The sequence below is a fragment of the Kitasatospora sp. NPDC101157 genome, assembly GCF_044768255.1.
Classification (GTDB): Bacteria; Actinomycetota; Actinomycetes; order Streptomycetales; family Streptomycetaceae; genus Kitasatospora.
In genome coordinates this window covers 122072-224053 of record NZ_JBIWPL010000005.1, presented here as the reverse complement: position 1 = coordinate 224053, position 101982 = coordinate 122072, and the positions used below count along the sequence as shown (strand labels likewise).

89 protein-coding genes, 7 tRNA genes, 1 pseudogene and 1 riboswitch (1 of these 98 running past the window's edge) are annotated in these 101982 nt (G+C 72.6%); of the genes and pseudogenes, 19 read left to right on the top strand and 78 right to left on the bottom strand.

The window, feature by feature from the left end; genetic code table 11:
* Positions 1 to 121 precede the first annotated feature (121 nt).
* From metK to pyrR, 13 genes are all read right to left on the bottom strand, one after another.
* Positions 122 to 1330 (bottom strand): methionine adenosyltransferase, encoded by a 1209-nt coding sequence (metK, locus tag ACIRVF_RS13510; RefSeq protein WP_402816430.1) that lies wholly within the window; start codon positions 1328 to 1330, stop codon positions 122 to 124.
* A gap of 150 nt (positions 1331 to 1480) precedes the next feature.
* Positions 1481 to 2710 (bottom strand): bifunctional phosphopantothenoylcysteine decarboxylase/phosphopantothenate--cysteine ligase CoaBC, encoded by a 1230-nt coding sequence (coaBC, locus tag ACIRVF_RS13505; RefSeq protein ID WP_402816429.1) that lies wholly within the window; start codon positions 2708 to 2710, stop codon positions 1481 to 1483.
* Between the two features lie 237 nt (positions 2711 to 2947).
* Complete coding sequence (rpoZ, locus tag ACIRVF_RS13500; protein WP_030056185.1) at positions 2948 to 3214, bottom strand: DNA-directed RNA polymerase subunit omega; 267 nt, start codon at positions 3212 to 3214, stop codon at positions 2948 to 2950.
* A 37-nt stretch (positions 3215 to 3251) separates the two neighbouring features.
* A complete protein-coding gene (gene gmk, locus ACIRVF_RS13495) occupies positions 3252 to 3809 on the bottom strand; it encodes a guanylate kinase (RefSeq protein ID WP_402816428.1) in 558 nt (185 codons plus the stop codon).
* Between the two features lie 49 nt (positions 3810 to 3858).
* Positions 3859 to 4185 carry an integration host factor, actinobacterial type gene (gene mihF, locus ACIRVF_RS13490; RefSeq protein ID WP_030290269.1) on the bottom strand — a complete coding sequence of 109 codons (327 nt, stop codon included), beginning with the start codon at positions 4183 to 4185 and terminating at the stop codon, positions 3859 to 3861.
* 361 nt (positions 4186 to 4546) lie between these two features.
* Positions 4547 to 5380, bottom strand: coding sequence for an orotidine-5'-phosphate decarboxylase (pyrF, locus tag ACIRVF_RS13485; protein ID WP_402816843.1), 834 nt, complete (start codon positions 5378 to 5380; stop codon positions 4547 to 4549).
* A 107-nt stretch (positions 5381 to 5487) separates the two neighbouring features.
* On the bottom strand, positions 5488 to 6591 hold the full coding sequence (locus ACIRVF_RS13480; protein WP_402816427.1) for a quinone-dependent dihydroorotate dehydrogenase: 1104 nt from the start codon (positions 6589 to 6591) through the stop codon (positions 5488 to 5490).
* An 89-nt stretch (positions 6592 to 6680) separates the two neighbouring features.
* Positions 6681 to 9989 (bottom strand): carbamoyl-phosphate synthase large subunit, encoded by a 3309-nt coding sequence (gene carB / locus ACIRVF_RS13475; protein ID WP_402816426.1) that lies wholly within the window; start codon positions 9987 to 9989, stop codon positions 6681 to 6683.
* Positions 9982 to 11139, bottom strand: coding sequence for a glutamine-hydrolyzing carbamoyl-phosphate synthase small subunit (gene carA, locus ACIRVF_RS13470; protein WP_402816425.1), 1158 nt, complete (start codon positions 11137 to 11139; stop codon positions 9982 to 9984). The genes carB and carA overlap by 8 nt, the downstream gene beginning before the upstream one ends.
* Positions 11136 to 11702, bottom strand: coding sequence for a hypothetical protein (locus ACIRVF_RS13465; RefSeq protein WP_402816424.1), 567 nt, complete (start codon positions 11700 to 11702; stop codon positions 11136 to 11138). The genes carA and ACIRVF_RS13465 overlap by 4 nt, the downstream gene beginning before the upstream one ends.
* The gene (locus tag ACIRVF_RS13460; protein WP_402816841.1) at positions 11702 to 13006 is read right to left on the bottom strand and encodes a dihydroorotase; all 1305 of its coding nucleotides are present in this window, start codon (positions 13004 to 13006) and stop codon (positions 11702 to 11704) included. Before ACIRVF_RS13460 ends, ACIRVF_RS13465 begins: the two co-directional genes overlap by 1 nt.
* Positions 13007 to 13032: 26 nt before the next feature.
* Positions 13033 to 14010 (bottom strand): aspartate carbamoyltransferase catalytic subunit, encoded by a 978-nt coding sequence (locus tag ACIRVF_RS13455; protein ID WP_402816423.1) that lies wholly within the window; start codon positions 14008 to 14010, stop codon positions 13033 to 13035.
* A gap of 5 nt (positions 14011 to 14015) precedes the next feature.
* Positions 14016 to 14639: a bifunctional pyr operon transcriptional regulator/uracil phosphoribosyltransferase PyrR gene (gene pyrR / locus ACIRVF_RS13450; RefSeq protein ID WP_402816422.1), complete on the bottom strand. Its 624-nt coding sequence runs from the start codon at positions 14637 to 14639 to the stop codon at positions 14016 to 14018.
* Between the two features lie 333 nt (positions 14640 to 14972).
* Here pyrR and ACIRVF_RS13445 point away from each other — a divergent pair, with 333 nt between their 5' ends.
* Positions 14973 to 15476: a transcriptional regulator gene (locus ACIRVF_RS13445; protein ID WP_030056198.1), complete on the top strand. Its 504-nt coding sequence runs from the start codon at positions 14973 to 14975 to the stop codon at positions 15474 to 15476.
* A gap of 90 nt (positions 15477 to 15566) precedes the next feature.
* On the opposite strand, the gene ACIRVF_RS13440 is transcribed toward ACIRVF_RS13445, so the two are convergent.
* The 6 genes from ACIRVF_RS13440 to ACIRVF_RS13415 form a co-directional block, all read right to left on the bottom strand.
* Positions 15567 to 16493: a hypothetical protein gene (locus ACIRVF_RS13440; RefSeq protein ID WP_402816421.1), complete on the bottom strand. Its 927-nt coding sequence runs from the start codon at positions 16491 to 16493 to the stop codon at positions 15567 to 15569.
* Positions 16494 to 16652: 159 nt separating this feature from the next.
* Positions 16653 to 17474 (bottom strand): thioesterase family protein, encoded by an 822-nt coding sequence (locus ACIRVF_RS13435; protein WP_402816420.1) that lies wholly within the window; start codon positions 17472 to 17474, stop codon positions 16653 to 16655.
* A 123-nt stretch (positions 17475 to 17597) separates the two neighbouring features.
* The gene (nusB, locus tag ACIRVF_RS13430) at positions 17598 to 18035 is read right to left on the bottom strand and encodes a transcription antitermination factor NusB (protein WP_350508646.1); all 438 of its coding nucleotides are present in this window, start codon (positions 18033 to 18035) and stop codon (positions 17598 to 17600) included.
* A gap of 4 nt (positions 18036 to 18039) precedes the next feature.
* Positions 18040 to 18603 (bottom strand): elongation factor P, encoded by a 564-nt coding sequence (gene efp, locus ACIRVF_RS13425; protein WP_045692866.1) that lies wholly within the window; start codon positions 18601 to 18603, stop codon positions 18040 to 18042.
* A gap of 79 nt (positions 18604 to 18682) precedes the next feature.
* Entirely contained in the window at positions 18683 to 19789 is a 1107-nt protein-coding gene (locus tag ACIRVF_RS13420; RefSeq protein WP_402816419.1) for a M24 family metallopeptidase, read from the bottom strand.
* Positions 19790 to 19854: 65 nt separating this feature from the next.
* Positions 19855 to 20973, bottom strand: a complete 1119-nt coding sequence (locus ACIRVF_RS13415) for a HoxN/HupN/NixA family nickel/cobalt transporter (RefSeq protein ID WP_402816418.1) — start codon at positions 20971 to 20973, stop codon at positions 19855 to 19857.
* A gap of 31 nt (positions 20974 to 21004) precedes the next feature.
* A riboswitch (cobalamin riboswitch) is annotated at positions 21005 to 21199 on the bottom strand.
* An 81-nt stretch (positions 21200 to 21280) separates the two neighbouring features.
* On the opposite strand from ACIRVF_RS13415, the gene ACIRVF_RS13410 reads away from it, so the two are divergent.
* Complete coding sequence (locus tag ACIRVF_RS13410; RefSeq protein WP_402816417.1) at positions 21281 to 21664, top strand: ArsR/SmtB family transcription factor; 384 nt, start codon at positions 21281 to 21283, stop codon at positions 21662 to 21664.
* Between the two features lie 40 nt (positions 21665 to 21704).
* Here the strand turns inward: ACIRVF_RS13410 and ACIRVF_RS13405 are convergent, their stop codons facing one another.
* From ACIRVF_RS13405 to ACIRVF_RS13345, 13 genes are all read right to left on the bottom strand, one after another.
* Positions 21705 to 22514, bottom strand: coding sequence for an Fpg/Nei family DNA glycosylase (locus ACIRVF_RS13405; RefSeq protein WP_402816416.1), 810 nt, complete (start codon positions 22512 to 22514; stop codon positions 21705 to 21707).
* Between the two features lie 78 nt (positions 22515 to 22592).
* Positions 22593 to 23492, bottom strand: coding sequence for an AAA family ATPase (locus ACIRVF_RS13400; protein WP_402816839.1), 900 nt, complete (start codon positions 23490 to 23492; stop codon positions 22593 to 22595).
* A 141-nt stretch (positions 23493 to 23633) separates the two neighbouring features.
* Positions 23634 to 24062, bottom strand: a complete 429-nt coding sequence (gene aroQ / locus ACIRVF_RS13395; protein ID WP_380421788.1) for a type II 3-dehydroquinate dehydratase — start codon at positions 24060 to 24062, stop codon at positions 23634 to 23636.
* 8 nt (positions 24063 to 24070) lie between these two features.
* Positions 24071 to 25162: a 3-dehydroquinate synthase gene (gene aroB, locus ACIRVF_RS13390; RefSeq protein WP_402816415.1), complete on the bottom strand. Its 1092-nt coding sequence runs from the start codon at positions 25160 to 25162 to the stop codon at positions 24071 to 24073.
* Complete coding sequence (locus tag ACIRVF_RS13385) at positions 25155 to 25676, bottom strand: shikimate kinase (RefSeq protein ID WP_402816414.1); 522 nt, start codon at positions 25674 to 25676, stop codon at positions 25155 to 25157. The genes aroB and ACIRVF_RS13385 overlap by 8 nt, the downstream gene beginning before the upstream one ends.
* Positions 25673 to 26857 carry a chorismate synthase gene (aroC, locus tag ACIRVF_RS13380; protein ID WP_402816413.1) on the bottom strand — a complete coding sequence of 395 codons (1185 nt, stop codon included), beginning with the start codon at positions 26855 to 26857 and terminating at the stop codon, positions 25673 to 25675. Before aroC ends, ACIRVF_RS13385 begins: the two co-directional genes overlap by 4 nt.
* A gap of 173 nt (positions 26858 to 27030) precedes the next feature.
* Complete coding sequence (locus tag ACIRVF_RS13375) at positions 27031 to 27861, bottom strand: shikimate dehydrogenase (RefSeq protein ID WP_402816412.1); 831 nt, start codon at positions 27859 to 27861, stop codon at positions 27031 to 27033.
* 34 nt (positions 27862 to 27895) lie between these two features.
* Positions 27896 to 29692: an endolytic transglycosylase MltG gene (gene mltG, locus ACIRVF_RS13370; RefSeq protein ID WP_402816411.1), complete on the bottom strand. Its 1797-nt coding sequence runs from the start codon at positions 29690 to 29692 to the stop codon at positions 27896 to 27898.
* Between the two features lie 186 nt (positions 29693 to 29878).
* Complete coding sequence (mltG, locus tag ACIRVF_RS13365; RefSeq protein WP_402816410.1) at positions 29879 to 31096, bottom strand: endolytic transglycosylase MltG; 1218 nt, start codon at positions 31094 to 31096, stop codon at positions 29879 to 29881.
* A 157-nt stretch (positions 31097 to 31253) separates the two neighbouring features.
* The gene (gene ruvX / locus ACIRVF_RS13360; RefSeq protein WP_402816409.1) at positions 31254 to 31733 is read right to left on the bottom strand and encodes a Holliday junction resolvase RuvX; all 480 of its coding nucleotides are present in this window, start codon (positions 31731 to 31733) and stop codon (positions 31254 to 31256) included.
* On the bottom strand, positions 31733 to 34402 hold the full coding sequence (alaS, locus tag ACIRVF_RS13355) for an alanine--tRNA ligase (RefSeq protein WP_402816408.1): 2670 nt from the start codon (positions 34400 to 34402) through the stop codon (positions 31733 to 31735). Before alaS ends, ruvX begins: the two co-directional genes overlap by 1 nt.
* A complete protein-coding gene (locus ACIRVF_RS13350; RefSeq protein ID WP_402816407.1) occupies positions 34402 to 34875 on the bottom strand; it encodes a DUF6167 family protein in 474 nt (157 codons plus the stop codon). Before ACIRVF_RS13350 ends, alaS begins: the two co-directional genes overlap by 1 nt.
* Before the next feature lie 4 nt (positions 34876 to 34879).
* Positions 34880 to 35359 (bottom strand): DUF948 domain-containing protein, encoded by a 480-nt coding sequence (locus ACIRVF_RS13345; RefSeq protein ID WP_402816406.1) that lies wholly within the window; start codon positions 35357 to 35359, stop codon positions 34880 to 34882.
* Between the two features lie 215 nt (positions 35360 to 35574).
* On the opposite strand from ACIRVF_RS13345, the gene ACIRVF_RS13340 reads away from it, so the two are divergent.
* Positions 35575 to 37794, top strand: a complete 2220-nt coding sequence (locus ACIRVF_RS13340) for an ATP-binding protein (protein WP_402816405.1) — start codon at positions 35575 to 35577, stop codon at positions 37792 to 37794.
* 47 nt (positions 37795 to 37841) lie between these two features.
* Positions 37842 to 38159 (top strand): tetratricopeptide repeat protein, encoded by a 318-nt coding sequence (locus ACIRVF_RS13335; protein ID WP_402816404.1) that lies wholly within the window; start codon positions 37842 to 37844, stop codon positions 38157 to 38159.
* A 111-nt stretch (positions 38160 to 38270) separates the two neighbouring features.
* Here the strand turns inward: ACIRVF_RS13335 and rpsD are convergent, their stop codons facing one another.
* From rpsD to ACIRVF_RS13295, 8 genes are all read right to left on the bottom strand, one after another.
* A complete protein-coding gene (gene rpsD / locus ACIRVF_RS13330) occupies positions 38271 to 38885 on the bottom strand; it encodes a 30S ribosomal protein S4 (RefSeq protein ID WP_270148363.1) in 615 nt (204 codons plus the stop codon).
* Positions 38886 to 39197: 312 nt separating this feature from the next.
* On the bottom strand, positions 39198 to 40622 hold the full coding sequence (locus ACIRVF_RS13325; RefSeq protein ID WP_402816403.1) for a replication-associated recombination protein A: 1425 nt from the start codon (positions 40620 to 40622) through the stop codon (positions 39198 to 39200).
* 28 nt (positions 40623 to 40650) lie between these two features.
* A complete protein-coding gene (locus ACIRVF_RS13320; RefSeq protein WP_402816402.1) occupies positions 40651 to 41271 on the bottom strand; it encodes an antibiotic biosynthesis monooxygenase in 621 nt (206 codons plus the stop codon).
* A gap of 71 nt (positions 41272 to 41342) precedes the next feature.
* Positions 41343 to 42161, bottom strand: coding sequence for a polyphosphate kinase 2 (gene ppk2, locus ACIRVF_RS13315; RefSeq protein ID WP_402816401.1), 819 nt, complete (start codon positions 42159 to 42161; stop codon positions 41343 to 41345).
* Positions 42162 to 42252: 91 nt separating this feature from the next.
* On the bottom strand, positions 42253 to 42771 hold the full coding sequence (locus tag ACIRVF_RS13310; RefSeq protein WP_402816400.1) for a GNAT family N-acetyltransferase: 519 nt from the start codon (positions 42769 to 42771) through the stop codon (positions 42253 to 42255).
* A gap of 93 nt (positions 42772 to 42864) precedes the next feature.
* Positions 42865 to 44655: an aspartate--tRNA ligase gene (gene aspS / locus ACIRVF_RS13305; protein ID WP_030286373.1), complete on the bottom strand. Its 1791-nt coding sequence runs from the start codon at positions 44653 to 44655 to the stop codon at positions 42865 to 42867.
* A complete protein-coding gene (hisS, locus tag ACIRVF_RS13300; RefSeq protein WP_402816399.1) occupies positions 44652 to 45914 on the bottom strand; it encodes a histidine--tRNA ligase in 1263 nt (420 codons plus the stop codon). Before hisS ends, aspS begins: the two co-directional genes overlap by 4 nt.
* An 11-nt stretch (positions 45915 to 45925) precedes the next feature.
* Positions 45926 to 46633 carry an MBL fold metallo-hydrolase gene (locus tag ACIRVF_RS13295; protein ID WP_396533636.1) on the bottom strand — a complete coding sequence of 236 codons (708 nt, stop codon included), beginning with the start codon at positions 46631 to 46633 and terminating at the stop codon, positions 45926 to 45928.
* 237 nt (positions 46634 to 46870) lie between these two features.
* On the opposite strand from ACIRVF_RS13295, the gene ACIRVF_RS13290 reads away from it, so the two are divergent.
* Both ACIRVF_RS13290 and ACIRVF_RS13285 read left to right on the top strand, forming a co-directional pair.
* Complete coding sequence (locus tag ACIRVF_RS13290; RefSeq protein WP_402816398.1) at positions 46871 to 47719, top strand: peptidylprolyl isomerase; 849 nt, start codon at positions 46871 to 46873, stop codon at positions 47717 to 47719.
* Between the two features lie 264 nt (positions 47720 to 47983).
* The gene (locus ACIRVF_RS13285) at positions 47984 to 49213 is read left to right on the top strand and encodes a DUF349 domain-containing protein (RefSeq protein WP_402816397.1); all 1230 of its coding nucleotides are present in this window, start codon (positions 47984 to 47986) and stop codon (positions 49211 to 49213) included.
* 62 nt (positions 49214 to 49275) lie between these two features.
* On the opposite strand, the gene ACIRVF_RS13280 is transcribed toward ACIRVF_RS13285, so the two are convergent.
* The 16 genes from ACIRVF_RS13280 to pgsA form a co-directional block, all read right to left on the bottom strand.
* Complete coding sequence (locus ACIRVF_RS13280; protein ID WP_402816396.1) at positions 49276 to 51729, bottom strand: RelA/SpoT family protein; 2454 nt, start codon at positions 51727 to 51729, stop codon at positions 49276 to 49278.
* 214 nt (positions 51730 to 51943) lie between these two features.
* Positions 51944 to 52495 carry an adenine phosphoribosyltransferase gene (locus ACIRVF_RS13275; protein WP_402816395.1) on the bottom strand — a complete coding sequence of 184 codons (552 nt, stop codon included), beginning with the start codon at positions 52493 to 52495 and terminating at the stop codon, positions 51944 to 51946.
* Between the two features lie 26 nt (positions 52496 to 52521).
* Positions 52522 to 53619, bottom strand: a complete 1098-nt coding sequence (secF, locus tag ACIRVF_RS13270; protein WP_402816394.1) for a protein translocase subunit SecF — start codon at positions 53617 to 53619, stop codon at positions 52522 to 52524.
* Between the two features lie 4 nt (positions 53620 to 53623).
* Complete coding sequence (gene secD, locus ACIRVF_RS13265) at positions 53624 to 55465, bottom strand: protein translocase subunit SecD (RefSeq protein WP_402816393.1); 1842 nt, start codon at positions 55463 to 55465, stop codon at positions 53624 to 53626.
* A 147-nt stretch (positions 55466 to 55612) separates the two neighbouring features.
* The gene (gene yajC, locus ACIRVF_RS13260; RefSeq protein WP_402816392.1) at positions 55613 to 56023 is read right to left on the bottom strand and encodes a preprotein translocase subunit YajC; all 411 of its coding nucleotides are present in this window, start codon (positions 56021 to 56023) and stop codon (positions 55613 to 55615) included.
* 259 nt (positions 56024 to 56282) lie between these two features.
* Positions 56283 to 57350 carry a Holliday junction branch migration DNA helicase RuvB gene (gene ruvB, locus ACIRVF_RS13255; protein ID WP_402816391.1) on the bottom strand — a complete coding sequence of 356 codons (1068 nt, stop codon included), beginning with the start codon at positions 57348 to 57350 and terminating at the stop codon, positions 56283 to 56285.
* Positions 57351 to 57436: 86 nt separating this feature from the next.
* The gene (gene ruvA / locus ACIRVF_RS13250; protein ID WP_402816390.1) at positions 57437 to 58048 is read right to left on the bottom strand and encodes a Holliday junction branch migration protein RuvA; all 612 of its coding nucleotides are present in this window, start codon (positions 58046 to 58048) and stop codon (positions 57437 to 57439) included.
* Complete coding sequence (gene ruvC, locus ACIRVF_RS13245; protein WP_402816389.1) at positions 58045 to 58617, bottom strand: crossover junction endodeoxyribonuclease RuvC; 573 nt, start codon at positions 58615 to 58617, stop codon at positions 58045 to 58047. The genes ruvA and ruvC overlap by 4 nt, the downstream gene beginning before the upstream one ends.
* A gap of 168 nt (positions 58618 to 58785) precedes the next feature.
* Complete coding sequence (locus ACIRVF_RS13240) at positions 58786 to 59544, bottom strand: YebC/PmpR family DNA-binding transcriptional regulator (protein WP_402816388.1); 759 nt, start codon at positions 59542 to 59544, stop codon at positions 58786 to 58788.
* Positions 59545 to 59633: 89 nt separating this feature from the next.
* Positions 59634 to 60251 carry a pyridoxal 5'-phosphate synthase glutaminase subunit PdxT gene (gene pdxT / locus ACIRVF_RS13235; protein WP_402816387.1) on the bottom strand — a complete coding sequence of 206 codons (618 nt, stop codon included), beginning with the start codon at positions 60249 to 60251 and terminating at the stop codon, positions 59634 to 59636.
* A gap of 96 nt (positions 60252 to 60347) precedes the next feature.
* Complete coding sequence (gene pdxS / locus ACIRVF_RS13230) at positions 60348 to 61259, bottom strand: pyridoxal 5'-phosphate synthase lyase subunit PdxS (protein ID WP_030286348.1); 912 nt, start codon at positions 61257 to 61259, stop codon at positions 60348 to 60350.
* 189 nt (positions 61260 to 61448) lie between these two features.
* Positions 61449 to 61949, bottom strand: a complete 501-nt coding sequence (locus ACIRVF_RS13225; RefSeq protein ID WP_396241412.1) for a hypothetical protein — start codon at positions 61947 to 61949, stop codon at positions 61449 to 61451.
* 104 nt (positions 61950 to 62053) lie between these two features.
* A complete protein-coding gene (locus tag ACIRVF_RS13220; RefSeq protein WP_402816386.1) occupies positions 62054 to 62416 on the bottom strand; it encodes a 5-carboxymethyl-2-hydroxymuconate Delta-isomerase in 363 nt (120 codons plus the stop codon).
* A gap of 92 nt (positions 62417 to 62508) precedes the next feature.
* On the bottom strand, positions 62509 to 63678 hold the full coding sequence (locus tag ACIRVF_RS13215; RefSeq protein WP_402816385.1) for a glycosyltransferase family 4 protein: 1170 nt from the start codon (positions 63676 to 63678) through the stop codon (positions 62509 to 62511).
* Positions 63679 to 63720: 42 nt separating this feature from the next.
* Positions 63721 to 64689, bottom strand: coding sequence for a phosphatidylinositol mannoside acyltransferase (locus ACIRVF_RS13210; protein ID WP_402816384.1), 969 nt, complete (start codon positions 64687 to 64689; stop codon positions 63721 to 63723).
* 16 nt (positions 64690 to 64705) lie between these two features.
* Positions 64706 to 65353: a phosphatidylinositol phosphate synthase gene (pgsA, locus tag ACIRVF_RS13205; RefSeq protein ID WP_030286338.1), complete on the bottom strand. Its 648-nt coding sequence runs from the start codon at positions 65351 to 65353 to the stop codon at positions 64706 to 64708.
* A gap of 243 nt (positions 65354 to 65596) precedes the next feature.
* Between pgsA and ACIRVF_RS13200 the strand changes: the two genes are divergently transcribed.
* Entirely contained in the window at positions 65597 to 67645 is a 2049-nt protein-coding gene (locus ACIRVF_RS13200; RefSeq protein WP_402816383.1) for an elongation factor G-like protein EF-G2, read from the top strand.
* Here the strand turns inward: ACIRVF_RS13200 and ACIRVF_RS13195 are convergent.
* Entirely contained in the window at positions 67633 to 68061 is a 429-nt protein-coding gene (locus ACIRVF_RS13195) for a thiol-disulfide oxidoreductase DCC family protein (RefSeq protein ID WP_402816382.1), read from the bottom strand. The genes ACIRVF_RS13200 and ACIRVF_RS13195 overlap by 13 nt on opposite strands.
* Before the next feature lie 214 nt (positions 68062 to 68275).
* On the opposite strand from ACIRVF_RS13195, the gene ACIRVF_RS13190 reads away from it, so the two are divergent.
* Positions 68276 to 69922 (top strand): hypothetical protein, encoded by a 1647-nt coding sequence (locus tag ACIRVF_RS13190; RefSeq protein ID WP_402816381.1) that lies wholly within the window; start codon positions 68276 to 68278, stop codon positions 69920 to 69922.
* A gap of 72 nt (positions 69923 to 69994) precedes the next feature.
* Here the strand turns inward: ACIRVF_RS13190 and ACIRVF_RS13185 are convergent, their stop codons facing one another.
* The 4 genes from ACIRVF_RS13185 to ACIRVF_RS13170 all read right to left on the bottom strand — a co-directional run bounded on the left by ACIRVF_RS13185 (position 69995) and on the right by ACIRVF_RS13170 (position 74457).
* Entirely contained in the window at positions 69995 to 70555 is a 561-nt protein-coding gene (locus ACIRVF_RS13185) for an HIT domain-containing protein (protein ID WP_030286330.1), read from the bottom strand.
* A gap of 81 nt (positions 70556 to 70636) precedes the next feature.
* On the bottom strand, positions 70637 to 72616 hold the full coding sequence (thrS, locus tag ACIRVF_RS13180; protein ID WP_402816380.1) for a threonine--tRNA ligase: 1980 nt from the start codon (positions 72614 to 72616) through the stop codon (positions 70637 to 70639).
* An 87-nt stretch (positions 72617 to 72703) separates the two neighbouring features.
* Entirely contained in the window at positions 72704 to 73870 is a 1167-nt protein-coding gene (locus tag ACIRVF_RS13175; RefSeq protein ID WP_402816379.1) for a hypothetical protein, read from the bottom strand.
* A gap of 32 nt (positions 73871 to 73902) precedes the next feature.
* Positions 73903 to 74457 carry a DUF4365 domain-containing protein gene (locus ACIRVF_RS13170; protein WP_402816378.1) on the bottom strand — a complete coding sequence of 185 codons (555 nt, stop codon included), beginning with the start codon at positions 74455 to 74457 and terminating at the stop codon, positions 73903 to 73905.
* 150 nt (positions 74458 to 74607) lie between these two features.
* Between ACIRVF_RS13170 and ACIRVF_RS13165 the strand changes: the two genes are divergently transcribed.
* Positions 74608 to 75375 (top strand): 3'-5' exonuclease, encoded by a 768-nt coding sequence (locus tag ACIRVF_RS13165; RefSeq protein WP_402816377.1) that lies wholly within the window; start codon positions 74608 to 74610, stop codon positions 75373 to 75375.
* 60 nt (positions 75376 to 75435) lie between these two features.
* Here ACIRVF_RS13165 and ACIRVF_RS13160 read toward each other — a convergent pair.
* A tRNA-Val gene (locus ACIRVF_RS13160) sits at positions 75436 to 75507 on the bottom strand.
* A 212-nt stretch (positions 75508 to 75719) separates the two neighbouring features.
* Positions 75720 to 75791, bottom strand: a tRNA-Val gene (locus tag ACIRVF_RS13155).
* A gap of 430 nt (positions 75792 to 76221) precedes the next feature.
* Between ACIRVF_RS13155 and ACIRVF_RS13150 the strand changes: the two genes are divergently transcribed.
* Together ACIRVF_RS13150 and ACIRVF_RS13145 are read left to right on the top strand one after the other, a co-directional pair.
* A complete protein-coding gene (locus tag ACIRVF_RS13150; protein ID WP_030056266.1) occupies positions 76222 to 76635 on the top strand; it encodes an SsgA family sporulation/cell division regulator in 414 nt (137 codons plus the stop codon).
* Between the two features lie 405 nt (positions 76636 to 77040).
* Positions 77041 to 77610 carry a CGNR zinc finger domain-containing protein gene (locus ACIRVF_RS13145; RefSeq protein ID WP_402816376.1) on the top strand — a complete coding sequence of 190 codons (570 nt, stop codon included), beginning with the start codon at positions 77041 to 77043 and terminating at the stop codon, positions 77608 to 77610.
* Positions 77611 to 77665: 55 nt separating this feature from the next.
* On the opposite strand, the gene ACIRVF_RS13140 is transcribed toward ACIRVF_RS13145, so the two are convergent.
* Complete coding sequence (locus ACIRVF_RS13140) at positions 77666 to 78130, bottom strand: hypothetical protein (protein WP_402816375.1); 465 nt, start codon at positions 78128 to 78130, stop codon at positions 77666 to 77668.
* Between the two features lie 110 nt (positions 78131 to 78240).
* Between ACIRVF_RS13140 and ACIRVF_RS13135 the strand changes: the two genes are divergently transcribed.
* Positions 78241 to 78741 carry a DsbA family protein gene (locus ACIRVF_RS13135; protein WP_402816374.1) on the top strand — a complete coding sequence of 167 codons (501 nt, stop codon included), beginning with the start codon at positions 78241 to 78243 and terminating at the stop codon, positions 78739 to 78741.
* Between the two features lie 28 nt (positions 78742 to 78769).
* On the opposite strand, the gene ACIRVF_RS13130 is transcribed toward ACIRVF_RS13135, so the two are convergent.
* From ACIRVF_RS13130 to ACIRVF_RS13120, 3 genes are all read right to left on the bottom strand, one after another.
* Positions 78770 to 79627, bottom strand: coding sequence for a GNAT family N-acetyltransferase (locus ACIRVF_RS13130; RefSeq protein WP_402816373.1), 858 nt, complete (start codon positions 79625 to 79627; stop codon positions 78770 to 78772).
* An 80-nt stretch (positions 79628 to 79707) separates the two neighbouring features.
* Positions 79708 to 80538 (bottom strand): aminotransferase class IV, encoded by an 831-nt coding sequence (locus tag ACIRVF_RS13125; protein ID WP_402816372.1) that lies wholly within the window; start codon positions 80536 to 80538, stop codon positions 79708 to 79710.
* 11 nt (positions 80539 to 80549) lie between these two features.
* Positions 80550 to 81647, bottom strand: coding sequence for a chorismate-binding protein (locus ACIRVF_RS13120; protein WP_402816371.1), 1098 nt, complete (start codon positions 81645 to 81647; stop codon positions 80550 to 80552).
* 333 nt (positions 81648 to 81980) lie between these two features.
* Between ACIRVF_RS13120 and ACIRVF_RS13115 the strand changes: the two genes are divergently transcribed.
* From ACIRVF_RS13115 to ACIRVF_RS13095, 5 genes are all read left to right on the top strand, one after another.
* Positions 81981 to 82053, top strand: a tRNA-Gly gene (locus ACIRVF_RS13115).
* 40 nt (positions 82054 to 82093) lie between these two features.
* Positions 82094 to 82164, top strand: a tRNA-Cys gene (locus tag ACIRVF_RS13110).
* A 37-nt stretch (positions 82165 to 82201) separates the two neighbouring features.
* Positions 82202 to 82273, top strand: a tRNA-Val gene (locus ACIRVF_RS13105).
* Positions 82274 to 82314: 41 nt separating this feature from the next.
* Positions 82315 to 82386, top strand: a tRNA-Val gene (locus tag ACIRVF_RS13100).
* A 44-nt stretch (positions 82387 to 82430) separates the two neighbouring features.
* Positions 82431 to 82502 (top strand) — tRNA-Val (locus ACIRVF_RS13095).
* Positions 82503 to 82851: 349 nt separating this feature from the next.
* Here the strand turns inward: ACIRVF_RS13095 and ACIRVF_RS13090 are convergent.
* Positions 82852 to 83052, bottom strand: coding sequence for a hypothetical protein (locus ACIRVF_RS13090; protein WP_402816370.1), 201 nt, complete (start codon positions 83050 to 83052; stop codon positions 82852 to 82854).
* A gap of 406 nt (positions 83053 to 83458) precedes the next feature.
* On the opposite strand from ACIRVF_RS13090, the pseudogene ACIRVF_RS13085 reads away from it, so the two are divergent.
* A pseudogene (locus ACIRVF_RS13085) lies at positions 83459 to 84775 on the top strand (serine/threonine-protein kinase); the annotation flags it as partial.
* A gap of 973 nt (positions 84776 to 85748) precedes the next feature.
* Here the strand turns inward: ACIRVF_RS13085 and ACIRVF_RS13080 are convergent.
* Entirely contained in the window at positions 85749 to 86342 is a 594-nt protein-coding gene (locus ACIRVF_RS13080; protein WP_402816369.1) for a 2'-5' RNA ligase family protein, read from the bottom strand.
* Positions 86343 to 86627: 285 nt separating this feature from the next.
* Positions 86628 to 87467, bottom strand: coding sequence for a TrmH family RNA methyltransferase (locus ACIRVF_RS13075; RefSeq protein WP_402816368.1), 840 nt, complete (start codon positions 87465 to 87467; stop codon positions 86628 to 86630).
* A gap of 89 nt (positions 87468 to 87556) precedes the next feature.
* Here ACIRVF_RS13075 and ACIRVF_RS13070 point away from each other — a divergent pair, with 89 nt between their 5' ends.
* Entirely contained in the window at positions 87557 to 90298 is a 2742-nt protein-coding gene (locus tag ACIRVF_RS13070; protein WP_402816367.1) for a SpoIIE family protein phosphatase, read from the top strand.
* A 36-nt stretch (positions 90299 to 90334) separates the two neighbouring features.
* On the opposite strand, the gene cobA is transcribed toward ACIRVF_RS13070, so the two are convergent.
* The 8 genes from cobA to ACIRVF_RS13030 all read right to left on the bottom strand — a co-directional run.
* Complete coding sequence (gene cobA, locus ACIRVF_RS13065; RefSeq protein WP_402816366.1) at positions 90335 to 91582, bottom strand: uroporphyrinogen-III C-methyltransferase; 1248 nt, start codon at positions 91580 to 91582, stop codon at positions 90335 to 90337.
* Between the two features lie 133 nt (positions 91583 to 91715).
* Positions 91716 to 95621, bottom strand: a complete 3906-nt coding sequence (gene cobT / locus ACIRVF_RS13060; protein ID WP_402816365.1) for a nicotinate-nucleotide--dimethylbenzimidazole phosphoribosyltransferase — start codon at positions 95619 to 95621, stop codon at positions 91716 to 91718.
* A gap of 483 nt (positions 95622 to 96104) precedes the next feature.
* On the bottom strand, positions 96105 to 97361 hold the full coding sequence (gene cbiE, locus ACIRVF_RS13055) for a precorrin-6y C5,15-methyltransferase (decarboxylating) subunit CbiE (protein WP_402816364.1): 1257 nt from the start codon (positions 97359 to 97361) through the stop codon (positions 96105 to 96107).
* A 136-nt stretch (positions 97362 to 97497) separates the two neighbouring features.
* Positions 97498 to 98133: a GNAT family N-acetyltransferase gene (locus tag ACIRVF_RS13050; protein ID WP_402816363.1), complete on the bottom strand. Its 636-nt coding sequence runs from the start codon at positions 98131 to 98133 to the stop codon at positions 97498 to 97500.
* Between the two features lie 199 nt (positions 98134 to 98332).
* Positions 98333 to 99157, bottom strand: coding sequence for a MetQ/NlpA family ABC transporter substrate-binding protein (locus tag ACIRVF_RS13045; RefSeq protein WP_402816362.1), 825 nt, complete (start codon positions 99155 to 99157; stop codon positions 98333 to 98335).
* Positions 99158 to 99215: 58 nt separating this feature from the next.
* A complete protein-coding gene (locus tag ACIRVF_RS13040) occupies positions 99216 to 99950 on the bottom strand; it encodes a methionine ABC transporter permease (protein ID WP_402816836.1) in 735 nt (244 codons plus the stop codon).
* A 5-nt stretch (positions 99951 to 99955) separates the two neighbouring features.
* Positions 99956 to 100981: a methionine ABC transporter ATP-binding protein gene (locus ACIRVF_RS13035; RefSeq protein WP_402816361.1), complete on the bottom strand. Its 1026-nt coding sequence runs from the start codon at positions 100979 to 100981 to the stop codon at positions 99956 to 99958.
* Between the two features lie 565 nt (positions 100982 to 101546).
* Positions 101547 to 101982 carry the 3' portion of a GNAT family N-acetyltransferase gene (locus ACIRVF_RS13030; protein WP_402816360.1) on the bottom strand. 68 nt of this gene lie beyond the right edge of the window, so only the last 436 of its 504 coding nucleotides appear in the window; the start codon falls outside the window, past its right edge — the gene reads right to left on this strand; the stop codon is at positions 101547 to 101549.

Here is a 101982-nt window from a genome sequence, read left to right as displayed (position 1 = left end):
CCCCGTCCCCCCCGGTGCGCAACTCCCCCCCCACCAACCCCCCGTAAACCCCCCCCCCCCCACAAAGGCGGGGCGCCCCCCCCCCCCCCAGGGGGGGGGGGCCGCCGCTCCGTACACCAGGTCAGTCCTGGACGGCAGCCTTCAGCTGCTCGACCCGGTCGGTGCGCTCCCAGGTGAAGTCCGGCAGCTCACGGCCGAAGTGGCCGTACGCGGCGGTCTGGGAGTAGATGGGCCGCAGCAGGTCCAGGTCGCGGATGATCGCGGCCGGACGCAGGTCGAAGACCTCGGAGACGGCCTTCTGGATGGTGAGGACCGGCACGGTCTCGGTGCCGAAGGTCTCCACGAACAGGCCGACCGGCTCGGCCTTGCCGATCGCGTACGCGACCTGCACCTCGGCGCGGGCGGCGAGGCCGGCGGCGACGATGTTCTTCGCCACCCAGCGCATCGCGTACGCGGCCGAGCGGTCCACCTTGGACGGGTCCTTGCCCGAGAAGGCACCGCCACCGTGACGGGCCATGCCGCCGTAGGTGTCGATGATGATCTTGCGGCCGGTGAGGCCGGCGTCGCCCATGGGGCCGCCGATCTCGAAGCGGCCGGTCGGGTTGACCAGCAGGCGGTAGCCGTCGGTGGTCAGCTTGATGCCCTGCTCGGCCAGTGCCTTCAGCTCCGGCTCCACGACGAACTCGCGGATGTCCGGGGTGAGCAGCGACTCCAGGTCGATGTCGCTGGCGTGCTGGGTGGAGACGACCACCGTGTCGAGGCGGACGGCCTTGTCGCCGTCGTACTCGATGGTGACCTGGGTCTTGCCGTCGGGGCGCAGGTACGGGATGGTCCCGTTCTTGCGGACCTCGGTGAGGCGGCGGGAGAGGCGGTGCGCCAGGGTGATCGGCAGCGGCATCAGCTCGGGCGTCTCGTCGGACGCGTAGCCGAACATCAGGCCCTGGTCGCCGGCACCCTGCTTGTCCAGGTCGTCCTCATCACCCTCGACCCGGGCCTCGTACGCGGTGTCGACACCCTGCGCGATGTCGGGCGACTGGGCACCGATGGACACCGAGACGCCGCAGGAGGCGCCGTCGAAGCCCTTCTTGGAGCTGTCGTAACCGATCTCCAGGATCTTGTCCCGGACGAGCTGGGCGATCGGCGCGTACGCCTTGGTGGTCACCTCGCCGGCCACGTGCACCTGGCCGGTCGTGATGAGCGTCTCCACGGCGACCCGGGACGTCGGGTCCTCCCGCAGGAGAGCGTCAAGGATGGTGTCGCTGATCTGGTCAGCGATCTTGTCGGGGTGTCCCTCGGTCACGGACTCCGAGGTGAACAGGCGGCGAGACACAGCGCTCCCTGGGGTTGCAGCGGCTGCTGACTGAAGGCCCCCGGCGAACCGGGGACATCCGGAAAGACTTGATTCCTGGAGTCTAACCGGCTGGTTCTGTCGAACGTCACCCGCTTCAGGAAATCAAGAACGTTCTCGATCGGAACTCGATCAGTTCCGCCCCGGTTCCAGCCGCTTTGCGACCAGATCCCAGACGACGTCCGCGAGCGCCTCCTTCGGGCCCACCGGTACGGCGGTCTCGCTGCCGTCCGAGCCAAGCACCACGGCCTCGTTGACGTCCTGGCCGAAGGCCTTGCCGTTGCCGACCTCGTTGACCACCAGCAGGTCGCAGCCCTTGCGCGCGAGCTTGGCGCGACCGTTGGCGAGCACGTCGTCGGTCTCCGCCGCGAAACCCACCACGAGTTGACCCGAACGGGGGCGGTGCGCCGACAGCTCGGCCAGCACGTCCGGGTTGCGGACCAGCGCGACGGGCGACGGCTCGACGCCATCGACCTTCTTGATCTTGCCGGTCGCGTACTCGGCGGGCCGGAAGTCCGCCACCGCCGCGGCCATCACCACGGCGTCCGCGTCCTCGGCCGCCTTCAGCGCCGCCTCGCGCAGCTCCAGCGCGGTCGAGACGTGCACCACGTCCACCCCGGCCGGGTCGGGCAGCTCGGCGTTGGCCGAGACCAGGGTCACCCTCGCCCCGCGCGCCGCGGCGGTCACGGCGAGCGCGTAACCCTGCTTGCCGGAGGAGCGGTTGCCGAGGAAGCGCACCGGGTCCAGCGGCTCCCGGGTGCCGCCGGCCGAGACCACCACGTGCCGGCCGGCCAGGTCGGTCGGCACCGCACCGCCACGGCGCAGCACGGCCCGGCAGGCGTCGAAGATCGCGGCGGGGTCCGGCAGCCGGCCCTTGCCGGTGTCCTTGCCGGTGAGCCGCCCGACGGCCGGCTCCAGGACGATCACGCCCCGGCGGCGCAGCGTGGCCACGTTCTCCCGGGTGGCCGGGTGCTCCCACATCTCGGTGTGCATCGCGGGCGCCAGGACGACCGGGCAGCCGGCCGTGAGCAGGGTGTTGGTCAGCAGGTCGTCGGCGAGCCCGTGGGCGGCCTTGGCCATCAGGTCCGCGGTGGCGGGGGCGACCACCACCAGGTCGGCGTGCCGACCGATCCGCACGTGCGGGACCTCGTGCACGTCCTCCCAGGTCTCGGTCGCGGCCGGGCGGCCGGACAGCGCCGCCCAGGTGGCCTCGCCGACGAAGTGCAGCGCCGCCGCGGTCGGCACCACGGTGACCTGGTGGCCGGACTCGGTGAACCGGCGCAACAGCTCGCACGCCTTGTAGGCGGCGATCCCGCCGCTGACGCCGAGGACCACGCGGGGGGCGTCCGCACTCGCGCTCATGTACCGGCCTCTCTCCGCATCGGAAACCTGATCACCGCCGGGAACCTGGCCATCCCGGGGAACCCGCCCACCCTACGGCCCCTCAGCCACCGCCCGCACGGTGCCCCACCTCACAAGCGAACACCCTCGCCGGGCACCCTCGCCGGACACCCGCGGGCAGGTGCCCGCAACAGCAAACACCGGAGGGCCCGGCGGAATCGTTTCCGCCGGGCCCTCCGGTGAAGGTACGGGTCTGCCTCAGGCAGCCTCGACCGCCTCGGCGGTCAGCATGCCCGCGTTGATCTCGCGCAGCGCGATCGACAGCGGCTTCTCGTGCACGTGGGTGTCGACCAGCGGGCCGACGTACTCCAGCAGGCCCTCGCCGAGCTGGGAGTAGTACGCGTTGATCTGGCGCGCGCGCTTGGCGGCGTAGATCACGAGGCTGTACTTCGAGTCGGTGGCCTCAAGCAGCTCGTCGATCGGCGGGTTGATGATGCCCTCGGGCGCGGTCATGGAAGAGGACACGCGAAAACCTTCCGAAAGGGTGGAAAAGACTGACAGGTCAGGCTACACCGAGCAAGGCTAGCAGTTCGGCCGCTACCTGCTCGACGGAGGTGTTGACAAGGGTCGTGTCGAACTCGGTCTCGGCCGCGAGCTCGACCTTGGCCGCCTCCAGCCGCCGCTCGATCACGTCCTGCGGCTCGGTGCCCCGGCCGGTCAGCCGGCGGACCAGCTCGTCCCAGCTCGGCGGGGCGAGGAAGACCAGCTGGGCCTCCGGCATCGACGCGCGCACCTGACGGGCGCCCTGCAGATCGATCTCCAGCAGGACGGGCTCGCCGCGCTCCAGCTTCTCCAGCACGGCCGCGCGCGGGGTGCCGTAGCGGTTCCCGGCGAACTCGGCCCATTCCAGCAGCTCGCCGTTGGCGACCAGCTTGTCGAACTCGTCGTTGTCGACGAAGTGGTACTGGACCCCGTTCTTCTCGCCGGGCCTCGGGTGCCGGGTCGTGGCCGACACCGAGAGCCAGACCTCGGGGTACATCTTCCTCATATGAGCGACGACCGTGCTCTTGCCGACCCCCGAGGGGCCGGAGAGCACGGTCAGCCGCGGACGCTCACTCATGCACCGATTATCCCGGATCGCGGACGATCCCGGGACCACGGGGGCACGGTCAGGCGGCGCCACCGCCGAACTCCCTCTCCAGGGAGGCGATCTGGTTCGTGCCGAGACCGCGGACGCGGCGGCTCTCGCTGATGCCGAGGCGCTCCATGATCTGCTTGGCACGGACCTTGCCGACGCCCGGAAGGGACTCCAGCAGGGCCGACACCTTCATCTTGCCGATGACGTCGTTGTCGTTCTTGCCGGCCTTGATCACCTCGTGCAGGGAGGCGCCGGAGTGCTTGAGCCGGTTCTTGACCTCGGCGCGCTCCCGGCGAGCCTCGGCGGCCTTGGCGAGCGCGGCGGTGCGCTGTTCAGGGGTAAGGGGCGGAAGAGCCACGCCGTTCACCTCAGGGTGTGGAAGGAAGGGATTGAGCTATGACTGGTTCGGTACCTAGGACACCGTCCGCAAGAGGAGCCCAATGGAGAACCACAGGGCCCTGACCTGCGGGAGCTACGGGTTCGCGGCTCGCCGATGACCTATCGCCGGACACTACCCGCATTGCGGCGCCACGTCAGGAAAAGAACACGAAAAGTCCTGGTCAGCCAAGGCCGACCAGGACTTTCCAGGGCAAAATGACCACGATTGCGAAACTTTGGCGGGGTCGATGTGACGGCGCTCACGTCAACTCCGGTGCCGCGCCGCCGTCCTGCGGACACTGCGCACGGTCACCGGACGGCTACCGGCCGGATGCCTTCCGCTACTTGACGGCGTCCGCGAACTCCCCGACGAAGCGCTCCGCCGCCTCCCGCAGGGCCGGGACCGACGGACCGTGCTTGAGCACGTCGCGGCTGACGCTCGGCACCACGTTGACCACCGAGGCCCCGAACACCCGCGGCAGGTCCGCCATGGTCGCGCCCTGGGCGCCGATCCCGGGGGCCAGCAGCGGGCCGTTGATGGCCAGGTCCACGCCCGCGTCGGCCAGCGTCGCGCCGACCACCGCGCCGAAGGAGCCCAGCGGCGCCGCGTCCGCGTTCTCGGCCGCCAACTGCCGCAGCACCGACGCCGCGACCGGCTCACCGTCCGCGCCGACGGCCCGCTGCACCTCGGCGCCCTCCGGGTTGGAGGTGAGCGCCAGCGCGAACACCCCGCAGCCCTGCTCGCGGGCCAGGTCCAGCGCCGGGCGCAGCGAGCCGAAGCCCAGGTACGGGCTGACCGTGACGGCGTCCGAGAACAGCGGGCTGCCGGGCGACAGGAAGGCCTCGGCGTAGGCGGCCATGGTGGAGCCGATGTCGCCGCGCTTGGCGTCCATCAGGACGAGCGCGCCGGCCGCCCGGGCCTCCTCGACGCTCTTCTCCAGCACCGCGACGCCCTTGCTGCCGAAGCGCTCGAAGAAGGCGGCCTGCGGCTTCAGCACGGCGACCCGGTCGGCCAGCGCCTCCACCACGGTCCGGCTGAAGGTCTCCAGCCCGGCGAGGTCGTCGCCGAGGCCCCAGGCGGAGAGCAGGGAGGCGTGCGGGTCGATGCCGACGCAGAGCTGGCCACGGGTGTCGAGGGCCTGGCGAAGCCGGGTGCCGAACGGGGCGAGGGTCATGTCGTCCTTTCCGAGGGTCATGCGGGCGATCCGAGGGTCATGCAAGCGATCCGGGGGCCGGGGGGCGGCCCGCCGGCGTGCGGGCGTTCAGGGGGTACGCGCGGCGCTCAGGCGCCGCGGACGGCGCTGCCGACGGCCGCCGCGAGGTCGCGGAAGCCGGCGGCGCGGATCCGGGCCGACAGGCCCTTGTGGATCCGGCGGCACCAGAACGGCCCCTCGTAGATGAAGGCGCTGTAGCCCTGCACGAGGTCGGCACCGTGGATGATCCGCTGCCAGGCGTCCTCGGCGGTCTCCACGCCGCCGACCGAGACCAGCGTCAGCCGGCCCCCGGTACGGGCGCGCAGCCGCTGCAGCACCTCCAGGGCCCGGGCCTTCAGCGGGGCGCCGGACAGGCCGCCCATACCGATCTCCTCGACCCGCTTCGCGTCGGCCCGCAGGCCCTCCCGCCCGATCGTGGTGTTGGTGGCGATGATGCCGTCCAGGCCCAGCTCCAGGGCGAGGTCGGCGACCGCGTCGACGTCCTCGTCGGCCAGGTCGGGGGCGATCTTGACCAGCAGCGGCACGCGGTGCGCGGTGGTGCGGTCGGCGGCCTCGCGCACCGCGGCGAGCAGCGGGCGCAGGTGGTCGACGGCCTGGAGGTTGCGCAGCCCGGGGGTGTTCGGCGAACTGACGTTGACCACCAGGTAGTCGGCGTACTTGGCCAGCCGCTCGGTCGACTTGACGTAGTCGGCGACGGCGTCGGCCTCCTCGACCACCTTGGTCTTGCCGATGTTGACGCCGATCACCGGGGTGGAGCTGGTGTGCGGACGGGCGGCCAGCCGGGCGGCGACCCGGGCCGAGCCCTGGTTGTTGAAGCCCATCCGGTTGATCAGCGCGCGGTCCTCGACCAGGCGGAACAGCCGGGGCGCCGGGTTGCCGGGCTGGGGCTCGCCGGTGACGGTGCCGATCTCGACGTAGTCGAAGCCGAGCATCGCCAGGCCGTCGATGCCGACGCCGTTCTTGTCGAAGCCGGCCGCGAGGCCGAACGGGCCGGGCAGGTCCAGGCCGAGGGCCCGGGTCCGCAGCGCCCGGTCGCGCGGGGCGAGGACCAGCCGCACCAGGGTGCGCAGGCCGGGGACGGAGGAGGCGAGGCGGATCCAGAAGAAGGCCAGGTGGTGGGCCTTCTCGGGGTCCATCTTCTTGAAGAGGAGGTCGAACAGAAGCTTGTACAAAGGGGGGTCAACTCCCGCAGCGAGAACCGTACTCGGGCATACGAGTGGGGGGCACCAATTCGACTCCGGTGCCCCCCACTGCGGTGGTGCTACTTGCGGCCGGCGTTGATCAGCTCGGCGTGCTCCTGGAGCGACATCACTCCGACCTCGTCGCGCAGCAGCGCGTCCATGCCCTGGACCGCCGCGCCCATCGCCTGGACGGTGGTCAGGCACGGCACCCCGCGGGAGACCGCGGCGGTGCGGATCTCGTAGCCGTCGAGGCGGCCACCGGTGCCGTACGGCGTGTTGATGATCAGGTCGACCTCGCCGTCGTGGATCAGCTGGACGATGGTCTTCTCGCCGTTCGGGCCCTCCCCCTCGCTGTGCTTGCGCACCAGCGTGGACGGGATGCCGCCGCGGTGCAGCACCTCGGCGGTGCCGGCGGTGGCGAGCACCTCGAAGCCGAGGTTGACCAGCGCCCGGGCCGGGAAGAGCAGGTTGCGCTTGTCCCGGTTGGCGACCGAGACGAAGACCTTGCCCCGGGTCGGCAGCGCGCCGTACGCGCCGGCCTGCGCCTTGGCGTACGCCGTGCCGAAGACCTTGTCGATGCCCATGACCTCGCCGGTCGAGCGCATCTCCGGGCCGAGCACGGTGTCCACGCCGCGGCCGTGGATGTCGCGGAAGCGGCTCCACGGCATCACGGCCTCCTTGACCGCGATCGGGGCGTCGGCCGGCAGCGTGCCGCCGTCGCCCTCGGCCGGGAGCAGGCCCTCGGCGCGCAGCTCGGCGATGGTGGCGCCGAGCGAGATCCGGGCGGCGGCCTTGGCCAGCGGCACGGCCGTCGCCTTGGAGGTGAACGGGACGGTGCGGGAGGCGCGCGGGTTGGCCTCCAGCACGTAGAGGATGTCCCCGGCCAGCGCGAACTGGATGTTGATCAGGCCGCGGACGCCGACACCGCGCGCGATGGCCTCGGTGGAGGTGCGCAGGCGCTTGATGTCGTAGCCGCCGAGGGTGATCGGGGGCAGCGCGCAGGCGGAGTCGCCGGAGTGGATGCCGGCCTCCTCGATGTGCTCCATGACGCCGCCGAGGTAGAGCTCGGTGCCGTCGTAGAGCGCGTCGACGTCGATCTCCACCGCGTCGTCGAGGAAGCGGTCGATCAGCACCGGGTGCTCGGAGATCAGACCGGCGTGCCGCTCCAGGTAGGAGGCGAGCGAGGCCTCGTCGTAGACGATCTCCATGCCGCGGCCGCCGAGCACGTAGGACGGGCGGGCGAGGACCGGGTAGCCGATCTCGTCGGCGATCGCCTTGGCCTCCTCGAAGGAGAAGGCGGTGCCGTGCTTGGGGGCGGGCAGACCGGCGTCGCGCAGCACGCGGCCGAAGGCGCCGCGCTCCTCGGCGAGGTCGATCGCCTCGGGCTGGGTGCCGACGATCGGCACGCCGTTGTCCTTGAGCGCCTGGGCCAGGCCCAGCGGGGTCTGGCCGCCGAGCTGGACGATCACACCGGCCAGCGGACCGGCCTGCTGCTCGGCGTGGACGATCTCCAGCACGTCCTCCAGCGTGAGCGGCTCGAAGTAGAGCCGGTCGGAGGTGTCGTAGTCGGTGGAGACGGTCTCCGGGTTGCAGTTGACCATGACGGTCTCGTACCCGGCGTCGGCCAGCGCGAAGGAGGCGTGCACGCAGGAGTAGTCGAACTCGATGCCCTGGCCGATGCGGTTCGGACCCGAGCCGAGGATGATCACGGCCGGCTTGGTGCGCGGGGCGACCTCGCTCTCCTCGTCGTACGAGGAGTAGAAGTACGGGGTCTTGGCGGCGAACTCGGCGGCGCAGGTGTCCACGGTCTTGAACACCGGGCGGATGCCGAGCGCGTGGCGCACCTCGCGGACGACGTCCGGCTTCAGGCCGCGGATCTCGCCGATCTGCTGGTCGGAGAAGCCGTGCCGCTTGGCGTGGCGCAGCAGCTCGGGGGTGAGCTCGGCGGCCTCGGCCAGCTCGACGGCGATCTCGTCCAGCAGGAAGAGCTGGTCGACGAACCACGGGTCGATCCTGGTGGCCTCGAACACCTCCTCCGGGGTGGCGCCGGCCCGGATGGCGTCCATCACGGTGTTGATCCGGCCGTCGGTCGGCACGACCGCCTTGGCCAGCAGCTCGGACTTGTCGCCCAGCGGGCCGGTCCAGCTGAACTGGGAGCCCTTCTTCTCCAGCGAGCGCAGCGCCTTCTGCAGCGCCTCGGGGAAGTTGCGGCCGAGCGCCATGCCCTCGCCGACGGACTTCATGGTGGTGGTCAGCGTCGCGTCGGCGCTCGGGAACTTCTCGAACGCGAACCGCGGCACCTTGACCACGACGTAGTCGAGGGTCGGCTCGAAGGAGGCCGGGGTCTCCTCGGTGATGTCGTTGGGGATCTCGTCCAGGGTGTAGCCGACGGCCAGCTTGGCGGCGATCTTGGCGATCGGGAAGCCGGTGGCCTTGGAGGCGAGCGCCGAGGAGCGGGAGACGCGCGGGTTCATCTCGATGACGATGACCCGGCCGTCGTCGGGGTTGACGGCGAACTGGATGTTGCAGCCGCCGGTGTCGACGCCGACCTCGCGGATGACGGCGATGCCGATGTCGCGCAGGATCTGGTACTCGCGGTCGGTGAGCGTCATCGCCGGGGCGACGGTGATCGAGTCACCGGTGTGCACGCCCATCGGGTCGAAGTTCTCGATGGAGCAGACGACCACGACGTTGTCGTTCTTGTCGCGCATCAGCTCCAGCTCGTACTCCTTCCAGCCGAGGATGGACTCCTCCAGGAGCACCTCGGTGGTCGGCGAGAGGGCCAGGCCCTGGCCGGCGATGCGGCGCAGGTCCTCCTCGTTGTGGGCGAAGCCGGAGCCGGCGCCGCCCATGGTGAAGGAGGGGCGCACCACGACCGGGTAGCCGCCGAGCTCGTCGACGCCGGCCAGCACCTCGTCCATGGTGTGGCAGATGACCGAGCGGGCGGACTCGCCGTACCCGATCTTGGCCTTGACGGCCTCGACGACGCCCTTGAACAGGTCGCGGTCCTCGCCCTTGTTGATCGCCACGACGTCGGCGCCGATCAGCTCGACGCCGTACTTCTCCAGCGTGCCCGCCTCGTGCAGCGAGATCGCGGTGTTCAGCGCGGTCTGGCCGCCCAGGGTGGGCAGCAGCGCGTCGGGGCGCTCCTTGGCGATGATCCTCTCGACGAACTCGGGGGTGATCGGCTCGACGTAGGTGGCGTCGGCGATCTCCGGGTCGGTCATGATCGTGGCCGGGTTGGAGTTGACCAGCACGACCCGCAGGCCCTCGGCCTTGAGGACGCGGCAGGCCTGGGTGCCGGAGTAGTCGAACTCGGCGGCCTGGCCGATGACGATCGGGCCGGAGCCGATCACCAGGACGGACTTGATGTCAGTGCGCTTAGGCACGCTGGCCCTCCATGAGCTTCACGAAGCGGTCGAACAGGTAGGCGGCGTCGTGCGGGCCGGCGGCCGCTTCGGGGTGGTACTGCACGCTGAAGGCGGGCACGTCGAGCGCCTGGAGGCCCTCGACCACGTCGTCGTTGAGGCAGACGTGGGAGACCTCGACCCGCCCGTAGGGGGTGTCGCTCACCTGGTCCAGCGGTGCGTTCACGGCGAAGCCGTGGTTGTGGGCGGTCACCTCGACCTTGCCGGTGGTGCGGTCCTGCACCGGCTGGTTGATGCCGCGGTGGCCGTACTTGAGCTTGTAGGTGCCGAAGCCCAGGGCGCGGCCGAGGATCTGGTTGCCGAAGCAGATCCCGAAGAACGGGGTCTTCCGCTCCAGCACGCCCTGCGCGAGGGCGACCTGGTGGTCGGCGGTGGCCGGGTCGCCCGGGCCGTTGGAGAAGAAGACGCCGTCGGGGTTGACCGCGTAGACGTCCTCCAGGGTGGAGTTGGCCGGCAGCACGTGCACCTCGATGCCGCGCTCGGCCATCCGCTGCGGGGTCATCGCCTTGATGCCGAGGTCCAGCGCGGCGACGGTGAACCTCTTCTCACCGACGGCGGGGACGACGTACGGCTCGGTGGTGGCCACCTCGGCGCACAGGTCGGCGCCCTTCATCTCGGGCGACTGCTGCACCCGGGCGAGCAGGGCGGCCGGGTCGGCCAGCGCCTCGCCGGAGAAGATGCCGCAGCGCATCGCGCCGCGCTCGCGCAGGTGGCGGGTCAGCGCGCGGGTGTCGATGCCGCTGATGCCGACGATGCCCTGGCGGGCGAGTTCCTCGTCCAGCGAGCGGCGGGAGCGCCAGTTGGACGCCACCCGGGCGGGGTCGCGCACGACGTAGCCGGCGACCCAGATCTGCTTGGACTCGTCGTCCTCGTCGTTCCAGCCCGTGTTGCCGATCTGCGGGGCGGTCATCACGACCACCTGGCGGTGGTACGACGGGTCGGTCAGGGTCTCCTGGTAGCCGGACATGCCGGTGTTGAAGACCGCCTCGCCGAAGGTCTCGCCGGTCGCGCCGTAGGCCTGGCCGCCGAAGGTCCGGCCGTCCTCCAGGACGAGCACGGCCGGGATGCGCTCCCGCCGTTGGCGCTGCGTGGTGGGGGCAGGTGCGGTCATTGCGCGGCCTCTTCCGTCTTCTTCGTCTTCGTACGTGTTGCGAGCTGGGCGATCGCCTCGACCCAGGCGGTGTGCTCATCGGGGTGGTCGGCCCGGAAGCCGGAGTCCAGTTCGGTGCCCTCGTGCGTCCAGCTGACGACGAGCAGCCCGGAGGGGACGACCTTGCCGGCGATCCCGGAGTCCGTTCGGGCACCGGTCAGGTGCTCGGCGGGGATCCAGAAGTCGACGTCGCCGGGGCGCTGCACCAGCAGGCCGTCCTCGCCGAGGGTGAGGTCGGCCCGGCTGCGGGTGCCCAGGCCGTGCGCGACGACCCGGTCGAGCCAGTTCCCGGCGGTGGTGGTGCCGTGGTAGCGCCCGCTGGTCTCCAGGATGGTCCGGCCGGCGCGGGCCGGCACGGCGGGCAGCGGCGGGATCCCGGACTGCAGGGTGCGCCGCCAGTTCCAGCCCTGGCGCATCAGCCAGTAGACCAGGCCGATGACGATCAGCAGCCCGATCGACCAGCCGATGTAACCCGGCCAGTTGGTGACCTTCGCCTGCTCCCTGGCGAGTGCGGCGTGGTCCATCACTCCAGGCCGCCCTGCTCGGCCAGCTCGCCGGCCAGCACGGTGGCGCGGCCGCGCAGGAAGGTGGCGTGCACCCGTCCGGGCAGGTCCATGCCCTTGTAGGGGGTGTTGCGGCTGCGGGTGGCGAAGCTGTCGGGGTTCACGGCACCACGGTACGCGGGATCGAAGAGCACCAGGTTGGCAGGCTCACCCACCGAGATCGGCCGGCCGTGGCCGGTGAGACGGCCGATCCGGGCCGGGCGGTGGGACATCCGGTCCGCGACGCCCTCCCAGTTCAGCAGGCCGGTGTCGACCATGGTCTGCTGCACGACCGACAGCGCGGTCTCCAGGCCGACCATGCCCATCGCGGCCACGGCCCACTCGCAGTCCTTGTCCTCGTCCGGGTGCGGCGCGTGGTCGGTGGCGACGGCGTCGATGGTGCCGTCGGCGAGCGCCTTGCGCAGCGCCTGGACGTCCTCGGCGGTGCGCAGCGGCGGGTTCACCTTGTACACCGGGTCGTAGGAGCGGACCATCTCGTCGGTCAGCAGCAGGTGGTGCGGGGTGACCTCGGCGGTGACGTCCCAGCCCTTGGACTTGGCCCAGCGGACGATCTCGACCGAACCGGCGGTGGAGAGGTGGCAGACGTGCAGCCGGGAGCCGACGTGCGCGGCGAGCAGCACGTCGCGGGCGATGATCGACTCCTCGGCGACGGCCGGCCAGCCGCCGAGCCCGAGCTCGCCGGAGACCTGGCCCTCGTTCATCTGGGCGCCCTCGGTCAGCCGCGGCTCCTGGGCGTGCTGGGCGACGACGCCGTCGAAGGCCTTGACGTACTCCAGGGCGCGGCGCATCAGCACCGCGTCGTCCACGCACTTGCCGTCGTCGGAGAAGACCCGGACGTTCGCGGCGGACTCGTGCATCGCGCCGAGCTCGGCGAGCTTCTTGCCCTCCAGGCCGACGGTGACGGCGCCGACCGGCTGCACGTCGCAGTAGCCGGCCTCCTGGCCGAGCCGCCAGACCTGCTCGACCACGCCGGCGGTGTCGGCCACCGGAGTGGTGTTGGCCATCGCGTGCACGGCGGTGAAGCCGCCCATCGCGGCGGCCTGGGTGCCGGTGAGCACGGTCTCGGCGTCCTCGCGGCCGGGCTCGCGCAGGTGGGTGTGCAGGTCGACCAGACCGGGCAGCACGATCATGCCGGAGGCGTCGATCTCGATGTCGGCCTCGACCGCCAGGCCGGTGCCGATCGCCCGGATCACGCCGTCGGCGAGGTGGAGGTCCTGCGGGGCGCCGCCCAGGATCTTGGCGTTGCGGATCAGGTAGCTGACCATGTTGTCGGTTCGCTCGCTGCGCTCGTTCACTGGACGGTCTCCACGGAGTCGGTGCGGGGGGCGTCGGCGAGGGTGGCTCCGCCGAGCAGCAGGTACAGGACGGCCATCCGGACGGAGACGCCGTTGGCGACCTGCTCGACCACGGTGCAGCGCGGCGAGTCGGCGACCTCGGCGGTGATCTCCATGCCGCGGACCATCGGGCCGGGGTGCATCACGATGGCGTGCTCGGGCAGCTGGGCCATCCGGATGCCGTTCATCCCGTAGCGGCGGCTGTACTCGCGCTCGGTCGGGAAGAACGCGGCGTTCATCCGCTCGCGCTGCACCCGCAGCATCATCAGCGCGTCGGTCTTGGGCAGCACGCCGTCCAGGTCGTAACTGACCTCGCAGGGCCAGTTGTCGATGCCGATCGGCAGCAGGGTCGGCGGGGCGACGAAGGTCACCTGGGCGCCGAGGGTGGTCAGCAGGTGCACGTTGGAGCGGGCGACCCGGCTGTGCAGGACGTCCCCGACGATGGTCACCCGGCGGCCTGCCAGGTCGTTGCCGAGCCCGGCGTTGAGGTGGCGGCGCATGGTGAAGGCGTCGAGCAGCGCCTGGGTGGGGTGTTCGTGGGTGCCGTCACCGGCGTTGATCACGCTGCCGTGCAGCCAGTCGGACTGGGCCAGCCGGGCCGGCGCGCCCGAGGCGTGGTGGCGGATGACGACGGCGTCGGCCCCCATCGCCTGGAGGGTCAGCGCGGTGTCCTTGAGGCTCTCGCCCTTGGAGACCGACGAGCCCTTGGCGGAGAAGTTGATGACGTCCGCGGACAGCCGCTTCTCGGCGACCTCGAAGGAGGTCTTGGTGCGGGTGGAGTCCTCGAAGAACAGGTTGACGACGGTGCGGCCGCGCAGCGTGGGCAGCTTCTTGACGGCCCGGCCGGAGAGCTGGGCCAGCTCCTCGGCGGTGTCCAGGATCAGCAGCGCGTCGTCGCGGCTGAGATCGGCGGCGGAGACGAGGTGGCGCTTCACGCGGGTTACTCCGGGAGGTGCGGTTCGGTGGGCTGGGAGGCCAGGGCCTGCGAGCTGCGGGCGGTGTAGTCGCGGTCGCCGACCAGGACGGCGTCCACGCCGTCGGTGTCGGAGAGGCGGACCTGCACGGCCTCGCGCAGCGAGGTGGGGAGGTTCTTGCCCACGTAGTCGGCCCGGATCGGCAGCTCACGGTGGCCGCGGTCGACCAGGACGGCGAGCTGCACGGCGCGCGGTCGGCCGATGTCGTTCAGCGCGTCGAGCGCGGCGCGGATGGTGCGGCCGGAGAAGAGCACGTCGTCGACGAGGATGACGAGCTTGCCGTCGATGCCGCCGGGCGGGATCTCGGTGTGCTCCAGGGCCCGGGCGGGCTTCAGCCGCAGGTCGTCCCGGTACATGGTGATGTCCAGGGTGCCCAGCGGGATCTCGCTCCCGGTGATCTGGGCCAGCCTGTCGTGCAGGCGGCGGGAGAGGTGGACGCCCCTGGTGTGGATGCCGAGCAGCACGACGTCCTCGGCGCCCTTGGCGCGCTCGACGATCTCGTGCGCTATCCGGGTGATGACCCGGGTGATGTCCGTGCCGTCCAGCACCTGGTGCGGCGGCCGCGGCGTCGGTTCCTGGTGTGTGGTCATGCCGAAGCGGACCTCCTTCCCCGCCTCACGGGACGGGCCTTAAAGGATGTCTGGGAATCTGCCCCCGCCGACCGGGCGCGGGCTTCGGGTCATCCTACCAGCGCCCCGGAGTGGCAAACGGACGTCCATCATTCCGCTTCGCCCGGTTAACGCCCCGGACGCGCCGCCGATGCGGGCCATTCGCACGGCTGCCCCATTCGGCTTGACGCAACTACCTTACTCTACGTAACCTCACAGTGAGTTACGAGACTGGCGTCGAACCCACCGGTAGCGACGTCGGCAATCGCCCGTGACCCACCACTGAACGCGAAGCAATCTCGTCCGGGGAGATCAATGTCCAGCGACTACGCGAAGCAGCTCGGAGGCAAGCTCCGAGCGATCCGCACTCAGCAGGGGCTCTCCCTGCACGGTGTCGAGGAGAAGTCCCAGGGGCGCTGGAAGGCAGTCGTCGTCGGCTCGTACGAGCGCGGCGACCGTGCGGTCACCGTGCAGCGGCTGGCCGAGCTCGCCGAGTTCTACGGCGTTCCGGTGCAGGAGCTCCTGCCCGGCGGTACCCCGGGCGGCGCGGCCGAGCCGCCGCCGCGCCTGGTCCTCGACCTGGAGAGACTGACCCAGGTCCCGTCCGAGAAGGCCGGCCCGCTGCAGCGCTACGCGGCGACCATCCAGAGCCAGCGCGGCGACTACAACGGCAAGGTCCTCTCGATCCGCCAGGACGACCTGCGCACTTTGGCCGTGATCTACGACCAGTCGCCGTCGATCCTCACCGAGCAGCTGATCTCCTGGGGAGTGCTCAACCCCGACGCGCGCCGCGCGGTGCGCGAGGAGGACGCGAGCTGAGGCTCGCCGACCAGCAACAGCAGGCAGAAACGTCACGGCGCGGTCCCGGACTCCGGGGCCGCGCCGCGGCGTTTCCCGAACCGGGCGGGTTCAGCAGACCGTGCCCAGGCTGTAGCCCGGCTGCGCCGCCACGCCGTCCAGCCGCACCGGACGGGCGGCCGGCGCCCAGTCCGGACCGCCGCTCGACCAGGCCCAGGCGGCCGGCAGGTACTCCCCGCAGGAGGCCGCCGAGCCCTGGGAGCCGTGCAGCACCGCGACGGCCGGCAGCTCCAGCGCCAGCCCGGCGCACAGCACCGCGCAGACCAGCTCCAGCTCCTCGTCGTTGATCCGCACCACGCCGTCCTCCCACTGGAGCACCCGGGCCGCCGCGGTCAGCCGCCCGCCCGGCGCCTCCACCCGCAGCCGCAGCTCGTACACCCCGGCGCCCGCGCCGACCAGCATCCGGCGGAACACCTCGCTCCCGCGCTGGTGGGCGGCGCGCACCCAGCGCGCGTGCTCCTCGTCCGCCTCCGCCCGGTCCGCGCCGCCGAGCAGCGCGCCGTCCAGCAGCAGGTCGGCGTGGCGGAGCGTCAGCCCGTTCTCCCGGGCCCGGACCAGCCTCGGCACGAAGTCCCCGGCCAGCTCCTCGCCCTGATAGGCCAGCAGCTGCGTCTGCAGCGGCGGGTTGACCAGGTAGCGGTCGCGGGCGGCGGACTCGGCCGGGTCCAGTCCGTGCAGCACGCAGAACTCCTCGAAGTCCTGCGGGTGGAACATCCGGGCCCGGACGGTCTCGAAGCGCTCCAGCGCGTCGGCCAGCAGCTCGGCGGTGTCGGCGAGGTAGCGCTCGTAGTCGGGCGCGTCGCTGATCCCCCAGGCGCGGGCCCGCGTGAAGTCGGCCACGTTGGTGAGCACCCCGATGACGAACGCCTGCTCGGCCCCCTCGTCCCGTCGCGGCCGGTGCGGCGCCCGCAGCGCGGGGCGCAGGCCACCGGCGGTGCAGTCGGAGTTGCGGCGGGCGCGGCCCTTGCGGCTGGTCATCGGAGGCTCCTGGCGTCGGCGGACGGCCGTCGGCGGTGACGGTCAGCGGCGGGGCTCGCCGCTGACCGTGTTACTCCCCAGTTCCGCGCGTCGCACACGTACGGCGTGTCACAGGAATGTAACCACCGGTAATACCGTTGCGGTGCGGGTGAAGACGCCCTAGCGCGGCGCCCGGGCCAGCTGGCGGGACTGGGCGACCAGACGGCCGGCCTCGTCCCAGATCTCGGCGTCCTCCTCGAAGTAGCCGCCGGCCAGGTTGCGGGTGGAGTGCACGACCCGCAGCCAGCCCGGGGCGGGCTTGGCCCGCAGGTGGACGGTCAGCTCGATGGTCGGGGCCCAGCCGGGCAGGCCGAGGTCGAAGGTGACCGGCGGCAGCGCGTCGGCGACCAGCAGGAGCAGCAGCGGGTCGGGCTCGCGGCCGTCGGCGAGCCGGAACCAGCCCTGGATCCGGCCCTGGCCGGAGGGCTGCCCGAGCGCCCAGCCGACGGTGGCCGGGTCGAGCCGCAGGTCGAAGCGCTCCAGCAGGGCGGCCTGCTCGATCAGCTGCTTGGGCGCGTGCTCGACGCCGATGCACCGGTCCGGCGGCGGCAGCTGCGGCGGGGTGGCGCTGGTGCGCACCTCGCCCTCGACGGCGCCGAGGTCGCCGTGGCTGGCCACCACGCGCAGGCGTTCGACACCGTCCTGGCTGAGCGAGGCGGTGCCGGTGGACAGGCTGCGGCCGGTGCGCAGCACCTCGGTGCGGACGGTGGCCGGGCCGGGGGTGGAGGCGGACAGGTAGTAACCGCTGATCGACACCGGGTCCGGGTGCTGCCCGTGCTCCAGCGACAGCGCGTGTCCGGCCACGGCGAGCAGCAGTCCGCCGTTGACCCCGCCGCCGATCTGCCAGCCGGCGCCGAGCTCGGCCTCGTAGCGGCCGGCCTCCTCGGGATGTCCGGTCAGGGCGATGCCCAGGTCGAACTCGCTGCGGGTCGCGGTGGTCATGGGGGTGCCTGCCCTTCAAGTTACTGGCGAGTAGGCCCCCACCCTACGCCTGCCCCGTGGAACGCGGAATGGCCGTCGGATCCGAGATCTCGGATCCGACGGCCATTGCGCAGGGCGTCACCGTTACCGGCGGATGCTCGGCTTCAGCTCCAGGAAACGGGCGAGCATGCCGTTGACGAAGGCCGGGGAGTCGTCCGTGGAGAACTCCTTGGCGATCTCGACGGACTCGTCCAGGACGACCGCGTCCGGGACGCCGTCCTCCCAGATCAGCTCGTAGGCGCCGAGCCGCAGGACGTTGCGGTCCACGATCGGCATCCGGTCGAGGGTCCAGCCCACCGCGTACTGCTCGATGAGGTCGTCGATGCGACGGGCGTGCTGGACGTACCCCTCGATCAGCTCCATCGTGTACTCGCCGACCTGCGGGGTGCCCTCGTCGGGCTTCGGCTCGCGGGCGCGGGCCACCCAGTCGGCGAGGACCTGCTGCGGGTCGACCCCGCGGTGGTCGGCCTCGAAGAGGATCTGGAAGGCCCGGGTACGGGCCTTGCTACGTGCGGCCGACACGGACTTACTTCACCCGGCCGAGGTAGCTGCCGTCGCGGGTGTCGACCTTGACCTTCTCGCCAGTGACGACGAACAGCGGCACCTGGATCTCGGCACCGGTCTCCAGGGTGGCCGGCTTGGTGCCACCGGTGGAGCGGTCGCCCTGGACGCCCGGCTCGGTGTGCTCGATGGTCAGCTCGACGGCGGCCGGGAGCTCGATGTACAGGACGGCGCCCTCGTTGGTGGCGACCAGGGCCTCGAAGCCCTCCAGCAGGTACTTGGCGGCGTCGCCGACGACGGCCGGCTCGACCGTCAGCTGGTCGTAGGTGTCCATGTCCATGAACACGAAGTTCTCGCCGTCCTTGTACGAGAACTGCATGCCGCGCTTGTCGACGTTGGCGGTCTCGACCTTGGTGCCGGCGTTGAAGGTCTTGTCGACGACCTTGCCCGTCAGGACCTCCTTGAGCTTCGTACGCACGAAGGCCGGGCCCTTGCCGGGCTTGACGTGCTGGAACTCGACGACGGACCAGAGCTTGCCGCCCTCCAGCTTGAGGACCATGCCGTTCTTGAGATCGTTCGTGGAAGCCACGGGCGCACTTACTCCTGGATATAGCTGTCAAGGAACCAAGGTTTTCGCGTCCTGCCGTCGACGGCCTTCGGGGCCGCCGTCACAGGGCGAGGAGCTCCTTGGTGGTGATGGTGAGCAGCTCGGGCCCGCCCTCTTCGAGGGGGCGCACGACGAGCGTGTCCTCGATCCGGACCCCGCCCTTGCCCGGGAGGTGGACCCCCGGACCGACGGTGACCGGTACGCGGCTGTCCAGTTTACCCATGTCCGACGGACCGAGACGCGGCGCCTCCCGGATCTCCAGCCCGATGCCGTGGCCCACCGGGTGCGGCGAGGCCTCGGAGTGGCCGGCCGCCTCCAGGACCTGCCGGGCCACCCGGTCGGGCACGCACTGCTCGACGCCCGGGCCGAGCGCCTCCCGGCCGGCCCGCTGGGCGCGGAAGACCAGCCGGTGCAGCTCGACCTGCCAGGGCGCGGGAGCGGCGCCGATCACGAAGGTCCGGGCGGTCGAGACCCGGTAGCCCCGGTACTGGGCGCCCATCACCACGGTGAGGAAGTCACCCTCCTCCACCCGGCGGTCGGTCGGCTGGTGGGCGGGCTGGCCGGAGTGGCTGCCGGTGCCGACCGAGACCGGGAAGGCGGCCCGGTCGGCGCCGTGGTCGATCATCCGGCGTTCCAGCTCCATCGCCAGGTGCCGTTCGGTGCGGCCGACCAGGATCGACTCCAGCAGCTCGCCGAGCGCCTGGTCGGCGATCTCGGCGGCGATCCGCAGGTCGGCGATCTCGTGCTCGTCCTTCACCACCCGCAGCCGCTCCACCACCTGACCGAGGTCCCCCAGCCGGGCCCCCTCCGCCACCTCCGCGACCGCCCGGTGCCGGGTGACGGTCAGGTCGTGCTCCTCCACCACGAGGTTCCGCACCCCGAGCCGTGCGGACGCGGCAGCGGCCGCCAGCGCGGTGTCCGCCCCGGTCGGCACCGGCACCTGGGTGACCTCCGGATCGATCAGGTGCTCCCCCGAGTCGTCCGGCGGCAGGTCGTCCGGCAGCGACAGCAGCGCCCGCTCCCGGGTCAGCAGCAGCGTCGCCCCGCAGGGCGCGCAGCCCGTCAGGTACCGCACGTTCGCCGCCCGGGTGACCAGCGCCGCATCGGCCCCGGCCGCACTGCAGTGCGCCCTCACCCGCTCCCGCCGCCCCGCGTACGCATCCACCATGCGTCGAGCCTACGAACCCCCGGCCGGAACCGCCCGCCGAGCGCCCGCGAAGAGCGGCGTGACCGCTACTTCGGCTGTTCGGCGGGCGTCCAGCGCTTCTCGACGCCCGCCAGCTTCCAGTACGCGATGGCGATCGCCCACACCACCACGAACAGCCCCGCGATCGCGTAGCCGACGTTGTCCAGCGAGATGTCCGCGATGAACCCGGTCACCGGGTCGGTCAGGTCGAGCTTCTCGTGCAGCACGCCGACCAGCTCGATGGTGCCGATGATGAAGGCCACCGCGATCGACAGCCCGGTGATGGTCAGGTTGTAGTACACCTTGCGCACCGGGTTGGAGAAGGCCCACTGGTACGCGAAGTTCATGAACGTCCCGTCCAGGGTGTCGAACAGGCTCATCCCCGCCGCGAACAGCAGCGGCAGGCAGATGATCGCGTACCAGGGCAGCCCGGCCGCCGCGCCCGAACCGGCCATCACCATGAGCGTCACCTCGGTCGCGGTGTCGAAGCCCAGGCCCAGCACCATGCCGACCGGGAACATCTGCCCGGGCCGGGTGATCGAGCGGGTCGCCCGGTTGAGGATCCTGGCCATGAAGCCGCGCGAGTTGAGGTGCTCCTCCAGCTCGGCCTCGTCGTACCTCCCGGCCCGCATCGAGCGGAACACCTTGAGGATGCCGAGCAGCGCCGCCAGGTTGAGCGCGCCGATCAGGTAGAGGAAGGCGCCGGAGGCCGTGGTGCCGACCACCCCGAGCCACTTGTGGGTGGCCGAGTCGTCGTCCATCAGGGTGTTCGCCAGCTGGGCGCCGCCCGCCACCAGGGCGGCCATGACGACCACCATCGAGGAGTGGCCGAGCGCGAACCAGAAGCCCACCGAGACCGGCCGCTTGCCGTCCGCCATCAGCTTGCGGGTGGTGTTGTCGATCACCGCGATGTGGTCGGCGTCGAAGGCGTGCCGCATGCCCAGGGTGTACGCGGTGATGCCGAGGCCGACCCCGAAGACCTGGGTGCCGACGGCGTAGTCGTGCGGGGCGACCAGGAAGACGAGCGTCCCGAACGCCACCACGTGCATGGCCAGGATCACCCCCATCAGCCCGGCGGTACGGATGGTGTCCTCGCGCTTCCACCGGAAGGTGGGCAGCACGGAGGGGGCCGCCTCAGCGGGTGTGGCGGTTTCGGGCAGGGTCATCTTCGGATCACGCTCCAGCACCTCGTGGAATGACGTCGTGAGATGCCGTGGCCGGTCTCCTGGCTTACGGGACTTCCGGACCCGCCTTCCCAGGCGCACGAGGCGCCCAGTGGCACGTGGGTCCGGACAACTACCCCCCGATCACAGTGGCGAGGGCCGCTCCGGACTGGGACCTGTTGATGGTCCGTCACCGGTCTTCCCGAGCACCACGGCGGGGAACACCGTAGGGGCAGGACCTCACCCTCGCAAGGTTGCGCACCTGTGCAGGTGTCCAGGATCACAGGTCGTGAGCTGCCAGAATGTCCGCATGCATCTCGTACCGGCCGACCGCGCGGGCCACCGCACCATCGACGGCCACCGGGTCTGCGAAGCCATCGCAGCCATCGGTGACACCGAGCACGTCCGCTCCTGGGCCGAGCGGTTCTCCCTGCTCGCCGACCCCGGACGGCTCGCCCTGCTGCTCGCCCTCCACCGGGCCGGCCCGCTCGCCGTCAGCGACCTGGCCGTGGCCACCGGCATGCGCGACCCCGCCGTCTCCCAGGCCCTGCGCCTGCTCCGCACCGCGGGGGTGGTCACCGGTGACAAGGACGGACGCGTGGTGCGCTACCGGCTCGTGGACGACGGCCTGCACCCCCTCCTCGACGAGTGCGCCGCCGCCGAGCACGAGGAGCCGGCCGCGGCCGCGGGCTGACCGGGCCGACTCGGCCGCGAGCGCCGCGAGTTCACGCGACTCAGGCCGCCTGGCAGGTCGGGCACCAGAACAGGTTGCGCGCCGCGTGCGCCTCCGTCCGTACCTCGGTGCCGCAGACCAGGCAGGGCATCGCGGCGCGACGGTAGACGTACACCTCGCCGCCGTGGTCGTCCACCCGGGGCGGGCGGCCCATCGCCTCGGGGGTGTGCTCGGGACGGACGGTGTCGATCCGGCCGGCGGCGACGCCCTCGTGCATCAGGGCGACCAGGTCGGCCCAGATCGCGTCCCACTCGGCGCGGGTGAGGTCGCGGCCGGCCCGGTGCGGGTTGACGTGGTGACGGAACAGCACCTCGGCGCGGTAGACGTTGCCCACCCCGGCCAGCACCTTCTGGTCCATCAGCAGCGCGGCGACCGTCGTCCGGCTGCCGGATATCCGGCGCCAGGCGGCCTCCGGGTCGGCGTCGGCCCGCAGCGGGTCGGGGCCGAGGCGGGCGGCGACGGCGGCCTTCTCGGCGTCGGTGACCAGGGCGCAGGTGTTGGGGCCGCGCAGGTCGGCGTAGCCCTCGTCGTTGGCCAGCCGCAGCCGGACCAGACCGACGGGCTCGGGGGCGGCGCCGGTGCCGAAGCTGAAGCCGCCGTAGAGGCCGAGGTGGATGTGCACCCAGGCGCCCTCCTCGAAGCCGAGGAAGAGGTGCTTGCCGGTGGCCTCCGCGCCCGTGAGCAGCTGCCCGTCGATCGCCTTGGCCTCGTCGGCGAAGCGGCCCTGGGGGCTGGAGACCTGCACCGGGCGGCCGCCGAAGGCCTTCCGGTTCTGGCCGGCGAGGCGGTGGATGATGTGGCCTTCCGGCACGGGCGTCAACTCCCCGGGTGGTTCTGGCGGACCGTTCCATCATCGCAGCCGCCACCGACAGGGCCACGAATCCGCAGGTCAGCGGACCGGCATCCCCATCAGCCGGGCCAGGATGACGCGGTCCAGCTCGGCCGCCGTACCGGCGACGTCCAGATAGGAGTTGTCGATGATCGGCAGCCCGGAGTTGTACCAGCCGGCCATCCGGCCGTGGATGCGCGCCACCTCCTCGTCACCGAGCCGCCTGGTCCCGCTGCGGCGGGCGTTGCGGCGCAGCACCGAGTCCAGGCTGGGCAGCAGCACGACCGGGATCATGCCCGGGCCGATGTGCCGCTTCCAGCCGCCGAGACCGATCGCCGGGCGATCCGGGAAGACGGCGTCGTCGATGATGCAGGAGATGCCGTTGGCCAGGTAGTTGCGGCAGGCGAAGCCGCAGGTGCGACGGGCCAGCCGGTACTGGGCCTCGGAGGCGTTGTTCCAGCCGGACTGCGGGTTGGCGAAGCCCGACTGCACCCACTCCCGGACGTCGTCCAGGCTGATGTGCGCGGTCGGGGTCCCGCGGCGCTCGGCCCAGTACCGGGCGACGGTGGTCTTGCCCGCCCCGGCCGGTCCGATCAGCAGGACGGCGATCGGCCCGGCGGGGGCGTGCCGTTGCGGCGGGTGGGCGGGGAGCTGGACGGGCGTGCCGGCGGGCAGCACGAAGTGCCCGGTGCCACCGGCCGGTACGGGCGCGCTGGGCGCGGACGGCGGCGCTGCGGCCGGGGCCTGAGCCTGGGCGGGTGCCGCAGGCGGGGCGGGCGTCGGTGCCGGGGCCTGGGCGGGCGCCGCAGGCGGGACGGGCGCCGCAGGCGGAGCAGCAGCCGGCGCCGGCCCCGGGCCGGTGGCGGGAGCGACCGCGGGCCGAACCGTCGGCGGCGGCGGCGAGGGCGGCGGAACCGGCGCCCCCGAGGGGGACACCCCCGTACCGCCCCCCGGCGGCACCGGCGGAGCGGCGGGACGCGGCGGGACCTGCCCACCTCCGGCGTACTGCGTCACGGCACCTCCTCCCGACACCTCTCAGCGGGGACACTACACGGCGGCCCGGCGGCGGGCACAGTCCGCCGCCGGGCCACTGACCAGCAGTCAGCGCGAGGTCAGCTGCTCCGCCAGCGCCCGCAGCGCCAGCTCGTACGACCCGATCCCGAACCCCGCGATGGTGCCGGAGGCCACCGCCGCGATCACCGAGGTGTGCCGGAAGGTCTCCCGCGCGTACGGGTTGGAGATGTGCACCTCGATCAGCGGTGCGGTGCGCTGCGCCGCGGCGTCCCGCATCGCGTACGAGTAGTGGGTGAACGCGCCCGGGTTGATCACCACGGGCACCTTCCCGTCGGCCGCCTCGTGCAGCCACTCCACCATCTGCTGCTCGGAGTTGGTCTCGTGTACCTCGACCTCGAAGCCGAACTCCTTGCCCAGCGCGGTGCAGCGCTCGACCAGCCCGGCGTACGAGGTGGCGCCGTAGACGTCCGGCTCCCGGCTGCCCAGCCGGCCGAGGTTCGGGCCGTTGAGCACCATCACCCTGGTCACGCCGAGACCTCCGCGTACGCGGCGACCAGCAGCGACGGGTCGGGGCCCTCCAGCACGGAGGTCTTGCCGAGGCCGTCCAGCACGATGAAGCGGATGAGATCGCCGCGCGACTTCTTGTCGATCTTCATCGCGTCCAGCAGCTTCGGCCAGGCGTCCGCCCGATAGGTCAGCGGCAGGCCGACCGAGGCCAGCACCGTGCGGTGCCGGTCGGCCGTCTCGTCGTCCAACCGCCCGGCCAGGCGGCCGAGTTCGGCCGCGAAGACCATGCCGATGGAGATCGCCGCGCCGTGCCGCCACTTGTAGCGCTCGTTGCGCTCGATGGCGTGGCCCAGGGTGTGGCCGTAGTTGAGGATCTCGCGCCGGCCGGACTCCTTGAGGTCCCCGGAGACGACGTCGGCCTTGACCTGGATGGCCCGGCGGATCAGCTCGACGGTGTGCGGGCCGGCCGGCGACTTGGCGCCCTCCGGGTCCGCCTCGATCAGGTCGAGGATGACCGGGTCCGCGATGAAGCCGCACTTGATGACCTCGGCGAGGCCGGAGACGTAGTCGTGCCTGGGCACGGTCTCCAGGGTGCCGAGGTCGGCCAGCACGCCCACCGGCGGGTGGAAGGCGCCGACCATGTTCTTGCCCTCGGCGATGTTGATGCCGGTCTTGCCGCCGACGGCCGCGTCGACCATGCCGAGCAGCGTGGTGGGCATGGAGATCCAGCGCACCCCGCGCAGCCAGGTGGCCGCCACGAAGCCCGCCAGGTCGGTGGTCGCGCCGCCGCCGAGGCCGACCACGACGTCGCTGCGGGTGAACCCGGTCTGCCCGAGCACCGACCAGCAGTACGCGGCGACCTCGGCGCTCTTCGCCTCCTCGGCGTTGGGCACCTGGAGCGCGATCGCCTCGTACCCCTCGCCGGCCAGGTCCTCGCGGATGGCGTCGGCGGTGGCGGCCAGCGCCTCGGGGTGGATGATCGCGACCCGCTTGGCCCGCGTACCGATCAGCGGCGCCAGCTCACCGAGCAGCTGGTGCCCGATCAGCACGTCGTACGGGTCGTGGCCGGCGCTGCCGCCGACGTGGATCCTGACGGTGGTGTCAGTCATGGGGGGTCTTCAGCTCCAGTGCTTCCAGTACGGCGTCCGCGACCTGCTCGGGGGTGCGGTCGGCGGTGTCGACGACGGCGGTGGCCACCTCCAGGTAGAGGGGGCGGCGGGCGTCCATCAGCTCGCGCCAGCGGGCCCGCGGGTTGACGGCCAGCAGCGGGCGCGGGGCGTCCAGGCCGACCCGCTTGACCGCGTCGCCGAGCGGGACCTCCAGGAAGACCACCGGCAGCTCGCGCAACAGCTCACGGGTGGCCTCGGCCATCACCGCGCCACCGCCGAGCGCCAGCACCCCGCCGTGTCCCTCGGCGGCCGCGCGCACGGCGCGGACCTCCAGCTCGCGGAAGTGCGGCTCGCCCTCGTCGATGAAGATCTCCGGGATGGGCTTGCCGGCCAGCGCCTCGATGTCGGCGTCGGTGTCCCGGAACCCGACTCCCAGGCGCTCGGCCAGGACCCGCCCGACGGTGGACTTGCCACTGCCGGGCGGACCGACCAGCACCACGACGGGCGCAGTCATCGGATGATCAGGTTGTCGAGGTAGCCCTGCACGTTGCGACGGGTCTCGGAGACGTTGTCGCCACCGAACTTCTCGCTCACCGCGTCGGCCAGCACCAGCGCGACCATCGCCTCCGCGACGATGCCGGCGGCCGGCACCGCGCAGACGTCCGAGCGCTGGTGGTGCGCCTTGGCCGGCTCGCCGGTCCGGACGTCCAGGGTCTGCAGCGCCCGCGGCACGGTGGCAATCGGCTTCATCGCGGCGCGCACCCGCAGCACCTCGCCGGTGGTCAGGCCGCCCTCGGTGCCGCCGGAGCGGCCGGAGGTGCGCTTGACGCCCTCGGGGGTCGGGACGATCTCGTCGTGCGCCTTGGAGCCCGGCACCCGGGCCAGCTCGAAGCCGTCGCCGACCTCGACGCCCTTGATCGCCTGGATGCCCATCAGCGCGGCGGCCAGCCGGGCGTCCAGCCGGCGGTCCCAGTGCACGTGCGAGCCGAGGCCCACCGGCACGCCGTACGCGAGCACCTCGACCACGCCGCCGAGGGTGTCGCCGTCCTTGTGGGCCTGGTCGATCTCGGCGACCATCGCCTTCGAGGCGTCCGCGTCCAGGCAGCGCACCGGGTCGGCGTCCAGCCGGGCCTCGTCCGAGGGCAGCGGCACCACACCGGCCGGCGCCTTGGCGGCGGCCAGCTCGACCACGTGGCTGACGATCTCGATCCCGGCCACCTCGCGCAGGTACGCGCGGGCGACGGCGCCCAGCGCGACCCGGGCGGCCGTCTCCCGGGCGCTGGCGCGCTCCAGGATCGGCCGGGCCTCGTCGATCGAGTACTTCTGCATGCCGGCCAGGTCGGCGTGGCCGGGGCGGGGGCGGGTCAGCGCCTCGTTGCGGGCCAGGCCCGCCAGCACCTCGGGGTCGACCGGGTCGGCCGACATGACCTGCTCCCACTTCGGCCACTCGGTGTTACCGACCATGATCGCGACCGGGCTGCCCATGGTCAGGCCGTGCCGGACGCCACCGAGGAAGGTCACCTCGTCCTGTTCGAACTTCATCCGCGCCCCGCGGCCGTAACCGAGCCGGCGGCGCGCCAGCGCGTCGGCCACCACGCCGGTGGTGACCGGTACACCGGCGGGCAGGCCTTCCAGCGTCGCGACGAGTGCGGGGCCGTGCGACTCCCCCGCCGTCAGCCAGCGCAACGTACCCAACGGAGCTCCTTCATCAGCGGACCGGCCCACGGCACCGCCGCGGCCCGCCCGAGCGTGCCTTCTGCCCGAATCCTTTCATGCCCCGGCGGCACCCGGGGGCACAGTCCGCGTGACGGACGGCAACCGGTCACCCAACGAAACGATCTCGCCGCGGCAGCGCCGAAGGGCAGGTCCTACCGGTCGGCGAGCGCCTTCTCGCCCGCCTCGCGCATCGCCGCCAGCGGGCCGGGCGTGCGGCCGGTGAAGGCCTCGCTCTGCAGCACCGCCTGGTGCACCAGCAGGTCCAGGCCGCCCAGGACGGTCGCCCCGCGCTCGGCGCAGGCGGCGGCCAGGGCCGTCGGCCACGGGTGGTACAGCACGTCGAACAGCGCGCCCGGGGCCGCCGTCAGCGCGTCGGCGAAGGCGTCGGTCGCCCCGACCGGCGTGGTGGAGACGGTCAGCGGGCGCTCCAGCGCCTCGGCGCCGCGCTCCCAGTCGGCGGTCCGCACCGCGACGCCGAGCCGCTCGCCCAGCTCGGCCATCTCCCGGGCCCGCTCGGCGCTGCGCACGTACACCGTCACCTCACCGGTGCAGACCTGGGCCAGCGCCGCCAGCGCCGAGGAGGCGGTCGCCCCGGCGCCGAGCACGGCGGCGGCGGACACCTCGGTGATGCCGCGCTCGCGCAGCGCGTTGACCAGCCCGGGGACGTCGGTGTTGTCCCCGGTGCGCCGCCCGTCGGCGGTGAACACCACGGTGTTCACCGCGTCCACCGAGCGGGCCGTCGCACTGACCTCGTCCAGCAGCGGGATGACCGCCCGCTTCAGCGGCATGGTCAACGACAGCCCCGCCCACTCGGCCTCGTCCAGCCCGGCGAGGAAGCCGGGCAGGCCGGCCTCGTCGACCTCGAAGCGGTCGTAGCGCCAGCCGTCCAGCCCGAGCGCCGCGAAGGCGGCCCGGTGCAGGGCCGGCGAGAGCGAGTGGGCGATCGGCGAGCCGAGGACGGCCGCCCGGTGCTTGCTGGTCAACTCTGCCTCTCGGTAAGCGGGTTGCTCGCGACTGCTACTTGGTGGTGCAGTGGCCGCGGGCCTCGTCGAAGCCCTGCCCGGCGTTCGTGCAGTACTCCTTGACGTTGGCGTAGTGCTCCTTGGCCGTCTCGGCGAACCGGGTCTCGGTCGGGGACATCGCGATGAAGTACAGCCACTTGCCGTCCGCCGGGTGCAGCACCGCGTTGATCGCCTCGTCGCCGGGGTTGGAGATCGGCGTCGGCGGCAGGCCCGGGTTCAGGTAGGTGTTGAACTTGTTGGACGCGTTGTCCATGTCGCTCTTGTTGAGGTCCTTGCGACCGAGCGAGTACTGCAGCGTGGTGTCCATGCCGAGGCGGTGGTGGGTCTCCGGCTCGTTGGCCAGGCGGTTCTGGATGGTCTTGGCCATCTTCGCGAAGTCCGCGGTGTTGTTGCCCTCGCGCTGCAGGATGCTCGCCTCGATGATCACCTCGTAGCCGTTCTTGAGGCCCACCGAGGCGGCCTGGCCGTCCAGGTTCGCGTACTTGTCGGTGGCGTTCTTCACCATCTGCTTGAGCAGGTCCTCGGGCTTCATGCCGTCGGCGATGTTGTAGCGGGTCGGCCAGAGGAAGCCCTCGATGTTGCCGTTCGCGTACGCGGGCAGGCCGAGGTCGTTGACCTGGGCCTTGGCGACGCCCGCCGTGGTGCCCTTCTGCAGCTTCAGCTTGGTGTCGATCATGGCGTAGATCTCGGAGGAGTTCTTTCCCTCCGGGAACACGATCGCCGCGCCGCCCGCCTGGTCCAGCAGCTCCTTGAGCGCGGCTGCGGCCGGCATTTCCTTCTTCATCCCGTAGAAGCCCGGCTGGATGCTGCCGCACTTGGAGTCGGCGTCGCAGGCCTTGGAGAACGCGTCGACGCTCTTGACCACGCCGGCGTTCTTCAGCGCGAGACCGATCTGACCGCCGACCGCACCCGGCTTGACCTCGACCTGGACGGAGCCGGTGCCCTCGCCGGTGAAGTCCGGCGGCGGGCCGAAGTGGTCCTGGTAGAAGCCGTAGCCCCACCAGCCGGCGCCGCCGAGCAGCCCGACCAGCACCAGGGCGACCACCAGGCAGGCGCCGCCGTTGCGACGGCCCGCCTTCTTGCCCTTCTCCTTGCGCTTCTTCTGCGCCTCGCGGGACTCGTCCTGCTCGCCGAGGAAGCCGGTCCGCTCGGCTTCGGCGTGCTCCTCTACGTACCCCTCGTCGCCGTGCTGCGCGTCCTCGTGGTGGCTGTCCCACTCCTCGGCCTCGGGCTCGGCCGCCCCGGCGACCGGGTCGGCGCCGGACTCCAGCGCGGCGGCCTCGGCCTCCCAGTCGATCCCGTCCGGTCCCGGACCGGAGGCGGGCTCGGGCGCCGGGGCCTGCGGCTGGACCTGCTGCGGAACGGGCTGCTGCTGGACCTGCTGCTGAGGCATGCCCTGCTGCTGCATCGGCATCTGCTGCTGCGGATAACCCTGCTGGGGCATCCCCTGCTGCACCGGCATCTGCTGGGGGTAGCCCTGCTGCGGCATCCCCTGCTGCTGGTAGCCCTGATCGAAGCCCTGATCGAAGCCCTGCTGCGGGTAGCCCTGCTGCTGGTACCCCTGCGGGTAACCCTCCTGCGGCATGCCCTGCTGCACCGGCTGCATCGCCTGCTGCTGCCCGTACCCGCCGTACGGCTGCTGGATCTGCTGGCCGTGCTGCCCCTGCTGCGGGTACTGCTGCTGCCACTGGCCGTCCTGCTGGCCGGGGACCGGCTGCTGGCCGCCGTACCCGGGATCACCGGGGTGCCACGGCTCGCCCTGGGGGCCGTAGCCCCGACCCAGATCGGTCATTGATCCCCTTAACCGACGGTGACGACCGGAGGATCGGACCGGCCGTCCGGGACGACGCAGTCCCGGCTGATTCTCGAACCGGCGTGCTAGCGCAGCGCCTGGGAGGAGACGTTACCGTACCGCAGCCGTGCCCCCGCCCGGGCGAACACACGGTCAGTGAGCGACCTCACCCCGGCACACGCGCCGTCACGGCCTGCCCGCGCCCTGCGTCGAGGGCGTGCCGGGGCCCGGAGAGCTCGGCTTCGCCGCCCGCGCCGCGTTGAACTCCGCCACGTTGCGCTGGTGCACGTCGTAGTTGTCGGTGAAGCGGGTGTCGCCCGGCTTCACGGTCACGAAGTACAGCCAGTCCCCGGGCGTCGGGTCCAGCGCCGCCATGATCGCCTGCCGCCCCGGGTTGGAGATCGGCGACGGCGGCAGCCCCGGGTGCAGGTAGGTGTTGTACGGGGAGTCCAGCCTGGTGTCGGTGACCGTGGTGTTCAGGGTCGAGCGCCCGAGCGCGTAGTTGATGGTGGAGTCCAGCTGCAGCGGCATCCCCTTGGCCAGCCGGTTGTAGATGACCCGGGCCACCTTGCCCATGTCCTCGGTGTTGTCGGCCTCGCCCTGCACCATGCTGGCGACGGTGACCAGCCCGTACAGGCTCTGCCCGAGGTTCTGCGCGACCACGTTGGCGTCGTCCCGGCTGAACTCCTTGCCGGCCCGGTCCACCATCTGCTTCAGCAGGTCCAGCGGGGTGGTCCCGTCGGTGACGGCGTAGGTGGCGGGGAACAGGTAGCCCTCCGGGCTGCCGTTGGCGAAGTCCGGCAGGCCGAGCTCGGCGCCCTGCTCCTTGGCGGCCTTCTGGGTGGTGCCGTCGGGAAGCTTCAGCTTCTTGTCGATCGCCGCGTAGATCTGGTAGCCGCGCCAACCCTCGGGGATGGTGAGGCCGTTGGCGTTGGCCGGGTCGATCAGGACGGACAGCGCGGCCGCGGCCGACATCTTCTGCTTGAGGGTGTACGTCCCGGGCTGGATCCGCCCCGCGGCCGCCGCGCTGCCCTTCGCCGCCCGGGTGAAGGCGAGCGAACTGGCCACCACCCCGTTGCGGACCAGCGCGGAGGCGATCTGGGACAGGCCCGCGCCCTCGGGCACCGAGACCTGGACGCTGCCGCTCCCCTGGCCCGCGTAGTCGGCGGCCGCCGGGGGCCTGCGCTGACGCTGGAACCAGGTGTAGCCGGTGACGCCGATCCCGCCGAAGACCGCGACCAGCGCGAAGGCGGTGAGCGCGCAGGCCAGTCCGTTACGCCGTCGGTGGGGATCCGGCGCATCGGGGCGCGGCCGGGGCGCGCCCGGCGGAGGGGCCTCCCGTTCGAGCACCGGCGCACCGAGGTGGCCCGGGGTCAGCCCTGGAAGGAAGTCCTGGTCGGTCATGGCTCGCGGCCCCCTCGGCGGTCCCGAATCGCTGCGAATCGCTCCGTTCCGTCCCGCATCGATTCGGATCGACACGAAACGGACACGGAGCGGACGAAAAGGGGTCCGTGCGGACGCGTCCGCACGGACCCCTCATCGGGACGTTAGAGCAGGCCGGTCAGGAGACCGCCTCGACGCTCTCACCGGGCGGGCGTCCGCTCACCCGTTCGGACTCAAGGGCGGTCTGCAGGATCACCACCGCGGCGGCCTGGTCGACCACCGAGCGGCCCTTCTTCGCCTTGACCCCCGAGGCGCGCAGCCCGTGGGTCGCGGTGACGGTCGACATCCGCTCGTCCACCAGCCGCACCGGCACCGGGTGGAGCCGGTTGGCCAGCCTGGCCGCGTAAGCCCGGACCTTCTCCGCCGCCGGGCCCTCCTTGCCGCTGAGCGAGCGCGGCAGCCCGACGATCACCTCGATCGCGTCGTACTCCTCGACGATCGCGGCGATCCTGGCCTGCGACTTCACCCCGGCCGGGACGGTCTCCACCGGCGTGGCGAGCACCCCGTCGGGGTCGCAGGACGCGACCCCGATCCGGGCGTCCCCGACGTCGACGGCGATCCGCCGTCCACGTCGGAAGGGCCTCTCCTCGAACTCCATCAGCTGGCGCGCTCCGCGACCAGACCGCGCACCGCGGCGATGGCCTCGCCGACCGCCGCCGGGTTGGAGCCGCCGCCCTGGGCGACGTCGTCCTTGCCGCCACCGCCGCCGCCGAGGGTCTTGGCCGCGGTGCGGACCAGCTCGCCGGCCTTGATGCCGCGGCCGCGGGCGTCCTCGTTGGTCGCGATCACGGTCAGCGGGCGGTCGTTGGCCACGGTGAACGCGGCGACCACGGCCGGGCGCGAGCCCAGACGGCCGCGCACGTCCAGGACCAGCTTGCGCAGCTCGTCCGCGCCGACGCCGTCGGCGACCTGAGCGGCGACCACGGCGATGCCGTGCACGTCCTCCGCCGCGTCGGCCAGGCCGGCCGCGGCGGCCAGCACCTTCTCGGCGCGGAAGCGCTCGATCTCCTTCTCGGCGTCCTTGAGCTTGGTGAGCATGCCCGAGATCTTCTCCGGCAGCTCCTCCGGACGGCCCTTGACCAGCTCGGTCAGCTGGGCCACCACGGTGTGCTCGCGGGCCAGGAACTTGTACGCGTCGACGCCGACCAGCGCCTCCACGCGGCGCACGCCGGAACCGATCGAGGACTCGCCGAGCAGCTTCACCAGGCCCAGCTGGGCGGTGTTGCCGACGTGGGTGCCACCGCACAGCTCCTTGGAGAAGTCGCCGATGGAGACGACCCGCACCTCGTCGCCGTACTTCTCACCGAACATCGCGATGGCGCCGGCCTTGCGGGCCTGGTCCATCGTCATGACCTCGGCGGTGACCTCCAGCTCGCGGCCCAGCACGTCGTTGATCTTCTGCTCGACGTCCACCAGCACGCTGCCCGGAACGGCGGCGGGCGAGCCGAAGTCGAAGCGGAAGCGGCCCGGGGCGTTCTCGGAGCCGGCCTGGGCGGCCGTCGGGCCGAGCGCGTCGCGCAGCGCCTGGTGGGTCAGGTGGGTGGCCGAGTGGGCGCGGGCGATCGCCCGGCGGCGCTCGGTGTCGATCGTGGCGTACGCCGAGGCACCGAGCACGACCTCGCCGAACAGCACGCCGCCGGAGTGCACGATGACGCCCGGGACGGGCTGCTGCACGTCGCGGATCTCCACCACCGCGCCGGACTCCAGCCGGATCCGGCCGTGGTCGGCGAGCTGGCCGCCGCCCTCGGCGTAGAACGGGGTGCGGTCGAGGATGATCTCGACCTCGTCGCCCTCGGAGGCGGCCGGCGCCGGAACGCCGTCCACCAGCAGGCCGACCACGGTGGACTCGCCCTCGGTGAGGCTGTAGCCGGTGAAGACGCTCGCGCCGGACTTGTCGGCGACCTCGCGGTACGCGGCGACGTCGGCGTGGCCCATCTTCTTGGCCTTGGCGTCCGCCTTGGCGCGGTCCCGCTGCTCCTGCATCAGGCGGCGGAAGCCGGCCTCGTCGACCTGGAGGCCCTGCTCCTCGGCCATCTCCAGGGTGAGGTCGATCGGGAAGCCGTACGTGTCGTGCAGCTTGAACGCCTGCTCGCCGGAGAGCACCGCGCCGCCGGACTGCTTGGTCTCGGTGACCGCGACGTCCAGCAGGTTGGTGCCGGCCTTCAGGGTCTGGAGGAAGGCCGACTCCTCGCCGATGACGACCGTCTCGATGCGCTTGCGGTCGCTCTCCAGCTCGGGGTACTGCGGGGCCATCGCCTTGATGGCGACGTCGATGAGCTCCTTGGCCACCGGCTCGGTGGCGCCCAGCAGCCGCATGTTGCGGATGGCGCGGCGCAGGATGCGGCGCAGCACGTAGCCGCGGCCCTCGTTGCCGGGGGTGACGCCGTCGCCGACCAGCATCAGCGCGGTGCGGATGTGGTCGGTGACCACGCGCAGCGAGACGTCCGACTTGTGGTCGGCGCCGTAGGTGTGGCCGGTGAGCTCGGCGGCACGGTCGAGGATCATCCGGCTGGTGTCGATCTCGAAGAGGTTGTCGACGCCCTGCAGGATGGCGGCGAGGCGCTCCAGACCGAGGCCGGTGTCGATGTTCTTGCTCGGCAGGTCGCCGAGGATCTCGAAGCCGTCCTTGCCGTCGCCGTGGCCGCGCTCGTACTGCATGAAGACCAGGTTCCAGATCTCCAGGTAGCGCTCGCCGTTGACCGCCGGGCCACCCTCCTCGCCGTACGCGGGGCCGCGGTCGTAGTTGATCTCCGAGCACGGGCCGCACGGGCCGGGCACGCCCATCGACCAGAAGTTGTCCTTCATGCCCAGGCGCTGGATGCGCTCGGAGGGCACGCCGATGACGTCACGCCAGATCTGCTCGGCCTCGTCGTCGTCCTTGTAGACGGTGATCCAGAGCTTCTCCTCCTCCAGGCCGTAGCCACCCTCCGCGACGGGAGTGGTGAGCAGCTCCCAGGCGAACTTGATGGCTCCTTCCTTGAAGTAGTCACCGAAGGAGAAGTTGCCGCACATCTGGAAGAAGGAGCCGTGCCGGGTGGTCTTCCCGACCTCCTCGATGTCCAGGGTGCGCACGCACTTCTGGACGCTCGTGGCGCGCGAGAACTGCGGCTTGACCTCGCCCAGGAAGTAGGGCTTGAACGGCACCATGCCGGCGTTGACGAGCAGCAGGGTGGGGTCGTCGGCGACCAGGGACGCCGACGGAACGACGGTGTGGCCGCGCTCCTCGAAGAAGCGCAGCCAGCGGCGGCGGATCTCAGCCGACTCCATTAGTGGTCCTTCCGGTTCGTTCCGCCCCGCGGCAGGGCTCGGCGGGGCGTTTCTTCCATGGTCTGTGGGGAGGTGCGGGCGCTGCCGTCGGGCAGGGCGGGGGGCAGGGCGGCGGCCGGACGACCGGGCGCCGCCGAGATAGCTCGGTACTGCGGCTCGCGCGAGGGGGGCAACGCGGAGCGTTTCCCAGGAAGGGCGGTGGCGGGCGACGGGCGGGACCGGCGGGTGCTCCGGGGCTCGGCCACGGCGGTGCCGTGCAGTCCGAGGTCCTCCTTCAGCTGCTCCTCGCGCTCGGCCATGCCGGAGCGCACGTCCTGGGCGAACTGCTTGGCGAGGTCGCCCAGGTGCAGCGCACCGCGCGCGGCGGTGCCGGAGAGGCTGTCCGGGGTGAGCCGCTGCACCGCGTCGTTGGCCTTGTTCATGGCCCACACGGCGGCGCCGGCGCCGACCGCCATCCAGAAGATCCGTGCCATGCCGTCAGCCCCTCACCGCACGCCGGACCCGGGAGAGCAGGCCGCTCCTGGGCGCGGTCGCGGCGCGCACCTCGGCCCGGATCAGCCGCGCCAGCTCGTCGCGCTCGTTGGCCTGCAGCGGCACGTTCGGCAGGGCGCCCTGCTGCTTGGCGACGGCCTTGCGGACGCCGTAGCTGAACGCGGCGACCTTCATCAGCGGTCCGCCCAGCGTGGCGGCGGCGGTGGAGGACAGTGCCTTGGCGTTGGCGGCGGCGTCCTGCACGTTGGCGGTGATCTCGTCCACGCGGTCCAGCTGCTCGTTGGCGCTGCGCACGGCGGCGCCCGCCTCGGTCAGCAGGGGCACGGCCTGTTCGGTGACGGCGGAGACCAGGACGGTGGCCTCCTTCAGCACCTGGGAGAGCCGGACCAGCACCACGGCGAGCAAGGTGACCAGGACCGCCCAGAACACGGCGACGAGCAAGCCGGCCAGCTCTCCCACGGACACTCGCGCTCCTCGCCTTGTTGCTCTTCAGGGGAACCCTATCGCGCCGACGCCCGCTTTCCGGACCGGGTCACGGCCGTGGCCTCGTCCGGGTGTGCGAGCCGCGCGCGTAACCTACCGGCCGGTCACCTCGTTCTGCCAGGCGGGCCGTCGGGCCGTACGGCCCGACGCACGTCCGGACCGCCGCGGTCCGGGCACGGAACGACGGGGAGCAGCGCGTGGCCGGCGACTGGACAGCAGAGCCCGCGGCGTGGCCGCGCGAGCCGGAGCCCGGCCGGCTGTCGGCCGAGGTGACCGGCTTCGTCGGGCGGCAGCGGGAACTGGCCGAGCTGGCGGGCCTGATCGCCGCCGCCCGGCTGGTGACGGTGACCGGGCCCGGCGGGGTCGGCAAGAGCAGGCTCGCGCTGCGGGCGGCGGCCCGGGCGGCCGGGGCCTTCCCGGACGGCACCTGGCTGGTGGACGTCGCCCCCGTGCAGGACCCGCTGCTGCTCGGCCACGCCGTCCTGGAGGCCCTGCGGCTGACCGACGGCACCGCCCGTCCGCCGCTGGACGTGCTGGGCGAGCACCTGGCGGGGCGCCGCCTGCTGCTGGTGCTGGACGGCTGCGAGCACCTGGTGGAGGCCTGCGCGGAGCTGACCGACGCGCTGCTGCGGGCACTGCCCGGCCTGCGGGTGCTGGCCACCAGCCGCGCCGCCCTGCGGGCCTCGGGCGAGCACCTGCTGACGCTGGCCCCGCTGCCGGTCGGCCCGCTGCCGGCCCAGCGGGTGGGCCCGGGCCCACTGCCGGACGCGGTCCGGCTGTTCGCCGACCGGGCCCGGGCCGTGCTGCCGTCCTTCGAGGTGACCGAGGCGAACGCGGAGGCCGTCGGCCTGCTGTGCCGTCGGCTGGACGGCATCCCGCTGGCCGTGGAGCTGGCCGCCGGGCGGCTGCGGGCGCTGTCGGTGGAGCAGATCACGGCCCGGCTGGACGACCGCTTCCGGCTGCTCACCGGCGGCTCCCGGACGGCCCTGCCGAGGCACCAGACGCTGCGCACCACGATCGGCTGGAGTCATGAGCTGTGCACAGTGCAGGAACGTTTACTCTGGGCCCGCCTGTCGGTCTTCGCCGGCAGTTTCGACCTGGAGGCCGCCGAGTACGTCTGCGCCGGCGAGGGCATCGAGCCCGAGGAGGTGCTCGACCTGCTCGACGAACTCGTCGCCAAGTCCGTGGTGCTGCGCGAGGAGAGCGGGTTCGGCGTCCGCTTCCGGCTGCTGGACACCCTGCGCGAGTACGGCGGCCACTGGCTCCGCGCGGCCGGCGAGGAGCCGCGGCTGCTGCGCCGCCACCGCGACTGGTACCTGGGCGTCGCCACCTGGGGCGAGGTCGAGTGGTTCGGCCCCCGGCAGCCCGAGACCGCCGAGCGCACCCGGCTCGCCCACACCAACCTCCGCGCCGCACTGGAGTTCTGCCTCGCCGAGCCCGGCGAGGAGCAGCTCGCCCTGCTGCTGGCCGGCACCCTCTGGTTCTACTGGGTCGGCTGCGGCCACCTCGGCGAGGGCCGGCACTGGCTGGACCGCGCGCTCGCCCTGGACCGCGAACCCACCGAGGCCCGGGCCAAGGCCCTGTGGGTGACCGGCTACATGGCCACCCTCCAGGGCGACCTCGGCACCGCCCGGCCGGCCCTGGAGGAGTGCCGCCGCCAGGCCCTGGAGACCGGCGACGACCGGGCCCTCGCCTACGCCGTCCACCGCCAGGGCTGCGCCGCCCTGATCGGCGACGACCCGGCGCGCGCCGCCGAGCTGTTCGAGGAGGCGCTCTGGCACTACCGGACCATCGGCGAGCTCAACAGCAACGTGGTGATGGCGATGATCGAGCTGGGCCTCGCCCACCTGTTCCAGGGCGACCTGGACAGCGGCGAGCTCCGGTTCGGGCAGGCCCGCGAGGTCTGCGAGGAGCACGGCGAGAAGTGGGCCTACGCCTACGTGCTGTACGCGACGGCGTACTCCCAGTACCTGGACGGCGCGGTCCGGCCGGCCCGCGCCCTGGCCCGCGAGTGCGTCCGGCTGAACCACCACTTCCACGACCTGCTCGGCATCGTGCTGGGCATCGACCTGCTGGCGCTGCTGGAGACCGAACCGGCCGGCCCCGGCGAACCGGCCGACCTGTGCGAGGCCCGGGTGCTCCAGGGCGCCGCGCACCGGATCTGGCGCGCGGTCGGCAATCCGTTCCTGGGCTCGCGCTCCTTCTTCGGCACCCACGAGGAGTGCGCCGAGCGGGCCCGGGCCGGGCTCAGCGAGCAGGAGTACGAGGAGTGCTACCGGGCGGGCGGCCGGCTGGACCTGGACGCCGCCGTCTGCCGGGCGCTCGGCGACGGCGACTCGCCGGACGGCCCGGCACGGGGCCCCGGCCCCTTCTCCGTGCCGCCCGCTCCCGCGCCCGCACCGGCCCGGAATAGCTGAAGCTTGCGGATTGCTTGAGCAGGCAAGGATCTGCCCGAAGGAGCACCATGGCCATCCACGACGAGTACCGCCTCGCGAACTTCTACTTCGAGTCCAAGGCGTACACCGACGCCGCCCGCATGCTCGAAGGCGTGCTGGCCGAGGAGCCGGCCAACCTCTCCGTCCGGCTGCTGCTGGCCCGCAGCTACTTCCACTCCGCCCAGCTCGGCCGCGCCGAGGCCGAGCTGCGCCGGATCCTCGACCTCGACCCGGCCGAGGACTACGCCCGGCTGATGCTCGGCCGCACCCTGGAGCGCCAGGGCCGCGCCGAGGAGGCCCGCCCGCACCTGCGGCTGGCCGCCGCGATGACCGGCGAAACCGTCTGACGGCCGTCGGCCGTCGGCCGTCCGCTGTCGGCCGGACGCAGCGAACCCCCGCCGCCTCGAAGGGCGACGGGGGTTCGCTGTGGTTTCGCGGTCTGCGGAACCGAGCGCGGGTCAGCGCGAGTAGTACTCGACGACCAGCTGCTCGTCACAGATCACCGGGACCTCCTTGCGCTGCGGCGCACGGTCCAGGCGGAAGGCCAGGGCCTTCAGGTTGACCTCAAGGTACTTCGGGGTCTGGCCCTCACCCGCGTAGCCACCCTCACGGGCGACCTGGAAGGGGACCTTCTCCTTGGAACGCTCGCGGACGGTGACCACGTAGCCCGGCTTCATCTGGAACGACGGCTTGTTGACCTTGCCACCGTTGACCTCGATGTGGCCGTGGACGACCATCTGGCGGGCCTGGTAGATGGTGCGGGCGATGCCCGAACGCAGGACCAGCGAGTCCAGACGGGTCTCCAGCTCGGCGACCAGCGCCTCACCGGTCTTGCCCTCGGCCTTCTTCGCGCGGTCGAACGCGCGCGACAGCTGCTTCTCGCTCAGGTCGTACTGGGCGCGAAGACGCTGCTTCTCCAGCAGACGGACCTTGTAGTCCGAGTTCTGCTTGCGGCCACGGCCGTGCTGGCCGGGCGGGTACGGGCGGGCCTCGAAGTACTTGACGGACTTCGGGGTCAGCGGCACGCCGAGCGCACGCGCGATCTTGACCTTGGGACGCTTCTGGTTCGCCATGAACCAAACCTTCCTTGCTTACGAATACGGCTTTCACCAGGTGTTGACGGAGGTCGCATGTCGCGACCCGGAGAAAACCCCACCGCCTGCGCGAAGGGATCAGCCGCTCTCCGGAGCCGGGCACGAGAAGTGCTGGTCACACGAAGGGCCCGGGGAACCGGGCCGTCCGCGACACCGAAACGGTGCGCGACGCTCCTGGTGCGGGCCTCCCGAAGGAGGCCTACGGCCGACGTCCCGCTGGTGCGGCCGGTCGGTGGGGTCTCCCCCGCCGCCGTCCCGGGACGTGGCACTCCGACCGAGTATACCCGCGGATCACTCGCCCTTTTCCCCGGGCTGCTCCGCCGCCTTCTCGGCCTTCTCGGCCTTCTCGGCCTTCTTCTCCGCCCGGCGCTCCCCGCGCAGCCGCCCGCGCGTCCACTCCACGGTGTCCGCGTACCGGATCTCGCCACCGCGCCGGTTCGGCTGGTAGTACTCCCGCCCGTGCACCGAGTCCGGCGCGTACTGCTGGGCCGCGATGCCCTCCGGTAGGTCGTGCGGGTACTGGTAGCCCTTGCCGTGCCCGAGCTTGCCCGCCCCTCCGTAGTGGGAGTCCCGCAGGTGCGGCGGGACGGCGCCGGCCAGCCCCTGCCGGACGTCCGCCAGCGCCGCGTCGATCGCCAGGTAGGCCGAGTTGGACTTCGGCGCCAGGGCCAGCGCGATCGCCGCCTGGGAGAGGATGATCCGGGCCTCCGGGAAGCCGATCAGGGCCACCGCCTGGGCCGCGGCCACCGCCGTCTGCAGCGCCGTGGGGTCGGCCAGGCCGACGTCCTCGCTGGCCGAGATCATCAGCCGCCGGGCGATGAACCGCGGGTCCTCCCCCGCCTCGATCATCCGGGCCAGGTAGTGCAGGGTGGCGTCCACGTCGCTGCCGCGGATCGACTTGATCAGCGCGCTGGCCACGTCGTAGTGCTGGTCGCCGTCCTTGTCGTAGCGCACCGCGGCCTGGTTGACGGCCGTCTCGGTGGTGGCCAGCGTGATGCTCGCCTCGCCCTTCTCCAGCGCCGCCCCGGCCGCCGCCTCCAGCGTGGTGAGCGCCCGCCGGGCGTCGCCGCCGGCCAGGCGCACCAGGTGGTCCTCGGCCTCCGCGGTCAGCTCCAGCGCGCCCTCCAGCCCCCGCTCGTCGGCCACCGCGCGGCGCAGCAGCGCCCGGACGTCGTCGTCGGTCAGCGACTCCAGGGTGAGCAGCAGCGAGCGGGAGAGCAGCGGGGAGATCACCGAGAAGTACGGGTTCTCGGTGGTCGCCGCGATCAGGGTGACCCAGCGGTTCTCCACGGCCGGCAGCAGCGAGTCCTGCTGGGCCTTGGAGAAGCGGTGGATCTCGTCCAGGAAGAGCACCGTCTCCCGGCCGGACATGCCGACCGCCCGCCGGGCGCCGTCGATCACCGCCCGGACCTCCTTGACCCCGGCGGTGATCGCGGACAGCTCGACGAAGCGGCCCTCCACGGCCTGGCTGATCACGTGCGCGAGGGTGGTCTTGCCGGTGCCGGGCGGCCCCCAGAGGATCACCGAGCTGGTGGCCGCCGGGCCGCGCGAGTTCGCCACCAGGCGCCGCAGCGGCGAGCCGGGCTTCAGCAGCTGCCGCTGCCCGGCCACCTCGTCCAGGGTGCGCGGGCGCATCCGTACGGCCAGCGGCGCCCGGCCGGGCTCCCTGGTCTGGCGTTCCTCGGCGGCGGCGGTGAAGAGGTCCGGTTCGTCCACACCGGAAGCCTAGTTCAGCCCACTGACGCTACCGCCGGGCCGGCGTCGGGCGGTCCAGCAGCACCACGTCGAACTCCTCCAGCGACCGCAGGGTGCCGCCCAGCACGGCCAGCGCCTGCGCCCGGGAGTCGGCCGTCGGGCCCCGCGAGGCCTCGAAGCCCTCCTGGTCGGCGTAGATCGCGCCCACGGCCAGCCGACCGGTCGCGCGGTCGGCCAGCATCGTGGCCGTCACGAACCCGTCCCTCTCCTCCAGCTCCGGCAGCACCCGGTCCCGGAAGACCCGGGCGGCCTCGTCCGTCCTGGCCGGGTCGACCTCGCTGCGCGTCAGCCGGAACCCGCCGCCGGGTCCGGCCTCGCCGGGCGGGGCCGTCACCAGGGCCTCCCAGACGTCGATGGTCAGGGTGCCGCCCAGCGGGGCCAGCAGCTCGCCGCGCCGCTGCGCCAGCGCCGCCTCGCTGTCGCGCTCGGCCTCGGAGGAGTCCCACCACGAACTCATCGTGATCTTGCCGAGGGCCCGGTCGGTGAACAGTCCGTAGCCGCGGTACCCGGGCCGGGCGGTCAGCAGCACGAGGGCCTCGGTGCGGAACCTGTCGAGGGTCTGCTCGATCCGGTCGGGGTGACCGGTCGCGTAGACCGTACGGACGAACATGAGCGCGCCTCCTGTGGACGCCCGGGCGCCACACGGGGCCGTTCTCATGAGCAGCGCCCGGCGGGCCCCGTCTACTCCAGTCTGGCAGCGTGGTCCGGAACGTACTTCTGCAGGTCGCGCGGGGGCCGCTGGTAGCCGTGCGGCGACGGTCGGGCCGGCAGCTCGATCCGGGGCGGGGCGACCTCGTGGTAGGGCACGGAGGAGAGCAGGTGGGCGATCATGTTGATCCGGGCCCGCCGCTTGTCGTCGCTCTCCACGACGTACCAGGGCGACTGCGGGACGTCGGTGTGGACGAACATCTCGTCCTTGGCCCGCGAGTAGTCCTCCCAAAGGGTGATCGACTCCACGTCCATCGGGGAGAGCTTCCAGCGCTTCATCGGGTCCTCCAGCCGCTCCCGGAACCGCCGCTCCTGCTCGGTGTCGCTCACCGAGAACCAGTACTTGCGCAGCAGGACGCCCGCCTCGATCAGCATCTGCTCGAAGGTCGGGCACTGGTGCAGGAACTGCCAGTACTCCTCGTCGGTGCAGAAGCCCATCACCCGCTCGACCCCGGCCCGGTTGTACCAGCTGCGGTCGAACAGCACGATCTCCCCGGCCGCCGGAAGGTGTTCGACGTACCGCTGGAAGTACCACTGGGTCTTCTGCCGCTCGGTCGGGGTGGGAAGCGCCGCGACCCGGGCGATGCGCGGATTCAGGTACTCCGTCACCCGCTTGATCGCTCCGCCTTTGCCGGCCGCGTCCCGCCCCTCGAAGACCACCACCAGGCGGGCGCGCTCGACCCGCACCCACTCCTGGAGCTTCACCAGCTCGTGCTGCAGCCGCAGCAGTTCCCGCTCGTACGGCTTCTTCGCCAGTCGTCCCGGCTTCGCGGTCCGCTGTTGCTCGCCCACCCTCGGGTCCTCCGTCCGGCTGCTGCTGATGACCCTTCACCGTAGGCGCGGAACGGCGACCGCGCAGGTCGGAGCGGAGGGAACGGACGGGCTACACGGCGACGAAGGGCTCCGGATAGCGGCACAGCCCGCGCGGGCCGCCGTCGTAGGCCGCCAGCGGCAGCACCTGGAAGTACGCGTCCGGCACCTCGAAGGGGCCGGTGACCTCGTGCCGCCCGGCCGGGATGAAGCCGAACCGCCCGTAGTACCCCGGGTCGCCGAGCACGACCACCAGCTTCTCCCCCGCCTCCTCGGCGGCCGACAGCGCGGCCCGGACGACGAGTTCGCCGACGCCCCGGCGCTGCCACTCGGGCGCGACCGCGACCGGTGCGAGCGCCAGCGCGTCACCGGTGCCGCCGCCGTCGCCGACCCGCAGCCGGGTCAGCAGGGCGTGCCCCACCACCAGGCCCACGTCGTCCACCGCGACCAGCGACAACCCGGGCAGCCAGGCGGGATCGCGCCGCAGCGCGTCCACCAGGTCCGCCTCGTCCGGACCGGGGAACGCGGCCATGTGGACGCGTCTGGTCGCCGGGGCGTCCTCCGGACATTCGACTCTCGTGGTGATCTGCATGAGTCAACCCTCCCTGTGTCGCACGACGTTGTGGACCGGCCCCGGACGGAGGACCGTCCGGGGCCGTTGCAGGTTAGCGCGGATGACGGAGCGTCAGCTCTTGGGCTGGGCCTCCGACTTGGCGTCCTCGCGGACCTTGGGCTGGGCGTCCACTCCGGCCTCGCGGCGCTGCGCCGGGGTGATCGGGGTCGGAGCGCCGGTCAGCGGGTCACCACCGGTGGACGTCTTCGGGAAGGCGATGACGTCGCGGATGGTGTCGTAGCCGCCGAGCAGCGTGACGATCCGGTCGAGGCCGAAGGCGACCCCACCGTGCGGCGGCGGGCCGTAGTTGAAGGCGTCCAGCAGGAAGCCGAACTGCGAGGCCGCCTCCTCCTCGGAGAGGCCGATCGCGTCGAACGCCCGCTTCTGGACGTCCCGCTGGTGGATACGGATCGAACCGCCGCCCAGCTCCGAGCCGTTGAGGACCAGGTCGTAGGCGTTGGACAGGGCCGAGCCCGGGTCGGTGTCGAAGCTGTCCAGCGACTCCGCGGTCGGGGCGGTGAACGGGTGGTGCACCGCGTGCCAGCCCTGGAACTGGCCCTTGTCGTCCTCGATCGGCTCGAACATCGGGAAGTCGACGACCCAGAGGAAGGCCCACTTGGACTCGTCGATCAGCCCGCAGCGGCGGCCGATCTCCAGGCGCGCGGCGCCCAGCAGCTCCTGCGAGGCGCGCTCCTTGCCGGCCGCGAAGAAGACCGCGTCGCCGTTCTTGGCGCCGGCCGCGGCGGCGAGGCCGGCCAGGTGCTCCTCGGAGAGGTTCTTGGCGACCGGGCCGCGCAGCTCGCCGGTCTCGGCGTCGATCAGCACGTAGGCCAGGCCCTTGGCGCCGCGCGCCTTGGCCCAGTCCTGCCACGCGTCCAGCTGCTTGCGCGGCTGCGAGGCGCCGCCCGGCATGACCACGGCGCCGACGTACGGCGCCTGGAAGACCCGGAACTCGGTGCCCTTGAAGTACTCGGTGAGGTCGGTGAGTTCCTGGCCGAAGCGGACGTCCGGCTTGTCGGAGCCGTAGCGGCCCATGGCGTCCGCGTAGGTCATCCGCGGCAGCGGGTTGGGGATCTCGTAGCCGTGGACCTCGCGCCAGATGGCGCCGACGATCTTCTCGCCGAGGGCCAGGATGTCCTCCTGGTCGACGAAGGAGGCCTCGATGTCCAGCTGGGTGAACTCCGGCTGCCGGTCGGCGCGGAAGTCCTCGTCGCGGAAGCAGCGGGCGATCTGGTAGTAGCGCTCCATGCCGGCCACCATCAGCAGCTGCTTGAACAGCTGGGGCGACTGCGGCAGCGCGTACCAGTGGCCGGGCTGCAGGCGGACCGGGACGAGGAAGTCGCGGGCGCCCTCGGGGGTGGAGCGGGTGAGGTACGGCGTCTCGATGTCGAGGAAGTCGTTCTCCTCCATCACCCGGCGGATGATGTTGTTGACCTTGGAGCGCAGCCGCAGGCCCTTGGCCGGGCCCTCGCGGCGCAGGTCCAGGTAGCGGTAGCGCAGCCGGACCTCCTCGTTGACCGTGCCGGGCTCGTACTCGGCGACCGGGAACGGCAGCGGCGCGGCCTCGGAGAGCACCTCGATGTCGCTGACGACGACCTCGACGGCACCGGTCGGGATGTCCGGGTTCTCGTTGCCCTCGGGGCGGACCCGGACGTCGCCGACGACCTTGACGCAGTACTCGGCGCGCAGGCCGTGCACCGAGTCGAGGTCGCGGACCACGATCTGCACGGTGCCGGAGGCGTCGCGCAGGTCGATGAAGGCGACGCCGCCGTGGTCGCGGCGGCGGGCGACCCAGCCGGCCAGGGTGACGGTGGTGCCTGCGTGCTCCGGGCGGAGCGTGCCCGCGTCGTGCGTGCGGATCACAGCTGCTTCTCCTTCAGGGTGGTGACGAGTGCGTCGAGGGCGACGGGAGTCTGCTCTCCGGTGCTCATGTCCTTGAGCTGGACGACGCCCTCGGCGAGGTCCCGGTCACCGGCGATCAGGGCGAAGCGGGCGCCGGACCGGTCGGCGGACTTCATGGCGTTCTTGATGCTCTTGACGCCGAAGGCGAGGTCGGTGGCCACGCCGGCCCGGCGCAGCTCGACCACCTTGGCGAACAGGACGTTCTTGGCCTCCTCGCCGAGCGCGACGGCGTAGACGGCGGTGGCGGCCGGCAGGTCGAGGTCGACGCCCTCGGCCTCCAGCGCCAGGTACGTGCGGTCCACGCCGAGCGCCCAGCCGACGGACGGCAGCGCCGGGCCGCCGATCATCTCGGACAGGCCGTCGTAGCGGCCGCCGCCGCCGATCGCGGACTGGGCGCCGAGGCCGTTGTGCACGAACTCGAAGGTGGTGCGGGTGTAGTAGTCCAGGCCGCGGACCAGCTTCGGGTCGTCGACGAAGGCGACGCCGTTGGCGGTGAGCAGCTCGCGCACCTTCTCGTCGTACGCCTTGCACTCCTCGCACAGGAAGTCGCGCAGCATCGGGGCGGCGGCCAGCTGCTCCTGCACCGACTCGCGCTTGTCGTCCAGGACGCGCAGAGGGTTGATCCCGGCGCGGCGGCGGGTGTCCTCGTCCAGGTCCAGGCCGGTCAGGAACTCGATCAGGGCGGCACGGTAGACCGGACGGCACTGCTTGTCGCCGAGGCTGTTGAGCAGCAGCGAGTAGTTGCTCAGGCCCAGCGAGCGGAAGGCGTCGTCGGCCAGGATGATCAGCTCGGCGTCCAGCGCCGGGTCCTCGGCCCCGATCGCCTCGGCGCCGACCTGGGAGAACTGGCGGTAGCGGCCCTTCTGGGCGCGCTCGTAGCGGTAGTACGAGCCGGAGTACCAGAGCTTGACCGGCAGGTTGCCCTGCTTGTGCAGGTTGGCCTGGAGCGCGGCGCGCAGCACCGAGGCGGTGCCCTCCGGGCGCAGCGCGAGCTCGTCGCCGCCCTTGGTGGTGAGGGTGTACATCTCCTTGGAGACGATGTCGGTGGACTCGCCGACGCCGCGCGAGAACAGCTTCACGTCCTCGAAGACCGGGGTCTCGACATATCCGTAACCGGCCCGGCGGGCGGGCGCGGCGATGCGCTCGCGGACCGCCAGGAAGGTCGCGGAGCTGGGGGGCAGCAGGTCGTAGGTGCCCTTGGGGGCGGTGAAGGTGCTCAACTTCTCTTCCGTCACATTCCTCGTCGCGGGAAAGCCGGGGCGCCGGCCGCCCCCGCTGCCTGTCGGAGGTAGGGGTTGGTGGCGCGCTCGCGGCCGATGGTGGTCTGACCGCCGTGGCCGGAGAGGACCACGGTGGAGTCGTCGAGGGGCAGGCACACCCGGGCGAGCGAGCGCATGATCGCTTCGCCGTCCCCGCCCGGGAGGTCGGTACGCCCGATGGAGCCGGCGAACAGCAGGTCGCCCGAGAACAGCACCGGGGGGAGGTCCTCGGCACCGGGCGTCCGGAAGGTCACCGACCCCCCGGTATGGCCCGGGGCGTGGTCCACGGTGAGCTGCAGGCCGGCCAGTTCCAGCACGCTGCCGTCGGTGAGCTCGCGCACGTCGTCGGGCTCGCCGACGGTGATCTCGCCCATCAGCTGGGTGCCCAGGGAGCGGCCGAGCGACTTCTCCGGGTCGGACATCATGTACCGGTCCTCGGGGTGGATCCAGGCCGGGACGCCGCGGGCGCCGCAGACCGGGACCACCGAGGCGACGTGGTCGATGTGGCCGTGGGTGAGCAGCACGGCGACGGGCTTGAGCCGGTGCTCCCGGACGAGCTCCTCGACGCCGCGGGCGGCCTGGTGGCCGGGGTCGACGATGACGCACTCCTCGCCCGCCGCCGGCGCGACCAGGTAGCAGTTGGTGCCCCAGGCTCCAGCGGGGAATCCGGCGATGAACACGCGCGTCCTTCGGTTGTGTGCGGCGGGGGGCTGCGGTGGCTACCAGTAGTGATGACGTAAGGGAAGCCTACCGGCGGTCCGGGTCCGGTTGCGAACCAGATCCGCGATGACCGGCTCGGCCCGCCGACGCGTTCACCGTGTTCTTAGGGCCCGGTCCCTACACTTGGCCGCCGATGGATGCGATGATCCGCTCCGGAACCATCCACTTTTCCCGCACATGCTCAGGAGACACGGCCGGTGGTCAGCAGCGAACAGCGGCGGCGGCAGCTCGCCCGCGAGAAGTACGAGCGCCAGATGCAGCGCCGCGCCGAGGCGGCGTCCGCCCGCAGGCGCCGCAACACGATCCTGGGCGCCTCGCTCGCGGTCGTGGTACTGGCCGGCGGCGGCACGCTGTTCGCCACCGGCGCGTTCAGCTCGGACGACAAGGACAAGGCCACCTCGGCCGCCTCCACCCCGCAGGCCGCGCCGACCGGCGCCGCGGAGCCGACCGCCGCGCCGACCCGCAAGCCGGTCGAGGGCTGCGCCACCCCGGCGCCGGGCTCGCCCAACGGCAAGCAGTTCAAGGCCGAGCCGGCCATGTCGATCGACCAGGGCGCCTCGTACACCATGGCGCTGGACACCAACTGCGGGAAGGTCACCGTCGCGCTGGACGCGGCCAAGGCCCCGCACACCGTGAACTCGTTCAACTTCCTGGCGGGCGAGCAGTTCTTCGACCACACCAAGTGCCACCGCCTGACCACCGACGGCATCTTCGTGCTCCAGTGCGGTGACCCGACCGCGAGCGCGACCGTGCCGGGCGGCACGGGCGGCCCCGGCTACAAGTTCGCGGACGAGAACCTGACCGGCGCGACCTACCCGGCGGGCACCGTGGCGATGGCCAACTCCGGTCCGGGGACCAACGGGAGCCAGTTCTTCCTGGTCTACAAGGACACCCAGCTCCCGCCGAACTACACCCCCTTCGGCAAGATCACCGGCGGTCTGGACGTGGTCCAGAAGATCGCCGCCGCGGGCACCCTGGAGGGCGCCCCGGACGGCCACCCGATGGCCGATGTCACCTTCAACTCGGTTACGGTGTCCAAGGGTTGACCGATCCCGGGGCCGTGAGCGGCGGGCGCGAGAGGCGCTCCCGCCCGGCCCCGGCCCGAAATCGCCCGGCCCGGATGCGGACAGCACCGGGCCTGGTCGCCTATGTTGGCGTTGTATAGGGTGCCCGCACCCGCCTGGCCGTCACCCTCGGCAGCAGGACGCGGCGGACGGGGACGGCGGACTCATCGGTCCGCCGCACATCAACTGTGGACGACGGTCGCGCGCCGCCCCGGCGCGGGCGCGACGTCATGTGGAGGACGCGCTATGAGCAGCGACCCGTGGGGCCGTGTGGACGAGCAGGGCACGGTGTACGTCAGGACGGCCGACGGCGAACGCGTGGTCGGTTCCTGGCAGGCCGGCTCGCCCGAGGAGGCCCTCGCCTACTTCGAGCGCAAGTACCAGGGCATCGAGGTGGAGATCGGCCTGCTGGAGAAGCGGGTGCGCACCACCGACCTGGCCGCCAAGGACGCCCAGACCGCGCTGGAGCACCTCCGCGCGCAGGTGACCGAGGGGCACGCGGTGGGCGACCTGGACGCGTTGGCCAAGCGGCTGGACGCGCTCGCCGGTGAGATCGAGAGCCGGCGGGAGGAGCGCAAGGCCGCCCGTGCCAAGGCCCAGGACGAGACCCGCGCCGCCAAGGAGGCCCTGGTCTCCGAGGCGGAGCAGCTCGCCGAGTCCACCCAGTGGCGGGAGGCCGGGGACCGGCTGCGCGCCCTGGTGGACACCTGGAAGGGCCTGCCGCGGCTGGACCGCAAGAGCGACGACGAGCTGTGGCACCGCTTCTCGCACGCCCGCTCGGTCTTCTCCAAGCACCGCAAGGCGCACTTCGCGACGCTGGACGCCGAGCGCGAGCAGGCCCGGCAGACCAAGGAGGCGCTGGTCTCCGAGGCCGAGGCGCTGTCCTCGTCCACCGACTGGGGCTCCACCGCGGCCGCGTACCGCGACCTGATGGCGCGCTGGAAGGCCGCCGGACGGGCGCAGCGGGACGTCGAGGACGAGCTGTGGGCGCGGTTCCGCGGCGCGCAGGACGTCTTCTTCCAGGCCCGTTCCGCGGTGTTCAGCGAGCGGGACGCCGAGCAGGTGGAGAACCAGAAGCTCAAGGAGGCGCTGGCCACCGAGGCCGAGGCGATCCTGCCGATCACCGACCTGAAGGCCGCCAAGGCCGCGCTGCGCGAGATCAACGAGCGCTGGGAGGCCATCGGTCACGTGCCGCGCGACGCCCGTCCGAAGCTGGACGGCCGGCTGAACGCGGTCGAGCGGGCCATCCGTGAGGCCGAGGACGCCGAGTGGAGGCGCTCCAACCCGGAGGCCAAGGCCCGCGCGGCCGGCATGGTGGGCCTGTTCCAGGCGAAGGCCGACAAGATCCAGGCCGACCTGGACAAGGCCCGCGCGGCCGGCAACGCCGGCCGGGTCGCCAAGCTGGAGTCCGAGCTGGCCGGCGTTCGGACGCTGCTGGAGCAGGCGCACAAGAGCCAGGAGGAGTTCAGCGGCTGATCCTGGGCCGTGGAACGGTGAAGGCCCCCGGGGAATCCCCGGGGGCCTTCCTCATGCCGTGGTCACTTGCGGGCCGAGGTGACCCGGTAGACGTCGTAGACGCCCTCGACGCCGCGCACCGCCTTGAGCACGTGACCGAGGTGCTTCGGGTCGCCCATCTCGAAGGTGAAGCGGCTCATCGCCACCCGGTCCCGGGAGGTCTGGACGGCCGCCGACAGGATGTTGACGTGCTGGTCGGAGAGCACCCGGGTGACGTCCGAGAGCAGCCGGGAGCGGTCCAGCGCCTCGACCTGGATGGCCACCAGGAACACCGAGGACTGGGTGGCCGCCCACTCGACGTCGATCATGCGCTCGGGCTGCTGGCTCAGTGCCTCCACGTTGACGCAGTCGGCGCGGTGCACCGAGACGCCGTTGCCACGGGTGACGAAGCCGACGATCGGGTCGCCCGGCACCGGGGTGCAGCAGCGGGACAGCTTGACCCAGACGTCCTCGACGCCCTTGACGATCACGCCCGGGTCGCCCTTGGCCCGGCGGCGCGCCGCCCGGCGGTTGTCGTGGGTCGGGGTGGCCGTCTCGGCGAGGTCCTCGGTGGCGCCCTCCTCGCCGCCGAGCGCCTGGACCAGCTTCTGGACGATGTTCTGCGCGGCGACGTGGCCCTCGCCGATGGCGGCGTAGAGCGAGGAGATGTCGGGGTAGCGCATCTCGTGGGCCAGGGTGACCAGCGAGTCGCCGGTCAGGATCCGCTGGATCGGCAGGCCCTGCTTGCGCATCGCCCGGACGATCGCCTCCTTGCCGTGCTCGATCGCCTCCTCGCGGCGCTCCTTGGAGAACCAGGCGCGGATCTTGTTGCGGGCGCGCGGGGACTTGACGAAGCCCAGCCAGTCCCGGGACGGGCCGGCGTTCTCCGCCTTGGAGGTGAACACCTCGACGGTGTCGCCGTTCTCCAGGGTCGACTCCAGCGGCACCAGCCGCCCGTTGACCCGGGCCCCTATGGTCCGGTAGCCGACCTCGGTGTGCACCGCGAAGGCGAAGTCGACCGGGGTGGCACCGGCCGGCAGCGCTATCACGTCGCCCTTGGGGGTGAAGACGAAGACCTCGTTGCTGGCCAGGTCGAAGCGCAGCGACTCCAGGAACTCGCCCGGGTCCGCGGTCTCCTTCTGCCAGTCCAGCAGCTGCCGCAGCCAGGCCATCTCGTTGACGGCGCCGGCCTTGTCGTCCTTGCGGACCTGGGTCGGGGTGTCGGTGCGGACCTTGGAGGCCCCGGCGACGGCGCGCTGCTTGTACTTCCAGTGCGCGGCGATGCCGTACTCGGCCCGCCGGTGCATGTCGAAGGTGCGGATCTGGAGTTCGACGGGCTTGCCGCCGGGACCGATCACCGTGGTGTGCAGCGACTGGTACATGTTGAACTTGGGCATCGCGATGTAGTCCTTGAACCGCCCCGGCACCGGGTTCCACCGCGCGTGGATGGTGCCCAGCGCCGCGTAGCAGTCGCGGACGGTGTCGACCAGGACCCGGATGCCCACCAGGTCGTAGATCTCCGCGAAGTCCCGTCCCCGGACGATCATCTTCTGGTAGACCGAGTAGTAGTGCTTCGGCCGGCCGGTGACGGAGGCGGTGATCCGGGCGCCGCGCAGGTCCGCCTGGACCTGGTCGATGACGGTCGCCAGGTACTCGTCCCGCTTGGGGGCGCGCTCGGCGACCAGCCGGACGATCTCGTCGTACATCTTGGGGTAGAGGATCGCGAAGGCGAGGTCCTCCAGCTCCCACTTGATGGTGTTCATGCCCAGCCGGTGCGCCAGCGGGGCGTAGATCTCCAGCGTCTCGCGGGCCTTCTTCTCCTGCTTCTCCCGCTTGAGGTAGCGCATGGTGCGCATGTTGTGCAGGCGGTCGGCCAGCTTGATCACCAGGACCCGCGGGTCCTTGGCCATCGCGACGACCATCTTGCGGACGGTCTCGGCCTGCGCGGCCTCGCCGAACTTGACCCGGTCCAGCTTGGTGACGCCGTCGACCAGCAGGGCCACCGAGTCGCCGAAGTCCTTGCGCAGGGTCTCCAGGCCGTAGTCGGTGTCCTCGACGGTGTCGTGCAGCAGCCCGGCCATCAGCGTCGGGGCGTCCATGCCGAGTTCGGCGAGGATGGTGGCGACGGCCAGCGGGTGGGTGATGTACGGGTCGCCGCTCTTGCGCTTCTGCCCGCGGTGCCACTTCTCGGCGACGGCGTAGGCGCGCTCGATGTCGCGCAGCAGCGCCGGGTCGGCCTTGGGGTCGTTCGCCCGGATGGAGCGGAACAGCGGCTCCAGGACGGGGTTCAGCACGCTGGAGCGCTGGCCGCCCAGGCGGGCCAGCCGGGCGCGCATGCCGCCGCCGGAGCCGGAGCCGCGGCCGAGCGGGGCGGAGGGACGCGAGGAGGTCGGCGTCGGGCGTGCCGGGGTGGCCCCCGAGGGCGTGGGACGGTCTTCGGGGGTGGCCGCTGCGGCCGTGGGCACAACCTCGTCGGGCAAGGACACTCCTCGGGGCACCGGGGCCGACCCCTGCCGGGCCCGTGACGTCCGGGCACAACCGGGAGGGGATGAATCTTCATGGTACCGAGCCGGGCGGCCCGGTGTTCATCCGGCCGGGCCCGGGAACGGAAGGACGGCGGTCGGATGATCCGACCGCCGTCCTTCGAGCCCGTGGCGGAGCCCCTTGTGGAGCCCTTGCGGAGCCGCAGCGAGCCCCTGTGGAGCCCGTCCCTCAGACCGTGACCAGCGTCTCCAGCGGGGCGCCGCCCAGGTGCCCGGCCAGCCGCTCGCGGCCGTCCAGGAAGCCCAGCTCCATCAGCACCACGACGCCCGCCAGCTCGGCGCCGGCCTCCTTCACCAGGTCCAGCGAGGCACCGATGGTGCCGCCGGTGGCCAGCACGTCGTCCACCACCAGCACCCGCTCACCGGGCGCGAAGGCGTCGCACTGCACCTCCAGCGTCGCCGAGCCGTACTCCAGCTCGTACGAGCGCCGGAACACCTCGCCGGGCAGCTTGCCCTGCTTGCGGATCGGCACGAAGCCGAGCCCGGCCGCGAAGGCCGCCGGGGCCGCCAGCACGAAGCCGCGCGCCTCCAGACCCACCACCTTGGTCACCCCGAGCTCCTTCGCCCGGTTCGCCAGCGCCCGGGTGAGGGCGCCGAAGGCCTCGGCGTCGGCGAGCAGCGGCGCGATGTCCTTGAACAGCACGCCCGGCTTCGGGTAGTCCGGGACGTCCCGGATCCGGCTGTTCAGCAGCTCGGCCAGTGCGGTGTCGACGGTGGTCACGGTGGTGGGGTTCCTTCGGTTCGGGTTCAGCGCTTGGTGGACGGACGGCCCTTGGCACGCGTGGTGCCGGCCGACCTGCCGCGCTGACCGACCATACCCGCAGGCTGGTCCTCGTCCGCCACCGCGTCCGCCACCGCCTCGCCCGGGGCCTCCGCCTTGGCGGCCGCGGCCCGGTGCTGCAGGACGCGCTTGCGCAGCGCCTTCATCTCCGGCTGCTCCTCCTTGAGCTGCGCCAGCAGCGGGGTGGCGACGCAGATCGAGGAGTAGGCACCGGCCGCGAGGCCGATGAACAGCGCGAGCGAGATGTCGTTCAGGGTGCCGGCGCCCAGGAGGCCGCCACCGATGAACAGCAGCGCGGCGACCGGCAGCAGCGCCACCACGGTGGTGTTGAGCGAGCGCACCAGGGTCTGGTTGAGGCCCGCGTTGGCCGCCTCGCTGTAGGTGAGCTTGTTCTGCTTGGTGATCCCCTTGGTGTTCTCCTTCACGGTGTCGAAGACGACGACCGTGTCGTAGAGCGAGTACCCGAGGATGGTCAGGAAGCCGATCACCGTACCGGGGGTGACCTCGAAGCCGACCAGGGCGTAGACGCCGATGGTGATCAGGAGGTCGTGGATCAGGGCGACCAGGGCGGCCACCGCCATCCGCCACTCGAAGGCGATCGCCAGGTAGACCGTCACCAGGACCATGAAGATGATCAGGCCGGTGATCGCCTTGTCGGAGATCTGCTTGCCCCAGCTGGGGCCGATGACCTGGGCCTCGACGGTGTCCAGCGGCACGCCGATCTTCTCGGCGAGCTGGGAGCGGACCTCGTCGGAGCTCTTCGCCTCGTCGGTGCTGACCTGGATGCGGATCTTGTTGTTGTCGGTCGACTGCACCAGCGGGTGCGAGGAGACGACCTGGTCGGCCTTCTCCTGCGCCTGCGAGACCGTCAGGCCCGGCTTGGTCACGGTGTAGACCGAGCCGCCCTTGAACTCGATGCCCAGGTGCAGGCCCATGGCCAGGCCGATCGCCGCGACCAGCACGATCACACCGGAGATGGAGTACCAGAGCTTGCGGCGCCCGACGAAGTCGAAGCTGACCTCGCCCTGGTAGAGCCGGTGGCCCAGATTGGAGAAGCGTGACACGGTGTCAGGCCTCCTTCACGGCGGCAGAGGAGGGGCTACGGCGACGGCTGCTGCGCAGCGGCGGGCGGGCGCCCAGCCGCTTCGGGTCCAGGCCGGACCACGGGTGACCGTCGGCGAAGAACTTGCGCCGGGCCAGCAGCGTGATCAGCGGCTTGGTGAAGAGGAAGATCACCACGACGTCGAGCGCGGTGGTCAGACCCAGGGTGAACGCGAAGCCCTGGACCTTGCCGACCGACACCACGTACAGCACCGCGGCACAGAGGAAGGACACGAAGTCCGAGACCAGGATGGTGCGCCGGGCCCGCGGCCAGGCCCGCTGGACCGCGGCACGCAGCGGGGCACCCTCGCGGACCTCGTCGCGGATGCGCTCGAAGTACACGATGAAGGAGTCGGCGGTGATACCGATCGCGACGATCGCACCGCAGACCGCCGGCAGGTTCAGCGCGAAGCCGATCCCGCCGCCGAGCAGGCTCATGATCGAGTAGGTCAGGATCGCCGAGACGATCAGACCGGCGATCGAGACCAGGCCGAGGCCGCGGTAGTAGATCACCGAGTAGGCGACGACCAGCAGCATGCCGATCGCGCCGGCCACCAGACCGGCCTTGAGCTGGTCACTGCCCAGCGCCGGGGAGACGGTGGTGATGTCGCTCTTGGTGAACTCCAGCGGCAGGGCGCCGTAGCTCAGCACGTTGGACAGGTCCTGCGCCTCGGCCTGGCTGAAGCGGCCGGTGATGACCGCGCTGCCGCCCGGGATCGGGCCGTTGACCTGCGGGTGCGAGACGACCTGGTTGTCCAGCACGATGGCGAACTGGTTGTTCGGCGGGGTCTGGGTGGCCAGCTGGCCGGTGACCTTGGTGAAGGCGTCGGTGCCCGCGCCGTTGAACTGCAGCTGCACCTGCCAGCCGGCACCGGTCTGGGTGTCCAGGCTCGGCTGGGCCTTGGAGACGTCCGAGCCCTTCACGGCCACCGGGCCGAGGGCCAGCTTCTCGTAGTAGCCGTTCTCCGGCTTCTGGGAGCAGGCGACCATGGCCTTGTCGTCGGCGCCGGTCTGGGCCGCGCGGACCTCGGGCTTGGAGCAGTCCAGCTTCGCGAAGGCGGCCTGCAGCTCCGGCGGGACGGTGCCCTGGGTCATCGCGGCGCTCAGGTCGGCGGCGCTCGGCGGGGTGGCCTGGGCGCTCGGGGTGCCAGAGGCGGACGGGGCGGCCGAGCCGGAGGCGGACGGAGCGGTGCTGGCGCCCGTGGCGGCGGCGGACGGGGTGGCGGCGTCGGCGGCCAGCGCCTCACCGACGGAGCGGCCCTGCTTGGTGGCGCTCGCGGAGGCGGTCGGCGTGTGGCCGGCCGAGGAGCTCGCGCCGGCCGAGGCCGACGGGGTGGCGCTGCCCGAGGGGGCGGCGCTCGGGCTGCCGGAGGCGCCGGCGGACGGGGTGCCGGTGGGCGCCGGCGCGGTGATGCCGCTGGGCGCCACGGCCAGGACCGGACGGAAGAACAGCTTCGCGGTGGTACCGACCTGGTCCGCCGCGTTCTGCTGGTTGCCGCCCTTGGGGATGTTCACGATGATCGTGTCCGAGCCCTGGGTCTGGACCTCCGCCTCGGAGACACCCATTCCGTTGACCCGGCGCTCGATGATCCCGGTGGCGATGTCCATGTTGGCCTTGTTGACCGCCTTGGGATCGGTCGACTTCGCGGTCAGCGTGATGCTGGTGCCACCGGCGAGGTCGATACCGAGCCGGGGCTTGGTGTTGCCCGTCCCGAACATGAGGGCGACCAGTCCGACGGTGACGACCAGGATGAGGGCCAGCGCCCGCCCTGGGTAGCCGTCGCGCGGGCGCGACTTGGGTGTTGCCACCTTGCTCGTTTCTCCCTGTCCATGCCACCTCCCCGACCGGACCCCCGTCCGGCTCGTGGCGGGACGGGGGCATGGCGGTTCTGCGGCCCTGAGGTCCTGTGGGCTCGCGGCACTGCGCCGCGCGGACGGGCGGGTTGCCCGTCCGTACTACTTGCTCGCGGGAGCCCCGCCCTCGGCGTCGCCCTTCTCGGCGCTGTCCTTGGTCAGCGACAGCGGCTTGTCCTCGGCCGGCGCGGCGTCGGCGACGTCCTCGGCCTCCGGCTCGGACAGTTCGTCGTCCTCGGGGCGACCGTTGATGATCGCGTCGTACTCCTGGGGATCCAGGACGGCCGCGACGGCACTCTTCGTGAAGTGGGTGACCACGCCGGGAGCGATCTCCAGCTCGACGGTCTCGTCGTTGACCGCCTTCACCTGGGCGTACAGGCCGCCGATGGTGCGCACTCCCGCCCCGGGCTCCAGCGCCGTCTGCATCTGCTGCATCTGCGACTGGCGCTTCTTCTGCGACCGGAACATGAGCACGATCGCGATGATCGGGAGGAGAAGGATGATGAGGTTCACTGCAGCCAGGGTCCTTTAGGGCCGCCGGCCGGCGGCCTGTGTGGTATGGGTCGGCCCGTCAGGTGAGAGGGGCGGTCCGGCGGAGTCTAGGCGACCCCGAACTGATCGGACAACGCCAAGCATCGCATCCTGCCGCCGAAAGTGGCGACCCTCCGCCTGCACGGTTTCCCCGGACTTCCGCCCCGGCACCTCCAAGGGGCGCGGCACCGGGCCGGGCCGGGAACCGGAGGCCGCCTCTCACCCGTTCAGCCCAGGCCGGTCAACTTCCGTCCGCCGGGAACAGCTCCGGCTGGGGCGGCACGCTGCCGCGGGTGGTCCGGACCGGCGGGGTCATCCCCAGGTGCTGCCAGGCCGCGGCGGTGGCGATCCGCCCGCGCGGGGTGCGGGCGAGCAGGCCCTCGCGGACCAGGAAGGGCTCGGCGACCTCCTCGACCGTCTCGGCCTCCTCCCCCACGGCGACCGCGAGTGTCGACAAACCGACCGGCCCGCCGCCGAACAGCCGCAGCAGGGCGTCCAGCACCGCGCGGTCCAGCCGGTCCAGACCGCGGGCGTCCACCTCGTAGACGTCCAGCGCCTGGCCGGCGATCTCGGCGGTGACCACACCGTCGTGCCGGACCTGCGCGTAGTCGCGGACCCGGCGCAGCAGCCGGTTGGCGATGCGCGGGGTGCCGCGCGAACGCCCGGCGATCTCGGCCGCGCCCGCCGGGTCTATCTCCACGTCCAGCAGCGTGGCCGAGCGGTGCACCACCCGCTGCAGCTCGGCCGGGGCGTAGAACTCCATGTGCCCGGTGAAGCCGAAGCGGTCGCGCAGCGGCGGCGGCAGCAGGCCGGCCCGGGTGGTGGCGCCGACCAGGGTGAACGGCGGCAGCTCCAGCGGGATGGCGGTGGCACCCGGGCCCTTGCCGACGATCACGTCGACCCGGAAGTCCTCCATCGCCATGTAGAGCATCTCCTCGGCCGGCCGGGACATCCGGTGGATCTCGTCGAGGAAGAGCACCTCCCCCTCGGTGAGCGAGGAGAGGATCGCCGCGAGGTCCCCCGCGTGCTGGATGGCCGGGCCGGAGGTGATCCGGATCGGGGCGCCCAGCTCGGCGGCGATGATCATGGACAGGGTGGTCTTGCCCAGCCCGGGCGGGCCGCTCAGCAGCACGTGGTCGGGCGCGCTGCCGCGCTTGCGCGCCGCCTGGAGGACCAGGGACAGCTGCTCGCGCACCCGCTCCTGGCCGATGAACTCGTCCAGCAGTTTGGGGCGCAGCGCGGCCTCCACCGCCTGGTCCTCGCCGTCGGCGGCGGCCGTGACCAGCCGGTCAGCGGGTTCCTCGTACATCCTCGGGGGCTCCAGGGGTGTGAGCGGTGTCGACGGTGTCAGCGGTGTCGACGGTGTCGACAAACAGACAGGTCGTCAGGACGGGTTCAACGGGCGCGGTTCAGACCGCGCAGGGCGAGCCTGAGCAGCGCGCCGACGTCCGGTGCCTGCTGCGCCTCCGCCTCCGGGGTGACGGCCGCGACCGCCTCGTCCGCCTCGCGCGGGGCGTATCCGAGGCCGGTCAGCGCGGAGTGCAGCTGCTCGCTCCACGGCGCCGGGCCGCTCGCGACCGGCTTCTGCGCGGGCACCGCGCCGTGCGGGGCGCCCAGCTTGTCCTTGTACTCCAGCAGGAGCTTGGCCGCCTTCGCCTTGCCGATGCCCGGCACCGCGACCAGCGCCTTCTCGTCCCCGTTCGCCACCGCGGCGCGCAGCGCGTCGGGGCTGTGCACGCCGAGGATCGCCTGGGCCAGCTTGGGGCCGACGCCCGGCGCGGCCTGGAGGATCTCGAACACCGCCCGCTCGTCGTCGTCCGCGAAGCCGAACAGGGTCAGCGAGTCCTCCCGGACCACCAGCGAGGTCGCCAGCCGGGCCGACTCACCCAGCCGCAGGCCGGCCAGGGTGTTCGGGGTGCACTGGACGGCCATGCCGACCCCGCCCACCTCGACCACCGCGACTCCGGAGGCGATGGCCGCCACGGGTCCTTGTACGAAGGCGATCACCGGACAGTGCCTTTCACAGGAGAGGTGCCTTTCAGGGAAGCGGCTGTCAGCGGGGAGGTACGGGCGGCCTGGACGGCGGCCTGCAGCCGGTTGGTCGCCCCGCCGCGCCAGATGTGGCAGATCGCCAGCGCCAGCGCGTCGGCGGCGTCGGCGGGCTTGGGCGGGGCGTCCAGCCGCAGCAGGCGCTGCACCATGGCCGTGACCTGGGTCTTGTCCGCCCGGCCGGAGCCGGTGACGGCGGCCTTGACCTCGCTGGGGGTGTGCAGGGTGACGGGGATCCCGCGCCGGGTGGCGCAGAGCATCGCGACCGCGCTCGCCTGGGCGGTGCCCATCACCGTCCGCACGTTGTGCTGGGCGAAGACCCGCTCGACCGCGACCAGGTCGGGCCGGTGCTCGTCCAGCCAGCTCTCCAGGCCCTGCTCGACCAGCAGCAGCCGCTGCCCGATCTCGGCGTCGGCCGGCGTGCGCACCACGCCCACTCCGGCCATCCGCAACGGCCGCCCGGGAGCGCCCTCGACCACGCCGACCCCGCACCTGGTCAGTCCCGGGTCCACACCCAGCACCCGCACGTCACGCCCCGTCTCTCTCGGTGAGCCGCCACTCGCCCCGAGGCGAACGACCTGCGAAGGCTACCGCCCGGGTACGACAACCCGCGGACGACACCGGCCCGGCGGTCCTGGGACCACCGGGCCGGGCAGTGTGTACGGTCACTCGCCGTCGATCGATCGAAGCCGTGCCTACTCGGCGTCGAGCTCCGCACCGACCTCGTCCGGGATGTCGAAGTTGGCGAAGACGTTCTGCACGTCGTCGCTGTCCTCCAGCGCGTCGATCAGCTTGAGGATCTTGCGGGCGCCGTCGACGTCCAGCTCGACCTGCATGCTCGGGAGGAAGTTGGCCTCGGCCGAGTCGTAGTCGACGCCGGCGTCGACCAGCGCGGTGCGCACGTCGACCATCTTGGAGGCCTCGGAGACGATCTCGAAGGAGTCGCCGAGGTCGTTGATCTCCTCGGGGTCCTGGTCGAGGACGATCTCGAACAGCTTGTCCTCGTCCACGCCGTCCGCCTTGGGGACGATCACGACGCCCTTGCGGGTGAACAGGTAGGACACCGAGCCCGGGTCGGCCATCGAGCCGCCGTTGCGGGTCATCGCGACACGCACGTCGGAGGCCGCGCGGTTGCGGTTGTCGGTGAGGCACTCGATCAGGACGGCGACACCGTTCGGGCCGTAGCCCTCGTACATGATGGTCTGGTAGTCGGCGCCGCCGGCCTCCAGACCGCCACCGCGCTTGACGGCGCGGTTGATGTTGTCGATCGGGACCGAGCTCTTCTTCGCCTTCTGGATGGCGTCGTAGAGGGTCGGGTTGCCCGCCGGGTCGGGACCGCCGGTGCGCGCCGCCACCTCGATGTTCTTGATCATCTTGGCGAAGAGCTTGCCGCGCTTGGCGTCGATCACGGCCTTCTTGTGCTTGGTGGTAGCCCACTTAGAGTGGCCGGACATCGCCAGCTCCTTTACGTCGCCAAATGGAAATGAAACAGCTGAGATCTTACCGGTGTCGTCACCGGTGGGGCACACACGGCCACGGGGCCCTACTCGGCAGCGAGGTGCTCCTCGACCATCTTCACGAAGTAGGCGTGCACCCGGTGGTCGCCGGTGAGCTCCGGGTGGAACGAGGTGGCCAGCAGGTTGCCCTGGCGCACGGCCACGATCCGGCTCTCCGGCCCGTCCGCGCCGGGCAGTTCGGCCAGCACCTCGACGCCCGCGCCGACCGACTCGACCCAGGGGGCACGGATGAAGACGCCGTGCACCGGCGCGTCGTCCAGACCCTTGAAGGCGATCCCGGACTCGAAGGACTCGTTCTGGCGGCCGAAGGCGTTGCGGCGCACCGTCATGTCGATGCCGCCGACGCTCTCCTGGTCCTCCCGGCCGTCGAGGATCTTGTCGGCCAGCATGATCATGCCCGCGCAGGTGCCGTACACCGGCATCCCGGCGGCGACCCGCTCGCGGACCGGGTCCATCACGCCGAACAGCAGCGCCAGCTTGGACATGGTGGTGGACTCCCCGCCGGGGATCACCAGCGCGTCGACCTCGGCCAGCTCCTCGGCGCGGCGCACCGGGCGGGCGAGCGCGTCGGCCTCGGCCAGCGCCACCAGGTGCTCGCGGACGTCGCCCTGCAGGGCGAGGACGCCGATGACGGGAGTGCTCACGGTCTTCAACCTCAATCGATCGTTACTACGGGCGTACGCGGCGCGGCCCGCCGCACACCGAGGCGCTGCGGCGGGCCGGCGAAGGGGAGGGAGTGACTACCAGCCGCGGTTGGCGTAGCGCTCGGTCTCCGGCAGGGTGTCGCAGTTGATGCCGACCATGGCCTCGCCCAGGTTGCGGGAGGCGTCCGCGATGATCTTCGGGTCGTCGAAGAAGGTGGTGGCCTTCACGATGGCGGCGGCGCGCTTGGCCGGGTCGCCCGACTTGAAGATGCCGGAGCCGACGAAGACGCCCTCGGCGCCCAGCTGGCGCATCAGCGCGGCGTCGGCCGGGGTGGCCACGCCACCGGCGGAGAACAGCACGACCGGCAGCTTGCCGAGCTCGGCGACCTCCTTGACGAGCTCGTACGGGGCGCGCAGCTCCTTGGCGGCGGCGTACAGCTCGTTGTGGTCCAGCGCGCGCAGGTGGCCGATCTCGTTCTTGATCTGGCGCAGGTGGCGGACGGCCTCGACGACGTTGCCGGTGCCGGCCTCACCCTTCGAGCGGATCATGGCCGCGCCCTCGGCGATGCGGCGCAGGGCCTCGCCCAGGTTGGTGGCACCGCAGACGAAGGGGGTGGTGAAGGCCCACTTGTCGGAGTGGTTGACCTCGTCGGCCGGGGTCAGCACCTCGGACTCGTCGATGTAGTCGACACCGAGCGACTGCAGGACCTGGGCCTCGACGAAGTGACCGATGCGGGACTTGGCCATCACCGGGATGGAGACCGCCTCGATGATCTCCTCGATCATGTTCGGGTCGGACATGCGGGCCACGCCGCCGTCCTTGCGGATGTCGGCCGGAACCCGCTCCAGGGCCATGACGGCCACCGCGCCGGCGTCCTCGGCGATCTTCGCCTGCTCGGCGTTGACCACGTCCATGATCACACCGCCCTTGAGCTGCTCGGCCATGCCGCGCTTGACCCGGGCGGTACCGATCTGCGGCTGGTCTGCGGTGGTGGGGGTGGTGGACACGTGAGACCTCACTCGAAGATGAACCAGTGCTATCGCCCTATGGTAGGCGGAACGAGTGGCCCAACGATGTGCCACCAAGTCCAGCCCGGGCGACGGGATGCGACAAACGGGCCGTATCCGGGGGACAGCCTAGGGTCTGTCCTCGACCTCCCGTCGTCCGCCCGCAGGCGGGAGATTCGACCACAGACCCTACGCGGGCGCCCCCTCCGGCGTGAGGGCGGGCGGCGGAGCGTCGTCCATCTCGAAGGCCATCGGGAACGGCGCCTTGCCCGCCAGCCGGAAGTACCGCACCAGCCGGTGCTCCCGCACCGCCCGCGCCGCCCGCACCGCGTCGTTGTGGAACCGGCGGGCCATCGGCACCCGGCGCACCGCGGCCGTCAGATCGCGTACCGCCTCCTCGCCACCCGGCTCGGCCACCAGCGCCGCCACCTGCTCCGGCTCCTCCAGCACCGCCCGCAGCGCCAGGCTCAGCTGGCTCTCCGCCACCTCGCGCTGCTCGTCCTCGGCCTGCCGGGCCGCGTGCGCCGCGTCCAGCAGCAGCAGCGAGGCCGCCGGATCCAGCAGCGAGGACGTCGCCAGCTCCATCGCCACCGAGGCCCGGCGGACCAGCTGAGCGTCCAGCGCCGCGCGCGCCGCGTCGATCCGGGCGTGCAGCCGGTCCAGGCGCCCGGCCGTCCAACTCAGGTACATGCCGAACAGCACCACGGCCACGCCGGCCCAGATCCAGGTAGTCACGGACCGCTACGTTACCGGGTGTCACCGGCGGCCCAGCGCGGCGTCAGCCCCGGGGACGCTCAGGCCGTGGCGTGGCGGTAGCTGTCCCGGTCGATGTCCTCGATGTTCACCGCGGTGAACAGCCGGCCCCCCGGCAGCGGGGCGACGTGCTCGGCCAGCAGCGCGATGACGCCCTCGCTCAGCGCCGCCTTCGCCTCCGGCGAACGGCCCGGGAAGATCTGGAGCTCGACGTACACCTGGGCGTCGCCCTCCAGCCCGGTGCTGCCGACCACCAGCTCCTCGCTCTGCCGGAACAGCGTCTTGCAGGACTCCGGCTTCGCGTCGATGGTCTCCTCGGCCAGCCGGTTGATCGCCAGGCCCAGCGCCCGGCGGTCGAAGGTCCCGGCCAGGCCGGACGAGTAGTCGACTGAGATCTGCGGCATCGTTTCCCCCAAGGGTCACAGTGGTGCGTTCGGCCCGACCCTAACGCCGCTGACACGCCACCCCGTCCCCGGTCCCCGGGACCGGCCCGCGCTCAGTCCCTCGCGCGCCGCCCGCTGCGCACGTCCTCCTCGACCACCGCGGCCGCCCCGGCCGTCACCGTCTCGTACACCGCCAGGATGTCCGCGCCGACCGTCGACCAGTCGAAGCGCCGCACGTGCCGCGAGGCCGCCTTGCCCAGCTCGTCCAGCCGCGCCGGATCCCCCAGCAGCCGCAGCGCCGTACGGGCCAGCGCGTCCGCGTCCTCCACCGGGAACAGCTCCCCGGCGTCCCCGCCGTCCAGCACCTGCTTGAACGCGTCCAGGTCGCTCGCCAGCACCGGGGCGCCCGCCGACATCGCCTCCACCAGGATGATCCCGAAGCTCTCGCCCCCGGTGTTCGGCGCCACGTACAGGTCCACGCTGCGCAGCAGCCGGGCCTTGTCCCGGTCCGAGACCATGCCCAGGAACTCCACCTGCGCGCGGACCTCGGGGGCCAGGCCGGCCACGGCCTCCTCCTCGTCGCCCTTGCCCGCCACCAGCAGCCGCACCCCCGGCCGCTCGGCCAGGATCTTCGGCAGCGCCGCCAGCAGCGTCGGCAGGCCCTTGCGCGGCTCGTTGATCCGGCCGATGAAGCCGATCGTGCCCGGCTTCCCCGCCGCCGCGCCGCCCGTCCACCGCTCGTCCGGCTCGGCCCCGGCGAAGAACCCGACGTCCACCCCGTTCGGGATCACCACCGCGTCCCCGCCCAGGTGCTCCACCAGCGTGCGCCGGGCGTACTCCGACACCGCTATCCGGGCCCGCATCTTCTCCAGACCGGGCTGGAGGATCGGCGACGCCGCGATCATCGCCCGCGAACGCGGGTTCGAGGTGTGGAAGGTTCCCACCATCGGCCCGGTCGCCGACCAGGCCGCCAGCATCGACAGGCTCGGCGAGGCCGGCTCGTGCACGTGCAGGATGTCGAAGCGCCCCTCGCGCAGCCACCGCCGCACCCGCGCCGCCGACAGGATGCCGAAGCTCAGCCGCGCCACCGATCCGTTGTACGGCACCGCCACCGCCCGTCCCGCCGAGACCACGTACGGCGGCAGCGCCTCGTCGTCCTCGGCCGGTGCCAGTACCGACACCTCGTGCCCCAGACCGATCAGGTGCTCGGCGAGGTCCCGGATGTGGAACTGCACCCCGCCGGGGACGTCCCAGTCGTACGGGCAGACGATGCCGATCTTCACGGGTTCCTCAAGCTCCTTCGGGCAGGTCCTAGGGGCCGGGGCTCAGGCCCCGGAGGCCTCGGCGGCGGGGTCCGCCGCGGGCTCGGGACGCGCCGCCCCGGCGGCGCCGCCCCCCACCGTCTCACGGGCCGGCAGGTCGGCCAGCCAGAACTTCTGCAGCATGTGCCAGTCCTGCGGGTGCTCGCCGATCCCGCGCTGCCAGATGTCCGCCATCGCCTGGGTCATCGCCAGCGTCCGCGCCTTGCGGTCGCCCTCCTCGGGCACCGGCACCTCGGGGTGGATGGTCCCGCGCAGCACCGGGCCGTCGTACCACAGCGTCACCGGCAGCAGCGCCGCCCCGGTGCGCTGGCTCAGCGCCGCCGGCCCGGCCGGCATCCGGGTCGGCTCACCGAAGAACGACACCTCGATGCCCGCCTCCGAGAGGTCCCGGTCCCCCACCAGGCAGACCAGCTTGCCCTCGCGCAGCCGCCGGGCCAGCGTGCCGATCACGTTCACCCCGCCACCGGTCAGCGCCAGGACCTCCATGCCCTGGCCCTCCCGGAACGCGACGAACCGGTCGAACAGCCGCTCCGGCTTCAGCCGCTCGGCGACCGTGGTGAACGGGTGTCCCAGGTGCGCTATCCAGGTGCCCGCGAGGTCCCAGTTGCCCATGTGCGGCAGCGCCACCAACGCGCCCCGCCCGGACTCCAGCGCCTCCTCCAGGTGCTCCAGGCCGTCCACCTGGACGTCCCGGAGAACCCGCTCCCGGCTCCACACCGGCAGCCGGAAGGACTCCATCCAGTACCGCAGGTACGACCGCATCCCGGCCCGCGACAACCGCCGCAGCGCCGCCTCGTGCAGTCCCGGACGCACCCGGCGCAGGTTCGCCTCCAGCTGGAGCACCCGCGGACCCCGCCGGCGCCACGCGTAGTCCGCCAGCCGGTCGAACAGCCACCGCGCCACCGGCTCCGGCAGGTGCTTCAGCACCGCCCACCCCAGCGCGTACGCCCAGTACACCAGTCGGTCCGTCACCGCAGGACGCCCCCCGTCAACTCCCGGCCGCCGCTCGGTCGGCCTCGAACGCCTCCCGGCGAACGGTCAGCATCCGCTGGAACACCGTCACCAGGCTGCCCGCCGCCACCAGCCACAGCGCCACCGGCAGCAGCCACTCCACGTACGGCACCCCGAACTCGTGCAGACCCGCGACCCCGGCCGCCACCAGGCTGATCACCAGCCGCTCGGCCCGCTCCACCAGCCCCGACACGTCGCACGGCAGGCCCTGGCTCTCCGCCCGCGCCTTCGTGTACGACACCACCAGACCACTGGCCAGACAGAAGATGGCCACCGCGCACAGCAGGTTGTTGTCGCCCTTGCCCGCGTACCACATCGCCAGGCCGCCGAAGATCGCCGCATCCGCGACCCGGTCCAGCGTGGAGTCCAGGAACGCCCCCCACTTGCTGCTCCGGCCCAGCTGACGGGCCATGTTCCCGTCCACCAGGTCCGAGAAGATGAACAGCGTGATCGTGATGGTGCCCCAGAAGAACTCCCCGCGCGGGAAGAACACCAGCGCACCGGCCACCGAACCGGCGGTGCCGATCAGCGTCACGGCGTCCGGGCTCACGCCCAACCGGATCAGGAACGCGGCGAACGGGGTCAGAACACGTGTGAAGAAGGCACGCGCGTATTTGTTGAGCATGGCCTTCCCAGCCGCTCCGATCTCCCAGGTACCCGCCTGGCGCAGCACACGGCGGCAGACGGCCGGACGAATGAGCCCGCCCGGCGCACCCATCGTAGCCACGCCCGGGACGGCCTCCGTCGCACGCACCGCCGGACGGCACCCCGGCCACCGCCCACACACGAACGGTCACACGACACGCGCCTGGCGGGACCCGACCCTAGACTGCCAAAGACAGCCTCGGCGCCACGGGAGGAGACCCCGATGCCCGACCGCAGCACCGCACGAGCCGGCCAGGCGCCCGCCGTCACCGGCCCGCAGGACCTGCGCAACGTCGTCCTCATCGGCTCCAGCGGTGTGGGCAAGACCACGCTCGCCGAATCCCTCGCCCTCGCCGCCGGCGCCATCGGCCGCGCCGGACGCGTCACCGACGGCACCACCGTCTCCGACCACGAGGACATCGAGCACCAGCAGCAGCGCTCCGTCCAGCTGTCCCTGCTCCCGCTCGAATGGAAGGGCGTCAAGATCAACCTGATCGACCCGCCCGGCCACCCCGACTTCGCCGCCGACCTGCACGCCGCCCTGCACGCCGCCGACGCCGCCGTCTTCGTCGTCTCCGCCACCGACCCGGTCACCGCCCCCACCCGCGCCCTCTGGCGCGAGTGCGCCGCCGAGGGCATCCCCCGCGCCGTCGCCGTCGCCAAACTCGACCTCGCCCGCACCGGCTTCGACGACATCCTCACCGCCTGCCACGACGCCTTCGAACTGGGCCCGGACACCCTGCGCCCGCTCTTCCTGCCCGTCCTCCACGACGGACACCCCGACGGCAGCGTCGACCTCCTCACCGGCGACACCTACGGCGACGCCGCCCCCCTGCCCGACACCGCCCCCGCCCACGACAGCCTCGTCGAGGCCATCTCCGGCCAGGACGACACCCTCATGGAGCGCTACCTCTCCGGCGACCCCCTCGACACGGAGGCCCTCGAAGCCGGAATGCGCCGCGAAGTCCTCTCCTGCGCCCTCCACCCCGCGGTCCCCACCAGCGAGAACGGCCTCGGCGCCGCCGAACTCCTCGACCTGATCGCCCACACCTTCCCCAACCCCACGGAACGCACCCGCCCCGCGCCGGCCTGCGACCCCGACGCCCCGCTCGCCGCCCAGGTCGTCCGCGTCACCGGCGACGCCTACGTCGGCCGGATCAGCCTGCTGCGCCTGTACGCCGGCACCCTGCGCCCCGACACCAAGATCCACCTGGTCGGGCCCGCCCACACCGCCGACCAGAACGGCGACGAACGCGTCACCGGGCTCACCAGCCCCTTCGGCAAACTCCAGCGCCCCGTCCCGCACGCCGTCGCCGGCGACCTCGTCTGCGCCGCCAAACTCACCACCGCCCGGGCCGGCGACACCGTCCACGACCCCGGCCACCCCGTCGAACTCGACGCCTGGACCCTCCCCGAACCCCTGCTCCCGATCGCCGTCGAAGCCCACAGCAAGGCCGATGACGACAAGCTCTCCCAGGCCCTCACCCGGCTCGGCGCCGAAGACCCGGCCCTGCGCCTCGAACAGAACCCGGACACCCACCAGCTCGTCCTCTGGTGCACGGGCGAGGCCCACGCCGAGGTCGTCCTCGACCGGCTGCGCACCCGCCACGGCGTCCACGTCGACACCGTCGAACCCAAGGTCGCCCTGCGCGAGACCTTCGGCACCGCCGCCGCCGGCCACGGCCGCCTCGTCAAGCAGTCCGGCGGCCACGGCCAGTACGCCATCTGCGACCTCGAAGTCGAACCCCTCCCGGCCGGCTCCGGCTTCGAGTTCCAGGAACACGTCGTCGGCGGCGCCGTCCCCAAGCACTTCATCCCCTCCGTCGAGAAGGGGGTGCGCGCCCAACTCGCCAAGGGCGTCGCCACCGGCCACCCGCTCGTCGACGTCCGGGTCACCCTCACCGACGGCAAGGCCCACTCCGTCGACTCCTCCGACGCCTCCTTCCAGAACGCCGCCGCCCTCGCCCTGCGCGACGCCGCCGAGCACGCCGTCATCCGCCTGCTCGAACCCGTCGCCGCCGTCAGCATCCTGCTGCCCGACGAGTACCTCGGCGCCGTCCTCGGCGACCTCTCCGCCCGCCGCGGCCGTGTCCTCGGCACCGAGACCGGCGGCCAGGGAGTCACCCTGCTGCGCGCCGAGGTCCCGGAACTCGAGCTCGTCCGCTACCCGGTCGACCTGCGCTCGCTCACCCACGGCACCGCCGAGTTCTCCCGCGCCTACCTGCGCCACGAACCCATGCCCGCCGCCCTGGCCGACCGCTACACCGACTGAACGGGCCCCCGCCGCGGCAGCGCACACGCGGCCGTGCCCCCCGGCATCCGGTGACGGTTGCGCGAGACCCAGCGGTACACCACGCCCGCCACCGGACGCACCGGCCCCAACGTCAACAGCGCACCCAGGTACGCCCAGGCGCCCCCGGTGCGCATCAGCAGCCGTGCAACCGCCTGCGCGCCCCCGTACACCCGGCCCGCCGGCGTCACCCACAGCACCTCGCGCTCGGCCCGCTCCGGCGACACCTCACCCCGGCCACCCGCCAGCGCGTCCAGCTCCGCCAGCTCCGCGAACTGGAACGGCACCGCCTCCCAGCCACCCGAGGCCAGCGTCTGCCGCAGGTACCTCTCCCCCCAGCGCACGCAGGACGAGCAGAACGCGCAGTCCCCGTCGAAAACCAGCACCGGATCCTTCACGGTAACCCCCTTCGTCGATTCCACCGCCCATCCTCCTCCACCCCCGCCCGACGGCCCCGGGCGGGTATCGACCCGACCGAAAGCGGGCATCATGCCCCTCGGACGGAGCGCGGCCGGAACGTGACGGTTCGTCACGGTACTTCGGACGATCATCCGCGCGGGGGTGCCACGGCACGATAACCTGCCGCTGACAAGGGGAGGAGGGGACGCCACCGTGACCACACTCGACATGACCCCGGGTGCGCAGATACCCCGGACCGACGCCGGCCCGCAGACCGCCGTCACCCAGGCGCTCTCCTCGGCCGCCTACCGCGACGGAGAGGTCGGCGCGTTCGTCGCCGAGGTCACCGACGCCAAGGAGAAGAAGGGCCGCTTCGCCCTCTTCCGCCCCAACCTCGGCGAGGCCTTCAGCAAGGCGCTGATCTCCCGCGCCCTCGGCGGCGACCGCAAACCCCTCGTCCCGTCCTTCGGCGTGGACACCCGCCAGGTCGTCGAACACTGCCTGGCCGCCGAGGAACTGCGCCACGCCCGCGACCGGCAGCTCAGCACCGTCTCCGTCGTCACCGGCCTGCTGTTCCTCCCCGGCACCCTGATCTGGCTGGGCGCCTTCCAACTGCGCGCCTGGCTCAAGCGGGACAACGCCCGCGGCGCCGACACCTACGGCGCCCTCGCCCTCATCGCCGCCGCCGTCCTCGCCGCCTTCCTGCTGCTCCGCCCCCCGGCGGAGGGCGTCCTCGGCATCTACCTGCGGATCACCATGCTCGCCCCGGTGCTCGGCTGGTACCTCGCCCGCCGCATCGTCGAGCGCTCCGCCAAGGACCTCCGGGCGCGCTGGCAGGACCTGGTCGAGGGCAGCGCCGTCGCCGCCACCGTCGCCAAGGCCGTCCCCCGCGACGACCTCGACAAGAAGGCCAACGAGCTGCGCGACAAGCTCGGCCGCCTGGACGCCGAACAGGAGACCAACGTCCACCACTACGCCGGCCCCAAGGGCATCCTCGGCGCCGGCCGCCGCTGGGGCGAGTGGCGCCTCGCCGACACCCTCCACCCCGCCGAGGGCCACGTCGACTTCCGTGCCTTCCACCCCTGGGACCTGGTCCGCCGGATCTCCGCCCACCTCAAGGGCCTCGGCGTCAGCCACGTCGCCAACAGCGGCATCCCCAACGTCGCCATCAAGCAGTGGGCGGTCTTCGACATCAGCGAGGGCGCGGACGAGATCAGCCGCCCCGGCGGCGCCGACATGGACGGCGAGCGGATGCGCGACTTCGCCGTGCAGAGCCTCGCCGACAAGCAGACCTTCCCCGGCGGCCCCCGGCACTACCTGGCCACCCAGTTCATCACCCACGACGGCAAGCTGGTCATCACCTTCACCGTGACGGTGACCCTGCTCGCCAACGTGCTGAGCATCTCGGTGGCCGGCTACGCGCTCGGCCCGGTCAAGGGCGTCTTCTTCGACAAGCCGAAGGACAAGGAGAAGACGATCCCCAAGACGGTGAAGTTCTGGGAGGAGCGCACCGTCAAGCTGCCGTTGATCGACAACGACGAGGTGGTCCGCCAGGCCGTCCGCGCCCCCTTCCACAAGATGCCCGGCCTGCTCGGCTGGCTCGGCGGCGGCCTCGGGCTGCCCGAGCCCTTCGGGCTGCGGCACGCCTGGGTCGCCACCGCCTGGAACAACCGCTCCATGGTCGACAACGCGCTCAACGCCTCCGTGCCGGTGCTCAACGCGGTGCACACCGCCACCCTGGAGTTCCTCCAGGAGCACGACCTGGACGCCGACCGCTTCTTCAAGAACCGCACCTCGATCATCAAGTCCGAAGCGCAGGGCAGCCGCCCGTACAAGGTCGACCAGTTCGACGCCGGCTGATCCGGACGTACGAAGAGGGGCCTGCCACCGAACTCGCCGGTGGCAGGCCCCTCTTCGTACGGTCCTGCGGGCTCAGCCCTGCGGCCAGACCTCGGCCAGCATCTTGCGGGTGTCCGCCAGCAGCTGCGGCAGCACCTTGGTGTGGCCGACCACCGGCATGAAGTTGGTGTCCCCGCCCCAGCGCGGCACCACGTGCTGGTGCAGGTGCGCCGCGATCCCGGCCCCGGCCGCAGCGCCCTGGTTCATCCCGATGTTGAACCCGTGCGCCCCCGAGGCCGCGCGCAGCGCGGTCATCGCCCGCTTGGTGAAGTCCGCCAGTTCGACCGTCTCCGCCTCGTCGAGGTCGGTGTAGTCGGCGACGTGCCGGTACGGGACCACCATCAGGTGCCCGCCGTTGTACGGGTACAGGTTCAGCACCGCGAACACGGAGCTCCCCCGGGCGATGACCAGCCCGTCCTCGTCGCTCAGCGACGGGATCGAGCAGAACGGACAACCGTCGTCCGGAGCCGGGCCGGTGGGCTTGTTCTCACCCTGGATGTACGCCATCCGATGGGGGGTCCACAGGCGGCGGAAGCCGTCCGGCTCACCGACACCCCGCTGCAGTTCCGGCTCAGTCGTCATGCTGATCAGCATATTCGCCCAGCCGTGCTTGCAAAGCCGCGCGGGGCAGACTCTTGAAGAGCCTGCCCCGCGCGTGGTCGTCCGACTACGGCGTCACACCTGGACGCGGTTGTTCACGGCCTCGACGATCTCGGCGACGGCATCCGCGACCGGAACGCCGTTCTTCTGCTCGCCGTTGCGGTAGCGGAAGGAGACCGCGCCCGCCTCGACGTCGTCGTTGCCGGCGATCAGCATGTACGGGACCTTGGACTTCTGCGCGTTGCGGATCTTCTTCTGCATGCGGTCGTCCGAGGTGTCCACCTCGACCCGGATCCCGTGCTTCCTGAGTTCGGCCGCGACCTCCAGCAGGTACGGCACGTGCTCGTCGGTGATCGGGATGCCGGTCACGGTGACCGGGGCCAGCCACGGCGGCATGGCACCGGCGTAGTGCTCCAGCAGCACCGCGAAGAAGCGCTCGATCGAGCCGAACAGCGCGCGGTGGATCATGACCGGCCGCTGACGCGAACCGTCCGCGGCGGTGTACTCCAGGTCGAAGCGCTCGGGCAGGTTGAAGTCCAGCTGGATGGTCGACATCTGCCAGGTGCGGCCGATGGCGTCCTTGGCCTGCACCGAGATCTTCGGGCCGTAGAAGGCCGCGCCACCCGGGTCCGGCACCAGCGGGAGCCCCTGCTTCTCGGCGACCGAGGCGAGAACGCGGGTGGCCTCCTCCCAGGCCTCGTCCGTCCCGACGAACTTCTCCGGGTCCTTGGTCGACAGCTCCAGGTAGAAGTCGGTCAGACCGTAGTCACGGAGGAGGTTGAGCACGAAGGTCAGCGTCGAGTCGAGCTCGTCCGCCATCTGCTCGCGGGTGCAGTAGATGTGGGCGTCGTCCTGGGTGAAGCCGCGGGCACGGGTCAGACCGTGCACGACGCCCGACTTCTCGTAGCGGTACACCGTCCCGAACTCGAAGAGGCGCAGCGGCAGTTCACGGTACGAGCGGCCGCGCGCGTCGAAGATCAGGTTGTGCATCGGGCAGTTCATCGGCTTGAGGTAGTAGTCCACGCCCTCGTCGAGCTGCATGGGCGGGTACATGCCGTCCGCGTACCAGTCGAGGTGGCCGCTCTTCTCGAAGAGCTTCCCCTTGGTGGCGTGCGGGGTGTAGACGAACTCGTAGCCCTCTTCCTCGTGCCGCTTGCGCGAGTAGTCCTCCATGGCGCGGCGGATGATGCCGCCCTTGGGGTGGAAGACGGCGAGGCCGGAGCCGATCTCCTCGGGGATGGAGAAGAGGTCGAGCTCGTTGCCGAGCTTGCGGTGGTCGCGCTTCTCGGCCTCGACCAGGAAGTCCAGGTGGGCCTTGAGCTCGTCCTTGGTCGGCCAGGCGGTGCCGTAGATGCGCTGCAGCATCGGGTTCTTCTCGCTGCCGCGCCAGTAGGCGGCCGCGTTGCGCATCAGCTTGAACGCCGGGATGTGGCGGGTGCTGGGCAGGTGCGGGCCGCGGCAGAGGTCGCCCCAGCACTGCTCGCCGCTCTTGGCGTCCAGGTTGTCGTAGATGGTGAGCTCGCCGGCGCCGACCTCGACGTCGGCGCCCTCGCCGGCGGTCGCGGCGGAGCCCTTGAGGCCGATCAGCTCCAGCTTGTACGGCTCGGCGGCCAGCTCCTCGCGGGCGGCCTCGTCGGTGACCACGCGACGGGAGAACTTCTGCCCGCGCTTGATGATCTCCTGCATCTTCTTCTCGATGGCCTTGAGGTCATCGGGGTGGAAGGGCTTCTCGACGTCGAAGTCGTAGTAGAAGCCGTCCTTGACCGGCGGGCCGATGCCGAGCTTGGCCTCGGGGTAGAGCTGCTGCACGGCCTGGGCCATGACGTGCGCCGTGGAGTGGCGCAGGATGTCGAGGCCGTCCTTGCTGTCGATCGCGACCGGCTCGACCTCGTCGCCGTCCTGGACGGCGTAGGCGAGGTCCTTGAGCTGGCCGCCGACGCGGGCGGCGATGATCGAGCGGTCGTCGGCGAAGAGCTCGGCGGCCGTAGTGCCCGTCGTCACCACGCGCTCTTCCCGATCGGGTTCGCGGCTGATGATTACCCGGACGTCCGTCACCGGTCTCTCCTGACGTGCTGGATTCAGAGGACGCAACACTGCGCTGCGCGTGACGATGGTACCGAGAGCGTCACCCGCGCCGCGCACTCAGGACCGCTCTCCCCTTTCCTGGAGCCCCTTGAGCAGCCGCTCGCGCTCGTCCTCCCCCCATCCGCACAGCTCCAGGCCGTGGGGCCGGGTCAGCCGGCGGAATCCGTCGCGCCGCTCCAGGCGTCCGGAGACCCGGACCGGGAGGCCGGAGAGGTGGGCCTCGGCGGCGAGCCGGTAGTCGGCGTCGGGCAGGCGCAGCTTGAGTTCGCGGACGTCGGCGCCGTCGAGCACCCGCAGCCGCACCGAGCCCGGTCCGGAGGGGTCGGCGCGCTTGAGCCGGACCACCACCGCGAGGACGGTGACGTCGACGGCGGGTTCGATCCGTTCCAGCAGTTCGGCGGCTTCGGTGAGGGCGGGCAGGTCGCCGGGCGAGAAGTCGAGGTCGATGCGGCGGTCGCCGAACCCGCCCGGGGTTCCGGCGGCGGGCGACCAGGCGACGGTGAGCCGGGCGGCGGTGGCCCCGCGCACCAGGTCCTCGACGGACCGGACGAGTTCCCGGCTGACCCCGGAGCCGACGGCGTTCTCGAAGGCCGCGGGCCCGCCGCTGACCCGGCGGTAGTCGACGGCGTCGCGCAGCGCCTCCAGGGCGCGGACGAGTGTGGTGACGGCGGTCCGGCCATCGGGGGCGGGGGTGTAGGCGGTGAGGGCCGCGCCCTGTTCGACGACACCCTGTTCCACGAGCAGGACCCGGTCGAGGAAGTCCCCGGCGAGGCCGTCCAGCCGGGCGCCGTAGTAGGCGGCGGTGGCGCGGCCGGCCTTGGCCCCGGCGGCGAGCATCGCGCGGGCCGCCCGCTGGAGCACTTCCGCGTCGTCCCAGGGGGTGGCGTCGGCGGTGCCGGGCAGTTCGCGGCGCCAGCTCAGCTCGTCGCCGGGGACGGCGAGGGCGAGCAGGATCGAGCGGGCGGAGGGGGTGCGGGAGCGGGAGAGGGCGGTGACGGCGTCGGTGAGGAGCTCGACGGCGTCGTCGAAGCCGTCCGCGGTGGGGACGAGGAGGCTGGTGCCGGGTTCGCCGTCGGGCGGGGTCCAGCGGCCGTACCGGGCGGCGGGTCCGCCGCGGCGGGTCCAGCCGTGCCGGGCGAGCAGGGTGGCGAGCACCGCGGGGTCGACGGTGGCCGGGTCGGGCAGGGCCGGGGCGTGGCCCTCCGGTCGGTGCGGCAGGGTCATGGGCGGGGTTCCTCGCTGCCGGGGCCGGGTGGTCACGGGCTGTCGCCCGCGCCGACCCGGGCCATGATGTCGCAGAGGGCGCGGTCGTCGAAGACCTTGTCGGTGGGCACCCGGACGTTGGTGCGCCGCTGCCCGGTGACGGGGTGGCCGGCCAGGTTGACCCAGTAGCAGCAGTGCCGCAGTTCGAGGGCGTCCGGGCGGGCCCGGAGCCAGTGGTCGACCCGGCGGGGCAGCAGCATCACGACCAGGATGCGCGGGACGGCGACCCGGGCGCGGGCGAGCTTGCGCAGGTGGTCGTTGTCGAGGGTGAAGCTGAAGAAGGGTCCGGCGGGGTCGGGCGCGATCTGCTGGGTCGCCTTGAGCTGGATCTTGATGGTGACCTCGTCGTCCACCTCGTGCTCCCGGGAACCGTGGCTGACCTGCCAGTCGATGCCGTTGTCCGGGAACGGTTGGGAGAGCGAGCAGCCGGCCGCGGCGGCGACCGCGTGCAGGTAGCCGACCTGCAGGGTCTCCATGCACGCGGTGACCGCGAGGTTCCCCCTGAGTGCGGCCGCCGCCCCGTCGGGCTGCGGCTGGGTCAGTGCCATCGCCCCGTGGCCTCCCCCGGCTCCGGGCCCGTCCGGATTCGGACGGGACTGTCGTGGGCAGGATCCCCGGTCGGGGCTGGGCCAAACGGGTTGAGCGGGCGTCAGAAACGGGTATCACCCGGGCGCGGAACGCACGCCTGAGGGGCAGTCATGCAGCAGCACTGGTACACCGGCCCACTCGCTTCCTTCGACACCGAGACGACCGGCGTGGACGTGGAGACCGATCGGATCGTCTCCGCCGCCCTGGTCGTCCAACTCGCCCCGGGCGCACCGGCGCAGACCACCACCTGGCTCGCCGATCCGGGCGTGCCGATCCCGGACGGGGCCCGGGCGGTGCACGGCATCACCGACGAGCGGGTCCGGGCGTACGGCCGGCCGGCCCGGGTGGTGGTGGCGGAGGTCACCCGGGCGCTGGCGGCCCAGGCACGGGCCGGCCGTCCGGTGGTGGTGATGAACGCGCCGTACGACCTGACGCTGCTGGACCGGGAGTTGCGCCGCCACCACGGGCTGACGCTGAACGCCGGGCTGGAGGGCGCCGGGCTGGTGGTACTGGATCCGCGGGTGCTGGACAAGCACGTGGACCGCTACCGCAAGGGCCGCCGGACGCTGACCGACCTGTGCGCCCACTACGGGGTGGACCTCAGCGGGGCGCACGACGCGGCGGCGGACGCGACGGCGGCCATGTCACTGATCCGGCGAATAGGCGCCCGCTATCCGGCGGCGCTGGGCGGGCTGTCGGCGGCGGAACTGCACCTGCGGCAGGCGGTCTGGCACGCGGCGCAGGCGCGCGGGCTGCAGGCCTGGTTCGACCGGTCGGGGACGCCGGAGCGGGTGGACCTGTCCTGGCCGCTGCGGCCGGCCCGGTGCGTGTGCGGCCGCCGGCTGGAGCCGGAGCACGGGTGCCAGGCGGCGGCCTAGGCCCCGGGGAACGCCGCAGGCCCCGACCGGTTTCCTGGTCGGGGCCTGCGTGCTGTCCGGTGGGCGATACTGGGATCGAACCAGTGACCCCTTCGGTGTGAACGAAGTGCTCTCCCGCTGAGCTAATCGCCCGGGCAACGAGAAGAACTGTAGCACCATTCGGGGGCGGTCGTACAACTCGCTCTTCCGGGGTACGGCCGACGGATCCACAGAACTCGCGCTCCGCGCGGAAGGTGACTGAGCCTCAGCCGGATTTGCGGCCGGCACTTCGGCGGACATTCCGGAAATACATGTGAGGCCCAGCCGATAATCGACTGGGCCTCACATATCACAATGCATTCCGGTGGGCGATACTGGGATCGAACCAGTGACCCCTTCGGTGTGAACGAAGTGCTCTCCCGCTGAGCTAATCGCCCGGGTGCAGGGAAAACATTACCGCATCCCGGAGGGTGCTCCGAACACCCCGCCCGCCGACCGACCCCGCCCCGGGCGCCCGGGCGGCACCCGCCCGGGCCGGCCCCGGCGCCCAGGGGCCCCCGGCCCGTACCCCCGCCTCCCGTCCGCGCGCACGACTCGTCGGTCCCGGCCGCACCACCCGCTCCCCTGTTCCCGGCCCGCTCGGCGCTCCGTACCGACCGGGTACGGAGCGGCCCGGAATCCCGGCCGAGAAGAACCGCCGGTAATGCCCCGGGCGGGTACTCCGTGACGATTCCGCAATGCGCCGTAAGGGGTACGACTCGCGCCCGAATCGGGACAGAGGGGTTTACATCGGTCTTGGGGGTGGGATGGTCCGTTCGCCGACGTGCGATTCCCCGAGCGCACACTGAGCGAAAGGCCATGGCGCTTATGAACACCACGGTCAGCTGCGAGCTGCACCTGCGCCTCATCGTGTCCAGCGAGTCCTCACTGCCCGTCCCCGCGGGCCTGCGCTACGACACCGCCGACCCCTATGCCGTGCACGCCACGTTCCACACGGGCGCCGACGAGACCGTGGAGTGGGTGTTCGCCCGAGATCTCCTCGCGGAGGGGCTGCACCGACCCACTGGTACCGGCGACGTCCGGGTGTGGCCGTCGCGCAGCCACGGGCAAGGGGTGGTCTGCATCGCACTGAGCTCTCCGGAAGGAGAAGCCCTGCTGGAGGCCCCGGCCCGGGCGCTTGAGTCGTTCCTCAAGCGGACGGACGCCGCGGTGCCCCCCGGCACCGAACACCGTCACTTCGACCTCGACCGGGAGCTGTCCCACATCCTCGCCGAAAGCTGACCCCGACCGTAGGCGGTCCAGCCCCGCTGTCGGCGGGGCCGTACTCCCTGCCGTCATCGCAGCCGTCCTACTCGGGGGCACGGCAGCGGACTCAGCCGCGCACGACGCGGCCTCGGGGGCCGGTGGACGGCCCGCTCCCACCGGAGCGGGCCGACAGCACCGCAGGCGCCCGGCACCGGAGCCGGCCATCCGTACGGGTGGCCGGCCTCGTTGCCGGGTGCCTCCGTCGTGCCCAGGGCCGTACGGCGGGGCCGGAACGGGGTCCGGCGATCGCTTTGGGACACTCTGCCGGGATACGTACACGCCTTCGAACGAACGCGCCGCCCTTACGCCCCAAGGGCCGGTATGGTCTGGGGTAACCGTGGACGCGGGGTACCGGAGTCCCCCTGCGCGAGGAGTCCCAACGTGCTGATCACCCATGACACCGAGTGCGCGCTGAGCATCCTCGTCGATCTGCTCAACACCGCGCCCGAGGTGTGCGGCGACGAGCGGCTGCCGGACGTCGCCGCACTGGGCGCCTTCGTGAGCCGCCAGGAGATCAGCGAGATCGACTCGCTCACCGAGGACGACCTGCGCCAGGTGCAGGAGCTGCGCACCCGGCTGCGGGACGTGTTCGGGACCGAGTCCACCGAAGAGGCCGCCGAACTGGTCAACGCGATCGTCGCCGCCGCCGGGACGACGCCCCGGCTGGTCAACCACGACCACCACGACTGGCACATCCACTACTTCGCGCCGCACGCCGCGCTCGGGCCCCACCTGGCGGCCGAACTGGGCATGGCGCTGACCTTCATCCTGATGGCCGGCGAGCGGGAGCGGCTGCGCAGGTGCGAGGCGCCGGACTGCGCGCGGGTCTTCGTGGACCTCTCCCGGAACCGCTCGCGGCGCTACTGCGACAGCCGTACCTGCGGCAACCGGCTGCACGTCGCCGCCTACCGGGCGCGGCAGCGGTCGGCGGAGGCCGTCGCCTCCGCCTGACGGCCTCCGCCGTGTGCCGCGTACCCGTTCGTCCGCGGGCCTGCGGGCCCGCCGCTCAGATGCCGCGCTTGCGGAGGATCTCCTCGATGTCGGCGAAGTCGCCGAGACCGTCGTCCCGCTTGCCCTTCTGCTGCTTCCCGGGCGTCTTGGGCGCCTGGCCGGCCGGGGCCACGGCGGGGCGCTCGGGGGCCGCTCCGGCGGCGGCCGGACGCTCCGCCGGGGCCTCCACGGCGCCCCGGCGGCCCACCCAGCGGGTGGTCACCAGCAGGGCGGCGGAGACGCCGAGCAACACGATGCCGGCCCACACCCGCGGGTCGAGGACCAGCTTGGCCGCCCAGTCGGCGAACTCCCGGCCGATGGTGCTCGCCAGCGGGAACAGCCCGGTCAGGTAGAGGCCGGCGGGCAGCAGCGCCACCGCGAACCAGCGGGTGGCCGAGAGGAACCGTCGCCGCCAGGCACGCAGGCCGGCGACGGCCACCCCGCCGGCCGTGAGGAGGAAACTGATCGCGGCGGTCAGCACGAGTGGGCCCCTTCGCTTCCGATCGTCCTGGTCATCGGTGCCTCCCTGTCGGTCCGCCTCGGGCGCACCGCCGGGCGGGAGCGGGCACCCACTAGTGGAACACTGGGGGGATGATCGATGGTTCCCTCCCCCGCCTTGAGTTCTGGTGCGACCTCCAGTGCCCGGACTGCCGTACCGCGCTGGACGACGTACGGGCGCTGCGCGCGCAGTACGGGGACGCGCTCGCCGTTGAGCTGCGGCACTTCCCGCTGGAGAAGCACAAGCACGCCTACGCCGCGGCGGAGGCGGCCGAGGAGGCGTTCGACCAGGGACTGGGGTGGCCGTTCGTGGAGGCGCTGCTGGCCCGGGTCGAGGACCTGGACGCGCGGGGGCAGCAGGTGCTGCTGGAGGTGGCCCGGGAGGTCGGGGCGGACGTCGAGGAGGTCGACACCGCACTGGTCGACGGCCGGCACATGCTGACCGTGGACGCCGACCAGGCCGAGGGCAAGGCGATCGGGGTCACGGGCACGCCGACGTACGTGATCGGTGGGCAGCGACTGGACGGCGGGAAGAGCCAGGAGGGGCTGCGCGAGCGGATCGTCGCCGTCATCGAGGCGGCCCGGGCGTCCTGACTCCGTGCACTGACGGCGCGTCAACTCCTCACAGCTGCTTGCCGTAGCAGCGGTTGACCACCCGGTAGCCGAGCGAGGCGTAGAGCCGCAGGGCGACCTCGTTGCCGGAGAAGACGTTCAGGCCGAGTTCGCGCACTCCGGCGGCCAGGCACTCGCGTTCGGCGAGCAGCATCAGGGTGCGGCCGTGTCCCCGGCCCCGGTGGGCCGGGGACACCTCGACCACCATGACCCAGGCGAGCGGGGTGCCGTCCGGCAGGTCGCGCAGGTGGAGGTCCACCCAGAGCGAGCCGAGCGGTTCCGCGGCCGCCCGGTCGTCGCCGTCCGCCGGGTAGAGGTGGCGCAGGGCGACGCCGGGGGTGTCGGCGCCCTGCTGGAGGACGCTGCGGTGGTCCAGGGCCGATTTGGCCCGGGCCTGGTCCTCGGTGAGGCCGGAGGCCGTCAGCGAGCGGACGTACTCCCGGGCCGACCGGTCCAGCCAGGACGGGAACTCCCCGGCGCCGATCGGGCGGACGGTGACGCCGTCGGGCAGGGGCGGGACGGCGGTCAGGCGCTTGCCCAGGTTCCGCATCCGCTCGGTGTAGCCGAGGGTGGCGGCGAGCCCGCGGGCGGCCCGGGCGGACTCGGGGACGACCACGTCCACCCGGGCGCAGCCCCAGGTGCGAAGCACTTCCTCCGCTGCCAGCGCGCCGAAGGTGCCGCGGCCCCGGCCGCGGCCCTCGGTGATCTCCAACTCCGATATCTCACCCCACAGTTGGCTGCCGTGGCGGGTGGCGGTGGTGCGAAGCGCGCCGACCTGGTGGCCGTTGGTGAGGATCCGCCAGCGTCTGGTGCGGCCGCCGGCCGTGGTGGGTGTCTCCGGGCCCTCGGGGCGCAGCGTGGTGGTCATGTGGTGGTCCCTTCCCCTCGCCGGGAAGGTTATCCGCGCCGCCCGTGGCGTCTGCCCGGGGCGCCGGCCCGGGGGTGGGATCAGGGGTCGAGGTCGTCGCCGCTGCGCTCGGCGAAGACGGTCATGGCCTTGGCGGTGACCGGGCCGGTGCCGGGCAGTTCGCGGTCGTCGACGCGGGTGACGGCCTGGACGTCGCGGGTGGTGGAGGTCAGGAAGATCTCGTCGGCGTCCTGGAGGGCGCCGAGCGGGAGGTCGGCCTCCTCGGCGCCGCACCAGTCGATGACCAGCTGCCGGGTGATGCCGGCCAGGCACCCGGAGGCGAGGGTGGGGGTGAGCAGGCGGCCGCCGATGACCACGAAGACGTTGGAGCCGGTGCCTTCGCAGAGTCGGCCGGCGGTGTTGGCGAACAGTGCCTCGGAGGCGCCGGCACGGTGGGCGGCGGCGAGGGCGACGACGTTCTCGGCGTAGGAGGTGGTCTTGAGGCCGGCGACGGCGCTGTGTTCGTTGCGGCGCCAGGGGACGACGGAGACGGCGGTCTCGTCGGGGCGGCGGTTGATGGCACCGAGGGCGACGACCAGGGTGGGGCCGGTGGTGCCGCGCTCGGAGCCGAGCGGGGCGTTGCCTCCGGTGTAGGTGACGCGCAGGCGGCCGAGCGGGGTCGGGTTGGCGGCGAGGACCTGGGCGCAGGCCTCGCGGACCAGGTCGTGGTCGGGGTCGGGAAGGCCGAGGCCGCGCGCGGAGCGGGTGAGCCGGTCGAGGTGGCGGGTGACCGCGAAGGCGCGGCCGTCGACGGCCTTCAGGGTCTCGAAGACGCCGTCGCCGGTGGTGAGGCCGTGGTCGAGGACCGAGACGACGGCCTCGGCGGAGTCGACGAGGGTGCCGTTGACCCAGCTCGTGGTGCGGTTGTGCATCGGGTCTGCTCCTAGGCGCGGTGCGGCTCGTGGTCGGTGCCGGTGTCGGTGTCGGTGTCACTGCCGGTTTCGCTGCCCGACGCTATCGCGACCAGGCGGGCGGCCTTCAGTTCGGTTTCCGCCCATTCGCGCTCGGGGTCGGAGCCCCAGGTGATGCCGGCGCCGGTGCCGAAGCGCAGGACGGGTGCCTGCGGGTCCTGCCGGTCGAGCCAGAAGGTGCGGATGCCGACGGCGAGTTCGCCTTCGCCCCGGTCGGCGTCGACCCAGCCGACGGCGCCGCAGTAAGGGCCGCGGGGGGCGGTCTCCAGGGCGTCGATGATCCGCAGGGCGCTGGACTTGGGGGCGCCGGTGACCGAGCCGGGCGGGAAGGTGGCGGCGAGCAGTTCGGCCCAGCCGGCGCCCTCGCGCAGGGTGCCCTCGACCGTGGAGACCAGGTGGACCAGGCCGGGGTGTTTCTCGACGACGCAGAGGTCGGGGACGGTGACGCTGCCGGTCTCGCAGACCCGGCCGAGGTCGTTGCGGACCAGGTCGACGATCATCACGTTCTCGGCGTGGTCCTTGTCGAGGAGGTCGTCCTCGGTGCGGCCGGTGCCCTTGATCGGACCGGAGGAAACGGTGCGTCCGCTGCGGCGCAGGTAGAGCTCGGGGGAGGCGGTGGCGATCTCGACGCCGTGCTCGGGCAGGCGGATGGTTCCGGCGTACGGAGCGGGGTTGCCGTGGGCGAGGAGGCCGGTGAGGGCGTCGATGTCGCTGCGGTCGGGGTCGGGCAGCGGCGCGGACAGCACTCGGCAGAGGTTGGCCTGGTAGACCTCGCCGGCGGCTATGTGCTCGCGGATGCGGCGTACGCCCGCGGTGTAGGCGGCGCGGTCGAGGGAGCTGTGCCAGCTGCCGGCGTCCGGGCCGTGCCAGCCGGCGCCCGAGGGTGGGGCGGGGGCGGGGCGGACGTCGTCGAAGCGGGCGCAGGTGAGCCGGCCCTCGAAGTCGTGGGCGACGGCCCAGTAGCCGGAGGATTCGAGCGCGGCCGGATCCGAGGTGACGTCGCGCAGCCCGGTGGCCACGCGGCCTCCGAAGCGGGCGAGCGGGGTGCGGGGGTCGGGGTGGCCGGACACGGTTCTCCTGCGCGGGGTGGTGCTGAGCGGCGGTGCCTGAAGTGTAGGTCGGGGGGCGCGGCTGCGGTCGGGCGCGGAGCCTCCCGCGCCCCCGCGTACGAGCAGCTGAGTGCGTCGGGCGGGTGTGCGCCCGGTGACCTGCGGATGATCGTCCGGGAGCGCCGCAGGTGGTGGTCGGTGACCGGCCCGAAGCGCTGACGGGACGGCACTCGACGGGGCATCCCCTCGGCACGCTGCGGGAACGGATTTTTAGCTGGCCCGGGAATCCGCTAGAGTTCAACACGTCGCCGGGGAGCGCAGCCGAAGAAAAGCGGTGAAGATCCCGGGAGACACGCGGACGTGGCTCAGTTGGTAGAGCATCACCTTGCCAAGGTGAGGGTCGCGAGTTCGAATCTCGTCGTCCGCTCGATGGAGAACAGTGTAAGATCGTTCTTCATGTGTTGCCTGGTGGAGTGGCCGAGAGGCGAGGCAACGGCCTGCAAAGCCGTGTACACGGGTTCAAATCCCGTCTCCACCTCCGAGAGGCTCCCCCGGTTCTTCCGGGAGACCTCCCCGCGCGATTAGCTCAGCGGGAGAGCACTACCTTGACACGGTAGGGGTCACTGGTTCAATCCCAGTATCGCGCACGTCGGGTCCTCCGGGATCTGCTGCAGGACCGCCTCACCAGGCGCGATTAGCTCAGCGGGAGAGCACTACCTTGACACGGTAGGGGTCACTGGTTCAATCCCAGTATCGCGCACAGTAACGGGCCCTTCGAGGCCTGCTGCACAACCGCCACATCAGGCGCGATTAGCTCAGCGGGAGAGCACTACCTTGACACGGTAGGGGTCACTGGTTCAATCCCAGTATCGCGCACAGTAACGGCCGAGGCCGCGATCCGTCAGGGTCGCGGCCTCGGTCCTTTGCGTTCCGGCGGTGGTGCACGGCTGGATGGAAGGCTGGGGGCTGGAAAGAGAAGAGCCGCGTACGGTCGCCCTCACCGACGTCCGTACGCGGCGTCTCCGCCTGCCGGGGCGCTCTGCGCACCGCTCTCGCCCGTCCGCGTGTCATCGCGGCCGCGGCCTCCCCGGCGGCACTGCTCCCCGTCCCCTGGGGATCAGTGCCCGTCCTGTGTGTTCCTCTTTCCGTGACTTCCGTGGCCTCGTTGGCTTCCGTGACCTCGGCGGCCTGGGCGGCCTGGGCGGCCTCCGCGGATCCGGCGGCCTCAGCGGCCGATCAGATCGGCCAGGGTTTCGGCCTGGTTCGCCATCTGCTCCCACCCGCCGAACAGCAGCACCAGGAGCACGGCGCACGGCAGGGCCATGGCCAGCGCCACGGCGGGGTGCCGGGTGGGCTTCTCGGCGGACCGGGGCTGGGTGAAGGCCGGCCGCCGGCGGCGGGTGGCGCCCGTCTGCTGCGTTGCCATGGCCTTGCTCCTGATCCGGTCGACTGGGCGCGGTGGACGGCTTACCTCGGGGGACGAGCTCCCCGTCCACCGCTGGGCACAACGCTATTCGTCAGGGGGCCGTTCGGACGTCATGCCGTCGTACTGTTCCTCGGGCATCCCCGAGGATGACGCTCAGACTCAAGGCGTACTACCGGAGGGGGAGGGTCGCCTCACCCCGTCCCCGGGGGAACCCTGAGGGGCAACCCCGAGAAACGATTCGGCGCCCCTGTGACCTGCAGCTCAGACCACGATCCGACAATCGCACGGCGGCTTGAGGTGTTGCGTATCAGCACACCGCAGCGGGCAGTCCGTAAGCTGTGCCAGACAGGAACTGACGATGCCCCAACCGACGGGGCCTCACCCACGGGCTGACGGGGAACGAGACATGGCGATGATGCGGCTGAGGCGTGAGGACCCCCGCATCGTCGGGCCGTACCGCCTCCACCGGCGACTCGGAGCCGGCGGCATGGGCGTGGTCTACCTCGGCTCCGACCGCCGCGGGCAGCGCGTCGCCCTCAAGCTGATCCGCGCCGAACTCGCCGAGGACCAGGAGTTCCGCACCCGCTTCGCCCGCGAGATCGCCGCCGCCTCCCGGATCCGGGGCGGCTGCACCGCACGGGTCGTCGGCTCCGACATCGAGGCCGACCGCCCCTGGCTCGCCACCGCGTACGTCCCCGGGCCGTCCCTCTACAAGCAGGTCGGCGACGAGGGGCCGCTCAGCTGGCCGGACGCCGCCCGGATCGGGGCCGCGCTGGCCGACGGGCTGGTCAAGGTGCACGAGGCCGGGGTCGTCCACCGTGACCTCAAGCCCTCCAACATCCTGCTCTCGCCGCGCGGCCCGCGGATCATCGACTTCGGCATCGCGTGGTCGCGCGGCGCCAGCACGCTCACCCACGTCGGCACCGCGGTCGGCTCCCCCGGATTCCTCGCACCCGAGCAGGTGCGGGGCGCCGCCGTCACCCCGGCCACGGACGTCTTCGCCTTCGGGGCCACCCTCGCGTACGCGCTCACGGGGGACACCCCGTTCGGATCCGGGGCGTCCTCCGAAGTGATGCTGTACCGGGTCGTCCACGAGGAGCCCGACCTGTCGGCCGTGCCGCCGCAGCTCGCCCCGCTGATCCGGGCCTGCCTGGCCAAGGAACCCGCCGAGCGGCCCGGCGCGGCCGCGCTGCACGAGCGGCTCAGCGAACTGGCGGCCCGCGGGGCGGCGGCGGCCGGCGGCAGCGGGCGCGCGACGCGGCGGGGCCCGGCTCCGGCCGCCGCAGCCGCCGGACCCGCGGCGCCCGCCGGTGCGCCCCTGGCGCCGCAGCAGGACGGCGGGCGGCAGAGCGTTCCGGCCCCCGGGCGCTCGCCCGACCAGGTCGCGCCGGCGCACCGCGCCCGGGCCGCGGCCCGGCGCCCGCACGGTGGCCCGCTCCCCCGGCCCGAGGCGACGCCGGCCACCCGTCCACTGCGGGAACGCCCGCACACTCCCCCGCCGGCCCGCCCGCGACCCCGGGACCGCCAGCACACCCCCGCCCCCGGCGGACGGCCCGGCACGGCGCGGCAGCGACTGCTCCGGCAACGGCTGGTCGTCTTCGTCACCGTGACGATCGGTGTCGCGCTGGCCATCGCGGCGGCGCAGGGCTGCGAGAACCGGAGCAACCAGGGGGCGCGGCCGGTGGTCGGACAGACCGCGACGGCCGGCACCGGGCACGGCGGCGAGCAGGCAGTGCCCGGGGGCTCGGTGGACGTCGCGGCGCAGACCTCCGCGGCCCCGCTCCCGGCTGCCGCGCGCGCCACGGCGAACGGGGCGCTGGCGCCCGCGCAGGGGCCGGGGCCCGTGGTGGACTGGCCCAACCGCAGCTACTCCGACGGGGCGGGCGGGCCCGCGGTCACGCTGAAGGACGGGCACTCGGCCGGGTCCGGGCCGCAGCTCGCGCTGAGCGCTGTGCTGCCGGCCCGGTACAAGGGCCAGCCGGCCACGGTCGTCGTCCTGCGCCGGGCGGAGGGATCGGCGCCGGTCGACCTCGTCCAGCTCTACACCTTCTCCGGGGACACCCCGGTCGCCACCACCTCCCGGGCGTCCGCCGCCGACCCGCAGGCCACCGCCACCTGGCGCCTGGACGGCAGCGCGGTCGTCCGCGAGGAACGCGTCGCCGCCACCGGCGCGGTCATCTCCACCCGCTACACCGTGCGCGCCGACGGCACCCTCGACGAATCCTGGCCCGGCGCCGGCGCCTCCGGCGGCGCCCCCACCACACCTCCCCCAGCCGCCGCCCCGGCCCCACCCACCGCCGCATCCACCACCGGCTGACCAGCACAGGAAGTCGGCCCGGCCGACTTCGACTACAGGAAGCTGCCGGACGACAACGCCGGGCGTGAGATCCTGCCGGACATCGAGAAGGCGGTCGCCGACGGCAAGCCGGTCCCGATCGGGGTCGAGGGCCACGACAGGACGGCAAGCGCGCGGGCCACGCCATGCTGATCGTCGGTCAGGAGGGTGGCGCTGCCGGTCGTACTGGCGGTCGGCCTGACGGCCTGCGGGTCGGACGGCCCGGACCGCGGCCGGGTGCTTCGAGCGGAGGAGCGCTCGGTGAGCCTCGCCGTCGGCCAGCGCTTCTCGATCGCCGTCTGGGACAACGCCTCGGACCGCGACTACCGGAACACACGTGAAGCTGAGCGCGGAGCAGCGCTCACGCGGGCCCGAGGTCCGGCAGCTGCCGGACCTCGCCCGTGCCCAGCTCGACCGCGAACCGGGCCCGCATCGGGCCGTCGCCCCGACGGGAGAGGAGCGTGAGTTCGGTGACCGGTGCCGAGGTGGTACCCAGGCGGGCGGCCAGTTCGGGTGCGAGCCGACGTGGGTCCTGGGTCCGCCCCAAGGACAGGTGGGGTGTGAAGTCCGCCCGACCCCGGCAGCGGGGGAAGCGCTCCACCAGGGAGCCGTGGAGTGCCTGCCACGGGCCGGGGCCGCCACCCGCCGGGTCGAGCCAGACCGTGGCGTCGTGGCGGTGGGCGAAGTGACGCACCCCGTGCAGACGCGCGGTGAACGGGGCCTGCTCGGCCGCGGCGGCGCCCAGCAACGGGAGCGCGGGCCCGAAGTCCGACTCCGGGACGAAGCCGAACAGCACGTTGACGTGCGGCGGCCAGCGGCGGATCTGCGGATCGTGCTCCTCCCGGATCCGCTGGACGGCCTGCCACAGTTCCGCCGACGGCAACCAGGCAAGCGCCGTCCGGGGTGTCGGTCCGACGTCCAGGACGCCCGGAACTCCGTGCAGGTGTCTGCCCACCCCTCCATGGTGACCGCTCCTGCGGGCCCGAAGCCGCGCGCAGGGCCGGGGCACGGGGCCGGGGCGGGCGGTACGGGCGGTGTTCAGCCGGTACAGGCGGGCACCCTGCGGGTTGGCGGCCTCCCAGCACTACGGGCGGACACTGGCCGAACGAGCCCAGCACAGCCCGCCGACCGGTTCGCCACCAGCAGAGAGGAAGCGCCCAACCCTGCGCCATGGCACTGCACCGCTGCTGGTCCGCCGGACTGGAGGAGGCCCGGAAGCCCAGGAGTTGCCCTGAGTGATCTAGCAGGCCAACTCGCGCCGCGGGCGGGTGGCGTAGAAGGCCACCGCCGAGGCTGCTGCGACGTTGAGCGAGTCGACACCGGCATCCATCGGGATGCGGACATGATCGTCGACCGAAGCGAGCGTCTTGGCGGCGAGGCCGTCGCCCTCCGTGCCGAAGACCAGGGCGAGCCTCTCGTCGTCCCGCGAAGCGAGCTCGTCGAGGGTGATCGCCCGGTCGCTCAGGCACAGTGCCGCGACCGTGAAGCCGGCGGAGCGCAGGATCTCGACATCCGTCGGCCAGGCACCCAGCCGGGTCCACGGCACCTGGAAGACGGCCCCCATCGACACCTTCACGGACCGGCGGTAGAGGGGGTCGGCGCAGCGTGGGGTGAGGAGGATCGCGTCGACGCCCAGGGCGGCTGCGTTCCTGAAGGCCGCCCCCATGTTGGCGTGGTCGACGATGTCCTCGAACACGGCGACGCGCCGAACCGCCTCGACGCGACGGGCGTCGGTGAGGAGGGCGGCGGCGTCGGGGAGGGGCTTGCGTTGCATCGAGGCGAGGGCGCCGCGGTGGACGTGGTAGCCGGTGACGGCTTCGGCGAGTGCGGGTTCGACCACGTGGACGGGGGCGTCGGCGTCGGCGATGACGTCGGCCATCACGTCGAGCCACTTGGCGGTCAGCAGCATCGACCGCATCCGGTAGCCGGCGGAGAGGGCGCGGCGGATGACCTTCTCGCCCTCGGCGATGAACAGGCCCTCCGCGGGTTCGCGGCGGCGGCGCAGTTCGACGTCGGTGAGGCCGGTGTAGTCGGCGAGGCGGGGGTCGGCCGGGTCGGTGACGGTGCTGGGTTCGGACACCCTGCGATCTTGCCAAGCCGGGGCGGGGAAGGCCAAACGGCCCAGGGAGCGGGGTGGTCCCGGGCTAGCCGGAGTGCAAATATGACCGTATGGCCCGAAATCCGGGCCGATCCTGGGCTCCGTCGGCCTCTGGTGCCACCGGCGACGCCGGCTCCTTCGGTGGGCGCCCACACGGTCGGCAAGAACTGCCACGCGCGAAGCGTCCGCGACCGGCTCGGCACCGGTCGGTGGCCGGGCAGGTGTTCGCGCTCCAGATCCTCGTCGTCCTCCTGCTGGTGGCGGGGGCCGCGGTGGCGCTGGTGGTGCAGTCGCGCAACGACGCCGACCGCGAGGCGCGCAACCGGTCGGTGGCGGTCGCGCAGTCCTTCGCCAACTCGCCGGGCATGGTGGACGCGCTGCGCTCCCCCGACCCGACCGCGATCCTGCAGCCGAAGGCGCAGTCCGCGCGGATCGCCTCCGGCGTGGACTTCATCGTGGTGCTGAACAACCAGGGCATCCGCTACACCCACCCCAACCCGGCGCGGATCGGCCACAAGTTCGTCGGCACGTACGAGCCCGCGCTGCACGGCCAGGTGGTGACCGAGCACCTCACCGGGACGCTCGGCCCCCTGGTCCAGGCGGTGGTCCCGGTGTACGCGCCGGACGGCTCGGTGGTCGGGCTGGTCTCCGCCGGGGTCACCCTGAACAACGTCTCCACCGCGAGCGAGCGCCAGCTGCCCGTGGTCCTGGGCGCCGCGGCGGGCGCGATCGGCCTGGCCACGCTGGGCACGGCCCTGATCAGCCGACGGCTGCGGCGGCAGACGCACGGACTGGGTCCGGTCGAGATGACGCGGATGTACGAGCACCACGCGGCCGTGCTGCACGCGGTGCGCGAGGGCGTGATGATCGTCGCCGGGGACGGACGGCTGCTGCTCTGCAACGACGAGGCGCGCCGGCTGCTGGACCTGCCGCCGGACGCCGAGGGCCGTCCGGTGACCGCGCTGGGCCTGGACCCGGTCCCGCTGGAGCTGCTGACCGCCGACCGTCCGGTGACCGACGAGGTGGTGCTGGCCGGGGAGCGGCTGCTGGCGGTGAACGTCCGGCTGACCGACCAGGACGGCGGCCCGCCCGGCTGCGTCGCCACGCTGCGCGACTCCACCGAGCTGATGGCGCTGACCGGCCGGGCCGAGGGCGCGCAGCGCCGGCTGCGGCTGCTGTACGACGCCGGGATGACGGTGGGCAGCACGCTGGACGTCACCCGGACGGCGGAGGAGCTGGCGCAGGTCGCGGTGCCGCGCTTCGCCGACTTCGTCACGGTGGACCTGGCGGAACAGGTGCTGTCGGGCGAGGAGCCGCCGGGGGGCACCTCGCTGAACCCGATGCGGCGGGCGGCCGTCGTCGGGATCAGGGGACACGGCCCGTTCCACCCGGTGGGCACCACCCTGGACGTGGTGCCGGCCACGCCGCTGGCCAGCGCACTGCACAGCGGCCTGCCCCGGCTGGAGCCCCGGCTGGCCGAGGCGCAGGGCTGGCGGGAGCAGGATCCCGAGGGGGCGGAGCAGGCGCTGGCCTACGGGGTGCACTCGCTGTTGCGGGTGCCGCTGCGGGCGCGCGGGGTGCTGCTGGGGGTGGCCCGGTTCTGGCGGGCGGAGCGGCCGGAGCCGTTCGAGGCGGAGGACCTGACGCTGGCCGAGGAGCTGGTGGCGCACGCGGCGGTGTGCATCGACAACGCGCGCCGGTACACCCGTGAGCACGCGATGGCGGTGACGCTGCAGCACAGCCTGCTGCCGCGCAGCCTGCCGGAGCAGAACGCGCTGGAGGTGGCGCACCGCTACCTGCCCGCCCAGGCCGGGGTGGGCGGGGACTGGTTCGACGTGATCCCGCTGCCGGGCGCGCGGGTGGCGCTGGTGGTCGGCGACGTGGTCGGCCACGGGCTGCACGCGGCGGCGACGATGGGGCGGCTGCGGACGGCGATCCACAACTTCTCGACGCTCGACCTGCCGCCGGACGAGCTGCTGGGCCACCTGGACGAGCTGGTGAACCGGATCGACCAGGACGAGGCGGGCGGCGGCGAGAGCGGCGGGCTGACCGGGGCGACCTGCCTGTACGCGATCTACGACCCGGTGTCGCGGCGCTGCACGCTGGCCAGCGCCGGGCACCCGCCGCCGGCCGTGGTGGACCCCCAGGGCCGGGTGACGTTCCCGGAGCTGCCGACCGGGCCGCCGCTGGGGCTGGCGGTGCTGCCGTTCGAGACCGCCGAGCTGGAGCTGGCCGAGGGCACTCGGCTGGTGCTGTACACGGACGGGCTGGTGGAGGACCGCGAGCGGGACATCGACGACGGACTGGCGCTGCTGCGGGAAGCCCTCGGCGGGCCGCCGCGCACGCCGCAGCAGACCTGCGCCGACGTGCTCGGGACGATGCTGCCGGCACATCCGCAGGACGACATCGCGCTGCTGGTCGCGCAGACCAGGGTGCTGGCGGAGGACCGGGTCGCGCAGTGGGACGTGCCCACCGATCCGGCGGCGGTGGGGGCGGTCCGGGCGCAGGTGGCGGAGCGGCTGGCGGACTGGGGGCTGGACGAGGCCTCCTTCGTCACCGAGCTGATCCTGAGCGAGCTGGTGACCAACGCGATCCGGTACGGCTCCGGGCCGATCCGGGTACGGCTGCTGCGCGACCGTTCGCTGATCTGCGAGGTGTCGGACGGCAGCAGCACCTCGCCGCACCTGCGGTACGCGGCGACGGAGGACGAGGGCGGCCGCGGGCTGTTCCTGGTCGCGCAGTTCGCGGACCGCTGGGGGACGCGCTACACGGCGACCGGGAAGGTCATCTGGACGGAGCAGTCGTTGGAGTAGGAAGTCGGACCGGCCGACTTCCCCTCCGCGGAGCCGTCAGCGCCGGAGGGCGGCGGCCAGCACGTTCACCACGTCGCCGACCACGATCACCGCCGGGGGCTTGACGCCCTCGGCCTCGACCACGGCGGCGACGGTGGCCAGGGTGGCGTCCACCCGGCGCTGGGCGGCGGTGGTGCCCTCCTGGACGACGGCGACCGGGGTGTCGGCCGGGCGGCCGTGCTCGACCAGCTTGGCGGCGATCGCGCCGATCTTGTCCACGGCCATCAGCAGCACCAGGGTGCCGCTCATCCCGGCGACGGCCTGCCAGTTGGTGACCGAGCGCGGGTCGTCCGGGCCGACGTGGCCGGAGACCACGGTGAACTCCTGGGTCAGCCCGCGGTGGGTGACCGGGATGCCGGCCGTCTCGGGGACGCTGATCGAGCTGGAGATGCCGGGCACCACGGTGACCGGGATGCCCGCCTCGGCGCAGGCCAGCAGTTCCTCGCCGCCGCGGCCGAAGACGTACGGGTCGCCGCCCTTGAGCCGGACCACGAACTTCCCGGCCTTGGCGTGCTCGATCAGCGCCTGGTTGATCGCCTCCTGCGCCATCTGGCGGCCGTACGGGATCTTCGAGGCGTCGATCACCTCGACGTGCTCGGGCAGTTCGGCGAGCAGCTCGCGCGGGGCGAGGCGGTCGGCGACCACCACGTCGGCGTCGGCGAGCAGGCGGCGGCCGCGCACGGTGATCAGGTCCGGGTCGCCGGGGCCGCCGCCGACCAGGGCGACGCCGGCGCCGTGCGAGCGGTACGAACGGGTGGCCAGCGAGCCGTCCCGCAGGCCGCCGACGATGGCGTCGCGCAGGGCCGCGGAGTGCCGCGGGTCGCCGGTGAGGACGGCGACGGTGGCGCCGGCGTCACGGCCGCTGGCCGGGGTCCAGGCGGTGGCGGCGGAGGCGTCGTCGCTGCGGGAGCAGAACACCCGCTCGCGCTCGGCCTCGGCACTGACGGCCGTGTTGACCGCCGGGTCGTCGGTGGCGACCAGGGCGTACCAGGCGCCGCTCAGGTCGCCGTCGGCGTAGGGGCGGGCGTGCCAGGTCAGCTCACCCGCGTCGGCCATGGCCTGGACGGCCGGGGTGGTGGCCGGGGATATCAGGTGCAGCTCGGCGCCGGAGGCGATCAGGGCCGGCAGCCGCCGCTGCGCGACCTGGCCGCCGCCGACCACCACGACGCGGCGGCCGGCCAGCAGCAGGCCGACCGGGTAGGGGGTGCGGCCCTCGGTGCTCGGGTGCGGGGTGGGCGCGGTCATCGGTGGTGCTCCTGATCGGGAGTGAGGGTCTGGGGCAGTGCGGTGGCACGCCGCCCGGCGATGCCGGGTGGCGGTACGCCGCTCCGCGGGCCGGCGCGCCCTCGGGCCGGTCCGCGGAGCGGTGAGCAGGTCGTCAGGCCTTCTCGGTGACCCCGGCGGAGTCGAAGGTGGCTACATCGTGCATCGCGCGGGCCGCACTCTGCACCAGCGGCAGCGCCAGCAGGGCACCGGTGCCCTCGCCGAGCCGCAGGTCGAGGTCGATCAGCGGTCGCAGGCCCAGCTTCGCCAGCGCGGCCTGGTGGCCGGGCTCGGCGGAGCGGTGGCCGGCGATGCAGGCGGCCAGCACCTCGGGGGCGATCGCCTTGGCGACCAGTGCGGCCGAACCGGCGATGACGCCGTCCAGCACCACCGGGGTGCGCAGCGAGGCGGCACCCAGCAGGAAGCCGGCGATGGCCGCGTGCTCCAGGCCGCCGACGGCGGCGAGGACGCCGATCGGGTCGTTCGGGTCGGGCTGGTGCAGCGCCAGCGCGGCGCGGATGACCTCGATCTTGCGGGCATGGGTCTCGTCGTCGATGCCGGTGCCGCGGCCGGTGACCTCGGCCGGGTCGAGGCCGGTGAACACCGAGATCAGGGCGGCCGAGGCGGTGGTGTTGGCGATGCCCATGTCGCCGGTGACCAGCGCCTTGTTGCCCGCCGCGACCAGGTCGCGGGCGGTCTCGATGCCGACCTCGATGGCCTGGAGGGCCTCCTCGCGGGTCATCGCCGGGCCCTGGGTCATGTCGGCGGTGCCGGGCTTGACCTTGCGCGGCAGCAGTCCGGTGGCGCGGCCCTGCTGGACGGCCTGCGGCAGCTCGGCGGCGACGCCGACGTCCACCACGCACACCTCGGTGCCGATCTGCTTGGCGAAGGAGTTGATCACCGCTCCCCCGGCCAGGAAGTTGCCGACCATCTGGGCGGTCACCTCCTGGGGCCACGGGGTGACGCCCTGGGCGTGCACGCCGTGGTCGCCCGCGAAGATCGCCACGCAGGCGGGCTCGGGGATCGGCGGCGGGCACTTGCGGGACAGGCCGCACAGCTGGGCGGAGATGATCTCCAGCATGCCGAGCGAGCCGGCCGGCTTGGTCATCCGCTTCTGGCGGTCCCAGGCCTCGCCGAGCGCCTTGGCGTCCAGCGGACGGATGCCGCGCAGGGTCTCGGCGAGCAGGCTCTGCGGCTCCTCGCCGGGCAGGGCGCGGTTGCCGTACTGCTCCTCGTGGACGACCCAGGCCAGCGGGCGCTTCTTGGCCCAGCCCTGCTGCTCCAGCTCCGGCTCGTCCGGGAAGGAGTCGACGAAGCCGACGCACAGGTAGGCGACGACCTCCAGGTGCTCGGGCAGGCCGAGCTCGCGGACCAGCTCCTCGTCGTCGAAGAAGCTCACCCAGCCGACGCCCAGGCCTTCGGCGCGGGCGGCCAGCCAGAGGTTCTCGACGGCCAGGGCCGCCGAGTACGGGGCCATCTGCGGCTGGGTGTGGCGGCCCAGGGTGTGGCGGCCGCCACGGGTGCGGTCGGCGGTGACCACGATGTTCACCGGGGTTTCGAGGATGGCCTCGATCTTGATCTCGCGGAACTGCTTGGCCCGGCCCTTGGGCAGCGAGTCCGCGTACGCCGCGCGCTGGCGCTCGGCCAGGGCGTGCATCCGCTTGCGGGTCTTCGCCGAGCGGATCACCACGAAGTCCCAGGGCTGCGAGTAGCCGACGCTGGGCGCGGTGTGGGCGGCCTCCAGGACGCGGATCAGCACCTCGTGCGGGATCGGGTCCGGGCGGAAGCCGTTGCGGATGTCGCGGCGCTCGCGGATCACCTGGTGGACCGCGTCGCGGCCGGCCTCGTCGTAGCCGGGGGCGGCCGGGCCGCGGGGCTCGGCGGGCTCGGCGGGCTGCTCGTCCTCGGCGGCGGGGGCCTCGGACGGCTCGGCCGACTCGGCGGTCCCGGCGGGCTGCTGGTCGGCGGGCTGCTCGGACTGCTGGTCGGCCGGCTGCTCGGCCCGGGCCTCGGGCTGCGGCTCCTCGGCGGCGGGGGCCCCGGGCTGCTCGGCGGGCTGCTCCGCGACCGGCTCGACGGCGGCGGCTTCCTGGACGGCCTCCGGGGTGGCGGGCTCGGCCTGCGGCTCCGCGGCGTCGGGCGCCTCGACGGCCGGGGCCTCGGCGGGCTGCTCGGCGGTCTCCGCAGTCCCGGCGACGGCCTCGGCCGTGGGCTGCTGCTCGGCCTCAGGGGCGGCGGCCTCGACGGGCTGCGCGGCCTCGGTCTCGACAGCGGCGTCCACGGGCTGCTCGACCGCCTGCTCCGCGACGGCTTCGGCGGCCTGCTCAGCCGCCGGCTCGGCCGGGGCCTCGGCGGGCTGCTCGGCGGCCACGACCTGCGGCTGCACCTGCTCACCCTCGGCGACGGCCGGCTCGGTGACGGCGGCCTCGGTGACGGCGGCCTCGGTGACGGCGGCCTCGGCGACGACGGCCTCGGGCTCGGCGGCAACGGGCTCCTGGGCGGCGGACTCGGCAACGGCCTGACCGGAGGGCATCTCACCGGTGCCGGCGGCGGTCTCGGCGACCGCCTCGGCCACGACGGCCTGAGCGGCCTCGACGACCTCGACGGCCTCCACGGCCTCGGCGGCCTGCTCCGCCACCTGGACCGCCTCGCCCTCCGCGCCCTGCTCTGCGGCCTGCGGCGCGTCGGCGACCGCTATGGGGGCGGGCTGCTCCTGCGCCGCCTCCTCGGCCACCGGAACCTGCTGGGCCGCCTCGACCTTGGGCAGGCCGTGCGGGGTCGGCGCGGCGAGGAAGGCGGAGATCCGGCGCGGCTGGCCGGCCGGAGCGGCGCCCTCGGGCTGCTCGACGGGCGCGGCGCCCTCCGCCACGACGGTCTCGGCAACGGCCGTCTCCACGGCGGCGGCGTCGGTGGCCCCAGCCGCGGCGCTCTCCACCGCGACCGCCTCGGCAACCGGCTCGGCGACCGGCTGGGCGGCGGGGTCCGCCGGGACCGGCTCGACCACGACGGCCTGAGCGGCCTCAGGAGCCACCGCCTCCGGAGCCGCCACGGCCTGCACGGCCTCGGCAGCCGGTGCGGCGGCCTGGACGGCCTGGACGGCCTCGGGCAGCTCGACGACCTCGACCACCTCGATCGCCCCGACCGTCTCGACGCCCATCAGGCCCTCGACCGGCTGCCCGGCCAGCGGCACCTGCTGGTAGCCCTGTGCCTGCGGCACCTGGTGGACCTCCGGCCCGCCCTCGACCGTGATGGCCACCGGGGGCATCGGCGCGGCGGGCGCCATCGGGGCGGCCTGCGGCACACCCTGCGGTACGGCACCCGGGACGGGCGCGGCGGCCTCGCCCATCGGCGGGCGGCCGACGACCGGGATGCCGTGCGCGGGCGTGCCGCCCTGCGACGGGCCGCGGTCGGCCAGCGAACGGACCGGCACCTGACCGGTCATCAGCGAGGGGTCCGGGATCGGCGGACCGGCGTGCAGCGGTCGGCGCGGCGGCTGAGCCTGCGTCACCGGCTGCTGGGCGTGGGACTGCGCCTGGGCGGCCTGGACGTGCTGCTGGCCGTGCTCACCGCCGAGCACCGGCGGCTCCACCGGCGGCCAGGACGGCTCGACCGGGGTGCCCTCCTGCTGCGCGAACGGCGCCTGCTCGGCGCCCCAGGAGCCCTGCGGACCGGGCATCAGCAGGACGTCGTCCTCGTCGTCCAGACCGTCGGGCTGGTCGACGAAGTGGAAGGCGGGGCGCGGGGCGCCCTGGTCGACGGCCCAGCCCTCGCCCGGGACGGCCTGGGGCGGCACGCCGGTGAAGTTCGGCTGGCCCTGCGGCGGGATCACACCCGCGCCGGGGGGCATCGCACCGGGCACCGCGCCGGTCGGCGCCGCCGGGTTGGGGATCATGCCGCCGTCGGTCGCGACGCCCTGCAGGGGTGCAACGCCCGCGACGCCGTCCGGTCCGCCGAGCGGGTCGGGCCCGGCGTGCAGGTGCTCCGGCAGTCCCTCGCCCGGGACGTGGCCGCCATCGGTCATTGTCAAAGCTCCTTCCAGGCCGCTGCCGCGCCCCTTGGCGACGCGATCACCGACCGCAGCGCCCATCCGCACGGGCCGGACCTGCACCGACCCGCCCCTCAACCACACGTGGCCGCCGCGCCGTGGCGCTGCGGCCCAAGTCCTTCCGGCGCGCTGCGGCACCCCGGCCCGGGCACCGCCCGCGAGGACGGTGCACCATCTGAAACAACGACAACCCGGAGCAACCGGCACGACCGCACCGGACCCTACGGCATTCTCCAGGTCCGGAACGCGGCGCGTCGAATTGCCCACACTCCGAGCGGAACCGGGTTGCACCACGTCAAAAAGGTGACAAACCGACCGAATCGGGCAGGTCGCCGACGGCTGCAGCCGCCTGGGACGCCACACTACCGGCCCGGCGCGGTGACCTCTCGAATCGGTGTCCGGATGCGACCTGGATCACCGCCAGGGCCGCCCACCGGCCCCGGCGCGCACCCGAGGCCTTCACACGATCTGCTCACCCCAGAGCAGCAGGGCGCCGGCCTCGGCCGCCCCGAGCGCCAGCCCGCCGCCCTCCTCGGCCGCCCGCAGCGGAGTGGCCTGCAGCAGCGCGCCGTCCGCCCGGTAGCCCGCCCCCGCGATGGCCCGGTGGATCTCCTCCGCCTCGGCGAAGGTGCGGGCCAGCGCGACGAAGCGCTCCGGCTTCCGGGCCAGCACGGCCCGCACCACCTCGGGCCCGCCGGACTCCACCACCGCCGCGTCCGGCTCGGGCAGGCCGCCCAGCACCTCGGGTCCCTGCCCGTACACGGTCTCCACCTCGACCCCGTACCGGCGGGCGTTGACGGCGAGCCGGGCGCAGGCCGATCGGGAGGCCTCGACCGCGACCACCGCGGCGCCGAACCGGGCCGCCTCCACGGCGAGGGCGCCGCTGCCCGCGCCGACGGACCAGACGAGGTCCCCCGGACGTGCACCCAGACGGGCCAGCACCAGGGCGCGCACGTGCGCGGGCAGCGCCTCCGATGCGCCCGGCTCACCCTCCGTGCGCCCGGCGCCCGCGTAGGCGTCACCGGGGAGCGCCCAGCCGCGGTCCGCGCCGGGGTAGCCGACCGGGCGCCCTGCCAGCCAGCCGGCCGCCTCCCCGACCGCGCCGACCTGGGCGCCGCCGCCGATCACCAGCACCACGTTGGGGTCGCGCCAGACGTGGTCGGCGATCCGGTCGGAGGTCAGGACGGTGACGTCCTCCTCCGGGGTGCCGAGGGCCTCGCAGACCACGAAGGTCCGGTGCACCCCGCGCAGCATCAGGGCGAGTTCGCCCGGTCCCGCGCCCGGGGCGGTGAGCACCGCGACCTTGGGGTGGGCCCGGCAGATGTTGGCCGCGCGGCGCAGCCGGCCGCCGTGGGCGCTGACCACCTGGGCGTCCTCCCAGGGCATCCCGGCCCGGGCGAAGGCGGTGGCGACGGAGGAGACGGCGGGCAGGACTTCGAGTTCGAGGCCGTACTCGGGGCGGCGCAGGGTGCGCACCACGCCGAAGAAGCCCGGGTCGCCCTCGGCGACCACGACGGCGGCGCCGCGGTGCTCGGCGATGGTGCGGGCGGCCTGCTGGATGTTGCCGAGGGTGATCCGCTCGGCGTCCTCCGGCACCGGAAGGGCGTCCAGTTGGTAGGGCGCTCCGGCCACCAGGGTCGCCGCGGCGAGGGCCGCACCGGCGGCCTCGGTCAGCGGCGTACCGTCCCACCCGATGACCGTGATCCGGTCAGCCATCTGCGGCCGTTCTCCCTCGACTCGACTCGACGCGGCGCCCACTGCGCGGCGCCGGTGCAGAGGCTACCGGGTGCGACCGCCCGGAGGCCGACATCTCGCACAGATGTCCGTGCCGGACGGGTGGCCGGACGGCGGCTCAGTCGCGCAGCACGTAGCGGTGGTCGCCGTGCCAGCCGTCGCGGTGCAGTTCGGGCGACTCCAGGTCCTCCGGGAGCAGGCTCCACAGGATCAGGTCGCTCCGGCTCTCCTCGACGACCTCCCCGGACTCGCCGCGCACTATCCAGGCGCTGCGCAGCACGCCCTCGCTGATGCCGCCGATCTTCTGGGCGACCTGCTGGGCGGCGGTGTTCCCGGCGGCGGTGCGCATCTCCAGGCGCAGGAAGCCGCGGTCCTCGAAGAGCCACTGGGCGACGCCGAGGACGGCCTCGGGGGCGTAGCCCTCGCCGCGGGCCCAGGTGGCGGTGACGTAGGAGATCTCGGTGCTGCGCAGCCGCCAGTCGGTGTTGCGCAGTTGGACCAGGCCGACCAGGCGCTGGGTGAGGTGCTCGGTGACGGCGAGGACGATGCCGTGCCCGGCGGCGCGGTGGGCGGGGGCGAGGGTGCGGGCGAGCTCGGCCGCGTAGCCCTCGGTGAAGGGGTGCGGGTGGTCCGTCCAGGCCAGGACGAGGTCGTCGGCCATCATGGCGGCCAGGCCGGGGGCGTCGTCCTCCGCAAGGGGACGCAGCAGCAGCCGTTCGGTGCTGATGGCGGTCTCGGGGAAGCTCGCTGCCATGCCGTCTCTCCTCGCCGGGTCGTGAACACAACACCGTACGCCTCCGGCGTGCCCCGGGTACCACGCGGTGCGCCGGTCGCACGACGGTACGTCAGAACCCGGTCCACGGTGGTGTCCCTGGTGCATACTGCCCGACCGGGCCCCCGCCGAGGTGCGGCGGGGGCCCGGTCGGGCGCTACGCGGTATGACCGTACGACGATCAGAAGGCCGGGATGACCGATCCCTGGAACGTGTCGTTGATGTACTTCTTGACCTCGTCGGAGTGCAGCAGCTCGGCCAGCTTCTTCACCCGCGGGTCGTTCTCCTTGCCCTTCTTGACGGCGAGGATGTTGGCGTACGGGTTGCCCTCGGCCTTCTCCAGCACCAGGGCGTCGGTGGCCGGCTTCAGGCCGGAGTCGAGCGCGTAGTTGCCGTTGATCACGGCGGCGTCGAGGTCGGCGATGGAGCGGGGCAGCTGGGCGGCCTCCAGCTCCTTCCACTTGAAGCCCTTCGGGTTGCCCGTCACGTCCGCCGGGGTGGCGGCGGTGCCGGCGCCCTCCTTGAGGGTGATGAGCTTGTTGTCGGCGAGCAGCTTGAGCGCGCGGCCCTCGTTGGTGGCGTCGTTCGGCAGGCCGATGGTGGCGCCGGAGGGCAGGTCGTTGATCGACTTGACCTTCTTGGAGTAGACGCCCAGCGGCTCCAGGTGGACGGTCTCGACCGAGACGATGTCCGTGCCGTTCTTCTTGTTGAAGTCATCCAGGTACGGGACGTGCTGGAAGTAGTTGGCGTCGGCCGAACCGTCCTGCACCGCCGTGTTGGGGGTCACGTAGTCGGTGACCTCCTTGATGTCGAGCTTGAGGCCCGCCTTGGCCGCCAGGTTGTCGTTGACGAACTTCAGGATCTGCCCGTGCGGGGTCGGGCTGGCGACGACCTTCAGCGGCGCGTTCGGGTCCGAGGAGGACGAACCCGAGCTGCCGCAGGCGGCCAGCGACAGGGCGAGGCCGGCGGTGGCGAGGACACTGGTGAACTTCAGAACGTTGCGCACGAAAAGTGCCTTTCTGCGTGATACGGGGAGCCGCGTCCGGAGGTCGGACGGGGGAGGTCTAGGAGGCGACGAGGTCCTCGTCGGGGGCCGGGGCGGTGGCACGCGGGCGGAGCAGGCGGGTGCGTCCGCCGCCGCGGCCCCGGTTGGCCAGCCGGCGCACGGCGAGGTCGCCGGCCAGCTGGATCACGGTGACGATGATCGCGATCTCGGCCACGATGATCCACATGAAGGCGGTCTCGAAGCGCAGGTAGCCGTAGCGGTAGGCGAGGTCGCCCAGGCCGCCGCCGCCGACCGTGCCGGCCATCGCGGAGTAGCCGATCAGCGCGATGACCGTGGTGGTGACGGAGGCGACGATGCCGGGAAGGGCCTCGGGGACGAGCGTCTTGCGCACCAGCGTCCAGGTGCTGCCGCCCATCGCCTGGACCGCCTCGATGAGACCGCGGTCGACCTCGCGGACGGAGGTCTCGACCAGCCGGGCGAAGAAGGGGATCGCGCCGACGGTCAGCGGCACGGTCGCGGCCTGCCAGCCGAGGGAGTTGCCGGTCAGCCACCGGGTGAAGGAGATCAGCGCGATCATCAGGATGATGAACGGCAGCGAGCGGGCGAGGTTCACGATCGCGCCCAGCACCTTGTTCACCGGCTGGTTCTGCAGCGCCCCGCCCTTGGAGGTGAGCACCAGCAGCACGCCCACGGGCAGGCCGACCAGGACGGTGCAGACCGTCGCGACCCCGACCATCTGGAAGGTCTCCTGGGTGGCGGGCCACATCAGGTCCTGCATCTGGTCCCAGCTCAGGCCAGTCATGCCACCGCTCCGTTCGCCGTGCCGATCACGTCCACCTGCAGGCCCTGCTCGCGCAGGTAGCCGATCGGCACCACGTTGTCCTGGTGGCCGCCGGGCAGCTCGACCCGCATCCGGCCGACCATCCGGCCCGCGATGGTCTCCACCGCGGCGCCCAGGATGTTGATGTCGATCTGGTAGGTGCGGGCCAGCTGGGAGACGAACGGCTGGGCCGGGGTGTCGCCCTGGAAGGTGATCTCCAGGACGGTGGCACCGGGGTGGCCGGTACCGAACTCGCTGAGCGGGAACAGCTCGCGGGCCAGCTCCGAGTCGGGCTCGGCCAGCAGGTCGGTCAGCTCGCCGGACTCCACCACCCGGCCGCCGCGCATCAGCGCGGCGGAGTCGCAGACGGACTTGATGACGTCCATCTCGTGGGTGATCAGCAGGACCGTCAGTCCCAGCTGCTGGTTGAGGTCGCGCAGCAGCTTGAGGATCGAGCGGGTGGTCTCCGGGTCGAGCGCCGAGGTGGCCTCGTCGGAGAGCAGCACCTTGGGGTCGCCGGCCAGGGCGCGGGCGATGCCCACCCGCTGCTTCTGGCCGCCGGAGAGCTGGCCGGGGTAGCTGCGGGCCTTGTCGCCGAGGCCGACCAGGTCCAGCAGTTCGGCGGCCTTGCGGCGGCGCTGGGTACGGTCCAGGCCGATGATCTCCAGCGGCAGTTCGACGTTCTGCTGCACCGTGCGGGAGGAGAGCAGGTTGAAGTGCTGGAAGACCATGCCGATCCGGCGTCGTGCCTCGCGCAGGTCCTTGCCGGCCCGGTTCTCGCCGCCGGACAGGGCGGTGAGCTCGACCCCGTCCACGGTGACCGTGCCGGAGGTCGGGCGCTCCAGCATGTTCACGCAGCGGATGAGGGTGGACTTGCCGGCGCCGCTGGTGCCGACGACTCCGTAGACCTCGCCCGGGCGGACGTGCAGGTCGACACCGGCGAGGGCGGTCACCTCGCGGCCTCGGGAACGGTAGACCTTGGTCAGGTCCGTGGTGGTGATCACAGCTGCTTCCGTGGGTCGGGGGCGGGCGGCGGTGTCGACCGGCCGACCGGGATGCGGCCGGCGGTGTCCTACGACGCCTCACCAGGGGGATCCGGAGCTGCCGCCCCTTGATCGTGGCCGCAGAACGACCGGGCCGCGCGACGGCGTGGCCCCGACGAGTCATCGACGGCCGCGGGTGGGCGGGCACGCCGGAGGGGAGGGTTCCGGGAGGACGGCGCGCTCGCGCGGGCGGGAGCGGCGCCGGAGTCTCGCTTCGGGGCGCGAGGGGGAGGCACCCTCGACGGGGTGCCCGGGGGCGGTGGCCCTCAGCAGTGACACATTCGACGGCACATGGCACGCTCACCTGCCGGCAGCGTGCCGGTGGGGGTCCAGTTCGTCGTCGCAGTCATGTGAGCCAGTAAAACAGATGAGCCGAACTGCGCCCAACTGTTCGACGGCGAGTGTCCGCATTGCGGACACCGGTCGTTCCGACCTGTGGAGATGCGCCTCGGCGCCGCCACCGGACGTCCGGATGGTGGCGGCGCCGAGGATGCCCGGGGGCGGGCGTGGTTGAGGCGGGCGGGGCTCAGGCGGTCGCGGCGAGCGGGGTGGTGACCGGCTTCTCCAGGTGCACGAAGCTCAGCCGGCTGCTGACCTGCTCGACGGAGGTCTGCCGGTAGCCCTGGCGGGCGTACAGCCGCAGGTTGCCGAGGCTGCGGTGGCCGGTGAACAGCCGGTAGGCCGTCACCGGGCGGCTGCCCTCGGCCATCCGCCGCTCCAGCGCCTCCAGGAGCCGGCCGCCCAGACCGTGCCGCTGCATCCGGGGGTGGACCACCAGACGCCCTATCCGGCCGATGCCCTCGGCGTCGACGTGGCCGCGGACGGCGCCCACCACCTCGTCACCCAGGCGGGCGACCAGGACGTGCTGCTCGGTCAGTTCGGTGCGGAGGCTCTCCAGGGTCTGGGTCAGGGGCTCGATCGCCCAGTCGCCGTACAGCTCTGCCTCGGGCTGGTAGCCCAGG

What these genes read in the sequence shown, in the direction of transcription:
- rpsD (WP_270148363.1), bottom strand. Translation starts at nt 38,885, where the DNA reads ATGGCGAACCAGAAGCGTCCCAAGGTCAAGATCGCGCGTGCGCTCGGC.
- ACIRVF_RS13285 (WP_402816397.1), top strand. Translation starts at nt 47,984, where the DNA reads ATGAGCAGCGACCCGTGGGGCCGTGTGGACGAGCAGGGCACGGTGTAC.
- ACIRVF_RS13320 (WP_402816402.1), bottom strand. Translation starts at nt 41,271, where the DNA reads ATGTTCGTCCGTACGGTCTACGCGACCGGTCACCCCGACCGGATCGAG.
- ACIRVF_RS13240 (WP_402816388.1), bottom strand. Translation starts at nt 59,544, where the DNA reads ATGTCCGGCCACTCTAAGTGGGCTACCACCAAGCACAAGAAGGCCGTG.
- pgsA (WP_030286338.1), bottom strand. Translation starts at nt 65,353, where the DNA reads ATGCTCAACAAATACGCGCGTGCCTTCTTCACACGTGTTCTGACCCCG.
- carA (WP_402816425.1), bottom strand. Translation starts at nt 11,139, where the DNA reads ATGACCGCACCTGCCCCCACCACGCAGCGCCAACGGCGGGAGCGCATC.
- ACIRVF_RS13385 (WP_402816414.1), bottom strand. Translation starts at nt 25,676, where the DNA reads ATGACTGCGCCCGTCGTGGTGCTGGTCGGTCCGCCCGGCAGTGGCAAG.
- ACIRVF_RS13135 (WP_402816374.1), top strand. Translation starts at nt 78,241, where the DNA reads ATGATCGATGGTTCCCTCCCCCGCCTTGAGTTCTGGTGCGACCTCCAG.
- ACIRVF_RS13335 (WP_402816404.1), top strand. Translation starts at nt 37,842, where the DNA reads ATGGCCATCCACGACGAGTACCGCCTCGCGAACTTCTACTTCGAGTCC.
- ACIRVF_RS13050 (WP_402816363.1), bottom strand. Translation starts at nt 98,133, where the DNA reads ATGGCAGCGAGCTTCCCCGAGACCGCCATCAGCACCGAACGGCTGCTG.
- ACIRVF_RS13070 (WP_402816367.1), top strand. Translation starts at nt 87,557, where the DNA reads ATGGCCCGAAATCCGGGCCGATCCTGGGCTCCGTCGGCCTCTGGTGCC.
- ACIRVF_RS13420 (WP_402816419.1), bottom strand. Translation starts at nt 19,789, where the DNA reads ATGGTGGATGCGTACGCGGGGCGGCGGGAGCGGGTGAGGGCGCACTGC.
- mltG (WP_402816410.1), bottom strand. Translation starts at nt 31,096, where the DNA reads ATGACCGACCAGGACTTCCTTCCAGGGCTGACCCCGGGCCACCTCGGT.
- ruvX (WP_402816409.1), bottom strand. Translation starts at nt 31,733, where the DNA reads ATGGAGTTCGAGGAGAGGCCCTTCCGACGTGGACGGCGGATCGCCGTC.
- ACIRVF_RS13465 (WP_402816424.1), bottom strand. Translation starts at nt 11,702, where the DNA reads ATGGACCACGCCGCACTCGCCAGGGAGCAGGCGAAGGTCACCAACTGG.
- ACIRVF_RS13445 (WP_030056198.1), top strand. Translation starts at nt 14,973, where the DNA reads ATGTCCAGCGACTACGCGAAGCAGCTCGGAGGCAAGCTCCGAGCGATC.
- pyrF (WP_402816843.1), bottom strand. Translation starts at nt 5,380, where the DNA reads ATGACCCTCGCCCCGTTCGGCACCCGGCTTCGCCAGGCCCTCGACACC.
- ACIRVF_RS13170 (WP_402816378.1), bottom strand. Translation starts at nt 74,457, where the DNA reads ATGGCACTGACCCAGCCGCAGCCCGACGGGGCGGCGGCCGCACTCAGG.
- ACIRVF_RS13220 (WP_402816386.1), bottom strand. Translation starts at nt 62,416, where the DNA reads ATGCCGCAGATCTCAGTCGACTACTCGTCCGGCCTGGCCGGGACCTTC.
- ACIRVF_RS13350 (WP_402816407.1), bottom strand. Translation starts at nt 34,875, where the DNA reads ATGGCACGGATCTTCTGGATGGCGGTCGGCGCCGGCGCCGCCGTGTGG.
- ACIRVF_RS13440 (WP_402816421.1), bottom strand. Translation starts at nt 16,493, where the DNA reads ATGACCAGCCGCAAGGGCCGCGCCCGCCGCAACTCCGACTGCACCGCC.
- ACIRVF_RS13310 (WP_402816400.1), bottom strand. Translation starts at nt 42,771, where the DNA reads ATGCAGATCACCACGAGAGTCGAATGTCCGGAGGACGCCCCGGCGACC.
- ACIRVF_RS13200 (WP_402816383.1), top strand. Translation starts at nt 65,597, where the DNA reads ATGCCCGACCGCAGCACCGCACGAGCCGGCCAGGCGCCCGCCGTCACC.
- ACIRVF_RS13175 (WP_402816379.1), bottom strand. Translation starts at nt 73,870, where the DNA reads ATGACCCTGCCGCACCGACCGGAGGGCCACGCCCCGGCCCTGCCCGAC.
- coaBC (WP_402816429.1), bottom strand. Translation starts at nt 2,710, where the DNA reads ATGAGCGCGAGTGCGGACGCCCCCCGCGTGGTCCTCGGCGTCAGCGGC.
- ACIRVF_RS13090 (WP_402816370.1), bottom strand. Translation starts at nt 83,052, where the DNA reads ATGGCAACGCAGCAGACGGGCGCCACCCGCCGCCGGCGGCCGGCCTTC.
- ACIRVF_RS13130 (WP_402816373.1), bottom strand. Translation starts at nt 79,627, where the DNA reads ATGACCACCACGCTGCGCCCCGAGGGCCCGGAGACACCCACCACGGCC.
- ACIRVF_RS13460 (WP_402816841.1), bottom strand. Translation starts at nt 13,006, where the DNA reads ATGGTCAGCTACCTGATCCGCAACGCCAAGATCCTGGGCGGCGCCCCG.
- alaS (WP_402816408.1), bottom strand. Translation starts at nt 34,402, where the DNA reads ATGGAGTCGGCTGAGATCCGCCGCCGCTGGCTGCGCTTCTTCGAGGAG.
- ACIRVF_RS13435 (WP_402816420.1), bottom strand. Translation starts at nt 17,474, where the DNA reads ATGACCACCGCGACCCGCAGCGAGTTCGACCTGGGCATCGCCCTGACC.
- aroQ (WP_380421788.1), bottom strand. Translation starts at nt 24,062, where the DNA reads ATGGTGCTCAACGGCCCGAACCTCGGCCGGCTGGGCAGCCGGGAGCCG.
- ACIRVF_RS13165 (WP_402816377.1), top strand. Translation starts at nt 74,608, where the DNA reads ATGCAGCAGCACTGGTACACCGGCCCACTCGCTTCCTTCGACACCGAG.
- ACIRVF_RS13410 (WP_402816417.1), top strand. Translation starts at nt 21,281, where the DNA reads ATGCATCTCGTACCGGCCGACCGCGCGGGCCACCGCACCATCGACGGC.
- ACIRVF_RS13415 (WP_402816418.1), bottom strand. Translation starts at nt 20,973, where the DNA reads ATGACCCTGCCCGAAACCGCCACACCCGCTGAGGCGGCCCCCTCCGTG.
- cobA (WP_402816366.1), bottom strand. Translation starts at nt 91,582, where the DNA reads ATGACCGCGCCCACCCCGCACCCGAGCACCGAGGGCCGCACCCCCTAC.
- cbiE (WP_402816364.1), bottom strand. Translation starts at nt 97,361, where the DNA reads ATGGCTGACCGGATCACGGTCATCGGGTGGGACGGTACGCCGCTGACC.
- pyrR (WP_402816422.1), bottom strand. Translation starts at nt 14,639, where the DNA reads ATGACCACACACCAGGAACCGACGCCGCGGCCGCCGCACCAGGTGCTG.
- ACIRVF_RS13185 (WP_030286330.1), bottom strand. Translation starts at nt 70,555, where the DNA reads ATGCTGATCAGCATGACGACTGAGCCGGAACTGCAGCGGGGTGTCGGT.
- ruvB (WP_402816391.1), bottom strand. Translation starts at nt 57,350, where the DNA reads ATGTACGAGGAACCCGCTGACCGGCTGGTCACGGCCGCCGCCGACGGC.
- ACIRVF_RS13225 (WP_396241412.1), bottom strand. Translation starts at nt 61,949, where the DNA reads ATGTACCTGAGTTGGACGGCCGGGCGCCTGGACCGGCTGCACGCCCGG.
- mltG (WP_402816411.1), bottom strand. Translation starts at nt 29,692, where the DNA reads ATGACCGATCTGGGTCGGGGCTACGGCCCCCAGGGCGAGCCGTGGCAC.
- aroB (WP_402816415.1), bottom strand. Translation starts at nt 25,162, where the DNA reads ATGACTGACACCACCGTCAGGATCCACGTCGGCGGCAGCGCCGGCCAC.
- cobT (WP_402816365.1), bottom strand. Translation starts at nt 95,621, where the DNA reads ATGACCGATGGCGGCCACGTCCCGGGCGAGGGACTGCCGGAGCACCTG.
- ACIRVF_RS13125 (WP_402816372.1), bottom strand. Translation starts at nt 80,538, where the DNA reads ATGCACAACCGCACCACGAGCTGGGTCAACGGCACCCTCGTCGACTCC.
- ACIRVF_RS13150 (WP_030056266.1), top strand. Translation starts at nt 76,222, where the DNA reads ATGAACACCACGGTCAGCTGCGAGCTGCACCTGCGCCTCATCGTGTCC.
- gmk (WP_402816428.1), bottom strand. Translation starts at nt 3,809, where the DNA reads ATGAGTGAGCGTCCGCGGCTGACCGTGCTCTCCGGCCCCTCGGGGGTC.